The 115,343-nt window shown below is 73.8% G+C and carries 92 protein-coding genes, 4 tRNA genes and 2 pseudogenes (1 of these 98 running past the window's edge); 37 read left to right on the top strand and 61 right to left on the bottom strand.

Annotated features, from left to right (window positions below; translation table 11 throughout):
- Together LUZ64_RS11215 and LUZ64_RS11210 are read right to left on the bottom strand one after the other, a co-directional pair.
- Window positions 1-984, bottom strand: partial view of an aminopeptidase P family protein gene (locus LUZ64_RS11215; RefSeq protein WP_095581162.1) — the 5' portion only. It extends 474 nt beyond the left edge of the window; only the first 984 of its 1,458 coding nucleotides appear in the window; it begins with the start codon at window positions 982-984; its stop codon lies off the left edge, out of view.
- Window positions 985-1,136: 152 nt separating this feature from the next.
- Entirely contained in the window at window positions 1,137-2,729 is a 1,593-nt protein-coding gene (locus LUZ64_RS11210) for a PP2C family protein-serine/threonine phosphatase (protein WP_095581161.1), read from the bottom strand.
- A 952-nt stretch (window positions 2,730-3,681) separates the two neighbouring features.
- Here LUZ64_RS11210 and LUZ64_RS11205 point away from each other — a divergent pair.
- Both LUZ64_RS11205 and LUZ64_RS11200 read left to right on the top strand, forming a co-directional pair.
- A complete protein-coding gene (locus tag LUZ64_RS11205; protein WP_095581160.1) occupies window positions 3,682-4,476 on the top strand; it encodes a bifunctional DNA primase/polymerase in 795 nt (264 codons plus the stop codon).
- Between the two features lie 660 nt (window positions 4,477-5,136).
- Complete coding sequence (locus tag LUZ64_RS11200) at window positions 5,137-5,976, top strand: hypothetical protein (protein WP_143593100.1); 840 nt, start codon at window positions 5,137-5,139, stop codon at window positions 5,974-5,976.
- A gap of 408 nt (window positions 5,977-6,384) precedes the next feature.
- On the opposite strand, the gene LUZ64_RS11195 is transcribed toward LUZ64_RS11200, so the two are convergent.
- The 3 genes and pseudogenes from LUZ64_RS11195 to LUZ64_RS11185 all read right to left on the bottom strand — a co-directional run bounded on the left by LUZ64_RS11195 (window position 6,385) and on the right by LUZ64_RS11185 (window position 9,976).
- Window positions 6,385-7,353, bottom strand: coding sequence for a DUF5926 family protein (locus tag LUZ64_RS11195; RefSeq protein ID WP_095581158.1), 969 nt, complete (start codon window positions 7,351-7,353; stop codon window positions 6,385-6,387).
- A gap of 1,142 nt (window positions 7,354-8,495) precedes the next feature.
- A pseudogene (locus tag LUZ64_RS11190) lies at window positions 8,496-9,116 on the bottom strand (ATP-binding protein).
- A gap of 35 nt (window positions 9,117-9,151) precedes the next feature.
- The gene (locus LUZ64_RS11185; RefSeq protein ID WP_232389909.1) at window positions 9,152-9,976 is read right to left on the bottom strand and encodes a glycerophosphodiester phosphodiesterase; all 825 of its coding nucleotides are present in this window, start codon (window positions 9,974-9,976) and stop codon (window positions 9,152-9,154) included.
- A 311-nt stretch (window positions 9,977-10,287) separates the two neighbouring features.
- Here LUZ64_RS11185 and LUZ64_RS11180 point away from each other — a divergent pair, with 311 nt between their 5' ends.
- The 3 genes from LUZ64_RS11180 (at window position 10,288) to LUZ64_RS11170 (ending at window position 14,476) form a co-directional block, all read left to right on the top strand.
- A complete protein-coding gene (locus LUZ64_RS11180) occupies window positions 10,288-11,991 on the top strand; it encodes a S1C family serine protease (protein WP_232389910.1) in 1,704 nt (567 codons plus the stop codon).
- A gap of 180 nt (window positions 11,992-12,171) precedes the next feature.
- Window positions 12,172-14,244, top strand: a complete 2,073-nt coding sequence (locus tag LUZ64_RS37480; RefSeq protein ID WP_143593171.1) for a SpoIIE family protein phosphatase — start codon at window positions 12,172-12,174, stop codon at window positions 14,242-14,244.
- A gap of 142 nt (window positions 14,245-14,386) precedes the next feature.
- Window positions 14,387-14,476: transfer RNA gene (locus LUZ64_RS11170), tRNA-Ser, on the top strand.
- 78 nt (window positions 14,477-14,554) lie between these two features.
- On the opposite strand, the gene LUZ64_RS11165 is transcribed toward LUZ64_RS11170, so the two are convergent.
- From LUZ64_RS11165 to LUZ64_RS11070, 20 genes are all read right to left on the bottom strand, one after another.
- Window positions 14,555-15,364: a class I SAM-dependent methyltransferase gene (locus LUZ64_RS11165; protein WP_095581768.1), complete on the bottom strand. Its 810-nt coding sequence runs from the start codon at window positions 15,362-15,364 to the stop codon at window positions 14,555-14,557.
- A 77-nt stretch (window positions 15,365-15,441) separates the two neighbouring features.
- Complete coding sequence (locus LUZ64_RS11160; protein ID WP_095581769.1) at window positions 15,442-15,780, bottom strand: DoxX family protein; 339 nt, start codon at window positions 15,778-15,780, stop codon at window positions 15,442-15,444.
- A 143-nt stretch (window positions 15,781-15,923) separates the two neighbouring features.
- A complete protein-coding gene (locus LUZ64_RS11155) occupies window positions 15,924-16,829 on the bottom strand; it encodes a sigma-70 family RNA polymerase sigma factor (protein ID WP_095581770.1) in 906 nt (301 codons plus the stop codon).
- Window positions 16,830-17,014: 185 nt separating this feature from the next.
- Window positions 17,015-17,932 (bottom strand): NAD-dependent epimerase/dehydratase family protein, encoded by a 918-nt coding sequence (locus LUZ64_RS11150; protein ID WP_095579070.1) that lies wholly within the window; start codon window positions 17,930-17,932, stop codon window positions 17,015-17,017.
- Window positions 17,929-18,519, bottom strand: a complete 591-nt coding sequence (locus LUZ64_RS11145) for a dTDP-4-dehydrorhamnose 3,5-epimerase family protein (RefSeq protein ID WP_095579071.1) — start codon at window positions 18,517-18,519, stop codon at window positions 17,929-17,931. Before LUZ64_RS11145 ends, LUZ64_RS11150 begins: the two co-directional genes overlap by 4 nt.
- The gene (locus tag LUZ64_RS11140; protein WP_232389911.1) at window positions 18,506-19,588 is read right to left on the bottom strand and encodes a 2-oxoacid:ferredoxin oxidoreductase subunit beta; all 1,083 of its coding nucleotides are present in this window, start codon (window positions 19,586-19,588) and stop codon (window positions 18,506-18,508) included. Before LUZ64_RS11140 ends, LUZ64_RS11145 begins: the two co-directional genes overlap by 14 nt.
- Window positions 19,578-21,482, bottom strand: a complete 1,905-nt coding sequence (locus LUZ64_RS11135; protein ID WP_232389912.1) for a 2-oxoacid:acceptor oxidoreductase subunit alpha — start codon at window positions 21,480-21,482, stop codon at window positions 19,578-19,580. Before LUZ64_RS11135 ends, LUZ64_RS11140 begins: the two co-directional genes overlap by 11 nt.
- 62 nt (window positions 21,483-21,544) lie before the next feature.
- Complete coding sequence (locus LUZ64_RS11130) at window positions 21,545-22,573, bottom strand: Gfo/Idh/MocA family protein (protein WP_095584976.1); 1,029 nt, start codon at window positions 22,571-22,573, stop codon at window positions 21,545-21,547.
- Between the two features lie 86 nt (window positions 22,574-22,659).
- Window positions 22,660-24,066 carry an NDP-hexose 2,3-dehydratase family protein gene (locus tag LUZ64_RS11125; protein ID WP_372471962.1) on the bottom strand — a complete coding sequence of 469 codons (1,407 nt, stop codon included), beginning with the start codon at window positions 24,064-24,066 and terminating at the stop codon, window positions 22,660-22,662.
- Window positions 24,066-25,370 carry a lipopolysaccharide biosynthesis protein RfbH gene (rfbH, locus tag LUZ64_RS11120; protein WP_095584958.1) on the bottom strand — a complete coding sequence of 435 codons (1,305 nt, stop codon included), beginning with the start codon at window positions 25,368-25,370 and terminating at the stop codon, window positions 24,066-24,068. The genes LUZ64_RS11125 and rfbH overlap by 1 nt, the downstream gene beginning before the upstream one ends.
- On the bottom strand, window positions 25,367-26,401 hold the full coding sequence (rfbB, locus tag LUZ64_RS11115; protein WP_095584959.1) for a dTDP-glucose 4,6-dehydratase: 1,035 nt from the start codon (window positions 26,399-26,401) through the stop codon (window positions 25,367-25,369). Before rfbB ends, rfbH begins: the two co-directional genes overlap by 4 nt.
- The gene (locus LUZ64_RS11110) at window positions 26,398-27,465 is read right to left on the bottom strand and encodes a glucose-1-phosphate thymidylyltransferase (protein ID WP_095584960.1); all 1,068 of its coding nucleotides are present in this window, start codon (window positions 27,463-27,465) and stop codon (window positions 26,398-26,400) included. Before LUZ64_RS11110 ends, rfbB begins: the two co-directional genes overlap by 4 nt.
- Before the next feature lie 89 nt (window positions 27,466-27,554).
- Entirely contained in the window at window positions 27,555-28,232 is a 678-nt protein-coding gene (locus LUZ64_RS11105; RefSeq protein ID WP_095584961.1) for a monooxygenase, read from the bottom strand.
- A gap of 70 nt (window positions 28,233-28,302) precedes the next feature.
- Window positions 28,303-29,610, bottom strand: coding sequence for a nucleotide disphospho-sugar-binding domain-containing protein (locus tag LUZ64_RS11100; RefSeq protein ID WP_095584962.1), 1,308 nt, complete (start codon window positions 29,608-29,610; stop codon window positions 28,303-28,305).
- 152 nt (window positions 29,611-29,762) lie between these two features.
- Entirely contained in the window at window positions 29,763-31,451 is a 1,689-nt protein-coding gene (locus LUZ64_RS11095; protein ID WP_095584963.1) for an MFS transporter, read from the bottom strand.
- Window positions 31,452-31,677: 226 nt separating this feature from the next.
- Window positions 31,678-32,331, bottom strand: a complete 654-nt coding sequence (locus LUZ64_RS11090) for an antibiotic biosynthesis monooxygenase (protein WP_095584964.1) — start codon at window positions 32,329-32,331, stop codon at window positions 31,678-31,680.
- 193 nt (window positions 32,332-32,524) lie between these two features.
- Window positions 32,525-33,994 carry an FAD-dependent monooxygenase gene (locus tag LUZ64_RS11085; RefSeq protein WP_095584965.1) on the bottom strand — a complete coding sequence of 490 codons (1,470 nt, stop codon included), beginning with the start codon at window positions 33,992-33,994 and terminating at the stop codon, window positions 32,525-32,527.
- Window positions 33,995-34,070: 76 nt separating this feature from the next.
- Window positions 34,071-34,286, bottom strand: coding sequence for a ferredoxin (locus LUZ64_RS11080; RefSeq protein WP_095584966.1), 216 nt, complete (start codon window positions 34,284-34,286; stop codon window positions 34,071-34,073).
- Between the two features lie 123 nt (window positions 34,287-34,409).
- Window positions 34,410-35,651: a cytochrome P450 family protein gene (locus LUZ64_RS11075; RefSeq protein WP_095584967.1), complete on the bottom strand. Its 1,242-nt coding sequence runs from the start codon at window positions 35,649-35,651 to the stop codon at window positions 34,410-34,412.
- A 68-nt stretch (window positions 35,652-35,719) separates the two neighbouring features.
- The gene (locus tag LUZ64_RS11070; RefSeq protein WP_095584968.1) at window positions 35,720-36,622 is read right to left on the bottom strand and encodes an SCO6745 family protein; all 903 of its coding nucleotides are present in this window, start codon (window positions 36,620-36,622) and stop codon (window positions 35,720-35,722) included.
- A 472-nt stretch (window positions 36,623-37,094) separates the two neighbouring features.
- On the opposite strand from LUZ64_RS11070, the gene LUZ64_RS11065 reads away from it, so the two are divergent.
- The 3 genes from LUZ64_RS11065 (at window position 37,095) to LUZ64_RS11055 (ending at window position 40,752) form a co-directional block, all read left to right on the top strand.
- Window positions 37,095-38,171 carry an AMP-binding protein gene (locus LUZ64_RS11065; RefSeq protein ID WP_095584969.1) on the top strand — a complete coding sequence of 359 codons (1,077 nt, stop codon included), beginning with the start codon at window positions 37,095-37,097 and terminating at the stop codon, window positions 38,169-38,171.
- Between the two features lie 2 nt (window positions 38,172-38,173).
- Complete coding sequence (locus tag LUZ64_RS11060; RefSeq protein WP_095584970.1) at window positions 38,174-39,562, top strand: aldehyde dehydrogenase family protein; 1,389 nt, start codon at window positions 38,174-38,176, stop codon at window positions 39,560-39,562.
- Between the two features lie 251 nt (window positions 39,563-39,813).
- Window positions 39,814-40,752, top strand: a complete 939-nt coding sequence (locus LUZ64_RS11055; protein ID WP_232389913.1) for a S1 family peptidase — start codon at window positions 39,814-39,816, stop codon at window positions 40,750-40,752.
- Window positions 40,753-40,770: 18 nt separating this feature from the next.
- Here LUZ64_RS11055 and LUZ64_RS11050 read toward each other — a convergent pair whose 3' ends face one another.
- A complete protein-coding gene (locus tag LUZ64_RS11050; RefSeq protein ID WP_095584972.1) occupies window positions 40,771-41,193 on the bottom strand; it encodes a hypothetical protein in 423 nt (140 codons plus the stop codon).
- Between the two features lie 378 nt (window positions 41,194-41,571).
- Here LUZ64_RS11050 and LUZ64_RS11045 point away from each other — a divergent pair, with 378 nt between their 5' ends.
- From LUZ64_RS11045 to LUZ64_RS11015, 7 genes are all read left to right on the top strand, one after another.
- Window positions 41,572-42,537 carry a putative protein N(5)-glutamine methyltransferase gene (locus LUZ64_RS11045; protein WP_095584973.1) on the top strand — a complete coding sequence of 322 codons (966 nt, stop codon included), beginning with the start codon at window positions 41,572-41,574 and terminating at the stop codon, window positions 42,535-42,537.
- 375 nt (window positions 42,538-42,912) lie between these two features.
- Window positions 42,913-43,221 (top strand): hypothetical protein, encoded by a 309-nt coding sequence (locus LUZ64_RS11040; RefSeq protein ID WP_095584974.1) that lies wholly within the window; start codon window positions 42,913-42,915, stop codon window positions 43,219-43,221.
- Window positions 43,222-43,548: 327 nt separating this feature from the next.
- Complete coding sequence (locus LUZ64_RS11035; protein WP_095581533.1) at window positions 43,549-44,535, top strand: bifunctional MaoC family dehydratase N-terminal/OB-fold nucleic acid binding domain-containing protein; 987 nt, start codon at window positions 43,549-43,551, stop codon at window positions 44,533-44,535.
- A complete protein-coding gene (locus LUZ64_RS11030) occupies window positions 44,532-45,029 on the top strand; it encodes a MaoC family dehydratase (RefSeq protein ID WP_232389914.1) in 498 nt (165 codons plus the stop codon). The genes LUZ64_RS11035 and LUZ64_RS11030 overlap by 4 nt, the downstream gene beginning before the upstream one ends.
- A complete protein-coding gene (locus LUZ64_RS11025) occupies window positions 45,026-46,192 on the top strand; it encodes a lipid-transfer protein (RefSeq protein ID WP_095581531.1) in 1,167 nt (388 codons plus the stop codon). The genes LUZ64_RS11030 and LUZ64_RS11025 overlap by 4 nt, the downstream gene beginning before the upstream one ends.
- Window positions 46,193-46,245: 53 nt before the next feature.
- Window positions 46,246-47,094 (top strand): glycoside hydrolase domain-containing protein, encoded by an 849-nt coding sequence (locus LUZ64_RS11020; RefSeq protein ID WP_095581530.1) that lies wholly within the window; start codon window positions 46,246-46,248, stop codon window positions 47,092-47,094.
- Between the two features lie 219 nt (window positions 47,095-47,313).
- Window positions 47,314-47,853, top strand: coding sequence for a SigE family RNA polymerase sigma factor (locus LUZ64_RS11015; protein WP_095581529.1), 540 nt, complete (start codon window positions 47,314-47,316; stop codon window positions 47,851-47,853).
- Window positions 47,854-47,856: 3 nt separating this feature from the next.
- On the opposite strand, the gene LUZ64_RS11010 is transcribed toward LUZ64_RS11015, so the two are convergent.
- The 8 genes from LUZ64_RS11010 to LUZ64_RS10975 all read right to left on the bottom strand — a co-directional run bounded on the left by LUZ64_RS11010 (window position 47,857) and on the right by LUZ64_RS10975 (window position 53,861).
- A complete protein-coding gene (locus tag LUZ64_RS11010; RefSeq protein ID WP_095581528.1) occupies window positions 47,857-48,465 on the bottom strand; it encodes a hypothetical protein in 609 nt (202 codons plus the stop codon).
- Between the two features lie 143 nt (window positions 48,466-48,608).
- Window positions 48,609-49,115 carry a carboxymuconolactone decarboxylase family protein gene (locus LUZ64_RS11005; RefSeq protein ID WP_211305027.1) on the bottom strand — a complete coding sequence of 169 codons (507 nt, stop codon included), beginning with the start codon at window positions 49,113-49,115 and terminating at the stop codon, window positions 48,609-48,611.
- A 198-nt stretch (window positions 49,116-49,313) separates the two neighbouring features.
- Window positions 49,314-50,513 (bottom strand): methyltransferase domain-containing protein, encoded by a 1,200-nt coding sequence (locus LUZ64_RS11000; RefSeq protein WP_232389915.1) that lies wholly within the window; start codon window positions 50,511-50,513, stop codon window positions 49,314-49,316.
- Complete coding sequence (gene tgmB / locus LUZ64_RS10995) at window positions 50,510-51,478, bottom strand: ATP-grasp ribosomal peptide maturase (protein WP_095584660.1); 969 nt, start codon at window positions 51,476-51,478, stop codon at window positions 50,510-50,512. The genes LUZ64_RS11000 and tgmB overlap by 4 nt, the downstream gene beginning before the upstream one ends.
- 7 nt (window positions 51,479-51,485) lie before the next feature.
- Complete coding sequence (locus LUZ64_RS10990) at window positions 51,486-51,776, bottom strand: hypothetical protein (RefSeq protein WP_095584659.1); 291 nt, start codon at window positions 51,774-51,776, stop codon at window positions 51,486-51,488.
- Window positions 51,777-51,881: 105 nt separating this feature from the next.
- Window positions 51,882-52,259, bottom strand: coding sequence for an NUDIX hydrolase (locus tag LUZ64_RS10985; RefSeq protein ID WP_095584658.1), 378 nt, complete (start codon window positions 52,257-52,259; stop codon window positions 51,882-51,884).
- Between the two features lie 380 nt (window positions 52,260-52,639).
- Window positions 52,640-52,831: a DUF397 domain-containing protein gene (locus LUZ64_RS10980; protein ID WP_095584662.1), complete on the bottom strand. Its 192-nt coding sequence runs from the start codon at window positions 52,829-52,831 to the stop codon at window positions 52,640-52,642.
- Window positions 52,832-52,841: 10 nt separating this feature from the next.
- A complete protein-coding gene (locus LUZ64_RS10975; protein ID WP_308251417.1) occupies window positions 52,842-53,861 on the bottom strand; it encodes a helix-turn-helix domain-containing protein in 1,020 nt (339 codons plus the stop codon).
- A gap of 614 nt (window positions 53,862-54,475) precedes the next feature.
- On the opposite strand from LUZ64_RS10975, the gene LUZ64_RS10970 reads away from it, so the two are divergent.
- Complete coding sequence (locus LUZ64_RS10970; protein WP_095584661.1) at window positions 54,476-56,131, top strand: long-chain fatty acid--CoA ligase; 1,656 nt, start codon at window positions 54,476-54,478, stop codon at window positions 56,129-56,131.
- Window positions 56,132-56,314: 183 nt separating this feature from the next.
- Here the strand turns inward: LUZ64_RS10970 and LUZ64_RS37115 are convergent, their stop codons facing one another.
- Window positions 56,315-59,113 carry a helix-turn-helix transcriptional regulator gene (locus LUZ64_RS37115; RefSeq protein WP_269755662.1) on the bottom strand — a complete coding sequence of 933 codons (2,799 nt, stop codon included), beginning with the start codon at window positions 59,111-59,113 and terminating at the stop codon, window positions 56,315-56,317.
- A 297-nt stretch (window positions 59,114-59,410) separates the two neighbouring features.
- Between LUZ64_RS37115 and LUZ64_RS10955 the strand changes: the two genes are divergently transcribed.
- Complete coding sequence (locus LUZ64_RS10955) at window positions 59,411-60,253, top strand: catalase (protein WP_095584544.1); 843 nt, start codon at window positions 59,411-59,413, stop codon at window positions 60,251-60,253.
- A gap of 223 nt (window positions 60,254-60,476) precedes the next feature.
- Here LUZ64_RS10955 and LUZ64_RS10950 read toward each other — a convergent pair whose 3' ends face one another.
- Window positions 60,477-61,760, bottom strand: coding sequence for an MFS transporter (locus tag LUZ64_RS10950; protein WP_232389916.1), 1,284 nt, complete (start codon window positions 61,758-61,760; stop codon window positions 60,477-60,479).
- A gap of 146 nt (window positions 61,761-61,906) precedes the next feature.
- Here LUZ64_RS10950 and LUZ64_RS10945 point away from each other — a divergent pair, with 146 nt between their 5' ends.
- Entirely contained in the window at window positions 61,907-62,506 is a 600-nt protein-coding gene (locus LUZ64_RS10945) for a TetR/AcrR family transcriptional regulator (protein WP_095584534.1), read from the top strand.
- A gap of 255 nt (window positions 62,507-62,761) precedes the next feature.
- Here LUZ64_RS10945 and LUZ64_RS10940 read toward each other — a convergent pair whose 3' ends face one another.
- Together LUZ64_RS10940 and LUZ64_RS10935 are read right to left on the bottom strand one after the other, a co-directional pair.
- A complete protein-coding gene (locus tag LUZ64_RS10940) occupies window positions 62,762-67,690 on the bottom strand; it encodes a PAS domain-containing protein (RefSeq protein WP_232389917.1) in 4,929 nt (1,642 codons plus the stop codon).
- Window positions 67,691-67,891: 201 nt separating this feature from the next.
- Entirely contained in the window at window positions 67,892-68,380 is a 489-nt protein-coding gene (locus LUZ64_RS10935) for an SSI family serine proteinase inhibitor (RefSeq protein ID WP_232389918.1), read from the bottom strand.
- 206 nt (window positions 68,381-68,586) lie between these two features.
- On the opposite strand from LUZ64_RS10935, the gene LUZ64_RS10930 reads away from it, so the two are divergent.
- From LUZ64_RS10930 to LUZ64_RS10920, 3 genes are all read left to right on the top strand, one after another.
- Window positions 68,587-68,677: transfer RNA gene (locus LUZ64_RS10930), tRNA-Ser, on the top strand.
- 348 nt (window positions 68,678-69,025) lie between these two features.
- Window positions 69,026-69,098: transfer RNA gene (locus LUZ64_RS10925), tRNA-Arg, on the top strand.
- Window positions 69,099-69,146: 48 nt separating this feature from the next.
- Window positions 69,147-69,220, top strand: a tRNA-Met gene (locus LUZ64_RS10920).
- A gap of 50 nt (window positions 69,221-69,270) precedes the next feature.
- Here the strand turns inward: LUZ64_RS10920 and LUZ64_RS10915 are convergent.
- Window positions 69,271-70,158, bottom strand: coding sequence for a TIGR03620 family F420-dependent LLM class oxidoreductase (locus tag LUZ64_RS10915; protein WP_095584313.1), 888 nt, complete (start codon window positions 70,156-70,158; stop codon window positions 69,271-69,273).
- Window positions 70,159-70,405: 247 nt separating this feature from the next.
- On the opposite strand from LUZ64_RS10915, the gene LUZ64_RS10910 reads away from it, so the two are divergent.
- The 3 genes from LUZ64_RS10910 to LUZ64_RS10900 all read left to right on the top strand — a co-directional run bounded on the left by LUZ64_RS10910 (window position 70,406) and on the right by LUZ64_RS10900 (window position 73,836).
- A complete protein-coding gene (locus tag LUZ64_RS10910) occupies window positions 70,406-71,194 on the top strand; it encodes a response regulator transcription factor (RefSeq protein ID WP_095584314.1) in 789 nt (262 codons plus the stop codon).
- Between the two features lie 78 nt (window positions 71,195-71,272).
- Window positions 71,273-72,787 (top strand): MFS transporter, encoded by a 1,515-nt coding sequence (locus tag LUZ64_RS10905; RefSeq protein ID WP_095584315.1) that lies wholly within the window; start codon window positions 71,273-71,275, stop codon window positions 72,785-72,787.
- A gap of 251 nt (window positions 72,788-73,038) precedes the next feature.
- Entirely contained in the window at window positions 73,039-73,836 is a 798-nt protein-coding gene (locus LUZ64_RS10900; protein WP_095585079.1) for a TetR/AcrR family transcriptional regulator, read from the top strand.
- Between the two features lie 182 nt (window positions 73,837-74,018).
- Here LUZ64_RS10900 and LUZ64_RS10895 read toward each other — a convergent pair.
- Window positions 74,019-75,560: pseudogene (locus LUZ64_RS10895) on the bottom strand (MDR family MFS transporter); the annotation flags it as partial.
- A gap of 165 nt (window positions 75,561-75,725) precedes the next feature.
- Entirely contained in the window at window positions 75,726-76,205 is a 480-nt protein-coding gene (locus tag LUZ64_RS10890) for a MarR family winged helix-turn-helix transcriptional regulator (RefSeq protein WP_095585080.1), read from the bottom strand.
- Between the two features lie 491 nt (window positions 76,206-76,696).
- Here LUZ64_RS10890 and LUZ64_RS10885 point away from each other — a divergent pair, with 491 nt between their 5' ends.
- Window positions 76,697-76,918 (top strand): hypothetical protein, encoded by a 222-nt coding sequence (locus LUZ64_RS10885; RefSeq protein WP_095581266.1) that lies wholly within the window; start codon window positions 76,697-76,699, stop codon window positions 76,916-76,918.
- A gap of 49 nt (window positions 76,919-76,967) precedes the next feature.
- Here LUZ64_RS10885 and LUZ64_RS10880 read toward each other — a convergent pair whose 3' ends face one another.
- The 5 genes from LUZ64_RS10880 to LUZ64_RS10860 form a co-directional block, all read right to left on the bottom strand.
- On the bottom strand, window positions 76,968-77,798 hold the full coding sequence (locus LUZ64_RS10880; protein ID WP_095581265.1) for a hypothetical protein: 831 nt from the start codon (window positions 77,796-77,798) through the stop codon (window positions 76,968-76,970).
- Between the two features lie 83 nt (window positions 77,799-77,881).
- Window positions 77,882-78,715, bottom strand: coding sequence for an RNA polymerase sigma factor SigF (locus tag LUZ64_RS10875; protein ID WP_087927110.1), 834 nt, complete (start codon window positions 78,713-78,715; stop codon window positions 77,882-77,884).
- A 188-nt stretch (window positions 78,716-78,903) separates the two neighbouring features.
- Window positions 78,904-79,779, bottom strand: a complete 876-nt coding sequence (locus LUZ64_RS10870) for an RNA polymerase sigma factor SigF (protein WP_372471963.1) — start codon at window positions 79,777-79,779, stop codon at window positions 78,904-78,906.
- Between the two features lie 255 nt (window positions 79,780-80,034).
- Window positions 80,035-80,328, bottom strand: coding sequence for a Dabb family protein (locus LUZ64_RS10865; protein ID WP_095581263.1), 294 nt, complete (start codon window positions 80,326-80,328; stop codon window positions 80,035-80,037).
- Window positions 80,329-80,338: 10 nt separating this feature from the next.
- Complete coding sequence (locus LUZ64_RS10860; protein WP_170116743.1) at window positions 80,339-80,503, bottom strand: hypothetical protein; 165 nt, start codon at window positions 80,501-80,503, stop codon at window positions 80,339-80,341.
- Window positions 80,504-81,191: 688 nt separating this feature from the next.
- Between LUZ64_RS10860 and LUZ64_RS10855 the strand changes: the two genes are divergently transcribed.
- Window positions 81,192-81,575: an STAS domain-containing protein gene (locus LUZ64_RS10855; protein WP_232389920.1), complete on the top strand. Its 384-nt coding sequence runs from the start codon at window positions 81,192-81,194 to the stop codon at window positions 81,573-81,575.
- A gap of 69 nt (window positions 81,576-81,644) precedes the next feature.
- Here the strand turns inward: LUZ64_RS10855 and LUZ64_RS10850 are convergent, their stop codons facing one another.
- The 3 genes from LUZ64_RS10850 to LUZ64_RS10840 form a co-directional block, all read right to left on the bottom strand.
- Window positions 81,645-81,995: an STAS domain-containing protein gene (locus tag LUZ64_RS10850; protein ID WP_095581262.1), complete on the bottom strand. Its 351-nt coding sequence runs from the start codon at window positions 81,993-81,995 to the stop codon at window positions 81,645-81,647.
- A 152-nt stretch (window positions 81,996-82,147) separates the two neighbouring features.
- Window positions 82,148-82,948 carry an alpha/beta hydrolase gene (locus LUZ64_RS10845; RefSeq protein WP_211305012.1) on the bottom strand — a complete coding sequence of 267 codons (801 nt, stop codon included), beginning with the start codon at window positions 82,946-82,948 and terminating at the stop codon, window positions 82,148-82,150.
- Window positions 82,949-82,977: 29 nt separating this feature from the next.
- Entirely contained in the window at window positions 82,978-84,510 is a 1,533-nt protein-coding gene (locus tag LUZ64_RS10840) for an FAD-binding oxidoreductase (protein WP_211305011.1), read from the bottom strand.
- 365 nt (window positions 84,511-84,875) lie between these two features.
- On the opposite strand from LUZ64_RS10840, the gene LUZ64_RS10835 reads away from it, so the two are divergent.
- Window positions 84,876-86,114 (top strand): IS701 family transposase, encoded by a 1,239-nt coding sequence (locus tag LUZ64_RS10835; protein WP_232389921.1) that lies wholly within the window; start codon window positions 84,876-84,878, stop codon window positions 86,112-86,114.
- Between the two features lie 191 nt (window positions 86,115-86,305).
- Here LUZ64_RS10835 and LUZ64_RS10830 read toward each other — a convergent pair whose 3' ends face one another.
- The 4 genes from LUZ64_RS10830 to LUZ64_RS10815 all read right to left on the bottom strand — a co-directional run bounded on the left by LUZ64_RS10830 (window position 86,306) and on the right by LUZ64_RS10815 (window position 92,055).
- On the bottom strand, window positions 86,306-88,246 hold the full coding sequence (locus LUZ64_RS10830; RefSeq protein WP_095579726.1) for a helix-turn-helix domain-containing protein: 1,941 nt from the start codon (window positions 88,244-88,246) through the stop codon (window positions 86,306-86,308).
- 316 nt (window positions 88,247-88,562) lie between these two features.
- Window positions 88,563-90,089 (bottom strand): FAD-binding oxidoreductase, encoded by a 1,527-nt coding sequence (locus LUZ64_RS10825; RefSeq protein ID WP_095579725.1) that lies wholly within the window; start codon window positions 90,087-90,089, stop codon window positions 88,563-88,565.
- A 132-nt stretch (window positions 90,090-90,221) separates the two neighbouring features.
- Window positions 90,222-91,439, bottom strand: coding sequence for an MFS transporter (locus LUZ64_RS10820; protein ID WP_095584157.1), 1,218 nt, complete (start codon window positions 91,437-91,439; stop codon window positions 90,222-90,224).
- A 160-nt stretch (window positions 91,440-91,599) separates the two neighbouring features.
- Complete coding sequence (locus tag LUZ64_RS10815; protein ID WP_232389922.1) at window positions 91,600-92,055, bottom strand: carboxymuconolactone decarboxylase family protein; 456 nt, start codon at window positions 92,053-92,055, stop codon at window positions 91,600-91,602.
- A 50-nt stretch (window positions 92,056-92,105) separates the two neighbouring features.
- Here LUZ64_RS10815 and pdxR point away from each other — a divergent pair, with 50 nt between their 5' ends.
- The gene (gene pdxR / locus LUZ64_RS10810; protein ID WP_232389923.1) at window positions 92,106-93,575 is read left to right on the top strand and encodes a MocR-like pyridoxine biosynthesis transcription factor PdxR; all 1,470 of its coding nucleotides are present in this window, start codon (window positions 92,106-92,108) and stop codon (window positions 93,573-93,575) included.
- A 10-nt stretch (window positions 93,576-93,585) separates the two neighbouring features.
- Here pdxR and LUZ64_RS10805 read toward each other — a convergent pair whose 3' ends face one another.
- From LUZ64_RS10805 to tal, 3 genes are all read right to left on the bottom strand, one after another.
- A complete protein-coding gene (locus LUZ64_RS10805; RefSeq protein WP_095582321.1) occupies window positions 93,586-93,837 on the bottom strand; it encodes a type II toxin-antitoxin system RelE family toxin in 252 nt (83 codons plus the stop codon).
- Window positions 93,834-94,085, bottom strand: coding sequence for a type II toxin-antitoxin system Phd/YefM family antitoxin (locus LUZ64_RS10800; RefSeq protein WP_095582320.1), 252 nt, complete (start codon window positions 94,083-94,085; stop codon window positions 93,834-93,836). Before LUZ64_RS10800 ends, LUZ64_RS10805 begins: the two co-directional genes overlap by 4 nt.
- A 139-nt stretch (window positions 94,086-94,224) precedes the next feature.
- A complete protein-coding gene (gene tal / locus LUZ64_RS10795) occupies window positions 94,225-95,373 on the bottom strand; it encodes a transaldolase (protein WP_095582319.1) in 1,149 nt (382 codons plus the stop codon).
- A 328-nt stretch (window positions 95,374-95,701) separates the two neighbouring features.
- Here tal and LUZ64_RS10790 point away from each other — a divergent pair, with 328 nt between their 5' ends.
- The 9 genes from LUZ64_RS10790 to LUZ64_RS10750 all read left to right on the top strand — a co-directional run bounded on the left by LUZ64_RS10790 (window position 95,702) and on the right by LUZ64_RS10750 (window position 106,752).
- The gene (locus LUZ64_RS10790; RefSeq protein WP_095582318.1) at window positions 95,702-96,334 is read left to right on the top strand and encodes a flavodoxin family protein; all 633 of its coding nucleotides are present in this window, start codon (window positions 95,702-95,704) and stop codon (window positions 96,332-96,334) included.
- A gap of 1 nt (window position 96,335) precedes the next feature.
- On the top strand, window positions 96,336-97,937 hold the full coding sequence (locus LUZ64_RS10785; RefSeq protein ID WP_095582317.1) for a carboxylesterase/lipase family protein: 1,602 nt from the start codon (window positions 96,336-96,338) through the stop codon (window positions 97,935-97,937).
- A gap of 85 nt (window positions 97,938-98,022) precedes the next feature.
- On the top strand, window positions 98,023-99,198 hold the full coding sequence (locus tag LUZ64_RS10780; protein WP_095582316.1) for a 3-deoxy-7-phosphoheptulonate synthase: 1,176 nt from the start codon (window positions 98,023-98,025) through the stop codon (window positions 99,196-99,198).
- A 77-nt stretch (window positions 99,199-99,275) separates the two neighbouring features.
- Entirely contained in the window at window positions 99,276-100,046 is a 771-nt protein-coding gene (locus LUZ64_RS10775) for a 2,3-dihydro-2,3-dihydroxybenzoate dehydrogenase (protein WP_095582315.1), read from the top strand.
- Between the two features lie 63 nt (window positions 100,047-100,109).
- Window positions 100,110-100,799, top strand: coding sequence for an isochorismatase family protein (locus LUZ64_RS10770; protein WP_095582314.1), 690 nt, complete (start codon window positions 100,110-100,112; stop codon window positions 100,797-100,799).
- Entirely contained in the window at window positions 100,796-102,694 is a 1,899-nt protein-coding gene (locus LUZ64_RS10765; RefSeq protein ID WP_095582313.1) for an anthranilate synthase family protein, read from the top strand. Before LUZ64_RS10770 ends, LUZ64_RS10765 begins: the two co-directional genes overlap by 4 nt.
- Window positions 102,695-102,762: 68 nt before the next feature.
- Entirely contained in the window at window positions 102,763-104,340 is a 1,578-nt protein-coding gene (locus LUZ64_RS10760) for a class I adenylate-forming enzyme family protein (RefSeq protein WP_095582312.1), read from the top strand.
- Between the two features lie 200 nt (window positions 104,341-104,540).
- Window positions 104,541-106,136, top strand: a complete 1,596-nt coding sequence (locus tag LUZ64_RS10755) for an FAD-dependent monooxygenase (protein ID WP_095583010.1) — start codon at window positions 104,541-104,543, stop codon at window positions 106,134-106,136.
- A gap of 133 nt (window positions 106,137-106,269) precedes the next feature.
- Window positions 106,270-106,752 (top strand): RrF2 family transcriptional regulator, encoded by a 483-nt coding sequence (locus LUZ64_RS10750; RefSeq protein WP_095583011.1) that lies wholly within the window; start codon window positions 106,270-106,272, stop codon window positions 106,750-106,752.
- 46 nt (window positions 106,753-106,798) lie between these two features.
- Here LUZ64_RS10750 and LUZ64_RS10745 read toward each other — a convergent pair whose 3' ends face one another.
- The 5 genes from LUZ64_RS10745 to LUZ64_RS10725 all read right to left on the bottom strand — a co-directional run bounded on the left by LUZ64_RS10745 (window position 106,799) and on the right by LUZ64_RS10725 (window position 115,216).
- The gene (locus LUZ64_RS10745) at window positions 106,799-108,025 is read right to left on the bottom strand and encodes an NAD(P)/FAD-dependent oxidoreductase (RefSeq protein WP_095583012.1); all 1,227 of its coding nucleotides are present in this window, start codon (window positions 108,023-108,025) and stop codon (window positions 106,799-106,801) included.
- Window positions 108,022-109,665: an FAD-dependent oxidoreductase gene (locus LUZ64_RS10740; RefSeq protein WP_232389924.1), complete on the bottom strand. Its 1,644-nt coding sequence runs from the start codon at window positions 109,663-109,665 to the stop codon at window positions 108,022-108,024. Before LUZ64_RS10740 ends, LUZ64_RS10745 begins: the two co-directional genes overlap by 4 nt.
- Window positions 109,666-110,014: 349 nt before the next feature.
- Entirely contained in the window at window positions 110,015-112,360 is a 2,346-nt protein-coding gene (locus LUZ64_RS10735) for a molybdopterin oxidoreductase family protein (protein WP_232389925.1), read from the bottom strand.
- Entirely contained in the window at window positions 112,353-113,696 is a 1,344-nt protein-coding gene (locus LUZ64_RS10730) for an MFS transporter (protein WP_095583013.1), read from the bottom strand. Before LUZ64_RS10730 ends, LUZ64_RS10735 begins: the two co-directional genes overlap by 8 nt.
- Window positions 113,693-115,216 (bottom strand): nitrosuccinate lyase, encoded by a 1,524-nt coding sequence (locus tag LUZ64_RS10725; protein WP_095583014.1) that lies wholly within the window; start codon window positions 115,214-115,216, stop codon window positions 113,693-113,695. The genes LUZ64_RS10730 and LUZ64_RS10725 overlap by 4 nt, the downstream gene beginning before the upstream one ends.
- Window positions 115,217-115,343: the final 127 nt, after the last annotated feature.

Here is a 115,343-nt window from a genome sequence, read left to right as displayed (position 1 = left end):
GAGGTCGGTGTACGTGCCGTTGATCGGCAGCGTGCGGGTGACGTCGGCGGTGTAGAGGGTGTGCGTCTCCACACCGGCGTCCAGCAGGAGCAGCTCGCCGGAGCGGACCGCGCCGTCGTTGCGCACCCAGTGCAGGGTGGTGGCGTGCGGGCCGGCGGCGCAGATGGAGCCGTAGCCGATGTCGTTGCCCTCGACGCGGGCGCGCAGGAAGAAGGTGCCCTCGATGTAGCGCTCCGAGGTGGCCTCGGCCTTGTCGAGGACCTTCACGACGTCCTCGAAGCCGCGGACCGTGGAGTCGACGGCCTTCTGGAGCTCGGCGATCTCGAAGGCGTCCTTCACGAGCCGCTGCTCGCTGACGAAGACGCGCAGCTCCTCGTCGCGCTCGGCGGTGACCTTGTCGGTCAGGGCCTCCTCGACGCCGGCGTCGTGGCCGCGGACGGCGCGGACGGGGCCGGTGGCCTCGCGCAGGGCGCCGGTGAGCTCGCGGACGTCGGCGCAGGGCATGCCGTAGAGCCGCTCGGCCTCGGTGAGGCTGTGCCGGCGGCCGACCCACAGCTCGCCCATGCCGTCGAGCCAGAACTCGCCGTTCTCGCGGTTCGAGCGCGGCAGCAGGTACAGCGTGGCCTCGTGGCCCTGGGCACCGGCCGGCTCCAGGACGAGCACGCCGTCCTGGGTCTGGTCGCCGGTGAGGTAGACGTACTCCGTGGACGCGCGGAAGCTGTACTCCGTGTCGTTGGAGCGGGTCTTCAGATTGCCCGCGGGGATCACCAGACGCTCGCCGGGGAAGCGGGCGGAGAGGTCGGCGCGGCGGCGGGCGGTCTCGGCGGCCTGGGCGATGGGCTGCAGATCGCGCAGCTCGGTGTCGGCCCAGCCCGACTTCATACTGGCGGCAAGCTCGTCGGAGACGGCCGGGTAGAGGCCGTTCTTCCGCTGCTTGATCGGCTCGTCACCTTCGGGGTTCTCGGGCGCGGGCTGCTCGGTCACTGCGTTTCCTCCTCGGACGGGGCCGCTTTCCATCGTATGTGCGAGGAAATGCGACGGAGAAGGCTGTGGACGACCGGGTCCGTCCGGCCCGGGGCCGGGGCGGAGGAGAAGGCGGATCACAAGCGGGCCGGGCCCCGACCCGGGCCCGGGGCTCAGTCGAAGCGGGCGGCCAGCAGGATGACGTCCTCGCTCCCGGTGGTTTCCGTGTCCTCGGGGCGGGCCCCGGAGTCGCCCCCGCCGTCCTCACCGTCCGGCAGCACGGCCCGCAGGATGTGGTCCACGACGGCGTCCGGGTCGCGCAGCGCGGCCCTGGGGACGCTCGCCGCCGCACGGTGCAGCCGGGCGAAGCCGCGGTCCATGGCGTCGCCGGTGCGGTGCAGCAGCCCGTCGCTGTAGAAGATCAGTGTCTCGCCGGGGGCCGCCTCGACCTCCACGCTGGGCGCCTCCCAGCAGGCGAGCATGCCCAGCGGCGCGGACAGCGAGGTCTCCACGAACTCGGCGCGGTGCTCGCCGATGATCAGCGGCGGGCAGTGCCCGGCCCCCGCCAGGACCACCCGGCGCTCGGTGGGCTCGCAGTACGCGAAGAGGGCGGTGGCCGAGCGGGCGGGCTCGGTGAGCCGCAGCAGGAGCTCCAGGTCGGAGAGGACCGCTACCGGGTCCTCGCCCTCCATGACGGCGTACGCGCGCAGGGAGGCCCGCAGCCGGCCCATCGCGGCGACCGCGCTGGGCCCGGAGCCCGTCACCGCGCCCACGGCCAGGCCGAGCGCGCCCTCGGGCAGCGGGAGCGCGTCGTACCAGTCGCCGCCGCCGCGCGGTCCGGTGCGGTGGCGGACCGCGAGGCGGACCCCGGGGATCCGGGGCAGCCTGCTGGGCAGCAGCTCCTCGCGGAGGGTGGCCACGGTCTCGCGGGCCTCGGTGAGCTCCAGCAGCCGGGCGAGGTGCTCGGTGGCGTGGTCGCGGTAGAGGCCGAGCAGGTGCCGCTGCCGGTCCGTGGGCTCGGCCGGCTCGTCGTAGAGCCAGACGGCCGCGCCCAGCCGGCCGGCGCTCCCGGTCCGCGGGTCGGACTCCAGCGGTACGGCGTAGCCGGCGCCGTAGCCGAGCCGGGCCGCGACCTCGCGGTGGCGGGGGTCCAGCGTCTCGTCGGCGGCGATGTCGGGGTGGGCGGTGCCGGCGCGGGAGCCGAGCGGGGGGAGGTCGCCGAAGAGCAGGCCGTGCGGGCCGGCCGGGCCGTGCGGGCCGGCCGGGATGGTCTCGATGTGTCCGAGGTCGGCGCGGCCGAGCCCGAGCCCGACGGTGACCGGGTGCTCGTGGCCGGGCCCCCGCGCGGGGTGGAGGGTGACCAGGCCGCGGCGGGCGCCGACGAGGGTGGCACCGGCCAGCAGCAGCTCGTGCAGCGCGGCGTCCAGGGTGTCGGTGCGGGTGAGCCGCTCGGTCAGCTCCTGGAGGGTGGTGAGGTCCGAGATCCAGCCCGCCAGCCGGTCCTGGACGAGGGCGTTGGGCGCGGGGGACGGAACGGCGGAGGAACCGGATCCGTCGCCTCCGGCCTCACTCGCGGGATCCGTGGGGCCGGTGGTGCCGGGCTGGTCCGTGGGGCCGCCCGGGCCGGTGTGTCCGGTGGTTTCCGAGGATTCGGCGGAGTCCTCGGGGTCCGTGGGGGAGGCGGCGGCGGAGGAGGACGGAGTGTGCGAGGGCGCGGGCAGCGGAGGGTTGATTCCGGCCACTTTCGGCAGGTGGGGCGTGGTCATGGCCGACTGCCCCGGAGGAGCCGCGTGGCAGCGCGGGGGGCAGCCGTGCGGACGAGCGCTCGCGGCGTCTCGTCGAGCCGTGTTGACCAGCTGATCAGCCTGTACTTTCGCGTCAATAGCATCGCAAGCCCCCTGTCGTGTTGCGCGCTATCCGTGCTCCACATGTACACGCCCGGGTAAGCGGATGTCCAGCATTGGGCCGGTGGGATTGGTGGTGTCTATGGGGTTTCAAACTTGGCCGGAAAATGGTCCCGCGATCCAGGATTCGCGATCGACTGACGTTGTTCGACAGCGCGTCATATCCACCCCGGTGGGTACGTACACGGTGAAGGGCAGGGGCAGTTGGGGCCGCCCCGGAACCCGGCGGCGGACCCGAGCGTCTTATCCGGCAACGGCCGCGCCCGTCCCCCAGGGCGCGGGGCGACCCGCGCCACAGGCGAGGGGCGTACAGGCTCAGCACGAAGCGCCATACGCGCGCCACCCCCCGCCATGTTTCACGCTCGGCCCGTGGCGTGATGCGCTGCGTTGTACATGCAGTGACTTGGGAACCACGTGGTGTGCCGGCCTCGAAAGGGCCACGGCGTGTTGAGCAGCGCGCGAAGTCGGACCCGTAGTGCCATGGAGTCCGAGCAGTCCGTACGCGGCCCGGCGCGGTGCCCGGCGACTCGCCGGGCGGATCCACGCGGCGCCGCGGCAGTTCACGCGGTTCACGCAGTTCAGGCAAGCAGCTCACGCAGTTAGCGCAGTTCGGTCAGCTCGTGCAGTTCACGCGGTCCGGGCGGTTCCCTTGGTCCGGGCGGCCCTCGTGGCCCAGGCGGCCCACGCGGTCGCCCGCGGCCCGAGGGAGCCGTCCCGGCCGCCGCGGAGGCTGTGCGGTGTCATGTAGTGCGATACGACCCTTGTCCCACGGCAAGGGCCCGATTTCGGCGTTCACGGAAAGGAACGAGCGCTCATGCGCGAGATCCTCGGAAGGCGACGCAAGCTCTCGCTCAGGCGAGGCGGCCGGCCCGCGGTCCTCACCGCGGCCCTGGCCTACGCCACGGAATGGCAGTGGCCCGTACTCCCGGGTGCGGGCCTGCGGCCCGCCGGCGGCCGCGGGACGGTGTGCGCCTGCCCGCACCCCGACTGCGCCGCCCCCGGCGCCCACCCCTTCGACCCCGGTCTCCTGGCGGCGACCACGGACGCCCGGATGGTCCGCTGGTGGTGGACCAACCGCCCGGACGCCCCCGTCGTGCTCGCGACGGGCGGGCGCGGACCCTGCGCGGTGAGTCTGCCCGCGGTGGCCGGCGCCCGCGCCCTGGCGTCCCTCGACCGCGCGGGCGTACGGGTCGGCCCGGTGGTGGCCACCCCCGACCGCTGGGCCCTGCTGGTGGCCCCGTACTCCCTGGAGGTCCTCGGCGAGCTGCTCCACCGCCAGGACTGGGTGCCCGGCTCGCTGCGCTTCCACGGGGAGGGCGGCTATGTGGCGCTCCCGCCGTCGCCCACGGGCGCGGGCCGGGTGCGCTGGGAGCGGGCGCCGCAGCCGGGCGGGGCGGCCGCCGGGCCGTTCGGGGCGCCGGGGACGGCGAAGACCCGGCGGGCGGACCGGGCGCTGCTCGCCGACCGGGCGGGCGCGCTGGGCGAGGGCGGCGGGTCGAACGGCGGGAAGGGTCCGTGGCTGCCGGACATCTCCACCGTCGTCGACGTCCTCGTGGAGGAGAGCGCGGGCACGGGGACACAGGGCGGCGGCAGCCGGCTCGCCTACTGACGCGGGTCACGGACGCGGGGGTCCGACGAGCCGGTTGAAGCCCCAGACGCGGCGGTGGTCTCAACGGTCGCGGCAGCTACAGGAACAGCGGCGGCAACAAGAGCAACAGCCGCAGCGGTTACGACAACAGCAACATCCACAACAGTGATCGCAACTGCGATCGCAACCATGGTCACGGCAGCGGTCGCGACAGTGGTCGCAGCAGGGGTCACAGCAGGGGTCACAGCAGGGGTCACAAGTGGTCGCAACAGTGGCCACAGTGAACGCGACAGGCACGGTGAACACGGTGAACGCGCGCGGCCACGGCCGACGGGGACGGCGTGTTGACGGCCCCGGCGGCCGGAAGCCGGACGCGGCCACCGCCCCGGCGGACCGCCGAGCGGCGCGCCCCTGAGGGGGTGACCGTATGAGCACATGAGAGCGCGTACGGACGGGAGACGCACGCGCTCTCACTCGTACGGGTGTAAGCCGCTCCGGGATCCGTGGGAAACCACCGCGCGGCCGCCCGGCGGGGCGTGCTCCGACCGCTATGTTCGGGTGAGGGCTCGCACCGGATCGTTGCCGGGCGCCGCCGCGTACCGCCGGACACCGGCGGCCGTGCGGGGCGATGTCGAAGGCGGCCCCACGAATCAGCGTTCGCGGCGAGTTGCGGGTGGTCCCATGGAGCGTGCGTCCGGTGTGCCCGGTGCGACCGGTGCGTCGCAGTCCGGCGCGGCCCGGCAGCGAGCGGCGAATCTACGGATGATCGCCCTCGCGAGTGTGGTGGCGCTGGCGATCGTGCTGCCGCTGGCGGCGGCGACGGCCGGACCGGCGGGTCTGATGAGCCCGGAGAAGACGGGGAAGCGGGCGCACGGCAGCGGCCACGGGGGCGGCGGCCGGGCGGCCGGGGCCATGGACGCCCCTGGTGACGGTGACGGCGAGGGCACCTCCGACGAGACCGCGGACGACACCGCGGACACCGAGGACGACGAGGCCGCGGACAACGCCTCCGGCGCCGTCGGCCCGGCGGAGGGGCGGGAGTCGCGGGAACAGGACGGAGCCTCGGGTTCCGATGGGGAAGGCGGAGAGGGCGCGGAAGAGGGCGGTGACGAGGACGTCGTCGGCGACGCCTCGGAGGGCCTCCCCGGCGCCCCCGGCAGGGCGATCACGCGCTGCGGTCCCGAACTCTCCTCGCCGGCGGGCGTGGAGGCGCAGACCTGCGTCCTGGAGCGGGGCGGGGAGACCTGGGGCCGTACGTACTTCAGGAACGCCACAGGCGGCCCGCTGACGGCCGTACTGACCCTCATGGGCCCCGACGGCCGGACCGTACAGGTGCACTGCCGTACGGGGGCCTCCGACGACCCGGACGGCTGCGAGACGCCGCACCGGCCGACGGTCCGGGGCGCGAGCGGGGAGCGCGACGGCGGTGGCGGGTACGCGGCGGTGGCGGAGTTCGCCTCGGCGGAGGGGAATCTTCTGCTCCGGTCCGGGAGCAACTCGCCGGGCGACCGGGTGGATTAGCGGGGGCGGTCCGCCGGTGGCCGCTGCCGGGCCGGTGACGGATCGCTGACGGCGTGGTGGCGCCGCGCTGAACGCCTTCGGGAGGGCTCCGGTGGGCCGACTGCGGGCCGCTGCGGGCCGCGGGCGTGTCCGGGCATGGAAACGCCCGGTCGCTGGCGACGGGGGATGCACCAGCGACCGGGCTCCTAGAACGGTAACAAGAGATCGGCCGTTCGCAAATTCGATCGTGGATTTCCGGACGCGTATTTCCGGTCTGACAGCGGGAGTTGTGACAGGAGTCACGTGAATGGCGCCCTCCGGGCCCCGGAATCTCCCGCTCCATGTGATGGACGCCGCTCCGGCCGGGTCGCCGCGGGCGCCTCGGAGGCTCCCCGCGCGCGACTTCGGACGGTCCCGCGCCGACGGGTGTCAGTTCAGGGTGACCTGACGGCTGGTGAGGCCGCCGCGCGCCCGGCGCTCCTCGGCGGTCAGCGGCGTCCCGTCGGCGAGCGCGCCGGCCAGCCGCTCCGCGAGGGCCGCGGCCGGCTTCTCCACGTCCTCCGCGCGCATCCCGGTGGGCAGGTCCCAGACCGGCACGGTCAGGCCGTGCGCCCGGAAGGATCCCACCAGGCGGGTGCCCTCGCCGAGCGAGGACGTCCCCGCGGCGTGGAGGCGGGCGAGGGCGTCGAGGAGCTTCTCCTCCGGGTGGGGCATCACCCAGCGCAGGTGGTTCTTGTCCGGGGTCTCGCACCAGTACGCGGCGTCGACGCCGGACAGCCGGACGGTCGGGATCGCGGCGGCGTTGGCTCGATCCAGCGAGGCGGCGACCTCGCCGGTGGCGTTCTCGGCGTCCTCGACCCAGAACTCGAAGCCGGTGTGGACGGCCGGCTCGAAGGGGGCCGAGAGGTCCAGCAGGTCCTGGAGGCGCGGGCCGTCGGCGCCGGCGCGCTCGGCCGCCACCGGGGTGCCCGGCTGAGCCGTGAGCGCGCGCCGGAGGGTGTCGGCGAGGTCGCGGCTGAGGTCGCCGGACGCGGTGTCGTTCTGGAGGCCGAGGAGGACGGCGCCGTTGTCACGGCGGAGCGCGGGCCAGGCCATGGGCAGCACGGTGGCCAGGGTCACCGAGGGCACGCCCTCGGGCAGCCCGTCCTTGAGGGTGAGCTCGACGGTCGCGGCGGGCACCAGCTCGCGCAGCGCGACCCAGTCGGCCTCGCCGGGCAGGCCCTCGAAGGGGCGCTGCACGAGCTCGGCGGCGGCGTGCGAGGCCTCGCGGCCGTGGCAGGCCTTGTAACGGCGCCCCGAGCCGCAGGGGCAGGGCTCACGGGCTCCGACGACGGGGATAGGACCGTCGACGGCCCCCGGCGTGGCGGCCTTGGTCTGGGGGCGGCGCTTCTTGGCCATGGCGTGCGTGTCTCCCGATCGTGCGGCGGTGCGTGCGGCTGGTGAGCCGTCCGGGCTGGTGGGCCTGACGGCGCGAGCCTAGCGCCCACGACGGGACCCCCGGCCGGGCACGCGCGGGAGGCGCGGGCGGACGGCGGGACTTGACGAGGACTTGGCCGGGACTCGACGGCGGAGCCGGCGTGGACCGGCGGGGAACGCGCCCCGGGGGCCGCGCGCGCCGCGCGGGCGCGGCGAGAACGCGCGGCGTGAGCACCGGAACGCCGGACCGCCCGCCCGGGTCCCGGGCGCGGTGCGCGAAGGCGGCCCGGGTGCCGGTTCCGCGAGGCGGGGTGCCCGGGTGTGCGGGCGGTGTCGTCGGCCGCGGTTAAGCACGGGCGGGTGGTGCCCGCGGTGCGGGGGCTGGTGCCGCCCGGGGTGCCGGTGACCAGGGTGCCCGGGATACGCGGGCGGTGTCGTCGGCCGCGGTTAAGCACCGGCGGGTGGTGCCCGCGGTGCGGGAGCCGGTACCGCCTTGGGGACAGGGAAGTGGGAGCCGGGCGCCCCCGGGCGTGCGGGCGGTGCGGTCGGTTGGAGCCTCGCACCGGCCGGTGCTGCTCGTGGTGTGGTGCGGGAGCCGGGAGCCGGGAGTACCCGGAAGTGCGGGCGGTGCGGTCGGTCACGGCCTCGTGCTGGCCGTGGTGTCCGGGTGCGGGCTGGGATGCCGGGAGCCGGGGGTGCCCGGGTGGTGTGCTCGGCTGCGGCTCTGCACGGGCCGGTGCTGCCCGGGGTGCCGGGGCCAGGGTGTGGGCCCGGGTGTGCGGGCCGGATGGTCGGGCGCGGTCTCGCGCCGGTGGCGCCGGTGGCGCCGGTCCCGGGGCCCGGGGTGCCGGGTGCCGGGTGTTCGGGACGTCCGGGGTGACCGGGACGTCCGGGGGAGGGCGGTTGTCCGGGTGCGGTCTCGCGTCGGCCGGTGGTGTCGGGGTGCCGCTCCCCGGTCGCGCGCTGCGCGCTCCGGTCGCGGGGCACACCGGCCGTACGGGCGCGCGCCGTCTCGCCGCCCTGGTGGGAGGCCCGCGCCGCTGCCGTGCCCTGTTTCGGTGCCGTACCGCGCGCTGCCCGGGAGCTCTGCGATGTGCCACGGGTCTACGCGCGTCGCGCCGATGTCACGCCAGCTCGTCGATATCGGTGAACGCCATCCCCGGGGCCAGGTCGAGCCGTGAGGTGAATCCGCCGCGCGCCGACAGGGCGGCCCAGACGGTCACCTCGCCGGAGGCGTCCCGTACGCCCCAGTCCTGGGAGAGGGCACTGATGATGTTCAATCCGCGGCCGCCGCGCGCGGTGACCGACGGAGTGGCCGGAAGTGGGCGGGTCGGACCGCCTCCGTCCGTGACCTCGACCGTGAGCCGGCCGTGTTTGTCCACTCGCCAGGCGGCACGTATCCCCCCGTCCTTCTCCCCGTCTCTGTCGCCGTTCTCCGGGCTCAGCGGGCGACCGTGCCGGTACGCGTTGCTGAGCAGCTCCGAAAGGATCAATACGGCGTCGTCGATGACCGAATCCGGTACCCCACTGATGCGCAGGTCCTCGCGCATCCGGTGTCTTGCCTGGCCCACAGCGGCTGGACCATGGGGTACGGCCATGATCGACGACGTGGGCACCTCCTGTGCCACCACCAACGCCACCCCCGAGACCTCCTTTGCCCCACGTCAGGGGATGGATGCCCCAATGGACTGGACCGGAAACCGGCCATCCCGGACCCGGTGGGGGCACTCAGGAAGGTCGAACACGTACCGAACGCGCCGGTGCACTCCTTGTAATGGACCTACGGGCGCCCGAGTTGGGAAAGGACCTGCTTGGGCCGGTTTGTGATCACCGCGTCCACTCCCACCCGCGCGCAGAGCTCGACGTCGGCCGGATCGTTCACCGTCCAGACGTGCACCTGGTTCCCGGCGCGGTGCAGCCGGGCCACGTAATCGGGATCCTTACGGATGATCCGGATGCTCGGCCCGGCGATGCGGATGCCCGTCGGCAGCCGGCCGTCCCGGTGGCGCGGGGAGACGAACTGCATCAGATAGACGGTCGGCAGGGCGGGCGCCGCCGCCCGCACGCGGTGCAGGGAGCGGGCCGAGAAGCTCATCACGCGCACGCGCGAGGGCTCGTCCGGGGGCGGCGCGGCCAGCCCGAAGCGGCCGAGCAGGGCGAGCAGCCTCTCCTCGACCTGGCCCGCCCAGCGGGTCGGGTGCTTGGTCTCGACGGCCAGCTCGACGCGGCGGCCCGCGTCCGCGACGAGCTCCAGCAGCCGCTCCAGGGTGAGCACGGAGGTCGCGTCGAGGTCGGGCGCCTCGCGGTCGGTGGCCGCGCCCTTCCACGAGCCGAAGTCGAGGGCGGCGAGATCGGCCAGTTCCAGGGTGGAGACGGCGCCCCGGCCGTTGGACGTGCGGTTGACCCGGCGGTCGTGGACGCAGACGAGGTGCCCGTCGGCGGTGAGCCGCACGTCGCACTCCAGCGCGTCGGCGCCGTCCTCGATGGCTTTGCGGTAGGCGGCCAGGGTGTGTTCCGGGGCGTCCTCGGACGCTCCCCGGTGGGCGACGACGGTGAGCGGGTGGCCGTCGGGACGGAGGTCCCGGGCCTGGTGCGCATAGGTCACCGCGTTATGGTGCCACCGCCCGGCGCGCTCGCGCATGCGGTCCCTTTTCCTGTGGTCTGTCCTGGAGCGCGGGCCCGGACCCACCCGCGGGCGGGCCCGCGAAGCGGCGGCCGGAGCCGTGGGCCACAGGATCCGCTTACGGTGGTCTGACGCGACATGGGAAACCATGGAAGAGCTGACCGTGGACCTCAGGCTTCCGCGTGGGCATGACAGTGGGCAGACAGTGGGGCACGACATCCGTCGGGACGTGGCCGACGTCGCGAACGAGAACCGATGTGCACCCGGTGGTGCACGTGAATGAGGAGAGAACTGTGAGCACCGAGAACGAGGGCGCAGCCGTTCCGTCCGCGCCCGGTCCGGGTGCGGGGTCCACGACGCCGTCCCCCGAGCCGGAGCGCCCCGTTCCGTCGGTCCCTCCCGTGCCCAGCGCGCCGCCCGCGGCGCCCGTGGCCTCCGAGGTGTCCATGGAGAAGACCGGGGAGCCGGCCGCGGAGCCCGCCGACCGTACGGCGCAGCTTCCGGCGGTCGGCGCGGAGGGCGCCGGAGCGGGTGAGGCCCCCGGCACCCAGGCCCCGGCCCCGACGTCTGCCCCGCAGACCCCGCAGACCCCGCAGACCCCGCACATCCCGGCCGCCGCCGAGGCCCCCACCACCCCGCAGCAGGCGGCCTACGCGCAGGCCGGCGCGGTGGGCGCGGCCGGGCAGCCCCTCGGCGCGCCGGGCGCGCACGGCGGTCACGGCGCCCCCGGCCCCTGGTACGGGCAGCCGGGCGGTGAGCCGCAGGTCCAGATGCAGCCGCAGGCGTACGGCGGCGCTCCCGGCGGCCCCGGCGCGCACGACGGCGTCTGGGGCGCGGTTCCCGTCCCGCCGCCGCGCAAGCGCGCGGGCGGTCTCGTCGCGGCGGTCCTGGTGGCGGCGCTCGTCGCGGGCGGCGTCGGCGGAGGCGTCGGCTTCTGGGCGGCCAACCGTAGCGACAGCGGCTCCTCCACGACCGTCTCGGCCTCCGGCGACCCCAAGGTCGAGAGCCGCAGCCCGGGCTCCGTGGCGGACATCGCGAACAAGGCGCTGCCGAGCGTCGTCACCATCGAGGCGCAGAGCGGCGGCGGCGAGGGCGGCACGGGCACCGGCTTCGTCTACGACAAACAGGGCCACATCCTCACCAACAACCACGTCGTCGCCTCCGCCGCCCAGGGCGGCGGCAAGCTCACGGCCACGTTCTCCAACGGCAAGCAGTACGCCGCGGAGGTCGTCGGCCGCGCCCAGGGCTACGACGTCGCCGTCCTGAAGCTGAAGGACGCCTCCGGCGCCACCCTCAGCCCCCTCCCGCTCGGCAACTCCGACAAGACCGCCGTCGGCGACGCCACGATCGCCATCGGCGCGCCCTTCGGCCTCTCCGGCACGGTCACCACGGGCATCGTCAGCGCCAAGAAGCGCCCGGTCGCCTCCAGCGACGGCGGTGGCGGCAACGCCAACGCCTCGTACATGAGCGCCCTCCAGACGGACGCCTCGATCAACCCCGGCAACTCCGGCGGCCCGCTGCTCAACGCCCAGGGCGCGGTCATCGGCATCAACTCCGCCATCCAGTCCGCCGGCAACGGCGGCGGCTTCGGCGGCGGCCAGCAGCAGGCCGGCAGCATCGGCCTCGGCTTCGCGATCCCGATCAACCAGGCGAAGAACGTCGCCGACCAGCTGATCAAGGACCGGGTGCCGACCTATCCCGTCATCGCCGCCACGGTGAACATGCGGGACTCCGGCAGCGGCGCCAAGATCTCCTCCGCGGGCGAGAACAACGCGGCGGCCGTCACCCCGGGCGGGCCCGCCGACAAGGCCGGCCTGAAGCCGGGCGACGTGATCACCAAGCTGGACGGCACGGCCATCGACAGCGGCCCCACGCTGATCAGCGAGATCTGGACGCACCGCCCGGGCGACAAGGTCACCCTCACGTACACCCGCGACGGCAAGCAGGCCACGACCGAGGTCGTCCTGGGCGAACGCAAGGGCGACAACCGCTCGTAGGAACGGCCCGGGGGTTCACGGCCCTCACCCCGGCGCGGCGGGCCCGTCGCCCGACCCGCCGGGAACACGCCGAACACGCCCCGGCCCGCCGCCCGGCCCCCTATCATCCGTGAGACGAAAGGGGCCGGGCGGAGGCGCGTTCGGCCGGTGTCCGCGGGTCGGTCCGGTCCGGTGAGGGCGGTGCGCAAGGTGGTCCTCTCTCCTCATCCGCCGGGCGGCCCGGAAGACGGGCCTCACGCGCCGCGCACGCCTCGTACACCTCGCACGCCGCACACATCGTGTACGCCGCAGACGCCGCGTCCGGCCGACGGGCCCGCCCCCGCCACGGCGCTCATCGACGCCGACGGCCGCGTCCAGCAGTGGAGCGACGGGGCGCGCGACCTGACCGGCTACCCCGAGCGGGAGATCGTCGGCCGGGACGCCGCGCTCCTGGCCGACGGCGGCCACGTCCAAGGCGGTGACCTGGTCAAGGAGTTGCTGCGGACCGCAGGCGAGGCGCGCGGCGACTGGGTCCGCCGCCGCGACGGCACCTGCCGCAGCGTCGTCTGGTACCCCGTGGCCGTGCCGCTGGCGGACGGCACGGGGGTGCTGGCCGTGGCTCTGCCCCAGGAGCAACGGCAGGGCGACATCGCCACTCTCGACCGCCTGTTGCACTCCTCTCCCGTGGGTCTGGCGGTCCTCGACACCGATCTGCGCTTCCGGTACGTCAACGACGTCCTCGCCCGGCTGAACGGCCTGACGGCCGGGGAGCACCTGGGCCGCTCCGTCCTCGAGGTGCTGGAGCTGCCGTACCCCGAGGCGTACGAGAAGGTGCTGCGCCGCGTCGTCGAGAACGGCGAGACCGTCGACAACCTCCAGGTCGCGGGCGTCCGCCCGGACGGCGGCTCCCGGGTCGCCACCGGCAGCATGTTCCCGCTGCGCGACGCGGACGGCACGGTGGTGGGCGTCGGCGGCCTCGTCCACGAACGGGCCGACGCCGAACGGGAGCTCCTGGAGGCGGCCCGGGACCGGCGCCGGCTCGTCCTGCTCGGCAGGGTGGGGGCCCGGCTCGGCCAGGGGCTCGACCCGCGGACGGTCGCGGGGCAGCTGGCGGAGGGCTGCGTACCGGAGTTCGCGGACGCCGTCGAGGTCGACCTGCTGAAGGCCGCGGCCGAGCCGGACGTCGGCGCCTGCGAGATCCGCGGCTGGTACGCGACGCCGGACAGCCCCTGTACGGCGATCCCGCTCGTCCACCCCCTGGTCCTGCCGCCGGACGCCCGGCGCCCGCGCCCCGAGGACGACCTCCCGCCGGCCCGCCCGGCGTCCGCGGCGGTCGCCGAGTGCGTCGCCTCCGCGCGGCCCGTGACCTTCGGGACGGAGGTGGCGGACGGGGTCGTCCGGCACGGGCTCGTGGTGCCGCTGACCGCCGTCGGCCGGGTGCTCGGCGCCGTCACCTTCCTCCGGCACGGCGCCGCGGGCTACGCCGGGGACGGCCGGATGCTCGCCGTCGAGCTGGCGGCCCGCGCCGCGACGGCGATCGACAACGCCCTCCTCTACCGCCGCGAACGCCTGGCCACCCTCGCCCTCCAGCGCCACCTGCTCCCCACCCGGCTGCCGTCGGAGAGCTGGTTCCGCGCGGCGTACCGCTACCGCCCGGCCGAGGACGGCACCCTGGCGGGCGGCGACTGGTACGACGCGGTGGCCCTGCCCGCCGGCCGGGTCGGACTCGGCGTCGGCGACGTGATGGGCCACGGCGTGGGCGCCGCCGCCGCGATGGGCCGCTACCGCGCCTCCGTCCACGCCCTGCTCGCCGTCGGCCTGCGGCCGGGCCAGCTGCTCACCCGCCTGGACGGGATCCTGGCGGGCGACGACGAGCTCGCCGCGACCTGCGTCTGCGCGGTCTACGACGCCGGGACCGGCCGCTGCCGCATCGCCCTGGCGGGCCACCCCCCGCCCCTCCTGGTCCGCCCCGACGGCTCGACCGGCCCCGTGCCCTGCGACCCGGGCCCGCCGATGGGCATGGGCCTCCACCACATGTACGCGGACACGGAGATCTCCGTCGAGCCCGGCAGCCTGCTGGTCCTCTACACGGACGGCATGGTCGAGGACCGCAAGGGCGTCCTCGACCTGGAACAGGGCATCGCGATCCTCGGCAAGGCCGTCCGCGACCCCCGCGCCCCCCTCGACGAGATCTGCGACGCCCTCATGTCCGTCCGCCCGGCCGACTCCCCCGACGACGCGGCCCTCCTGGTCTCCCGCCTGGGCCGCTTCTGACGCCCGGTCGGCTCCGAGGGCGTACGCCCCGCACCGGCTGCCCCGGAACCGGAGCCCGTGTCCACCCTCCGACCACGCCTCCGCGCCGGAGTCACGCAGCCGGTAGGCTGTCTCCGCGCCGGTGAGGATCTCTCCGGCGCGGGGAGACTTGCCCGAGCGGCCTAAGGGAACGGTCTTGAAAACCGTCGTGGCAGCGATGTCACCGTGGGTTCAAATCCCACAGTCTCCGCCAGGTCGGCGAATACGCTGGTCAGAGGGGTGCCGGGAGCTTCCGGGCACCCCTTTCGCGCGTCTTGCCGTGGGGCCGGGCTCAGCCGAGGCTGCGGGCCAGGAAGAGGCTGGTGGTGATCCGGACCCGGGCGACGCCGCCCTCGCGGGCCACGGTGCGGGCCGTTTCCTCGTAGAGCCGGGCGCGCACCGGTGCGGGGAGCACGCGGTAGCCGGAGCAGGACGCCAGCAGTTCGACGAGGCCGGCGGGTGAGCGGTCGTGCGCGGACTCGTACAGGCGGTGCGTCAGGTCGGTGAAGCCGCCGTCGGCCTCCATCTCCCGCCACTGGCGGGCCTCCGGGCCGTGGTGCGCCGGGCGGGGGCGCGGGTCGAGGAGCGTGTACGACGGTACGTCCACGCCGTGCCGGGTGTGGACGGCGGTCAGCCGGTCGGCCAGGTCACGATCCGCCAGGCGCCAGTGGTTCCAGAAGAGGGCCAGCGTCCCGCCCGGCCCGAGGGCCGTCCTCGCGCGCGCCCAGCGCACCGCCGGATCGACCCAATGCCACGCCTGGGCGCAGTACAGCAGACCGTAGGGGCGGTCCGGGCGCCAGGACTCGAAGTCGGCGACCTCGACGGCGACATGGGGCAGCGCCGCGCAGTTGCGCCGGAGCACCCGCGCCATCCGCGCGTCCGGTTCGACGCAGGTCACCGGGGTGCCGCGGGCCGCGAAGGCGAGCGTCGCCTTTCCGGTGCCGGCGCCGACCTCGACCGCGGCGGCGCCCGCCGGCAGGGCGGCGAACTCCAGGGCGTCGTCGACCATCCGTTCCGGATACCCCGGCCGGCCCGCGTCGTACTGCTCGGCGTCGTCGCCGAAGACCTGCCGCCGCTCCCGGTCGCGCTCCTCGGTCGCCATGCGGCCACTGTAGGGCGCGGCCGTGATCGGGTTCCGCCGGTCGCCGCTCCGTGGCCGGTACGGGACCGTCGCCGCCGTCAGGCCAGGGTCAGCGCGGCGACCACCGGCGCCGCGTACAGCAGCGGGAACGGGACGTGCGCGTAGCGGCGGGCCCGGAGGACGGTGATGACCGCTCCGGTGAAGTACAGGACCAGGCCGACGCCCGCGAGGACCCCGACGACGGGCACGAACAGGCCCGCCAGCAGGCCGGCCGCGCCCGCCGCCTTCGCGGCGCCCAGCCAGGTCCACCACGAACGGGGCACGCCGTAGTCGGCCATCGGCTCCACGACCCAGGGGGCGCCGGCGAAGACCGAACCGGCCGAGAAGCCCGACATCACGGCGGCCAGGACGGTCACGACGAGGGAGGTGGTGGACATCGGAATCGCTCCTCAGCGGCCGGTGCCGGGGCGGGGTGCCCCGGCGGGTTCTTCCTGTGACTTGTGTCTTGCGTCCTTCATCGCTCTGACCCGCCGGGCCGTCCGGATGTGACCGCGCTGAGGATTTTTCTTTTCCGCGCGCCTCAGATCCCCAGTGCCTCCACGTCGATCCTCGCCAGCCGCTCCGGGTCCGTGAGGATGTCGAGGGCCGTGACCTTCCCGTCCCGCACGGTGAAGGACATGACCGACATGACCCGGCCCTGGGCGATCGCCACCACCCCGGGCGTGCCGTTGACCAGCGCCGGGCGCGCCGCCTCGGCGAACCGGGCGAAGGTGATCGCCTGGGAGGCGACCTCCGCCGCGCCCCGGCGGAGCGCGCTCGGCAGCAGCGCGCCGCCGTCGGACCGCGCCACGATCTCCGGGTCGAGCACGGCCACGAGCGCCTCGAAGTTTCCGCCGCGCGCGGCGGTCAGGAAGGCGTCGACGACCGTGCGCCGCTCGGCCAGGGCGGCGGCCGGGTCCGTGTCCGGGGCGGGTGCCGCGCCCTGGACGCGGCGCCGGGCGCGGCTGGCGAGCTGCCTGGTCGACGCCGGGGTGCGGCCCAGGACCGGAGCGATCTCGTCGAAGGGCACGGCGAACATGTCGTGCAGGACGAAGGCGAGGCGTTCGGCCGGGCCGAGCTCCTGGAGGACGATCATCAGCGCGAGGCCCACCGAGTCGGCCAGCAGGATCTCCCGCTCCGGATCCGGGCCGCTCGGCCCGCTGAGGACCGGATCGGGCAGCCTGACCCGCCCCGCCTCGTCCTCCAGCGGCTCCTCGCGCCGCGTGGCGCGCGAGCGCAGCATGTCCAGGCACACCCGGCCGACCACCGTGGTCAGCCACCCGGCCAGGTTCTCCACCCCGGAGGTGTCGGAGCGGTTCAGCTTGAACCACGCCTCCTGCACCGCGTCCTCGGCCTCGCCGAGCGAGCCGAGCATCCGGTAGGCGACCGCCCTCAGATGGGGCCGGTGCTCCTCGAACCTCCGCGCCAGAACATCTTTCTCGCTCACGTGTCACATCCTCGCGACTTCATCCGTCAGTGCAGTGACGGACGATAACCGGTCGCGAAAAGCGACGAAGAGGGGAGAAGGGCGACGTGCACGCCGCTTCGGCACCACCGTCGAGGAGACGTGGGCCGAGCGGCGCGAAGGGCGGGGCGGGAGGTCACAGGGGAGCCTCCCGCCCCGCCCCTGCCTCACGCCGCCACCGCCGTCCTCCCTGACGCGAGCATGTCCCGCAGCGACTCGTCCAGCCCCCGCAGAGGCCGCCACCCGAGCAGCAAACGGGCCCGGGAGATGTCCAGTTGCTGCCACTGCACGTCGTCGCGCCGCGCGCCCGCCTCAGGGGTTTCGACGATCCTCACGGCCACCCCGCTGAGCGCGATCAGCCGGTCGACGAGGTCCCTCGCCGGGACCGCCACCCCGCGCCCCACGTTCACCACCGGCTTCGCCCCGTCCGGGTACGGGAGATCGGCCGCGGCCACGACGGCCGCCGCGACGTCGCGCACGTCCACGAAGTCCCGTCGCGCCCGCAGCGGGGACAGTCGCAGCTCCACCGGCCCGGAGGCCGAGTGGTCCGCCAGCCGGGCGGCCACCGCCCCCAGCAGGCTTCCGCGCGGAGCCCCCGGGCCGCACACATTGGCCAGCCGGAGCACGACGCCGTTCAGCCCGCCCGCCCGTACGCCGTCCAGCACGGCCCGCGAACCCCGCAGCTTGGACCGCCCGTACGCGGTCACCGGCGCCGGGACCTCGTGCTCGGACGTACCGGTCCCGACCGTCCCGGGCCCGTACTCGTGCACGCTGCCCAACTGGACCAGGCGGGGCCGCGAGGGCAGCCGGGTCAGTGCCGCGACGAGCGTCTCCACGGCCTCGGCGTTGGCCCGTAGCATCTCCTCCTCGCTCGCCTGCCACGCGCGGCCGGCCGCGTTCACCACCACGTCCGGGGCGATGCCGCGCAGTACGGACGTCAGCTCGTCCGGGCCGGCGGCGGTGAGGTCGACGGACAGCGGGCCGCCGCGCGACGCGGAGAGCACCTCGGCGCCCGTCGCGGTGAAGGCGTCGACCAGGTGCGCGCCCAGGAAGCCCGTACCGCCGAGGACCAGGACCCTTCTCACGGCCGCCCCGCCTTCTCGAACTCCCGGAAGGGAGTCAGGAGCCCGGCGGCCTCCGTGGCCGCCAGCGACGGCGCTCCCGCGTCCTTCTCCGACATCAGAGGCGGTTCCGCGAACCCCCACGGGATCGCGAGATCGGGGTCCAGCGGATCGATGTCGATCTGCGTCCCGGGCACGTGCGCGGTGGACAGGACGTACGAGACGCAGGAGTCGTCCGTCAGGGACAGGAAGCCGTGGCCCACGCCCTCGGGGACGTACACCGAACGGCAGGTCTCCGTGTCCAGCAGATTGCTCACGCTCAGCCCGAACGTCGGCGAACCGACGCGCAGATCGACCACGAAGTCGCGCAGCGCCCCGCGCACACAGGTCACGAACTTCGCCTGGCCGGGCGGCGAGGTGACGCTGTGGACGCCGCGCAGGGTGTTGCGCCGCGAGACGGAGTAGTTGATCTGCGCCGGAGTGAACGACCGGCCGGTCTCCCGCGTGAACTCCTCGGTCCGCAGGGCCTCGTGGAAGGAACCCCGCTCGTCCCTGATCAGGTCGGGGGTGACGACGAAGACCCCCGGGATCTCCAGCTCAGCGATCCGCACGGCGCTCCCGCCCCTCCCGTCGCTCCACCGTCCAGGTGTCGTTGCCGGTCAGGAGCGCGGCGAGGTCGCCCTCGCCCTGCTTCTCGACGGCGGTTTCGAGCTGGTCGGCCATGAGGGTGTCGTAGACGGGGCGTTCGGTGCTGCGGAAGACGCCGATGGGGGTGTGGTGGAGGGTGTCGGGGTCGGCGAGGCGGGAGAGGGCGAAGGCGGTGGTCGGGGACGCGGTGTGGGCGTCGTGGACCAGCACCCGCGACAGGTTCTCCTCCGTGACCGCGACGACTTCCAGGTCGCCGGTCACGGGGTTCCGGACCACGCCCTTCTCCCCGTCGGCGCCGAAGCGGATGGGGTGTCCGTGTTCGAGGCGGATGACGGCTTCCTGGGCTTGTTCCTTGTCCTTGAGGGCTTCGAAGGCGCCGTCGTTGAAGATGTTGCAGTTCTGGTAGATCTCGACGAGGGCGGTGCCGGGGTGTTCGGCGGCCTGGCGCAGGACGTCGGTGAGGTGTTTGCGGTCGGAGTCGACGGTGCGGGCGACGAAGGACGCTTCGGCGCCGATGGCGAGGGAGACGGGGTTGAAGGGTGCGTCGAGGGAGCCCATGGGGGTGGACTTGGTGATTTTCCCGACTTCGGAGGTGGGGGAGTACTGGCCTTTGGTGAGGCCGTAGATGCGGTTGTTGAAGAGGAGGATTTTGAGGTTGACGTTGCGGCGGAGGGCGTGGATGAGGTGGTTGCCGCCGATGGAGAGGGCGTCGCCGTCGCCGGTGACGACCCAGACGGAGAGGTCTTGTCGGCTGGTGGCGAGGCCGGTGGCGATGGCGGGTGCGCGTCCGTGGATGGAGTGCATCCCGTAGGTGTTCATGTAGTAGGGGAAGCGGGAGGAGCAGCCGATGCCGGAGACGAAGACGATGTTCTCTTTGGCGAGGCCGAGTTCGGGCATGAAGCCCTGGACGGCGGCGAGGATGGCGTAGTCACCGCAGCCGGGGCACCAGCGCACCTCCTGGTCCGACTTGAAGTCCTTCGCCGTCAGCGGGAGGGTGCCGCGCGGGGCCGGGGACAGGTCTTCACTGGGCATCGAGGATCTCCCGGATCGTGTCGGCCAGCTGCTCGGCCTTGAAGGGCATGCCGTTGACCTGGTTGTACGAGTGGGCGTCGACCAGGTACTTCGCGCGGAGGAGCGTGGCCAGCTGGCCGAGGTTCATCTCCGGGACGATCACCTTGTCGTACCGCTTCAGCACCTCTCCCAGGTTCTTCGGGAAGGGGTTCAGATGGCGCAGATGGGCCTGCGCGACGCTCCGCCCGGCCGCGCGCAGCCGGCGTACCGCCGCCGTGACCGGGCCGTACGTCGAGCCCCACCCCAGCACCAGCACGCGCGCGTCACCGGCGGGGTCGTCCACGTCCAGGTCGGGGACGGCGATGCCGTCGATCCTGGCCTGGCGTATGCGGACCATGAAGTCGTGGTTGGCCGGGTCGTAGCTGATGTTGCCCGTGCCGTTCTGCTTCTCGATGCCGCCGATGCGGTGTTCGAGGCCCGGTGTGCCGGGGACGGCCCACGGCCTGGCGAGGGTCTCGGGGGCGCGCTTGTACGGCCAGAACACCTCGGTGCCGTCGGCCAGTGTGTGGTTCGGGCCGGTCGCGAACCGCGTCCGCAGATCCGGCAGTTCGTCCACCTCGGGGACCCGCCACGGCTCCGAGCCGTTGGCCAGATAGCCGTCCGAGAGCAGGAAGACAGGCGTCCGGTACGTGATCGCGATCCGCGCGGCCTCGACCGCCGCGTCGAAGCAGTCCGCCGGGGTCCGCGGGGCCACCACCGGTACGGGGGCCTCGCCATTGCGTCCGTACATGGCCTGGAGCAGGTCGGCCTGCTCGGTCTTGGTCGGCAGGCCGGTGGAGGGGCCGCCGCGCTGGATGTCGACGATCAGCAGGGGCAGCTCCAGCGACACCGCCAGGCCGATCGTCTCGCTCTTGAGCGCCACACCCGGGCCGGACGTGGTCGTCACCGCGAGCGCGCCGCCGAAGGCCGCGCCGAGTGCGGCGCCGATGCCGGCGATCTCGTCCTCGGCCTGGAAGGTGCGGACGCCGAAGTTCTTGTGCTTCGACAGCTCGTGCAGGATGTCCGAGGCCGGGGTGATCGGGTACGAGCCCAGGTACAGCGGGAGCTCCGCCCGCTCCGCCGCCGCGACCAGGCCGTACGACAGCGCCAGGTTCCCGGAGATGTTGCGGTACCTCCCCGCCGGGAACGCCGACGTCGCGGGCGCAACCTCGTACGAGATCGCGAAGTCCTCCGTCGTCTCGCCGAAGTTCCAGCCGGCGCGGAAGGCGGTGACGTTCGCCTCCGCGATCTCGGGCTTCTTGGCGAACTTCTTCCGCAGGAAGGACTCGGTGCTCTCCGTCGGCCGGTGGTACATCCACGACAGCAGCCCCAGAGCGAACATGTTCTTCGAGCGGCCCGCGTCCTTCCGGGAGAGGTCGAAGCCCTTGAGCGCCTCGACGGTGAGCGTCGTCAGCGGGACCGGGTGGACGCGGTACGCCTCCAGCGAGCCGTCCTCCAGCGGCGAGACGTCGTAACCGACCTTCGCCATCGCCCGCTTCGTGAACTCATCCGTATTGAAGATGATCTCGGCGCCGCGGGGGACGTCGGCGATGTTGGCCTTGAGGGCGGCGGGGTTCATGGCGACGAGGACGTCGGGGGCGTCGCCGGGGGTGAGGATGTCGTGGTCGGCGAAGTGGAGCTGGAAGGACGAGACGCCGGGCAGGGTGCCCGCGGGGGCGCGGATCTCGGCGGGGAAGTTCGGCAGGGTCGACAGGTCGTTGCCGAACGACGCGGTCTCCGAGGTGAAACGGTCGCCCGTGAGCTGCATGCCGTCACCCGAGTCCCCCGCGAACCGGATGACCACGCGGTCCAGCCGGCGGACCTCCTTCGCCGTACCGCCGGGGCCGGCGGCGCGGCCGTCTTCTTCAACAGTCATAGGGAAACCTCTCCAAGATCGTCACAGCTGCGGGGAGTTCACGGGGCGCGGCGCCGCGCGCGTCAGCCGGCGCGCAGCCGGTCGCCGCCGCTCCACGCCAGGGAGGCCGAGGCCCTCCCGCGCACGTCGTCCAGCAGGGCCGCCTGGTGCACGGACACGAGGTCCGGGGCGCCTCCGGTGCGGACGGCCTCCGCGAACGCGGCCACGGTGCGCAGCACCTGGTCGGCGGGTGGGAGCCGGAGCTCCTCGGTGCCGGAGCGGCGCTCGACCCGGACACGCGGCACGTGGCCGGCGGGCGGGGTGAACGCCCGGTCGACCGAGATGCGGCCCTCGCTGCCCCAGATCTCGTACGAGGAGCGGTAGGCGTGGTCGAGGCCGAAGGTCAGATGCGCGGCGACGCCGTCCGGCGAGCGCAGCAGCGCGGTGCCGGAGGTGTCCACGGACCGGCCGGGGCCGTGGACGAGCACGGCGCCCTCGACCTCCAGGCCGGCGCCCAGGAAGTGCAGGGCCGCGCGGACCGGGTACACACCGGTGTCCCACAGGGCCCCGCCGCCGAGCTCGGGGCGGTACCGGATGTCGTGCTCGGGGAGCCGGGGGACGGCGAAGGCGGCCTGGAAGACGCGGGGTTCGCCGATGGCGCCCTCCGCGATCAGCCGGCGCACGGCGGCGTGCTGGGGGTGGTGGACGAACATGACGTTCTCCATGAGCACCCGGCCCGACTCCCTGGCCAGGCCGACGAGGTGCCGCGTGCGGGCCAGGTCCGTGGTGAGCGGTTTCTCCGCGAGGACGTGCTTGCCCGCGCGCAGGGCCTCCTCCACCCATCCGGCGTGCAGGGCCGCCGGGAGCGGTACGTACACGGCGTCGAGGTCCGGGTCGGCCAGCAGCGCGTCGTAGCCGTGTGTCGCCCGGCAGCCGAACTCGGCGGCGGTGACGCGGGCCTTGGCCGCGTCACGACTGGCGACCGCGACGAGCTCCACGTCGGGGCTCGCCGTCATGGCGGGCAGCATGCGGCGGCGCGCGATGTCGGCGCAGCCGAGGACGCCGACGCGCACGGGCGCCGTCCGGGTACGGCCGGGAGGCGCGGGTGCCATGGTGGTCGCGGTGGTCGCGGTGGTCGCGGTGGTCGCGGTGGTCGCGGGTGTCGCGGGTGTCGCGGGGGCCACGGGGGTCGCGGGGGTCATCGGAGTCGTACCGCCCCGGAGGTCAGGCAGGACAGCAGGGTGCGCGCCTGCACGTTCAGGTAGTGGTTGTGCCGCAGCAGCCGGGTGAGCTGCCGGGGGGTGGCCCAGAGGTAGCCGGGCGGCGGGTCGAGGGGGACCTCGTCGGCCTCGACGAACAGATAGCGGCTCTCCGCGTTCAGGAAGCGGCCGCCCTCCTCCGAGTGGACCGTGTCGTAGCGGATCCGCCGGGGGTCGGCGCCCAGCACGAGGTCGAGGAAGGGCGGGCGGTCCGGGCCGGCCAGGTGGGCGTAGTTCGCGGGCGTGTACTGGACGGTCGGGCCGAGTTCCACGGTGTCCGCGAAGCCCCCCTCGACCCGGGCGTGCGCCAGCAGGTGCGGCACCCCGCCGATCCGGCGGGTGAGGAAGGCCGTGACGCCGAGGCCCTTTGGCTCGAACAGCGGTTGTGTCCAGCGGGCGACCTCGCGGCTGCCCGCCCGTACGGCGACGCCGACGACGCCGAAGTAGCGTCCGTCCTCGCGCTCGACGGCCCACTCGCCGCGCGTCCAGCCGGGGAGTCCGCCGAGGGGGACCCGCTCGGCGCGTACGTCGTGGCGGGAGCGCTCGGCGGTGAACCAGGACAGCAGCTCGGTGTCGGAGTGCAGGGCGAGGCCGTCGCCGTCGGGGAGCGGGGCGCAGGACAGGACGGTGCGCGCGTCCATGTTCACGACGTTGTCCCGCCGCAGTAGGGTGCCGATCTGGCCGAGGGTGAGCCAGACGAAGTCGTCGTGGACGGGAACGTCCCCGGTGGCCTCGACCAGGATGTTGCGGTTGCTCTTCCGCAGGAACCAGGAGCCGTGCTCGGACTGGAGCGAGTCGGCGAGCACCCGGCCGCGGCCCGGCTCGGTGAAATACTCGATGTACTTCACGTCCGCGCCCTTGTGGGCCTTGGTGTAGTTGCTGCGGGTGGCCTGGACGGTCGGCGAGAGCTGGAGCAGGTCGCGGTTGCCCGGCTCCATCTTGGCCTGCATCAGGAAGTGGGGGACGCCGCCGAAGTCCTTGACGAGGATGCCGAGGATGCCGACCTCGGGCTGCTCGATGATGGGCTGGTGCCACCGGTGCCGGGACGGGCCCTCGCCGGTGGTCACCCGCAGGCCCTCGACGGTGAAGAACCGGCCGGTGCGGTGTCCGAGGTTCCCCGTCGCCTCGTCGAAGGACCAGCCGTCCAGGTCGGCGAGGGGGATCCGCTCCACCTCGAAGCGGTGGGCACGGCGCCGTTCGTCCAGCCAGTCCGCGACGTCGGCGGTGCGTGTGACCGCGCCCTCGGTGGCGGCGGCCGAGCGGGCGACGCGGTGCGGCAGGTCGGGGTCGACGGGGGGCTTGAGCACCGGCTCCGTGCGCCGGGGAGCGGGCTCGGCGTAGGTGATCACGTACGGGCCCCCACGAACTCCTTCACGCTGGAGACGACGTAGTCGAGCTTCTCGTCGTCCAGCGCCGGGTACACCCCGACCCAGAAGGTGTGCTCGGTGACGATGTCGCTGTTGGTGAGGTCGCCGACGACCCGGTGCGGGACATCGGCGTAGGCGGGGTGCCGGGTCAGGTTGCCCGCGAACAGCCGCCGCGTGCCGATCTTCCGGTCCTCCAGGAAGTCCACCAGCTCGGCGCGCTTGAACGGCGCGCCGGGGTCGACGGTGAGTGCGAAGCCGAACCAGCTGGGGTCGCTGCGCGGGGTCGCCTCGGGGAGCAGCAGGTGCGGTACGCCTTCCAGGCCGTCGCGCAGCCGGCGCCAGTTGCGGCGGCGGGCGTCGCAGAAGGCGTCCAGCTTGTCGAGCTGGGTGAGGCCGAGCGCGGCCTGGATGTCGGTCGCCTTAAGGTTGTAACCGACGTGCGAGAAAATGTACTTGTGGTCGTAGCCCTCGGGCAGCGTGCCCATCTTGTACTTGAAGCGCTTGAGGCACTTGTTGGTCTCGCCCGGCTCGCACCAGCAGTCGCGGCCCCAGTCCCGCAGCGACTCCATGATCCGCGCGAGTGCCAGGTTCGAGGTCAGCACGCAGCCGCCCTCGCCCATGGTCAGGTGGTGCGCGGGGTAGAAGCTGACGGTCGCGATGTCGCCGAAGGTGCCGGTGAGCTTGCCGTCGTAGGTGGAGCCGACGGCGTCGCAGTTGTCCTCGACGAGGAACAGGTCGTGGTCCTCGGCGAGCTGGGCGATCTCGGCGACCTCGAAGGGGTTGCCCAGGGCGTGGGCGATCATGATGGCCCGGGTGCGGGGTCCGATCGCGGCGGCGACGCGGGCGGCGGTGGTGTTGTACGTGCCGAGCTCGACGTCGACGAAGACGGGGACGAGCCCGTTCTGGATGATCGGGTTGACCGTGGTCGGGAAGCCCGCCGCGACGGTGATCACCTCGTCGCCGGGGCGCAGCCGGCGGTCCTCCAGCGTGTGCGAGGTGAAGGCGGTCATCGCCAGGAGGTTCGCGGAGGAACCGGAGTTGGTGAGGTGGGCCTTGCGGTGGCCCAGCTTGCGGGCGAAGCGGGATTCGAACTTCCGGGAGCTGGGCCCGGCGGCGATCCGCATCTCCAGGGCGGCCTCGACGATCGCCGTGCGGTCGGCCTCGTCGAGGACCGCGCCGGCGGGCCAGATCTCGGTGGTGCCGGGGACGAAGGGCCTGTCGTCCTGGACGTCCAGATGGAACTTCTTGGTCTCGTCGAGAATCAGTCCCTTGTGGACGTTCATGACGCGATCCCCTCTCGGCTCTGTCGGGCGGTACGGTCACGGGCGCTGTCGGCGGGGTGCCCGCCGCCGTGCTTCACGGCTTTCCACCAGCCCGGGTTGGTCCGGTACCAGTCGACGGTGTCGGCGAGGCCCCGCTCGAAGGGGATCCGCGGTGCGTACCCGAGCTGTTCGCGGATCTTGGTCTCGTCGAGGGCGTAGCGCAGGTCGTGGCCCTTGCGGTCGGCGACCCTGCGGACCATGGACGCGTCGGCCCCGCACAGGTCGAGCAGCCGTTCGGTGATGTCCAGGTTGCTCTGCTCGTTGCCGCCGCCCACGTTGTAGATCTGGCCCGCGCGGCCCTTGGTGAGGACGAGCTCGATCGCCCGGCAGTGGTCGTCGACGTGCAGCCACTCGCGGACGTTGCGGCCGTCGCCGTAGAGCGGGACCGGCAGGCCCTCCAGGAGGTTGGTGACGAAGAGGGGTATCAGCTTCTCGGGGTGCTGGTACGGGCCGTAGTTGTTGGAGCAGCGCGTGATCGACACGTCGAGGCCGTGGGTCCGCCAGTAGGAGCGGGCGATCAGGTCGGAGGACGCCTTGGAGGCGGCGTAGGGGGAGTTCGGCAGCAGCGGCCACTCCTCGGTCCACGCGCCCTCGGCGATCGATCCGTACACCTCGTCCGTGGAGACGTGCACGACCCGGCTCGTGCCGGTGGCGAGGCAGGCGTCGAGGAGGGTCTGGGTGCCGCCCACGTTGGTGCGGACGAACTCGGCGGCGGAGGCCACGGACCGGTCGACGTGCGACTCGGCGGCGAAGTGGACGACCGCGTCGTGGCCCGGCAGCAGCTCGCGGAGGAGGTCCGCGTCGCAGACGTCGCCCCGGACGAAGTCGAGCCGGGGGTGTGCGGTGGGGAGGTTGTCGCGGTTGCCCGCGTAGGTGAGCTTGTCGAGCACGGTGACCCGGGTGTCCTCGTGGCCGGGGTGACCGCCGTCGAGGAGGGTGCGGGCGAAGTGCGAGCCGATGAAGCCGGCACCGCCGGTGACCAGCAGTTTCACGCCGCCACCTCGATACGGGTGTGGTCGCCGACGACCAGGCTGTGGCAGGCGTCGCCGGTGGGGCCGGTGCCGACGACGGCGTTCCGGCCGATGAGGGAGTAGCGCAGGCCGGGGACGCCGGAGATCTCGGCGCCGTCCATGACGATCGAGTCGCGGACCCGGGTGTTCCGCAGGACGCAGCCGGCGCCGATGGAGGTGTCGGGGCCGATGTGGCAGTCCTCGATCACGGTGCCCGCCCCGATGACGGCCGGGCCGTCGATCCGTGAGCGCGTCACCCGGGCGCCGGGCTCGACGCGCACCCGGCCGTCGAGCAGGCTGGCGTCGTCGACGCCGCCCAGGATCCCGGGGGTCAGGGCGGCGAGCAGCGTCTGGTTGCACTCCAGGACGTCCGCGGCCTGGCCGGTGTCCTTCCAGTAGCCGCGGTACTCGGTGGCCCGGACCTCGGCGCCCCGGGTGACCAGCCACTGGATCGCGTCGGTGATCTCCAGCTCGCCGCGGGCGCTCGGCTCGATGGAGGCGACGGCCTCGTGGATGGCCGGGGTGAAGAAGTAGACGCCGATCAGCGCGAGGTCGCTGCGCGGCTCGCGCGGCTTCTCGACCAGCCGCGCGACGGTGCCGTCCGGCCCGAGCTCCGCGACGCCGAACGCCCGGGGGTCCGGCACCCGGTGGACGACGACCTCGGCGGCGGGGTGTCTCGTCCGGAAGGACTCGGCGACCTCGCGGACGCCCTCGGGGAGCATGTTGTCCCCGAGGTACATCACGAAGTCGTCGTCGCCCAGGAAGGGCCTGGCCAGCGTGACGCAGTGGGCCAGGCCCAGGGGCGCCTCCTGGGGTATGTAGGTGACGCGCAGGCCCAGCCGTGACCCGTCGCCGACGACGTCCGCGATCTCCGGTGCCCAGTCGCCGACGATGATCCCGACCTCGGTGACGCCGAGGTCCCTGATGTTCTCCAGGACGTGTTCGAGCACCGGCTTGTTGGCGATCGGGATGAGCTGCTTGGGCATGGAGTGGCTGAACGGGCGCAGACGCGTGCCCGATCCGCCCGATAGCACCAGGGCCTTCATGAATCCTCCTTGCGATGACGGTCGGAAACGCCGGGAACGAACGCCGGGGACGGGCGGGGACGGGCAGGGGCCGGGCGGCCGGGCGGGGGTCAGCCGGCGAGCGGTGCCGCTCCGACGGTGCCGTGCAGGACGTAGCGCTTGCCGCCGATGCCGCGGACGCCGGGCATGTCGTTGGTCAGCTGGGTCGAGCCCATGGCCGTCGGGTCGGCGAGGAAGACCAGGTGCGCCTCGTCGTCGGTGAACTCCGCGTAGTTCAGCACCCGGCTGCCGTCGAGGCTGTAGTGGAAGTGCGCGGAGAGCAGCCCCGGGGTCGCCTCGACCAGCGGGCCGTCGAGCAGCGCGTCGATGATCCCGCGCTGGGCGGCGCGGCCGTCGACGTCGAAGGTGGGGGCCACGATGCGGGTCGGGACGCCCGTGGTGTCGTAGAGGTTGCTCCGGTAGCGGTGGAAGGCGATGGGGGCGGAGCGCTCGATGTCCGCGCCGTCCGCGCCGAGGCCGCGCAGCGTCGCCGGCTGCTCGTACATGCGGCCGGACGCCCGGTAGGCGTCCAGGCCCGTCCACTGCTCGTACGTCCACACGTTCTCGCCGCAGGTGCTGACGTAACAGCTCTGCGAGAGCAGGCCCTCGGGGCGGGGCGCGGCCGTCCACTCGGCGAGGACGGCGTCGGCCACCGCGCGCTGGATCGCGGGGGTGCCCACGTAGAGCGGGGTGACGAGCGCCAGTGCGGAGTCGGCGCGGTCGACGTCGGGGAAGACGGGTGCGGTCATGGTTCTTTCCTTGTCTTTCCGGTTCCCGCGCGTGGGCGCGGGGGGCGTGGGGGGGGTCCCGGGCGTGGGGTCAGCGGCTCCGGTGGCGGAGGGTGCGTGCCTCCAGTTCCGGGACGATCTCCACGGGGCTCGGCAGCCGGCCCAGGTCCTCGCGGAGGGCCGCGGTGCCCTCCTGGAACGACGGCTCGTGGAGGAGGCGCAGCAGCGCCTCGCGCAGGGTGGCGACGGTGGGCCGCGCGTCCTCGATGACGATGCCGGCGCCCTTGCCGGCCGCGTAGCGGGCGAAGTCCAGGTATTCCGAACCGGACTTGGGCACCAGCAGCTGCGGCACCGCGTGCGCCCCGGCGGCCGACCAGCTGCCCGCCCCGCCGATGTGGATGATCGCGGAGCAGGTCGGCAGGAGCAGGCTCATCGGCACGTACGGGGTGACGCGGACGTTGTCCGGGACGCTGTCGACGCCGGCGAGCTGGGCCTCGTTGAGGGTGGCGACGAGCTCGATGTCGAGGTCGGCGACGGCGGCGAACACGTCCGGCACGGAGACGCCGTTCTCCGCGAAGAGGTCGCGCCCGCTGGTGCCCAGGGTGAAGCAGACGCGCGGCTTCTCCGGGGTGCGGCGCAGCCACTCGGGGAGGGCGACGACGCCGTTGAACGGGACGGGGCGCACCGAGAGGTAGTCCAGGTCCAGCGGCAGGCGCATCGGCTCGGGCCAGGGGTTGACGCTCCACCGGCCGACGAGCAGGTCCTCGTCGAAGGCGACGCCGAAACGGTCCAGCAGCGGGCGCATCATGCCGGCCATGAGGTCCGGTTCCGTGCCGCCCGCGGCGGTGCGGCCCTTGAGGTACTCGGCGCGGAGCCAGCCGAAGCGGTCCAGACCCCAGAGCAGGCGGGCGTGGGCGGCGCCGCAGGCGCGTGCCGCGATCGGGGAGGGGAAGAACAGCGGGTCCCAGAGCACGAGGTCCGGCCGCCACTCGCGGGCGAACTCCACCATCTCGTCGGCGATACCGGCCGCGCCGGGGGCCTCCGGGCCGGTCGCGTCGGCCGGGCCCGTCGGCTCGGCCGGGTAGTACATGGCGTACGAGGCCACCAGGTAGTGGCGGATCATCGGCCAGAGGTTGGTGTCGGAGGGGTCCACGCCGGTGGTCCGGGCGATGCCCTCCAGCGTCTCGTTCGCGAAGGTGTCCCGGACGGCGCCGGCCAGGTCGATGGGCGCGCCGAGGGGCACCGCGGCCAGGCCCGCCCCGGTGATCGCGGCGACCGTGCCCGGGTGGTCGTGCGTCACCACCCGTACCTCGTGGCCCGCGCTCTGCAGCGCCGCGGCCAGCGGGGCCATGATCATCACATGGGAGGTGACCGGCAGGACGGTGAACATGATGCGCATGTGCGTGCTCCTTGTGTGGCCTGGTTGCGGGGCGGGCTCGTACGGGCGGGTGTGACGGGCGTGACCGGGGTGCCGTCCCGGGCCGCCCGGCGGGAGCGCGTCCCGCCGGGCGGCCCGGGGAAGGGCGCCTTACATGGGCGCCGCCGGCCCGCTCACGAGGTGACGGCCTCGGCGCCCGCCTTGGCGGCCGTACCGGGGGCCGTACCGGCGGCCGTACCGGGGGTGTCCGCGCCGGTGCCGGAACCGGCGGTGTCCTCGCCGGTTCCGGCCGCCGCGGCCTCAGCCCCGGCGTCCGTCCCGCTGCCCGTCCCGCCGTCCGTCCCGTCCTGCGATCCGTCCTGCCGGCCGGTGTCGCGGAGCAGCACCGCCACGGCGGCGGCCAGCAGGACCACGACGACGGCGCAGACCAGGGCGACGACGTGCAGGCTGTCCAGGAACGCGGACCGGGCCGCCTCCAGGACCCTGTCGCCCACCTGCCGCGGCAGATAGGTGACCGCCTGCACGGCCCCGCCGAGCGACTCCTTGGCGGACCCGGCCAGATCGGTCGGGATCCCGGCGCTGTCCTCCGTGCCGGCCCGGTAGACGGCGCTGCCGATGCTGCCGAGGACGGCGAGGCCCAGCGCGCCGCCGAGCTCGTTGCCGGTCGAGGTGATGGCCGACGCCGCGCCCGCCTCCTCGGGCCGGGTGGCGCTCACGGCCATGGTGGTGCCGAGGACGCCCATCGCGGACAGGCCCATGAACATCACCACGGTGCCGCAGACCAGCACGGGCAGGCCCGACTCGTCGACCTGGGTGATGATCAGGAAGCCGGCGGCCGCGACCAGCAGGCCCAGGGCCATGATGTACGCGGGGCGGACGCGCCGCGCCAGGTTGGGGGTCAGCAGCGCCACGGGGATGCCCGCGAGCGTCATCGGCAGCGTCCACAGGCCCGCGTCCAGCGGCGAGAGGCCGTGGACGAGCTGGAGGTACTGGGCGGCGAAGAAGTTGATGCCCATCATGACGCCGGTGTTCAGGACCAGCGCGAGGACCGCGAGGTTGAACCGGGCGTTCTTGAACAGGCTCAGGTCGAGGAGCGGTTCGGCGGTACCGCGCTGCCGGCGGACGAACGCCCAGCCGACCAGCAGGCCCGCGACGAAGACGGCCGCGGAGAGGACCGTCACGCCGTGCTCGGCGGCCCGCTTGACCCCGAAGACCACGGCCAGGACGGCCACCAGCGACATCAGCGCGCTGACGAGGTCGACCCGGCCGGCCTCCTCGGCCCGGTACTCGGGCAGCAGCTTCGGCCCGAAGAGGAGCAGCAGCGCCATGACCGGTACGCCCATGAGGAACACCGAGCCCCACCAGAAGGCGTTGAGCAGCGCGCCGCCGACCAGCGGGCCGAGCGTCGCGCCGGCCATGAAGCTGGTCATCCAGATGCCGATGGCGCGCGAGCGCTGCACCTCGTCGTGGAACATGTTGCGGATCAGGGCCATCGTCGACGGCATCAGCGTCGCGCCCGCGACGCCCAGCAGGCCGCGCGCCACGATGAGCGTGGCCGGGCTGTTGGCGAACGCCGCGAGGACCGACATCGCGCCGAACGCGGCGGCGCCGAAGAGCAGCAGCTTCCGGCGGCCGATGCGGTCGCCGAGGGTGCCCGCCGTGACCAGGCTGCCCGCGATCAGGAAGCCGTAGACGTCGACGATCCACAGCAGTTCGGTACCGCTGGGGCGCAGATCCTCGGTGAGGGCGGGGACGGCGAGGTGCAGCACCGTCAGGTCCATCGAGACCAGCAGGGTGGGCAGGGCCAGCATGGCCAGCCCGATCCATTCCCTCCTGCCTGCCTTGGCCGGAGCAACCACCATGGACAACCTTTCTCTCGTGCGGTGCGGTCCGCCCTCGGTGGAGGGCGCCGCGGGGGCCGCGTTCCGCTGGAGCGCGGCCCCGGGGGTCTGGGTGGTCGGCCCGGTGAAGGGTGACGGGGAGGGGGCGCCGGGCACCGACGACGGAATCGGCGCCCTCTCCCCGCCGGCATTTCCCGCCGGTGCCCGCGGAGTTCCCCGCCGGGGCACCGCGGCCGGCGGCCGGGGGTCAGGCCCCGAGGCTCCGGTGCAGGTGGTAGCGCTTGAAGCCGATGGGCCGGACCCCCGGGGTGTCCAGGGACAGCCGCAGCGACCGGCGGCGGGTGGCCCCGTCGAGGAACGCGGCGTGCGCCTCGTCGCTCGTCCACTCCGCGAAGTTCATGACCCGTGTGCCGTCCACGCTGAGGTGGAAGTGCGCGGCGATCAGGCCCTCCTGGTCCTCCGCCGGAGCGGACTCCAGGTGGTTCACGACGGTGCCCACGATGCGCCGCTGGCACTCCGCGCCGTCCACGTCGAAGCTGGCGAGGGCCACGGTGCCGGGCGTGCCGGCCGCCGGGTCCCGCACCACGCTGCGGTGCGGGCGGTAGGCGATCGGCTCGGTACGCGCGGGCCCGGCGGGCAGGCTGCGCAGGAACGGGCGGTAGACGTCGTCGTTCGCGCACTGGGCGTACGTCAGCACGGTGTCGTGCTCGGTGCTCAGGTAGCACGAGAGTGAGAGGACCCCCTCGAACCAGGGGGACCGCTCCCACGCGTCCACGATCTCGTCGAGGACGGCGCGACCCTGCGCGGCGCCGTCGACGAACCAGTGGCTCATGTACACCGTGTGCACGTCGGGGCGGTTGATCTCCGGCGCGGTGGACAGCCGGACGGCGGGGACGGTCATGGTCACCTCGGTCGTTTCGGTCGTTGAGTGGTGGGGCGGGCGGGGTACGGCCGGAGCGGGCCGCGTGTCGTACGGGGCCGCGCCGTGTACGGGCCGCGTGCCGTACGGGCCGTGCCATGTACGGGCCCGCCGCGTACGGTCCGTGCCGTGTACGGGCCCGCCGCGTACGGGCTTTGCGGAAGGCGGCCGGCGCTCAGACGGCGGGTTCGCCGAACCAGCGGCGCAGGGCCGCCTCCAGGTCGCCGTCACCGCTCACCCAGGCCACGTATCCGTCCGGCCGGATCAGCAGGGCGTCGGGCTCGGCGGGCTCGCCGGGCTCCGGGGCGTAGGCGGCCCGCGCGGTCACCACGTCCAGGCGGTCCGCCCAGGCGCCCGCGGTCACCGCGGCGCCCTCGGCGTCGCCGAGGACCAGCAGCACGCCGCGCGCCGTGTGCAGCAGCTCGGTGCTGGTGGCCTTCTCGCCGTCCGCCAGGACGAGCTGGGTCTCCGGCATCCGCGCGCCGAGCAGCGGGTGCCCGCCGGGGCCGACGTCGTAGCGGATGTCCAGGCCGCTGACCAGGCCCGCGAGGTAGCGGGCCGCGTCCTCGCGGCGGAACACCTGGGTGAGGACGTCGCGCAGCGGCTGCGTCTCGTCGCCGCCGAGGAACAGCGTGGCCTGCGCGCGGGTGTTCTTCAGCAGCTCCGCGCCGACCGGGTGGCGCTCCGCGTGGTACGTGTCGAGGAGGTCCTCGGCGGCGCCGCCGGTGACCACGGCGCCGAGCTTCCAGCCGAGGTTCACGGCGTCCTGGATGCTGACGTTCATGCCCTGGCCGCTCGCGGGCAGGTGGATGTGCGCGGCGTCGCCGGCCAGCAGCACCCGGCCACGCCGGTACTCGCTCGCCTGGCGCGACGCGTCCGTGAAGGAGCTCACCCACAGCGGGGTGGCGTCGGAGATGTCGTCCCCGCTGACCCGCCGCCAGGCCTCGGCGACCTCGGAGAACGCGGGCGGGCCGGTGCGCGGCACGGGCGTCATGCCGTGCTCGTAGACCACCACGCGCATCGTGTCCTCGCCCAGCGGCGCGGCCAGCAGCATGCCGCCCGGGCGCCGCGAGCCCGACCACAGCTTGGGCAGCTCGAAGTCCTTGACGTCGGCGAGGAGCATCTCGGCGGTGGCGTCGGTGCCGGGGAAGGCGAAGCCGCCGAGCTTGCGGACGACGCTGCGGCCGCCGTCGCAGCCGACCAGGTACGGGGCGGTGAGCCGCACCTCGCCGGCCGGGGTCCGGACCTCCACCTCGACGTGCGCGCCGGTGTCCGCGAGGCCCGTGACCTCGTGGTCGCGGCGGATGTCGACGCCGAGCTCCCGGGCCCACGCGCCGAGCACCTCGACGGTGCGCGCCTGCGAGACGCCGGTGACGCTCGCGTGCGTACCGCCGCCGACCGCGAAGTCGATGGGCACGCTGCCGAAGTGGCCGCCGGGCGAGCGGTTCAGGTCGCCGAAGCGGGGCAGCAGGCCGCGCTGGTCGAACACCTCCAGGGTGCGCGCCGTGAACCCCATGCCGCGGGACTCGACGTGGGAATCGCTCTCGCGCTCCAGGACGACGACGTCCGCGCCGGCGAGGCGCAGTTCCGCGGCGAGCATGAGCCCGGCGGGGCCCGCGCCTACGACGACGACGTCCGTGTCCATGGCTTCTGCTGGCATCTCTCTCCCCCGTGATGGATTTCTCGGACCGGCCGGGTGGTCGTGGCCGGTCGGTCGTCGGTCAGTCGTCGGTCGTGGTGACGGTGATGGCGCCGGTCGGGCAGCAGTCGGCGATGTCCCGCAGGAGTTCGAGACGGTCCGGGCCGGTCTCCCCGGAGGCGTCCGCGGTGGCGACGGCGATGCCCTCGGCGTCCAGCCGGAACAGCTCCGAGGCCATCACCTCGCACAGCCCCGCACCGAGGCAGAGGTTCCGGTCGACGTGGGCGGTGGCTCGCATGGTGGCTCTCCTTCGGGCCGGGACCCCGGCCGGTGGTTACGGCGGCTCCGGCGATCGGCTGGTGGGCGGTCCGCCGGGGCGCGGGCGGTGGTTCCGCCGCGCCTCGGCGGACCGGTGCTGCGCTCAGGCCCGGGACGCGCCCGAGGCGGTGACCGGCAGCGCGGTCAGCCGGCGGATCGCCCAGCTGTCGATGTAGCGCAGCTCCTCGCGCGGGACGTCCAGGGCAAGCTTCGGGAAGCGCTCGACCAGGGCGTGGATGGCGATCTCGCCCTCCAGGCGGGCCAGGGCCGCGCCCATGCAGTTGTGCAGGCCGTGGCCGAAGCCGACGTGCCGCTTCCCGGTACGGGCGATGTCGAGCCGCTCGGGCTCGGGGAAGTGCCGGGGATCGCGGTTGGCGGCCAGCAGCCCGGCGATCACGGGCGCCCCGGCGGGCAGCTTCGTACCCGCCAGCTCGATCTCCTCGGTGGTGACGCGGAACAGCGCGGTGCTGAGCGCGCCGTCGTAGCGCAGCAGCTCCTCGACGGCGTTGCCGGCCAGGTCGGGGGAGGTGCGGAGCAGGTCGGCCTGGTCCGGGTGGTCGAGCAGGGCCAGCACGGCGTTGCCGATGAACCCGCGGACCGTGTCGCTGCCACCCATGATCATGGCGGCGACCATGCCGACGAGCTCGTCCTCGTCGAGGCGGTCGCCGTCGTCGTCGCTGGTCTGGATCAGCGCGGAGGTGAGGTCCTCGCCGGGGTGCAGGCGCTTCTCCGCGACGAGCTCGGCGGAGTACTCGCAGATCCGGCCGAAGGCGGGGCCGGCCTCGTGGATCAGCGCCGGGTCGGACGGGAAGGCCTGGTTGAGGGCCTCGACCAGCTCCCGGTGGCGCTCGATGCGGAAACCGAGGATCTCGCCGAGGGTCTTGGCGGCGACCTCGCCCGCGTAGTCGTCCATGACGTCGAACCGCTCGCGGCGCGCGCAGTCCTCCAGGGTGCGCCCGACGATGGCGCGCACGGTCTCCCGCCACTCCTGGACCCGGCGCGTGGTGAACGGCTTCATCGCCAGGCGGCGCAGCCGGGTGTGGTGGGGCGGGTCGACGACGGCGATGCCGCGCTCCAGGATCGTCCCCTCGGCGGCGACCAGGCCGGCGGCCTTGAACTCGGGGGTGGCGTAGGTGGCGGCCTCCGCGCTGTAGCGGGGGTCGGCCAGCACGGCCTTGACGTCCTCGTACCGGGTGACGATCCAGGTGGGCACGTCGCCGACCGGGAAGCGGAACTCGTGGACCGGGGAGTTCTCCTGGAGCCAGGTCAGGGTGGGGTACGGGTCCTGGTAGTACGCGGGGGAGAACAGTGCGGTCGGGGGTCCCGATATTGCCGCCGACGTCATGGTGGGTCCTCTTCTCTGGCGTTCTCTGGGAGTTCTGGGGCTGGGGTGGCGACGTGACGGAGCGTGCGTCAGAGCTTGTTCCAGGCGTCGGTGTCGGGGGCGAAGAAGGGCAGCAGCTGAGGGATGAACGCCCCGGCGCGGCCCGCGGCGCTGACGAGCCCGTGGACGTACAGGGCCAGCCGCTCGGTGTCCGCGTCGCCCAGGAGCGCGTACGGCGCCCGGTCCAGGCGGTTCGTCTCGCGCTCGACCTCCTCGCGGACCGCGGTACCGCGGGCGGTCAGCGCGCCGTCGCGGTCCACGAGGCCGCGCTCGCGGAGCTCCTCCTCGGCGGCCGCCCACTCCTCCTCGGTCCAGCCGCGCTGGGGCATCACGATCTGCTTCGACATGCCGAGGTCGCTGGCGCAGTCGATGACGAGCGCGTGGACACCGGTCAGCTCGGCGTGGGCGAGCGCGGTGATGTGCCCCTCACCCCGGTACTCGCGCAGCAGGGTCGCCGCGTGCCACAGCGCGAGGTGCGGCTCCCCGGGCACGTCCAGGGCCGCGTTCGCGGCGAACAGCGGCCGCCCGGGGAACCGGCCGGCCGAGGCCGCGGCACCGGCGAGCGCGGCGGCCTCCGCCATCGCCTCCGACCGCACGACGTCCGCGCCGAGCAGCCGCTCCAGGGCCGCGCCGGCGGTCTTCAGCCGCGCCTCGATCGCCCGCTCGGGCGAGACCTTCTCCCACAGCGCGGGGATCCGCTCCGCGACGAACCGGGGCGCGAACGCGTTGCAGACGGCGGTCACGACCGGCGCGTCCACGACACCGAGCGGGGACACCCGGCTCGCGAGGTAGACGCCCGTCGGATCGGTCACCCCGGACGGCGCGAGTTCCTTCGCCAGGTCGTCGGTGAAGTACGGAATCGCATGCAGCGAATTGAGCGCGTGCGCGCAACGGCGCGCATAGGAAGGAGCACCGGTCGGCGTTGCAGTCATGACACCCTCAAGAACGTCGGGAGCGGTTCCGGACAGCGGTGCCGCACGGAAACCCAGCGCCACCGCGGCACCCGACCAGGCGTGGCGGGTCGTTTTCCCGGAATCGCGAATTCCAGCGGCGTCGCGTGCCGCAATTGCCGGATCCGCAATTCCGGGAAACAGCGAATAGCTTCGCCGGGGGGCATACGACGCGGCAAGAAAGTTGACAAAGGGGTGACGTGCGCTGACGGAGATTTGTCGGCGGTGCGGGAACCGCCGTGCCCCGGGCTCGCTCGGCGGTGTTCCGGGTGTTCAGGGCCCTCGGGCGAGGGCGGGACGCATACGTCCGGGTGTTACGACGCATACGTCCGGGCGTTACTACGAGGCAGCCGGACGCCGCCGCTCCGAGCGGCGCCCCGCGCACTCCCCGCCTAGCATCGGTGATCCAGCCTCGTCGTCAGGCACTGCCTGACCGTGGAAAGGCGGAACCGTGATGTCGCACGACTTCGAGCAGCTGCGGGACCCCGACGAGTTCGTACGGGCGGCCATGCAGTGGCATTTCGGCCCCGACACCGGATCCCCCTATTGGCTGGACAGGGCGAGGTCCCTGGAATTCGACCCGCGCACCGACGTCAGGACCTTCGACGACCTGTCGCTCTTCCCCAACATCGTGAACGAGCTGCGGGACGTCCGGGTCGAGGACCTCGTCCCCCGCGGGTACGACGGGGACGCGCGCCCGGTCGGCGTGTACGAGAGCGGCGGCACCACCGGGGCACCGAAGAAGGTGGTCCTCCTGGAGGACTGGCTCACCCGCAACCTCGGTCTGTGGGCCGACAGCCTCAAGGAACACGGCGTCGTCCCGGAGGGCAACTGGCTGAACATCATGCCCAGCGGCCCCCACCTGGCCGGGCCGTTCACCACCCGGATGGCCCAGCGCAGCTCCAGCGTCGTCTTCACCCTCGACATGGACCCCCGCTGGGTGAAACGGCTCATCGCCGAGGGCAGGGCCGAGGACGCCCGGGCCTACGCGGAGCACGTGATCGAGCAGGCCGGGCACATCCTGCGGACCCAGGACGTCAGGTTCCTGATGACCACGCCGCCGCTGCTGCAACGGCTGGCCCGGCGCGAGGAGCTCGTCGAGCTGGTGAACCGGAAGGTGGACACGATCATCTGGGGCGGCGCCAGCATGGACGCCGACACCCGGTACCTGCTGCGCACCGAGGTCTTCCCCGGCACCCGGCTGATCGGCAACTACGGCAGCACGATGGCCCTGGGATCGGCCAACGAACGCCCCGGGCTCGGCGACGACGACCCGTGCGTCTTCGACACCCTGTCGCCGTTCATCACCTACACGGTGGTCGACCCGGAGACCGGCCGCCGGGTGCCCTACGGGGAGCGGGGCCGGGTCGTCATGCACCACGTCAGCAGGTCCGCGCTGTTCCCCAACAACCTGGAGCGGGACGAGGCCACCCGGACGGAGCCCCGGAACGGCTCCGGCGGCGACGCGGTGGCGGACGTCGCGCCGGTCGCGACGTTCGACGACACCCAGGTCATCGAGGGGGTGTACTGACCGTGGGCGGACCGCTCCCGCTCGACGCCCTCGGACCGGCCGGCGCCTACCGGCCCCGCACCCGTACGACCGTCACCGACGTCACCGGCCGCCCCGTCGCGGAACTCGGCCTCGTACCGAGGCTGTTCGTCGACCGCGCCGTCTCCGCGCTGCGCCGGGCGACGGAGATGCCGGAGGACGAGCGGGTGGCCGCGATCGCCCGGGCGGGCGAGGCGTTCGCCTCGGGCACCGTCGCCGGACTGCCCGCGGAGGAACACCAGCGCCTGGTCAGCAGGGTCTCCGGGCTGCCGGTCGCGGTCGTACGGGCGGCCGCCGCGCACACCGCGCGCGCCGCCGCCGACGTCCACCGCGCCGTGCGGCTCGCCCGCCCGGCCGCCGCGGTGGACGACTGGCGGGACCCGCTGACCCGCACCGGCCGGGCGGTGTGGACCCGCCGCGGCGACGTCCTCGCGGTGCACGCCGCCGGCAACCACCCCGGCGTCCACACCCTGTGGCTCCAGGCCCTCGCCCTGGGCTACCGGATCGCGGTACGCCCCTCCACCCGCGAGCCGCTGACCCCCCACCGGCTGGTCACCGCCCTGCGCGACGCCGGGTTCCCCGCCGACCACCTGGTCCTGCTGCCCACCGCCCACGAGGTCGCGGACGCCGTCCTGGACGGCGCCGACCTCGGCGTGGTCTACGGCGGCGACGACGTGACGCGGAGGTACGCCGGGAGTTCACGGGTGCTGGCGCAGGGGCCCGGCCGTTCGAAGATCCTGCTCACCGCGGACGCGGACCCGGACGCGGACCCTGCCCGCCGCGCCGGCCTCGTCGTCGACTCCGTCGTGCGCGAGGGCGGCACGGGCTGTGTCAACGCCACGGCGGTGCTGGTCGAGGGCGACCCCGCGCCGCTGGCGGAGGCCGTCGCGGAACGGCTCGCCGCGATCCCCGGCCTCCCCCCGCAGGACGACCGGGCCACGCTGCCCGTACAGCCGGTGGACACCGCCCGCGCCCTCGAACGCCACCTGCGGGAGCAGGCGTCCGGCACCACCGCCTGGCTGGGCGCGGACGGCGTCGTCGAGGAGCTCGGCGACGGCAGCGCGGTGCTGCGCCCCGCCGTGCACCAGGCCGGCGGGCCGGACGCCCCGCAGCTCGGCGTGGAGATGCCCTTCCCCTGCGTGTGGGTGGCCCCGTGGCACCGGGAGGCCGGGATCGCGCCCCTGCGGGGATCCCTGGTGGTCACCGCCGTCACGGAGGACGAGAAGCTGATCGACGCGCTGCTGGCCGAGCCCACCATCGGCTCGCTCCACCTCGGCGCGTCGCCGACCTGTGACAGCGGGCCGGACATGCCGCACGACGGGTTCCTCGCGGAGTTCCTCATGCGCACCAAGGGGGTCCTCCGCCCGGTGTGACGCGCCCGCGCCCGCCCGGGACTTCTCTGCGGCGGGGGTGGCTGTCCGTGAGGGGCCGAGGGGAAAACACACACGTGGGACGAACGCATGTGGCGGGTTTTGTCGCTTATGCGGGTGGTTTGGGTGCTGTCAGTTCTACTGTTCGCACAGAGGACTTTCACTCCTTGTGATGATTGATGCACTTTCCGCGCCCCAAGGCGCGGGGCACGCACTTCCGGACTCGTGGTTCCGGCATTCACTCGGGAGATGCCATGCAACGATCCGCTCGACTCCGACGACGCGCCGCCGCGCTCGCCGCCGCGGCCATGGCCGCGCTGGCCGCCGTGGCCCTCACCCCGGCCGGCGCCGCCACGGCCCGGTCCGCGGCCGTCCGCCCCGGTGACGCCCGGCTGGACGCCACCATGGCGGCCCTGAACTCCAGCGACCTGATCCCGGGGACGGCATGGGGCGCGGACCCGGCCACCGGGCGGGTCGTCGTCACCGCCGACCCCACGGTCACGGGGGCCAGGCTGGAGCGGCTGAACGGGGTGCTCAAGCCGCTCGGCCAGTCCGTGGAGCTGAAGAGAACCACCACGGAACTCAGGGCGTTCCTCGCGGGCGGCGACGCGATCCACGCCTCGGCCCTCACCGGCAGCAGGGGGTACTGCTCGCTCGGGTTCAACGTGAAACGGGCCGGCAAGCCGGACGCCTTCCTCACGGCCGGGCACTGCGGCGACCCGATCAAGAGCTGGTCCGACCGCGAGGGCGGCCCGGAGATCGCCCGTGTCCCCGCCGGCGGGTCGAGCTTCCCCGGCGACGACTTCGCCATCGCCGAGTACACCGCCGCCGTCGACCACCCGAGCCAGGTCAACCTCTACAACGGCAGCGTGCAGAACATCACCGGCGCCCGTGACGCGGCCCTCGGCGAGACCGTGCGGCGCAGCGGGGCCACCACCGGCCCGGGCTTCGGGGTGCGCTCGGGCACGGTCACGGGCCTCAACTGGACCGTGACGTACCCGGAGGGCCGGGTCAGCGGCCTCACCCGGACCGATGTGTGCGCCGAGCCCGGCGACAGCGGCGGCTCCTTCTTCATCGGTGACCAGGCCGTGGGCCTCACCTCGGGCGGCAGCGGCAACTGCACCACCGGCGGCACCACGTTCTTCCAGCCGGTGCTGGAGGCGCTGTCGGCGTACGGCGCGACCATCGGGTGAACCCCGGCACCGCCCCGGTCAGACGTTGAACGCCCGCAGCGTGACCGAGGCGGTGCCGTCCTCCTCGTAGTCGACGCCCAGTTCGATGTGCGAGGCCCCGCCGGCCGGCCGGTCGGTCTCCTGGGAGTTGGTGAACTCGAGGTCCCACTCGTAGGAGTCGGGCAGCTGACGCGTCCGCGGGAACGCCTTCAGCAGCTTCGCCGCGACGTCCTCGCGCGGCATCCGGGACTCGACCGTGTAGCCCTGGTCCAACCAGCCCCCGTCGTCCACGCACTTCTTGTCCGTCGCCTCCTCGGGCATCCGGCCGCCCGCGAAGCCCGTGGCCTCCGCGCAACCGGTCTTGTGCGGCTCGAAGGCCTTGCCGCTCAGGACCTCGTACGCGACGAGGCCGACGAAGCAGAGCGGGGCGAGGACCACCGCCGTGACGATGCCACGCGTCACCCACTTCCTCGCCCGGCTCCGCCGGGGGAGGCCGGACGGCGGCCATCCGGTCTGCGGATGCGCGGGGAGCGCCGGGTCCGGCCCCGGGTCCGCCACCGGGGCCGTGTCTTCAGGGGTATTCGCCATTACGTGCCGTTCTTCCGGTAATTGATCGGAAAGTATGCCGTAATGACTGAAGCGGCGGCCCTTCTGAGCTCTTCTGTTTGCACCGGGCGCCGGCTCGGGTAATGTGGCCGCCCAGCAGTGATCGAACTTTTCGACCTAGGAGGTGGGACCCATTACCGCAGTCGCAGGCCGGGTGCTCTCCTCCCTCAGCTGTACGGTCGTCTCTCTCTAGTACGACCGCGAGAGCGCCCTTCGGTATCCCGAAAGGCTCTCATGTCGCTTTCTCTGCCTTCCTCTTCGCCTTCCTCTTCTTCCGTTTCTTCCGTTCCTTCCTCGCTCTCCCTTCCCGCCGTCGTCGTCCGGCTGCGGGCCGTCGGCTGTGTCTTCGCCGAGGACGAGGCGGAGCTGCTCGTCTCCACCGCCCGTACGCCCGCCGAGCTCGCTGCGATGGTGGAGCGGCGCGTCGCCGGGCTTCCCCTGGAACACGTCCTGGGCTGGGCGGAGTTCGCCGGGCTGCGGATAGCCGTCGACGCCGGGGTGTTCGTGCCGCGCCGCCGGACCGAGGTCCTGGCCCGGGAGGCCCTCGCGCTGGCGCGGCTCGCCGTCGGGGCGCCCCGTCCCGGCCGTCCGGCCCGGTCCGCGGGCCCGGCCGCCGTGCCCTCGCGTGCCGTCGTGGTCGACCTGTGCTGCGGCTCGGGCGCGGTCGGCGCCGTGCTGGCGGGGTCCTTGGAGGGGATCGAGCTCTACGCGGCCGACATCGAGCCCGCCGCCGTGCGGTGCGCGCGGCGCAACATCGGTGACCGCGGCCTCGTCTACGAGGGGGACCTCTACGACCCGCTGCCCGCCTCGCTGCGCGGCCGTGTGGACGTCCTGGTGGCCAACGCGCCCTATGTGCCCACCGAGGCCATCGAGTTCCTGCCGCCGGAGGCCCGGATCCACGAGCCGAGGGTCGCGCTCGACGGCGGGTCGGACGGGCTGGAGATCCAGCGGCGGGTCACCGCCGGTGCGGCGGAGTGGCTGGCGCCCGGCGGGCACCTCCTGGTGGAGACGAGCGAGCGGCAGGCGCCCAGGACCGTGGCGGCGTTCGCCCGCGGCGGTCTCGTCCCGCGCGTGGTGAGCTGTGAGGACCTCGACGCGACCGTGGTCGTCGGCACCCTGCCGGCCCCCGGACCGGCGGCCGGCGGGTCCGGCGGGGCCGTGGTGCGGCCCGCCGTCGGGATTCCGGTCGGCGCTCGGTGAGTCGTTCGTAGGGGTTTCCGGAGGGGCGGCGGGACGTTCCGGCCCCGCTGCCTGAACGTTTTCGCCGTCCGGGTGCCTGCTCCGTTGAACGGGTTTACGGAATTGGCCGAATTTGGGCCGGAACGGTTCTCCCCTTGGGGCGCTTGGGATCCCTGGCTGTGTGAGCGTGCCCTGAGGGGCGCGGGGCAGGGGCTTGAGGGCGTGGTGGGGGTTTATTCCTGAGTGGTCATGCTTGCGAGGGAATAGCGAGCGGCGGGTGGTTCGCCGGGGATTCGGTGGGCAATTCTGAGGTTGCGACGTCGGAAAGTTCGTCGGGTGGTCGGCCAACCGCTCGGCAGTAGGCAGTAGTTCCGTTCCTGTTCTGGAGGAATTGATATGGCAAGCACCCGCACTGCTCGCGTCCTCGCGGCTGTGGCCGCCCTGCCCATGGCCGTCGTGCTCTTCTCCGGCGTCGCCTCGGCCGACGACGGCAACCAGCTGGCGAACCGTGGTTCCAACGCCGCTGCCGCCGCGATCGTGGGGAGCGGCGTCGGGGGTACCAACCACGGCAACTCCACCACGGGGCAGCAGCAGGCCACCGGCACCGGTGCCTCGAACCAGAACAACACCGCGAGCGTCGTCGGTGGCGACGACACCGCCATCCGCCAGGAGAACGTCTCGGTCACCTTCACCAACTGGTGGTAGGCAGCGCCTCGTGGGAGTCCACGAGGTGACGGGGTGAATGTGGACAGGGTCTGGTGATGGCGCGCGACGGCACTCCGGTGCCGTCGCGCGGCCATGCGCGGATCCGCCTGGCATACGGATCCGCGCGGCGGGTACGGGGCCGCCGAGCCGCCGGCGGCCCCGCTTCCGTTGTGCGGGCGGCTCCCCGGTGGCGGAGGTGCGTCGTTCTTGACATCCCCAGTTTTTCTGACGGACAGTCAGAAAAACTTGGAGGGACCCATGAGCGACCCCACCGCACCCCCCTCACGAACCCCACGGCCCCCACGGCCCCCGCGGCCCCCGCGGCGCTTGCGGGCGGAGGACCTCGCGGGCTTCGAAGGGCGGCCCGCCGCCGTCTCCGGCCGGGCCAAGGACCCCGTCAACGCGCCCATGATCAGGCACTGGTGCGAGGCGATGGGCGACCGTCACCCCGCCTACGCCGGCCCCGACCCCGTCGCCCCGCCCACCATGCTCCAGGCGTGGATCATGGGCGGCCTCTCCGGGCACGGCCCGCGGGGCGGCCGCGCCGACGCCTACGGCCGGCTGCTGGGCCTGCTCGACCGCGCCGGGTACACCGCCGTCGTCGCCACCGACTGCGAACAGGAATACCCGCGACCGCTGCGGCCCGGCGACGAGCTCACCTTCGACTCCGTGATCGAGACCGTTTCGCCCCTCAAGAGCACACGGCTCGGCGACGGCCACTTCGTCACGACGCGCACGGAGATCCGTACGGCGGGCGTCCTCGTGGGAACGCACCGCTTCCGGATCTTCAAGTACGCGCCCGCGGGCAGCGGCCCGGAGCCCGGGAGGGCCGCGTCCGGAGCCGTCCCCGAGGAGTTCGGGCCCGTCCCCGAGAAGTCCGGACCCTCCCCGGGGGAGCCCCGCCCCCAGCGCCCCCGCCCCGTGATCAACCGCGACAACGCCGGCTTCTGGGAGGGCGTCGCCGCCGGCGAGCTGCTCATCCAGCGCTGCGCGGCCTGCGCCGAGCTCCGTTTCCCCTGGCTGCCCGGGTGCGGGCGGTGCGGCTCACCGGACTGGACGACCGTCCGGGCGTCCGGCGCGGGCCGGGTCTTCTCGTACGTGATCATGCATCACCCGCCCTTCCCCGCCTTCGACCCCCCGTACGCCGTCGGGCTGATCGAACTGGCCGAAGGCGTAAGGATGATCGGTAATCTCATAGGTGCGGAGCCGGACCATGTGCGTATCGGGACCCGCGTCGAGCTGGAGTTCCTCCAGGTGGACACGGGGCTTCGGTTACCCGTATTCCGGGCGCTCCCGGACGGGGCGGACGCATGAGACCCGGCGACGAACTGCCTCCGCTGTCCGTACCCGTCACCCGTACGCTGGTCGTCGCGGGCGCCCTCGCCTCCCGTGACTTCCAGGACGTGCACCACGACGCAGAAGCGGCCCGCGCCAAGGGCTCTCCTGACATCTTCATGAACATCCTCACCACCAATGGTCTGGTGGGCCGGTACATCACCGACCATTTCGGTGCCGACGCGACACTGGTGAGGGTTTCGATCCGGCTCGGTGTGCCCAACTATCCAGGCGATGTCCTGGTGTTGAGCGGAAGGGTCGTTTCCGTGAGTCCTGCCCGTGAGGCCGGCCGGTGCGCCGTCGAGGTCGCCGTCGCCGGGACGAACCGGCTCGGACGCCATGTGACCGGGACCGTCGGGGTGACCCTGCCCGCGGCCGGGGTGAACGGGGTGACCGGGGCGGCCGGGGCGTCCGGGGTGACCGGGGCGGCCGGGGCGGCCGGGGCGTCCGGGGTGACCGGGGGCGGATCATGAGCGCCCGGCGCGGGGCCGGCCTCTCCGGTGCCGCCGCCGTCGTGGGCGTCGGCGCCACGGAGTTCTCCAAGGACTCCGGCCGCAGCGAGCTCGCCCTCGCGGCCGAGGCCGTGCGGGCCGCCCTCGCCGACGCCGGTCTCGGGCCCGGCGACGTCGACGGCCTGGTCACCTTCACCATGGACACCAGCCCCGAGATCACCGTCGCCCAGGCCGTCGGCATCGGGGAGCTGACCTTCTTCTCCCGCGTCCACTACGGCGGCGGGGCCGCCTGCGCCACCGTGCACCAGGCCGCGCTCGCCGTCGCGGCGGGCGCGGCGGAGGTCGTCGTCTGCTACCGCGCCTTCAACGAGCGCTCCGGCCGCCGCTTCGGCGCCGGGACGCAGCGGCGCGAGCCGACGGCGGAGGGCGTGGCGCTCGGCTGGGCGCTGCCCTTCGGGCTGCTCACGCCGGCGTCCTGGGTCGCCATGGCCGCCCGCCGCTACCTCCACACATACGGTCTGACACCCGAGGCGTTCGGGCACGTCGCCGTCACCGGCCGCCGCCACGCGGCGGCCAACCCGGCCGCGTACTTCCACGGCAGGCCGATCACCCTGGCCGACCACGCCGCCTCCCGCTGGATCGCCGAGCCGCTGCGGCTGCTCGACTGCTGCCAGGAGACGGACGGCGGACAGGCGGTCGTCGTGACCTCCGTCGACCGGGCCCGTACGCTCCCGCACCCGCCGGCCGTGATCGTCGCCGCCGCTCAGGGCGCGGGCCGGGCGCAGGAGCAGATGACCAGCTTCTACCGGGACGACCTGACCTGCCTGCCCGAGGCGGGCGCGGTCGCCCGGCAACTGTGGCGTTCCAGCGGCCTGACCCCGGGAGACATCGACGTGGGCATTCTGTACGACCACTTCACACCGTTCGTGCTGATGCAGCTGGAGGAGTACGGGTTCTGCGGGCCCGGTGAGGCCGCGGACTTCGTCGCGGCCGGCGCGCTGCCGCTCAACACCCATGGCGGCCAGCTCGGCGAGGCGTACCTGCACGGCATGAACGGCATCGCCGAGGCGGTGCGCCAGCTGCGCGGCACCGCCGTCAACCAGGTCCCCGGCGCCGCGCGGGTCCTCGTCACCGCCGGGAGCGGTGTTCCCACGTCCGGGCTGCTTCTCGGGGCAGACGGATGAACCGAGGGCGTGTCAGCGGGGGAGGCCGGTCCGGGGCGCCTATCACTCGGCGTATGGACCGACTGGACCGCCTAAGGAAGATCATCGGATTTTTTGTCGCTCTGACGGTCGCCATGGCGCAGCTGGTCAGCGGCGCCCAGCCCGCCACGGCGGACGACAGGGGCGATCCCAGGTCCGAGGGGGCGGAAGTCTTCAGGGGCTGGGGCTTCGACACCTGCCAGGCCCCGTCGCTGTCCGCGATGCGGGCGTGGCGGGCCTCCGACTACCGTGCCGTCGGCGTCTACTTCGCCGGCCGGGCCCGCGCCTGCCCGCGGCAGACGTATCTCAACGCCAACTGGCTGGCCGACGCCGACGACCTCGGCTGGCGGATGCTGCCGATCTTCGTCGGCTCGCAGTCGCCGTGCGTCAAGGCCGGGCACAAGCGGGGCTTCTCCATCAGCAGCTACGACCCCTACGGCCAGGGCCAGGAGGAGGGCCACGAGGCCGCCGACCGGGCCGGCGCGCTCGGCATCGCCCGCCGAAGCCCGCTCTACCTCGACATGGAGGCGTACGACCACTACAACTCCTCCTGTGCCCGGACGACGCTGTCCTTCGTCCGCGGCTGGAGCTCGACCGTGCGCAGCCGCGGCTATCTGGCCGGCTTCTACAGCAGCGCCGACTCCGGCGTCCGGCACATGGAGCGGGCCCGCCGGAACGGGACGGGCGGGCTGCCCGACCTGATGTGGTTCGCCCGCTGGCAGGTCCCCGCCTCGACCTCGGGCGAGCCGGTGCTCTCCCGCTCGGCGTGGACGCCCCACCGCCGGATCCACCAGTACCGGGGCAATGTCACCGAGACCCACGGAGGCCGGCGGATCACCATCGACCGCAACCTCGTGGACGCCCCGGTGGCGATCATCGACTGACGGCGGTTCCCGCCGCCGTCGGGGACGGGGGCGGGGGCGGAGCGGGCGCCACCGGTCGGGGCCGGCGGGCGCCGCTCCGCCCCCGACCCCCGAGGCGGCCCCTGAGCACCCTCCCCCTCCAGGAGGTGGGGGCAGCACCAGCAGTACGACCTGAGGCGGACCGTCCTTCGGCACCTGCGGGCGATCCGCCGGGTACAGGTGCGCTTCTAGCGTTAAGGCATGACAGCTACCACGACGTCTGTGTGCACCAGCGCATCCACCGCCGTGTACCCGTCGTTCTCCTCCTACGTACGGGCACGCGGACCGGTGCTCCAGCGCACCGCCCGCTCTCTGACAGCGAACCCGTGCGACGCGGAGGACCTGCTCCAGACGGCGCTGACCAAGACGTATCTCGCGTGGGAGCGCATAGAGGACCACCGGGCCCTGGACGGCTACGTCCGCCGGGCCCTGGTGAATACGCGTACCTCGCAGTGGCGCAAGCGCAAGGTCGAGGAGTTCCCCTACGACGAGCTCCCCGAGCGCGAGTCCGCGGCCGCGCCGGACCCGGCGGAGGCGCAGGCGCTGCGCGACGCGATGTGGCGCGCCGTGCTGCGGCTGCCGGTGCGGCAGCGGGCGATGGTCGTCCTCAGGTATTACGAGGACCTCACCGAGGTGCAGACGGCGGAGCTGCTGGGGGTCTCGGTGGGGACGGTGAAGAGCGCGGTTTCGCGGGCGCTCGGGAAGCTCCGGGAGGACCCGGAGCTCTCGCGGGCGGCCTGACCGCTATCGCGGTCCGAGCAGGCCGGTGACCTGCTCCAGGACGTCGACGCCCGTGCTCCCCGTGAAGACCCGGGTGCCCGCGGGCAGGGGGCTGGTGGTGAATCCGGCGGCGAGGGCGTCCGCGCCGGCCGGGGTGAGGTTCATGGGGATGTCCTCGGCGCTCACCTTGGTCAGGTACAGCTTCAGCCGGGCCGTCGGCGAGGTGAGGACGTCGATCCGCCTGCCGTGGTGGACGGCCGAGGTGATCATGTTCCGGTCCGGGGTGACCGAGGCCGCCAGGTCCTCGAACGCCACCCGCCGCTGACCGCGGTGGAAGGCGAAGCCGCCCCCGCCGGCCGCGCCCCGCCCGGAGAGGTCCGGGTTGATCCGCCCGGCGGTCTCCACGCTCGTCCGCACGCACGCCCGTCCCCCCTCGGTGACCAGGGTGGACGGCGCGACGGCCGTCAGCCGGATCCGCGCGTCGCGCAAGGCGGCCGCGGCGGCGTCGGTCGGACAGAGGGTGACCGGCGTCCCGGCGGGTGCCGCCGCGTCGGCGGTCTGCGGGGCGGACGTGGCCACGGCGGTCAGCGAGGTCACGGCGAGGGCGAGAGCGCGGAGGGGATGCCTGGTCACAGCGGGCTCCGGGGGTTCGGGTGCGTGTTCGGCGCCGGCCGGGGACGGCCGCGCCTGGCCAACGCGGCCCGGCACCGCGCGTCACGCCCCGCCCGGCCGACGTCAGCCGGGCGGCGTAAGCCCGTCCGGCCCGCGGTCGGGCCTCAGGCCCAGGGGTCGGTGAACGACCGCCCGGGGACCGGCTTGGCGATCAGGGCGATGGGCACGAAGAAGTTCACCTGCCCGATGGCGACGGTCAGGGTGGCCAGCGCCTTGTCGTCGTAGTGCCCGGACACCTCGGCGTACAGCTCGTCGGACACCCGCTCGCCGTGCGCGGACGGCTGGAGCACCGCTTCGACGAGCGCCAGCGCGGCCCGCTCGGCGCCGGTGAAGTACGGCGAGTCCTGCCAGGACGCCACCGAGGTGATCCGCTCCTCGGACTCCCCGGCCTTGCGCAGGAAACCCGTGTGCAGAACGGTCAGGTAGGTGCTGCCGACGATCTGCCCGGCGCGCAGCTGGACCAGACTGATCGTGGCCCGGGGCACGGAACGGTTGCCGGTGGCCTTGAACAGGGCCGCCGAAACCTCCGCCACCTCGGGCACGAGCTCCAGCGGGTCCCGGGCCATCCGGGGGCGCGCCGGGATCTCTGCGGTGATGGGACGTGCGGTCATTGTGGTGTTCCCTCCGTGTCGTGCGTGGCTTTCACCGCACTGACGGAGCGCGCCGGGGGAATGTGACAGCGGGCCGGAAGAAGTTTCGCGGGACCCGTCGAACAGCGCGCGCCCGCACCTCCTTCGACGCCGGACCGCCTCCGCTGTTCCGAGGACACTCGGCGGCCCCGGACCGCGACCTGCGGACCGGGGCCGCCCTCAGGCCTGGGGCCGGCCGCCGGCGGTGAGTTCCCACCGGTGGCCGTCGGGGCGGTACCAGGCGGCGGCACGGCCATCGGGGTCACGGACGTACCCGAACTGTTCTTGTGCGGGGCGGTCGTGGCGGTCCCACCAGTGCCACGCGCCCTCGACCTGGTGCCACAGGTCCGGTGATCCGCCGTGGGTGACGTGGTCGGTGTGATCGCCGCTGAGTGGCACGCGGGCCCACGAGCCGTCGGGGCACTGGAGCTGAAGTGCCGTGCCGGTGTCATCGGTGTTGTAGACGAGGCGGGCATCGGGCAGGAAGAAGGAGAGCACGAGGCGGAAGGGATAGTTCGCTCGGATGTCCGCGGCCGTGACGACGGTGGGGCGGGTGTCCGCTTCGGGGGCACGGGGGGACCGGTCGGGGGTGGAGTAGGCGCGGGCGTCCGCGCGTGCCGCCATGAAGCGCCCCGCGGTGGCGGTGAAGCCACCGGTGGCCCGTCGCCCGTTGTCGACGGTGACGTGGACGAGACCGCCCTCGATGCCGAGTGCGAGATCGGTGAGGATCGCCCCGCCGGGCCTGGTCCGCTCGATCCACGCGGCGGGGAGGTGGGTGACCGAGCAGGTGGCGATGATCCGGTCGAAGGAAGTAGCGGAGCCCGGGTATCCCTCGCGGCCGTCGCCGACAGCGAGGTGGGGCGTATAGCCGGCGGCGGCGAGGCGGGTGCGGGCGGTCTCGACGAGGCCGGGGTCGACGTCGACGGAGTAGACACGGCTGTCGCCGAGACGGGCGCTCAGCAGGGCCGCGTTGTACCCGGTGCCCGTGCCGATTTCGAGGACGAGGTGTTCATCGTCGGGGGCGAGGGTCTCCAGCATCCCGGCCATGAGCCGGGGCAGGGTGCTGGAGGAAGTGGCCACCCCGGTCCATGCGTGGTCGTCGACCTGCTTGGCCGTGGCAGGGTCGAGGGCGGTGACGAGGGTGATGTCGCGGTAGGCGGCGGCGAGGTCGTCGGTGGCGTTGTCGATCCGGCGGTGGCGCCAGACGGCGAAGCCGCGCTGGTCGGTCTCCTGCTCGTACCACTCCGGTACGAAGAGGTGTCGGGGGACGTCGGTGAATGCCCGGGCCCACCGGGGCGACCGGAGAGCGCCGGAGGTCTTCAGTTCGTCGGCGAGCGCGATCATGTAGGGGCGGGCGGCGTCGAGGGTGGGGTCGGTCACTCGGCGGCTCCTGTCATCAGTTCGTCCGCGATGGCTTCAGCGATGGGCAGGCCTGTGGCGTGCTGGATCCAGTCCCACTGCCCGCACGGGTTCACTTCCAGGAACGTCCATGTCCCGTCCGGCGACACGATGAAGTCCAGGGCACCGAACCGGAGATCCAGGCGGCGCATCAGGCGTCGGACTCCGGTGGCGACGTCGTTCGGGGTCTCGGTGGCCCGGTAGGTCAGTGAGCGGTAGTCGCTGCGCCAGTCCGTGTGTGCTTCGGCACTGCCGGCGTGGACCTCGGCGGCGAGCGTGCGGTCGCCGACGACGGTGAGCCGCACCTCGTGGGTCTTGTCGACCCAGCGTTGGAAGAGGTGGGCGGTCGTGTCGATGCCGGTCAGGTCGTCGAGGTCGTGCGCGGTGAGCTTGCGCGTGTAGACGATCTTGAGTTGGCCGCCCTCGATGAAGGCGGGGGTCGCCACGGGTTTGCAGATCAGCGGTCCGCCGGTGTCACCGGCGAACGCGCGGACGGTGTCGGGGGTGTTGGTGATCAGGGTGGGTGGGATGGTGAGGCCGCACTCACGTGCGGCGGCGAGCTGGATCGGCTTGTACTCGGCGCGCGACATCGCCGCGGGGTGGCTGACCCATCGGCAGTCGAGCGCGGACAGGATTCCGCCGAGCCCTGCTCGTGCTTGAGCCGCGGCGAACCTGTATTCGGGCCCTGACATGTTTGCGGCGAGCTGGAACATGTTGGGGGCGCGGTAGTAGGTGGCGGTGATGTCGGCGAGGTCGACGGCGCGGTGTGAGGTGGCGAGTCCGCCGGTCCACCCTCGCCGGGCGTCGATGCGCCCGGCGAGGGTGAGTGCCTGCGGAAACTCCGCGGTGTCCATGCGGAACACCGTCGCCCCTCGGTCCGCGAGCACGTGCACGACGCGGTCGGTCGGCCAGTCGTCACGTGCGGCGATCACGAGGATGGGGGACATGGGACTCTCAGTCCTTCGGGCCCTCGTCGAGGGGCGGCGGGTTTTCGGGGTCGCCGTCCGGGATGGTGGGCGTGTCCGTCTGCATGTACGGCAGCGGCCCGTCGAACAGGGCGACGGACATCTGTGACTCGTCGTCGTAGCGGGCGGGGGGCTTCGCTGTCGCCTGTGTGGCGTCGGGGATGTGCGCGAAGCGCAGGATCCATGGGCGGGTCCGGGTCGGCGGCTCGTCGCTGCGAACGAGCCGCCCCCCTTCGGGAGTGAGCGGGAAGGCATCCCGCGGGTGCGCAACAGTGGTCACAACCGTTGTCCTCTCGTGGTCGATCGGACGGGGACTGGCCGGACGATCCCCCCGCGGGCGCCCGGCCGTGGCCGTCACACAGGTGGCGGCGGTGCTTGAACGGGGCTAGGCGGCGCGGTTGGACACCGGCTTTCCGTCTTCCAGGTACGGGATGCCCACCCGGGCCACCGTGGCCGCTTCCGCGGCCATGGCCCTGCGCCATTGCGGAACGTTTTCCATGAGCTCCTCGTGGCCCATAAACGTGTACTTCAGGATCTCCGGCTCCCGGCCCTCGCGTGCCGGGGGAAGGCTGATCGACGCGATCTGCGCCGCTGACAACTCGCCGCACTCGAACACGATGTTGATGCCCTCCGCCGCGCCGTCCTCGCGGTTCGCCGTGACGTGGTCGATCGCGATCGCCGGGCCCACCTCCACGTGCAGTCGGAGCTTTCGGCGGATCTGGTACCTGACCGCGTCGGCGGCCGTCTCGCCCGCGATGGCCATCCCCCCCCGGGCAGCAGCCAGGTCCGGCCTCGGCCGGACAGCAGCACGAGTACCTTTCCTTGGTTGTTGGTGATACGTGCCAGCCCTGCCAGCCTGCGGGGCGGGGGGTTCGTCCAGGACTCGTTCAGTGTCACCTTCGGCGCCATTGACTCATGCACTCCTTGCGCGGTGGGGCCCCAGTCAACCTTCGTTGATGAACGGGGAGTTGTGCCGCCGTCGGACGTGGATCTGCCTGTCGTTCGCCCGACGGGGCGGTGCAGGGGAAGAACGTAGCGCCGCCAAAAACTTCGGTGCAAGAGTGCACCGGAAAACACTTGCACCGGCATATGCCAAAAGCCCCCCACCTGCGAGGATGGGAGGCTCGGGGGTCCGGAAGATCGCTAGATCAGGTGGTCGAACTCGCCGGACTTGACGTCACAGATGAAGGTGCGCCATCGGGCGGGAGTGGTGGTGACGACCGCCTCGGGGTCATCGCTCTCCCGGATCAGGATCTTCCCGTCGAGCCCGGCTGCTTCCACGCATTCATCTCTATCGCCGGAAAAGGACGACTTCTGCCACTTGGCCTTCGACATCTTCATGCCTTCACAGTTGATTTGCGATGCTGCGGATGAAATCCCTCGACTGCTTGGGGCCGAGGGCGGTTTTCTTGGCGTACCTCAGAATGCTTCGGTAGTTCTCCAGATGGGCTTCGGCGTCGAGAAAAAGTGAGCCGTGGGCGGTGTCGATCTGGACGGTGTCCAGCTTCGGGACGGCGCCCTCGGCGTATGTGGCAGAGGTATTCGCGCCCGGGAACGACCCAGCGGCAAAGGGGATCACCCGAATGGTGACTCCCTCATGGCCGCTGACCTCGATGAGCCTGTCGAGCTGACGGCGTTGTCCGTCCACACCGGCGTGGAGCATCCGCAGGGCGCATTCATGGATCATGAACGTGTGGGGCGTCGCCGGGGTTCTCTGCATGACGCACTTCCGTTGCATCCGGAACGATACGCGGCGCTCGACATCGATCGGGGCGAGCGGCGGAACCGTGTTCTGGAACAGGCTCCTTGCGTACTCTTCGGTCTGGAGAAGGCCCGGGATGTACGCGAGTTGGAGAACCGTCAAGCCGGTGGCGTGATATTCCAGCTCCGCGAGGTCGAGCATGCTCGCGGAGAGTGATCCCCGGTACTCCTCCCACCAACCCTTACCCCGTTCGTCCGTCATAGCAACAAGGGCGCTGATGTACTTGTTGTCCGGGCATGAATAGATCTGCGCAAAGGTGCGGATTCTTTCCGGGCTCAGCCCGAGGCGGCCCGCTTCCGTGTTGCTGATCCGTGTGCGGTCGGCCCCTAGTTCGCGGCCGGCGTGCACGGGAGAGAGGCCGGCCTGCTCGCGCATCTTCCGTAGCTCGGCGCCGAGCCTCTGCTGCCGTCCGGTCGGTGCCGTCCTTGGTGGCATGCCGCTCCTTCCCTGGTGCTGGTGCGCACAGTCTTGCTTGCGATCTTCCGCAGGGTCCAGCAGGTGCACTTTTTCACCGAAGTAGTTGCATTGATTTCCGCCACACCCTATGGTCCTTGACGCATCGCGCAGCACGCCCGGGAAGACCCGAAGTGCAGCCGCCTGCACGCCACTTGGCGTCCCGGGAGGCGGCCGAGCCACGGACGGGCGTGCCGCGCTGAGCTACGACCGTTGGGAGACAGCCCATGCGTACCTCCATGCTCGGCAACTACGCCCGGAACTACCGGCTCACGGCGCCCGCGGCGGCGGACACCGTGCGGGTGGCCCGGGAGTTCGTGCGGGCGATATTGACGGCCACCGAGCACTCGGACCTGATCGACGCGGCGCGCGTCTGCGTGTCGGACGCGGTGACGGCCGTCCTCCCCCGCGCTCGTGACGGCGTGGTCACCGTCGAGGTGTACGTGCGCCCCGGGGGTGTGGGCGTCGAGGTGGAGGAAGCGCCCGGCACGCGGCGGCGCCACCGTGAGACGCGGACGCGGAGTGAACCTGAGCGCGGGCTCGTCCTGATCCGCAGACTGTCCCACTCGTCCGGCGTGGAGTGGACGCGGGGCGGAAGGAACCACGAGGGGGCCAAAAGGGTCTGGTTCGAGTTGTGCGGACCATGGGCGGCCTCGGCGGCCGGAGAACGTCGCCGCAGAGTAGTGACTTACCGAGGGGAACGAAAGCAGAATCTCAGGGAACTACCTCGCGCAACGCGGCGCGCAGATATGGGAGGCCCCTCGGTGCTGAGCACGATGCAGGACGTACCGCTGACCGTGACCCGCATTCTCGCGCACGGCGCGCGCGTGCACGGGGACGCGGTCGTGACCACCTGGACCGGTGACGGCGAGCCGCTGCGGCGGACGTTCCGCGAGGTCGGGGCCCGGTCCGTACAGCTGGCCCACGCGCTCCGCGACGAGCTCGGCGTCGTCGGCGACGAGCGTGTCGGCACGCTGATGTGGAACAACAGCGACCATCTGGAGGCGTATCTCGCGATCCCCTCCATGGGTGCCGTCCTGCACACGCTCAACCTGCGGCTGCCTCCCGAGCAGCTCGCCTGGATCGTCGGTCACGCCGCCGACCGCGTCGTGATCGTCAGCGGCTCGCTGCTGCCCCTCGTGGCCCCGCTGCTGCCGCACCTGGGCTCCATCGAGCACCTCGTCGTCTCCGGCCCCGGCGACCGGTCCGCGCTGGAGGGCTGTCGCCCCCAGGTGCACGACTACGAGGAGCTGCTCGCCGGCCGCCCGGCCGAGGGCTTCGACTGGCCGGAGCTGGACGAGCGCCAGGCCGCCGCCCTCTGCTACACCTCCGGGACCACGGGCGAGCCCAAGGGCGTGCTCTACAGCCACCGTTCGATCTACCTCCACGCCATGGAGGTCAACGCCGCCGCGTCCTTCGCGCTCACCCCGGCCGACCTCGCCCTCCCGGTCGTCCCCATGTTCCACGTGAACGCGTGGGGGATGCCGCACGCGGCGTTCATGGCGGGCGCGTCGCTGCTGATGCCCGACCGCTTCCTCCAGCCCGCCCCGCTCGCGGAGATGATCGAGACCGAGCGGCCGACGGTCAGCGCCGGCGTGCCCACCATCTGGTCCGGCCTGCTGAGCGAGCTCGACGCCCGCCCCCGGGACATGACCTCGCTGAAGACCGTCGTCAGCGGCGGCTCGGCCTGCCCGCGCGCCCTGATGCGCGGCTTCGAGGAGCGGCACGGTGTGCGGATCGTCCACGCCTGGGGCATGACGGAAACGTCGCCGCTGGGCACCATCGCGTACCCGCCCATCGGGGTGACCGGCGAGGAGGAGTGGGAGTACCGGCTCAGCCAGGGCCGCATCCCCGCCTCCGTCGAGCTCCGGCTGGCCGGGCCGGGCGGCGACCACCTGCCCTGGGACGGCGAGTCGGCGGGCGAGCTGGAGATCCGCGGCCCGTGGATCGCGGGCGCCTACTACGGCGGTGCCGGCCAGGAACCCGTCCTGCCCGAGGACAAGTTCACCGAGGACGGCTGGCTGCGCACCGGCGACGTCGGCACGATGAAGCCGAACGGCTTCCTGACCCTGACGGACCGGGCCAAGGACGTCATCAAGTCCGGCGGCGAGTGGATCTCCTCGGTCGAGCTGGAGAACCACCTGATGGACCACCCGGAGATCGCGGAGGCGGCGGTCATCGCCGTACCCGACGAGAAGTGGGGCGAGCGTCCGCTGGCGGCGGTCGTCCTGCGCGACGGCTCGACCGTGGACTACGCGGGACTGCGGGCGTTCCTCGGCGAGCGCGTGGCGCGGTGGCAGCTGCCGGAGCGCTGGGTGAGCGTCCCGGCGGTGCCGAAGACGTCGGTGGGCAAGTTCGACAAGCGGGCGCTGCGGAAGCTCTACGCGGAAGGTGACTTGGAGGTATCGGTCCTGGGCTAGTGCGGGACGGGCCCCGGCCCGGTCGGGACGGCGGCCGCGGGAGGGCGACGAGCCGTGTGGCGCCCGCGGCCCTGGCCCCGGCCCCAGCCCGGCCCGGCCCGGCACGGTGCCGGGCCGGGCCGGAGCGTAGCCCTGCTCCCGGCCTTCGGCCCGCGCCTCCCGGCCTTCGGCCCGCGCCCGCCGTCACCGCGTCAGGCGCGGCCCGTCCTCGAAGTCGACCCCCGTCAGCTCCGTTCGGCAGGTGACGCCGATCTTCGGGAAGACGTTCGACAGATGGTGCCCCACCGTCCTGGGGCTGATCAGCAGCCGTGCCGCGATCTCGCGGTTGGTCAGGCCCTCCGCCGCCAGCCGGGCCACCCGGCGCTCCTGCGGGGTGAGGCTCGCGCCCGTGTCCCCGGGGCCGGGGCGGCGCGGCTGCCGGCCGGTGAGCTCTCGCTCGGTCAGGGCACGGGCCAGCAAAGGGGCCGCGCCGAGGCGGCGGAACGTCTCCGCCGCCTCCGCCAGCTGCGCCCGGGCGTCCGTACGGCGCCGGGCGCGCCGCAGCCACTCGCCGTACAGCAGCCGCGTACGGGCGTGGTCGAAGGGGCGCGCCGCGGCGCCCGGCCCGGCCAGCGCGGACCGGAAGAGCGCCTCCGCCTCCGCCGGGTCCTCGGCCAGCAGCGCGGCGCAGCGGTCCGCGGCCGCCGCCGCCCACGCCGTGCCCGTACGGTCCGCCCACTCCCGCAGCCGCCGCGCGTGCGGCAGCGCCGCCTCCGGCCGGCCGGCCCGGACCGCCGCCTCGGCCGCGTCCGCCGCCGAGAGCAGCGCGAACGTGCCGTGCGCGGCGTCGTGCCCCGGCTCGGACAGCCGCTCCAGCAGGCCGGACGCCTCCTCGGCGCGCCCGGTGTGCAGCGCCAGCTGCCCCCGGCTCCAGTACGCGGCGGCGGTCAGCGCCCGCATCCCGCGCGGCACCGACCGCTCCAGCGCCCGCGCGCTCAGCTCCTCGACGGCCGCCTCGTCACCGCGCGCCGCGGCCGTCCAGGCCAGGACGTTCCGGCACTGCGACGCGGCGTGGTCGGCGCCGATCTCCTCGGCCAGCCGCAGCGTCTCCGCGGCGTTCGCGGTGGCGTCGGCCCACCGCCCGCGCACGAGGTCGAGCGTCGCGGTCTGCGGCACGGTCAGTACGAGCGCGGTCGCCGCGTCCGTCCGCCGCAGCCCGGCGACCTTCCGTTCCAGGGCCTCCGCCAGCGCCTCCTCGGCGCCCCACGCGATCGCGAGCGGCGCGGGCGGCATCAGCCGCCACGAACCCGCCCCGAGATGGGCGACGGCCTCGTCGGTCAGCGCGGGCGCGGTGCCCTCCTCGCGCCACCAGCCCGGCAGCGCCGGCGGTACGTCCGGCAGCGCGGTGAGCACCCGCAGCGCCGTGTCCTGGAGCGCGGGCGAACCGGCCGACCAGCCGGCCCGTACGGCCACTCCGGCCAGCTCCACCGCCTTCTCCGGCCGGGAGAGGGCCGGGACGTCGCGCAGCAGGTGGCGGTGGGCGGTCTCCTGGTCGCCGTGGGCGAACTCGATCAGCCCCCGCAGGCCGCCGCTCACTTCGGCGACCTCCTCGTCCGACGACAGCCGCGCGGCCCGGTCGAGCAGCTCCCGCGCCGCGTCCACCCGCCCCGCCTCCCACGCCGCCCGCGCCCCGCGCGCCAGGCGTACGGCCGCCCCGGCGGGCCCGGGGGAGAGCTCCGCCGCGCGCCGCAGGATTCGCTCGGCGGACGCGCAGCCCCCGCGCGCCCACGCCCGGGAGGCCGCGTCGGTCAGCAGCGCGGCGACCTCCTCGTCGGGCCCGTCGCAGGCGGCGGCCAGATGCCAGGCGCGCAGTTCGTCGGCGTCCTCGCCGGCCAGCGCCCGGGCGAGGGCCCGGTGCGCGGCGCGCCGCGCGGCGAACGGCGCGTCCTCGTAGACCACGGCCCGGACGAGCGGATGGCGGACCCGCACCCGGCCGTCGCGCGCGGTCAGCAGCCCGGACCACCGCACCTCGTCCCAGACGTCGTCGCCGGCGCCGAGCTCCGCGGCGGCCTCGCGCAGCACCCACTGTTCGCCCCGTTCCTCGGTGGCGATGAGCAGGAGGAGGGTGCGGGCGGCGGGGGTGAGCGCGTCGATACGGGAGTGGAAGGCGCGGCGGAGCCGGGGGCCGACCGGGAACGGCGGGGTGGCGGTGGGGGCTTCGGGAAGTCCGGGGGCGGCGGGGGCGGCGGACTCGGCGGTGTGCCGTGCGCCGGGCAGGGCGCCGGGCAGGGCACCGGGCGGCGCGCCGGGGTGCTCCGGTCCCACGGGATCCAGCGTGCCCGGCAGTTCCTGGAGCGCGAGCGGATTACCGGCCGCCACCCGGACCGTACGGTCCAGGGTGAGCTCGTCGGCGCCGGGCCGGGCGGCCCTGGCGAGCAGCCGCGCGTCGGCGTCGGCGAGGCCCGTGACCTCCAGCGACGGCAGCCGGCCCCAGGGGCCGCGGGCGGGGTCGGCGTGGGTGGCCAGCAGCAGGGCGACCGGCTCGGTGCGCAGCCGGCGGGCGACGAAGCAGAGGCAGTCGACGGTCGGCTCGTCCAGCCACTGGGCGTCGTCGACGGCCAGCAATACGGGCTGTTCGCCCGCGAGTTCGGACAGCAGGGTGAGGGTGGCGGCGCCGATCAGGAAGCGGTCGGCGGGGTCGCGGTGGTGCCCGAGCGCGCCGCGCAGCGCGGCGGCCTGCGCGGCGGGCAGCGTGCCGATGCGGTCCACGACCGGCCACAGCAGCTCGTGCAGCGCGGCGAAGGCGAGCCCGGACTCCATGCGCGTGCCCCGGCAGCAGAGCACGGTGAAGTCCGCGGCGGTGAGGGCGGTGTCCTCCAGCAGCGCGGTCTTGCCGATACCGGGATCGCCCCAGAGCACCAGTCCCGCCCCCGAGCCCTCGCGCGCCCCGTCCAGAACGCGGTCGAGCTCCGCTTTTTCGTGGTGCCGTCCGTACAGCGTCATTTGTTGGAGATCCTATAAGGGGGCATTTCAGATCTCCGTCAGGGAAAGCCATGGTGTGTGTCACCAAATCCCTTGATGGAATGGAAAGTTCCGTTTATGGCGGGGCGGGGCGGGGCGGGGTGGGTCGGGGCAGGGCAGGGCGGTAAGGGGCCGGTACGGGCCGGTGCGGGCGACGCCGTCGCGCGCGGTGCGCGGGAGGTTCCCCGAAAGAGGCGGTACGGCCCGTTCCGGCCAATCGCGGCGCCACCGATACGGTGACCGATTCACTCGCGGCGCCGGGCTCGTAACGTCGACACCATGCAGCCCTCCGCCATCGCACTGCCTTCGGTCACTGTCGGCGCCGACGCTCCCCACGACGGCGTCCCGCCCGCCCGCGGCATCTGGGTCACCGGCCGCTTCGACCCGTCCCCCGAGGCCGCGGCCCTCGGCTCGGCCGCGCTGCTGACCGGGCCCGAGGTCCCGGTCGTCGCGCACTTCTCCAGCGCGCCCCGCGGGCGGAACGGCCACGACGGCGCGCCCGGCGAGCAGCGCCTCGCGGTCCGCTTCCACGCGGGCGAGGGGCGGGAGATGGACCTGGTGGCCGGCACCCTGCCGGTGTTCTTCGCCCGTACCGGCGCCGACATGCGCGAATACCTGCGGGCGGTCCGCTCGCCCGACCCGGCGGCCGTCCCCGCGTTCCTGGAGCGCCACCCGGAGGCCGCCACGGCGACGGCCCTGGCGGAGGCGTCCCGGCCGGCCGAGAGCTTCACCGGGGTGGCCTACCACGCCGTCCACACCTTCGGCCTCGTCGACGCCGCCGACCGGACCCGGTGGGCCCGGCTGAGCTGGCAGCCGGAGCGCCCGCTGCCCGCGCTCACGCCGGACACGGCGCTCGCCCGCCCGGCGGACTACCTCACGGCGGGCCTCCCGGACCGCCTCCCGGCGCGCTTCCGCCTCACCGCCCAGCTGCCCTGCCCGGACGACACGCCCGCGCTCCACGACCCGACCCGCCTGTGGTCTCAGGAACCGGCCCGGACGGCGGTGCTGGGCACGCTGGTGCTGGACGCGGTGTACGCGCCGCCGCCGGGGCGGGAGCCGCGGTTCGATCCGCGGCGGCTGCCGGTGGGGTTCGTGGCGCCGCGGGACGGGGTGGCGGGGTGAGGGTGGGGTGACGGCGGGTCGCCGCCGCGCGGGCCCTGTCCCCTACCCGCCCCTTCCCGAATGTCCTCAGTCGCCGGACGGGCTGAGATTCAGCCCGTCCGGCGACTGAGGGCCGGGGCCCGGAGCGGGGGCCCCGGGTCGGAAAGGGGCGGAGCCCCGGGCCGGGAAGGGGCGGGGCCGGGGAAAGGCCCCGCGCAGCGGCACCCCCTACGCCCCGCCCCCGCTACGCGGAAGCGGCAGACGCGCGGGACGCCGCCCCGCCGACCCACCCCGCCGCCATCCACACACAAGCGATGGCACACACCCCGTTCCAGCCCCACCACGCGAACGCTGGCCCCGCGAGCGCCGAAGCCGACGCCCCGCCCAGGAACCCCGTCACCACGTACGCCGTGTTCGCCGACGCCGGCTTCGCGGTCGCGCCCAGGGCGCGCGTCTGGTTGGCGACCTGACCGGCCATCAATCCGGCGTGGATCAGCACGGCGGCCGCGTAGAGCGCCCACAGGCGGTGGCCGCCGAGCCAGAACAGCGGCAGGGACAGCGCCGCGAGCGCGTACCCGGACGTCACGACGCGGCGCGGGCCGAAGCGGTCGATGAGCGTGCCCGAGACGGGGGCGACGGCGCTGGAGACCAGGCCGAACAGGCCGAAGAGGCCGGCGGTCGCGGTGGACAGATGGAACGGTTCGTCCGCCGTCAGCAGCAGCGCCAGCGTCGTCCACAGGGCGCTCCAGGCGCCGAACAGGCCCGCCTGGCGCAGGCACGCGGCCCGCAGCTCCGCCGACGACCTCATCAGGCCCGGCAGTGCCGCGATGGTCCTGAGCGGCCGGGCGCGGCGGGGCGGCCGGGTCTCCGCCGGCAGCAGCGCGGCGGTCAGCAGGCCGATGGCGACCGTCAGGGCCGCCGCGCCGTAGAAGACGGCGCGCCAGCCGTACGCCTGACCGGCGATCCCGCCGAGCACGCGCGCGGCGACGATGCCGGTGAACAGGCCGGCCACCACCGCCGCCACATGCCGGGCGCGGCGCTCCGCCGGGGCGCGCTCGGCGACGAGCGGGACCAGCAGCTGCGGTACGACGGTGGCGGCGCAGGCCACCAGGACGGCGGTGGCCAGCGCGGGCAGTCCGGGCGCGAGCGCGGCGGCGACGAGCGCCAGGCCCGCGAGGCCGGACAGGACGCCGACGAGGCGGCGGCGGTTCGCGGTGTCGCCCAGCGGGGCGAAGGCCAGCAGGCCGAGGGCGTACCCGAGCTGGGCCACCGACGCCACCCAGCCGACCGCGGAGGGCGCGACGCCGAAGTCCTCGGCGATCAGGCCGAGGAGCGGGGCCGCGAGGTAGATGTTCGCGGCGGTGACGGCGGTGCACAGGGCGATGACGGACAGCAGGACGCCGTTGCGCGGGCCGGTCCGCGAGCCCTCGCCGGCCGGGGATCCCGCGGGGCGTCCGCGCGCGGCGGTGCCGGTGGCCGCGACGGTGGGTCCTGGGCTGGTGCGGGTGGGTGTCGGCGGTGTCGGCATGGGTGGTGGACGCTCCCGGGAGGACGGCTTCGGCTCGGCTTCGGCTCGGCTTCGACTCGGACACAGACTTACAACCAACTGGTTGGTTGTAAGTCTGTGGTTCGCGTGCCCGGACTGTCAACCAAATAGTTGGTTACCCTGTGTGCATGGCAGTAGTCAGGGACCCCGAGGCCACCAAGGCGCGCATCTTCGCGGCGGCCACCGCCGAGTTCGCCGCCCACGGCATCGCCGGCGCGCGCATCGACCGCATCGCGCGCGAGGCCAAGGCCAACAAGCAGCTCATCTACGCCTACTTCGGCGACAAGGCCGAACTGTTCTCCCAGGTGCTCCAGCGGGCCCTCCTCGACCTCGCGCGCGCGAACCCGGTCGACGCGGAGGACCCGGACGGCTACGTCGACCGCCTCATGGAGTACCACCGCGTTCACCCGGAACTCCTGCGCCTGCTCCTCTGGGAGGGCCTGGAGTACGGCACGGCCGAGATCCCCCACGAGGCCGAACGCCGGGCGAGCTACGAGGCGAAGGCGGGGGCCTTCGCCGACGCCCAGGAGAAGGGCACGGTGGAGCGGATCCTCCCGCCGCAGGACCTGGTCTTCATGATCAGCGCCCTGGCGGGCTGGCCGTCCGCCGTCCCGCAGTTCCGCCGCCTGCTGGTGGGGGAGACGGAGGCGGACGCGGCTCGCCTGCGGGAGTCCGTGCGGACGGCGGCTCGGCGGCTGACGAGGCGGGACGAGGGGGACGGGGCCTGACGGTTCGCCGCTGCGCGGGGCCTTTTCCCCAGCCCCGCCCCTTCCCGAACCGGGGCTCCGCCCCGGACCCCGGTCCTCAAGCGCCGGACGGGCTGATTCGTTGCCCGGAACCGGGCGGAATTCAGCCCGTCCGGCGCTTGAGGACACCGCGCGTCAGCGCGGCCGGGGGCCGGGGGCTTGCCCCCGGTTACGGGAAGGGGCGGGTAGGGGACAAGGCCCCGCGCAGCGGCACCCACCCCCACCCCCGGCCGTCGATCAGTCCGTACCGATCTTCGACAACAGATCCACGATCCGCCCCTGCACCTCCGCACTGGTCGACCGCTCCGCCAGGAACAGCACCGTCTCGCCCGTGGCCAGCAGCCCCAACTGCGCCGGGTCCGCCTCCGGGGACGTGTAGACGACCAAGGGCGTACGGGCCAGCAGGCCGTTGCCGCGCAGCCAGTCGACGATGCCCGCGCGGCGGCGCCGCACCTGCATCAGGTCCATGACCACGAGGTTCGGCCGCAGCTGTGCCGCGAGCGTGACCGCCTCGGCGTCCGTCGCCGCGCGCGCCACCTGCATACCGCGCCGCTCCAGCGTCGCCGTCAGCGCGAGCGCGATCGGCTCGTGCTCCTCGATCAGCAGCACCCGGGGCGGGTGCATCTCGCTGTCGCGCGGCGCCAGCGCCTTGAGGAGGACGGCCGGGTCGGCCCCGTACGCCGCCTCGCGCGCGGCCTGGCCCAGACCGGCCGTCACCAGCACGGGGACCTCCGCCGCGACCGCCGCCTGACGCAGTGACTGGAGCGCCGTGCGGGTGATCGGACCGGTCAGCGGGTCGACGAACAGCGCGGCCGGGTACGCCGCTATCTGCGCGTCGACCTCTTCGCGCGAGTGCACGATGACCGGGCGGTAGCCGCGCTCGGTGAGCGCCTGCCGCGTCGAGTCGTCCGGCGCCGGCCAGACCAGCAGCCGGCGCGGGTTGTCCAGCGGCTCCGGCGGCAGCTCGTCGTCCATCGGCGGGCGGGGGGCGCTCACGACCTCCACCGCGCCGTTGGGCCCGTCGAGCGGTTCGGGGCCCTCGGAGCCCTCGTCCGGCGCGCCTATGGCGAACGCGCGCCCCTCCGGGCCGCCGAGCGGCTGCGGGCGGGCCGCGCTCGGCGGCGTGGTGCGCGCCTCGCGCTCGCCCTCGGCGGGGTTGCCCAGCTTGCGGCGGCGCCCCGAGCCCACGGGGGTCCCGCCGGGCGGGGTGTCCCCGGCGCCGGGGCCCTGCCCGAGCGTACGGACGCTGATCTGCCGGGCCTTGTCGGCCTGCGCCGCCGCGCCGGGCTCCTCGGCGAGCGCGCGACGGGCCCGGCGGCGGCCGGTCGGCGCGTCGGCCTGCGGGGGCGCGTCCGCGGTGGGCGCGGCCTCGTGCCGCTCGCTCCGGCCGGGGCCGTCGGCCTCCTGCGGATGCGGGGTGCCGAAGGGGGCCGGGGCCCCCTGACCCGGGAGCGCGCCGGTACGACCGGACGCCTCCCCTGACGCGTCGGCGCCCTGGGGGTGCGGCCCGGGGCCGTCGGGTGCCTGCCGCGGGTGCGGGGGCGCGAAGGGCGCGCCCGATGCGGGCCGGGGCGCCGGGTCCTGTGCGCCGGTCCCACGCGGGGGGCCGGCGGCGTACGGGCCGTCGCCGCCCTCGGGCCGCGCGGCCGCGTCCGCCGGTACGACCGGGACCGGCCCGGTTCCCGTGCCGGGCGCGGTGCCCGGACGCCCGGGCGGGTTCGGCGCGGACGCGGGGTTGCCGGGACCGTCGGGGCCGACGGGACGCGGGCCGGGTCCGCCGAGGCCCGGGCGCGGCGGCGCGGGAAGGCCACCCGCCGGGCCGTCGGCACCGTACGGGCCGGGGACCCGGCCGGTCGGCGGTACGGGATCGTCCGGACCCGCGCCCATGGCCTCGGCGCCGAAGGGACCGGGCAGGGGGCCGTTGGGCGCGTCCGCGCCGTACGGGCCCTGGCCGGGGCGGACGGTGGTGTCGGCGGCGTACGGACCCGGGCCCGCCTGCGGCGCGGGGCCGTCGGGGCCCTGCGGTCCCTGGCCGGGGCGGTCCGAGGCGCCAGGGGCGTATGCGCCGGGGCCCGCCTGCGACACGGGGCCGTTCGGGCCTTCACCAGGGGCGTCCGGGCCGTAGGGCCCCTGGAGTCCCTGGCCGGGGCGGGCAGGGGCGGCGCCACCGAGGCGGTTCGCGGGATCAGCGCCGTACGGGCCCTGGCCGGGCCGCGGTGCCGGGCCGTTCGGGTCCTGCGGTCCCTGGCCGGGGCGGGCGGCGGTGCCCCCCGGGTGGTTCGCGGGGTCGGCGGCATACGCGCTCCGGCCCGCCTGCGGTGCCGGCCCGTTCGGGTCCTGCGGTCCCTGGCCCGGGCGGGGAACGGTGCCGCCGCCGGGGTGGTTCGCGGGGTCGGCGCCGTACGCGCCCGGGCCCGCCTGCGGCGCGGGACCGTTCGGGGCGTGCGGGTCTTGCGGTCCCTCGGCCGGGCGGGCGGGGCCGACGGCGTACGGGCCCTGGCCGGTCCGCGGTGCCGGCCCGTTCGGGTCCTGCGGTCCCTGGCCGGGGCGGGCGGCGGTGCCCCCCGGGCGGTTCGCGGGGTCGGCGCCGTACCCGCCCCGGCCCATCCGCGGTCCGGGTTCGTTCGGGCCTTCGCCCGGGGCTCCCGGGGCTCCCGGGGCGTACGGGGCCTGCGGTCCCTGGCCGGGGCGGGCGGGGGTGCCCCCCGGGTGGTTCGCGGGACCGGCGGCGTACGGGCCCTGGCCCGCCCGCGGTGCCGGGCCGTTCGGGCCGTACGCGTCCTGGCCCGGTGCGCCCTCCGGGCGCCCCGCTTCGGCGCCCGGCCGTTCCGGCCGGTTCTGCGGGGGCACCACGGCGTAGGGCGCCGACGCGCCCTGGCTCACCCGGGCCGCCAGTTCGTCGCCCGCCCGCGCCCCGGGGCCGGGCTTCGGGGCCGGGGTGTCCGGGCCGGGCGCCCCGGGACGGTCGGCCGACGGGAGGGCCGTCGCGCTCGGGGCGTCGGAGCCGGGGGTGCGGTCGGCGTCGGCCGGGGGGAGGGCGAAGACGGCCCGGGGGACGGCCGGTTCCGCGTTCGCCTGGCCCGGAATCGGACGCTCCGCTTCCGCCAGGGAGCGGCGGGCGCGCCGCCCGGAAGGCGCCGCCGCCGGGACGGACTCCCCGGGCGGAACGGGCCCGGGCGTGCGGTCCGCCTCCGCCGGAGGCAGCGCGAAGGCGGCGCGCGGTGCCTCCGCGGCCTGGTCACGGGCCTGGTCGCGGGCCGGGTCGCGGGGCTGGTCACGGCGGGCCCGGCGGCCCGTCGGCGCGGCCGTGCCCTGCGGCGGTACGAGGCCGCTCGCGTCCGCGGGCTGCTCCTCGTCCGCACGCGGCCGCGCCCGCCGACGCCCCGTCGGCTGGGGCTGGGGCGGGGCCTCGGGCTGCTGGGGCTGGGGCGACGGCTCCGGCCGCTCGGCCGCCTCCGCGGGGGCCGCCGGGGCGGGCTTCACGGGCGGCGCGGCCTCGTCCGGCGCGCCGCGCCCGGCCCGCCCGCCACCGCTCGCACCGCCGTCGCCCGCACCGCCGCCTACCGGCCCGCCACCACCGGCCGGCCCGCCGCCGCCCCCGGCGGCATCCGTGCCGCGCGCCCGCTGCGACGGCACCGGCATGACCGTCGTCGCGTTCATCGTGTCCGTCGCCGACCGCTCCGCCGTCGCGGACGCGGACACCGGGCCGGCCTTCGCCGACACCGGCACCTCCAGGACGTAGGCGTGCCCGCCCGCCGCCCCCGGCACGTCATGGGTCTGGAGCACCCCGCCGTGACCGCGCACGATGCCCCGCACGATCGGCGCGTGCACCGGGTCACCGCCCGCGTACGGGCCCCGGACCTCGACGCGCACGACCTCGCCGCGCTGCGCCGCCGCCACCACGATCGTCCGGTCGCCGGAGGCCGCCGCCGCGCCCGCCGGGGCGCTGCCCGTCGCGTCGACGCCCGCGACGTCCGCGATCAGGTGCGCCAGCGCCTGCGCGAACCGCTCCGGGTCGACCTCCGCCTCGATCGGCGGCGCGTGCACCGCGAACTGCGCCCGGCCGGGGCCGATCAGCTCGACCGCGCCCTCGACGCCCGCCGCCACGACCTCGTCGAGGGAGACGCTCTCCCTCGCGAGCTTCTCCTCGCCCGCGTCCAGCTGCTGATATGCCAGGACATTGTCGACAAGCGTGGTCATCCGCGCGTATCCGGCGGAGAGGTGATGCAGGATCTGGTTAGCCTCGGGCCACAGCTGTCCCGCCGGGTCCGCGGCCAGCGTGCCGAGCTCGGCACGCAGTTGTTCGAGCGGCCCGCGCAACGAGCTCTCCAGGACGGCCAGCAACTGCGCGTGGCGGGCCGCCAGCGCGTCGTGCGCCCGGCGGTCGGTGAACGTCATCACCGCGCCGACCAGCTGGTCACCGTCGCGCACGGGAGCGGTCGTCAGGTCGACGGGCACCGCGCGCCCGTCCTTCGCCCACAGGACCTGGCCGCGCACCCGGTGCTTGCGCCCCGAGCGCAGCGTGTCCGCGATGGGCGATTCGTCGTACGGGAACGGCGTGCCGTCCGGGCGCGAGTGATGGACGAGCGGATGCAGCTCCTTGCCGCCCAGGTCGCTCGCGCGGTAGCCGAGGATCTGCGCGGCGGAGGGGTTGACGAGGACGACCTTGCCGTCGGTGTCGACACCGACGACGCCCTCCGCCGCAGCGCGCAGGATCATCTCCGTCTGGCGCTGCTGACGGGCGAGTTCGGCCTCGGTGTCGAGCGTGCCGGTGAGGTCGCGGACGACCAGCATCAGCAGTTCGTCGCCCGTGTACGGCTGATGGTCGGCGTAAGGGGTGCGGCCGTCCTCCAGATTGGCGCTGGTCACCTCGACGGGGAACTCCGAGCCGTCGGTGCGCCGGGCGACCATCCTGGTCGGCTTGGTGCGATTGTCCGCGTTGTCCGGGAGGCGCATCGAGCCGGGGATGCGCCGCGAGTCGAAGTCCGGGAGCAGCGAGAGCAGTCCACGGCCGACGAGCCCGGTGCCGGGCACCTCGAAGGTCTCCAGCGCTATGTGGTTGGCGTTGACGACGGTGCCGTTGCAGTTGACGAGCAACAGCGCGTCGGGGAGGGCGTCGAGTATGGCTGCGAGGCGAGCAGCGCCTCGGGATGGCCTGCTGCTCACGACGACGCTTCCTCCCTGGTTACCGCACCTTGCCGACCGCGCCCGGCGGTGGCGTCACTCTTCCCCACCGCCGTGTGGCGTGTCACTGGAGGGAAGTCTAAAGGCTGTGGAGGCGGGGGCGACGGCGGACGACGCGTGCGGCGAGGCGCGTCGAGGGGCCGCTCCGGGGCGTCCTGCCGCAGGCCGGACATGCCTCTCGTGTCAGCTCTTGGTGGTGCTCTTCGGGCCTTCGAGGAGGCTGGAGAAGCGGTCCCAGCGGGCCGTCTCACACCCGTTCTTCCGGTTGAACTCGGCGTTCACCCGCCTGCCGGCCCAGGTTCCGGTGACCCGTGCCCGCTGCGGTCCGCCGTAGATCATCGTGCAGACGCTGTCCTTGGGAACGGGTGCGAAAAGGTCCTTGCCCCAGTGCGTCTGGCGGTCGAGCTGCGCGCACGCCTCCTTGGCGTTGCGGTACGTGCCGCCGTCGGGGTGGCAGTAGAGGTGGTGCGTGCCGCTCCAGGAGCCGCTGTCGGTGACCGTGACGGTGAGGTGGTCGCCGGGCTCGGTGCCGGGCAGCGGGAGCGGCAGGGCGCTCGCGGTGGCGGGGGCGGCGAGCAGCGCGGGGGCCAGGGCGAGGGCGGCGGAGGCGGCGAGGCCGAGCCGCGCGGAACGGGAGAGGCGGGTGCGGCGGGGGAGGCGGGACACGGACATATGAGGGGCTCCAGAGCTGTGGCGGGACCGAAGGGGCCGGAGCGGACCCTTCACCCGTCTAACGCGGTGGGCGGCAACGCGTTGCGCGTCGGCAAACGTCTTTGCCCCCACGGGTGAAAGCCCGGTACCGTAGGGATCGATTGGTGGCGGGCCGCAAGGCTGTGTCATCATCTGCACGCACCACTCGCGCATGCGCGAGTGAAGCTGGAGGCGTCGCCTAGTCCGGTCTATGGCGCCGCACTGCTAATGCGGTTTGGGACTTAAATCCCATCGAGGGTTCAAATCCCTCCGCCTCCGCAGGTGCCGGAAAGCCCCGGCCGTCCTTGTGACGGCCGGGGCTTTTCGCATGAACGGCCGCATGGGCAGTCGCATGAACGGCCGGCATGGGCGGCCGGACGGCGCGAGCGGTACGGGTGCGGGCCGGCCGAACGTGGTCCGCCCTCGCCGGGCCGCCGTACGAGCCTTGTGCGCGGCCCGCCCCGAAGCCCGTCCCCGGCGCGTCCCCAGCGATCTTCTCCGGAAGGCCTCCAGGGCCTGTTTTCGCAGGTCGGAGCGGGTGGGGGGAATGGATTTCGCGTCACGGCGGAGTTCATGTAATGTTGTCCACGCAACGCCGACCGGCAAGAAAATCCGCCGGGAAGCCGAGCGCTCGTAGCTTAACGGATAGAGCACTTGACTACGGATCAAGAGGTTGCAGGTTCGAATCCTGCCGAGCGCACAGCCGAGGAACCGGATTCCAGATTCTGGGGTATGGTTACTCGACCGTCGCGGGGTGGAGCAGCTCGGTAGCTCGCTGGGCTCATAACCCAGAGGTCGCAGGTTCAAATCCTGTCCCCGCTACTAAGACCGAAGGCCCGGTACTCACGTACCGGGCCTTCGGCGTTCCCCGGTCACCCGCCGAGGGGCAGCGCCTCCGCGAGGGCCCGCCATTCGGCGCGGGCGAGGGTGGCGCGGTGGTGCTTGATCCCGCCGGGCAGCACGACCTGGACGGCGATGTGGTCGGCGCCGGCCGCGATGAACTCCTGCACCCGGGCGCTCGCCGCCTCCGCGTCACCGAGGGCGAAGACCCCGTCGAGCAGCCGGTCGCTGCCGTTGCCCGCGAAGTCCTCTTCCGTGAAGCCGAGCCGCAGGAGGTTGTTGGTGTAGTTGGGCATCGGCAGGTAGAAGGAGAGGAACTCGCGCGCGGTCTCGCGGGCGCGGGACAGGTCGGCGTCGAGGACGACCTTCAGTTCCGGTGCCAGCACGGGCCCCTCGCCGAGGAGCTCGCGGGCCCGCGCGGTGTGCTCGGCGTTGACCAGGTACGGCAGCGCCCCGGCCGCCCGCTCGCCCGCGAGGGTGGTCATCTTCGGGCCGAGCGCGGCCAGCATGCGCCGTTCGGCCGGCAGCGGCACGGGGGCGGTGTCCAGCGCCGTCAGGTAGTCCTTCATCGCGGAGAACGGGCGCGCGTAGTCCTTGGCCAGGTGGCCGTGGCTGGCCCCGAGCCCGAGGACCAGCCGCTCCCGCCGCTCCGGGGTGAGCGCCGCGTACCCGGCGGCGACCTCGGCCGCCTCCTGGTCCCAGATGCTGGCGATGCTGGTGCCGACCGTGACCCGCTCGGTCGCCTCCAGCAGCGGGGCCGTGTCGTCGAGCCGGGGGCTGCCGCCGATCCAGAGCGTGCCGTAGCCGAGCTCCTCCAATTCGGCCGCCGCCTCGCGGATTTCGCCGAGCGCGTCCGGGGTGTCCGCCCGGAACGCGGTGCTCCAGAGGCCGATCGTGCCGAGGTCTGTGGTGTGTGCCATGCGAAGGTCAACCGGAGGTTTCATCCGCTTATTCCGATCTTGGTCCGTGGATTCCCGGGGCCGTGCCTTCCGCTGTTCCCGGCTGTCCGGCTGTCCGGCTGTCCGGGTGTCCGGGTGTCGGGTGTCGGGTGTCGGGTGTCCGGGTCCCCAGGTGCCCGGGTGCCCGGGAGTGGGGCCCTGTGATTTCTCAGGCGAATCACAGGTACGCGAAAGGCGGCTCTCACCCGCCGCCCCCACCCTCGTCAGCATGACCGCCACCGCCCGCACCGCACCGCCGCGCGACCGTGTGTCGCGCGACCATCCGACGCACGGCGACCTGCCGCACCGGGAGCCGTCGCGTGACGGCGGGGGCGCCGTACGCGTCCTGGTCGTCGACGACGAGGCGCCGCTCGCCGAGCTGCTGTGCCTGGCCCTGCGCTACGAGGGCTGGGACGTGCGGACGGCGGCCGACGGCGCGGGCGCGGTCCGGGCCGCCCGGGACTTCCGGCCGGACGCCGTCGTCCTGGATGTGGCGCCGCCCGACATGGACGGGCTCACCGTCCTCGGCCGGCTGCGCCGCGACCACCCCGGCGTGCCGGTCCTCTTCCTCACGGCCGGGGACGCCGCCCCCGGCCGCGTCGCCGGGCTCACCGCGGGCGGCGACGACCACGTCGCCAAGCCGTTCGGCCTGGAGGAGGTCGTCGCCCGGGTGCGGGGGCTGCTGCGCCGCTCGCACGCCGCCGCCCCGCGCGAGGGCTCCGTCCTGACCGTCGGCGACCTGGTGCTGGACGAGGACGGCCGCGAGGTCTCCCGCGGCGGCGCGGAGATCCGGCTGACCGCCACCGAGTTCGAGCTGCTGCGCTTCCTGATGCGCAACCCGCGCCGGGTGCTGAGCAAGTCCCAGATCCTCGACCGCGTCTGGTCCTACGACTTCGGCGGCCGGGCCAACGTCGTCGAGCTCTACATCTCCTATCTGCGGCGGAAGATCGACGCCGGGCGGGAGCCGATGATCCACACCCGGCGCGGCGCCGGCTACCTCATCAGGCCCGCCGGATAAAAACTCTTGTACGGCGTAGAGCTGGCCCTGTACGGTGTACAACGCTTCGGCTCGTACACCGTACAAGGGGGTTCCTTCATGACCGCGACGACCGCGGACACATCCGGCGCCACGGCGGAGATCCCGCCGCGACGCAATCCCACCCGCTGGGTGATCCTCGGAGTGATCTGCCTCGCCCAGCTCACCGTGCTGCTCGACAACACGGTGCTGAACGTCGCGATCCCCTCCCTCACGGCCGACCTGGGGGCGTCCACCTCGGACGTGCAGTGGATGCTCAACGCCTATTCGCTGGTCCAGGCGGGGCTGCTGCTCACGGCCGGCAACGCCGCGGACCGCTACGGGCGCAAGAAGATGCTGATGGCCGGCCTCGCGCTGTTCGGCGTCGGCTCGTTCGCGGCGGGGCTCTCGGAGAGCACCGGGCAGCTGATCGCCGCCCGCGCGGGGATGGGCGTCGGCGGCGCGCTGCTGATGACCACCACGCTCGCCGTGATCATGCAGGTGTTCGACGCGGACGAGCGCGCCAAGGCCATCGGTCTGTGGGGCGCGGTGAGCTCGCTGGGCTTCGCCGCCGGCCCGCTCGTCGGCGGCACGCTGCTCAACCACTTCTGGTGGGGCGCGATCTTCCTGGTCAACCTGCCGGTGGCGGCGCTCGGCCTGCTCGCCGTGGCCAGGCTCGTACCCGAGTCGAAGAACCCCAGCGGCGACCGCCCGGACCTGCTCGGCGCCCTGCTGTCCACCGTCGGCATGGCGGGCGTGACCTTCGCGATCATCTCCGGGCCGGAGCACGGCTGGACGTCCGCCCGGGTGCTCGCCTCCGCCGGGGTGGGCCTGGTCGTCCTGGCGGCCTTCGCGCTGTGGGAGCAGCGGATCCCGCACCCGATGCTCGACATGCACTTCTTCCGCGACAGCCGCTTCGTGGGCGCGGTCTCCGGCTCCGTCCTGGTGGCCTTCGGCATGGGCGGCTCGCTCTTCCTGCTCGCGCAGCACCTCCAGCTCGTCCTCGGCTACGACCCGCTGGAGACCGGTCTGCGGATGTCGCCGCTGGCGCTGATGATCGTCCTGCTCAACCTCACCGGTGTGGGCGCCCGGCTGCTGCCGAAGGTGGGCACGCCCGCCTCGATCGCCGGCGGGATGACGCTGCTGGCGGCCGGGCTCGCGGCGGTCGCGGTGCTGGGCGCGGACGGCTACGGCGGGATGCTGCTGGGCCTGGTGCTCATGGGCTCCGGCATCGCGCTCTCCATGCCCGCCATGGCCACCGCGATCATGTCGGCCATCCCGCCGGAGAAGGCGGGCGTGGGCGCGGGCGTGAACGGCACGCTCCAGGAGTCCGGCAACGGCCTGGGCGTCGCGGTGCTCGGCGCCGTCCTCAACTCCCGCTTCGCGGCGCTGGTGCCCGCGGCGGCGGTCGGCGCGGGTTCCCTGCCGGAGGCGCTCTCGCGGGCGCGGACGGACGCGGACCGGTCGGCGATCGCGGACGCGTTCGCCTCCGGGGTGCAGGCGAGTCAGCTGGTGGGTGCGGGGGCGGTGCTGGTTGGCGGTGTGCTTGCGGCGGTGCTGCTGTGGCGGGCGGAGCGGAAGGTTGTGCGGGGGTGAGTGCGGGGTCTGTGCGGGGTGGGTGCGGGTGGGGTGCCGCTGCGCGGGGCCTTGTCCCCTACCCGCCCCTTCCCGAACCGGGGCTCCGCCCCGGACCCCGGTCCTCAAGCGCCGGACGGCTGAGTTGTCGCCCGGAACCGGGCAGGGTGCGCGTGGCCACGAAGGGCGGGGTCCCGGAACGGTGATTAAGGGCAAACGGGGCGCACGGCCTAGCATTCAGGCAGGTGTCGGCAGTGAGAGGGAGAACGCGCATGCCGGGTGGGAGTCGGGCGGGGCGGCCGCGTCCCAGTGTGTGGCTGGCCGGGGCCGGGACCGCGGCTCCCAAGCGCAAGGCGGAGGGCGGCGACGGCGCCGCGCTCGACCGGCAGCGCATCGTCGCGGCCACGGTGCGGCTGCTCGACGCCGACGGGCTCGCGAAGTTCTCGATGCGGCGGCTGGCCGCCGATCTCGGCGTGACCGCCATGTCGGTCTACTGGTACGTCGACACCAAGGACGACCTGATGGAGCTCGCGCTCGACGAGATCTGCGCGGAGCTCTCCACCCCCGACCTCTCGGACGAGGACGCCGACTGGCGTGACCAGCTCCGCGGCCTCGCCACGGAGTACCGGGACCTCCTCATGGCGCACCCGTGGGCGAGTCAGCTCCTGGGCCGGTACCTCAACATCGGACCGCGCTCGATGACGTTCGCGGAGTCCACGCTCGCCGTGATGGCGCGCAGCGGGGTCGCCCCGGAGAAGCGAACGGGCTCGCTCGCCGCCCTCTTCCAGTTCATCTACGGCTTCTGCACCATCGAGGCGCTGCACCAGGAGCGCTCCCGAGCCTCAGGAGTCTCCATGGACGAGTACTTCCGGCAGGTCACGGAGCTGGTCGCGGCCCGGCCGGAGTTCACCGAGAACTACGGGAACGCGGGCGAGCTGCTCCGGGACGGCGGCGACGAGGCCGTCAGCACCCTGCGGCGGGAGACCTTCGACATCGCCCTGGAGACCGTGATCGCCGGGATGGAGGCCCTCCGGGACCGGGCGGAGCCCCCGGAGGCCGGAAACGTGTGAGGCCCCGGTGCGGTGCGCGCCGGCCGTCCCCTGCCTGCGTCTGCGCACCCTCACCGGGGCCGGTTCCCGGGAACGCCTTTGCCGTTCGGTTCCCGGGGCCGCCGCCCGTTCGCGCGCTCCGCTCGAGGCGCGCGACCGGACGACGGGGTCTGTCAGCCGCCCTGCCGGGCCGGCGTCGCCTCGGTCGGTGCCGGGGCCTGGGTGGTGGCGGTCGTCGTGCCACCGGCCTGCGCCGACAGCTTGACCTCCTTGATGAAGAGCGTGATGACGAAGGCCAGCAGCGCGCACGGGGACGCGTAGAGGAAGACGTCACCGACGCCGTGGCCCCAGGCGCTCTCGAAGACGGTGCGGATCGGGGCCGGCATCGCGTCCAGCTTCGGGATCCCGCCGCCGGAGCCGCCCTTGGCGGCGGCCGCCGCGGCCTCCGGGCCGAGGGCGGTGATGCCGTCCTTGACGTAGTCCGTCACCCGGTGGCCGAGGACCGCGCCGAGCGCCGAGACGCCCACCGCGCCGCCGAGGGAGCGGAAGAAGACGACGACGGAGCTGGCCGCGCCCAGGTCCTTGGGGGACACCTGGTTCTGCGTGGCGAGCACCAGGTTCTGCATCATCATGCCCATGCCGAGACCCACCAGCGCCATATAGATCGCCAGGTGCCAGTACGGGGTGTCGTAGCGCATCGTGCCGAGCAGACCGAGGCCCGCGGTGAGCAGCACACCGCCCGAGACCAGCCAGGACTTCCAGCGACCGGTCTTGGTGATGATCAGGCCGGAGACCGTCGACGACAGGAACAGGCCGCCGATCATCGGGATCGTCATCACGCCGGACATCGTCGGCGACTTGTCGCGGGCGAGCTGGAAGTACTGCGAGAAGAAGACCGTGCCGCTGAACATCGCGATGCCGACGAAGAGGCTCGCGGCCGAGGCCAGGGTGATCGTCGTGTTGCGGAACAGCCGCAGCGGGATGATCGGTTCGGACGCCTTGGACTCGACGTAGACGAAGACCGCGCCCAGCACGACCGAGCCGGCCACCATGACGTAGGTCTGCCAGGACAGCCAGTCGTAGTTCTTGCCGGCCAGCGTCACCCAGATCAGCAGGAGCGTCACCGAGGCGGTGATGAAGAAGGCGCCCAGCCAGTCGACCTTGACGTCCCGCTTCACGACCGGGAGCTTCAGCGTCTTCTGGAGCACGATGAGCGCGATCACCGCGAACGGCACACCCACGTAGAAGCACCAGCGCCAGCCGAGCCAGTCGGTGTCCGTGATGACGCCGCCGAGCAGCGGGCCGCCGACGGTCGCGACCGCGAAGGTCGCGCCGAGATAGCCGCTGTAACGCCCGCGCTCCCGGGGGGAGATCATCGCCGCCATGATGATCTGGGCCAGCGCCGACAGACCGCCGACGCCGATGCCCTGGACCACCCGGCAGGCGATCAGCGTGCCGGTGTTCTGCGAGAGACCGGCCACCACGGAACCGGCGACGTAGACGATCAGGGCTATCTGGACCAGCAGCTTCTTGCTGAACAGGTCGGAGAGCTTGCCCCAGAGCGGGGTGGACGCGGTCATCGCCAGCAGCGAGGCCGTGACGACCCAGGTGTAGGAGGACTGGCTGCCGTGGAGGTCGGAGATGATCTCCGGCAGGGCGTTGGAGACGATCGTCGAGGACAGGATCGCCACGAACATGCCGAGCAGCAGGCCGGACAGCGCCTCCATGATCTGCCGATGCGTCATGGGGGCGTCGGAGCCGGCGGGGCCTCCGTGCTTGTCGTGGACGGCCCCCACACCGGCGGGTGTGGTCTTAGCCATTGAGTTTCTTACTCCTGATCTCCTGGTAGGGGAGGTGGGCTCGGGAACGGGGGGTGAAGAGGGGTGAGGGCGACGGGCGGGGCACGGGGGTCAGCCCGCCGCCGCGGCGTCCGCCGCGTGCGCCAGGTGCTGGGGCCGGGCCCGGCAGTCGCCGAAGCTCGTGCGCAGCCGCGCAAGGAGGCCGGTGAGGGCGCCGATGTCGTCGTCCGACCAGTCCTGGAGGCAGGTGGCCAGCGCCTGTGTGTAGCGCGTGGACACCTCCCGTAGCAGCGCCTCGCCGTCCGGGCTCAGGCTGAGCAGCCGTGAGCGCCGGTCGGCGGGGTCGGGGAGCCGTACGAGCCAGCCGTGCTCGGTCGCGTAGGTGACATGACGACTGGTCACCGACATATCGACGGCCATCAGTTCGGCTAGCCGGCTCATCCGCAGCTCACCGTGCTTCTGGACCAGCGCGAGCACGACGGCCGACGCGGGCGAGCAGTCGGGAGGGAGCAGCCGGCCCAGATCGCGCCGGACGGCCGCGACGGCGCTCAGCTGCCGGGCGAGCTCCTCGTACTGCTCCTGCGCTGCCACGCGTCACCTCTTTCGGTTGCTTGAGGCAACCATGGAAGCAGTTATTGGTTGCTGAAGGCAAACGAAATCGTCTCTTTCCGGGTAAAGGAACGCTCAAGAGCTCGCCGGTGAGGTGTAAAGGGGCAGGTGGGAGGGGTTTGGGGGCCGATGGGGTGCGGGTGTACGGCCGGGTGCGGGTGCGGGTGCGGGTGCGGGGCGGCTGCGCCGGGCTCTGTCCCCTACCCGCCCCTTCCCGAACCGGGGCTCCGCCCCGGACCCCGGTTCTCAACGCCCGGAGCCGGGCTGGAGCGGCAGCCCCTGGCGCAGCGGAGAGCCGACCTCGGCCAGGGCGAAATCCAGCCCGGCCGGCGATTGAGGCCACCGCGCGTCAGCGCGGTCAGGGGCCCGGGGGCCTGCCTCGGGGGTGAGGGTCCGGGCGCGGGTGTCGCGCCGTCACCGAAGTGGTGGCCCGGCGCGCGCTTCGTGTTGCCTCTTCGCTAGGGTCCTGGCCTATGGCCAACCCCCATCAGCAGAACCCCGAGGGCTCCTACGACCCGGCGGGCAGCACCCAGATGTTCCGTGCCTTCGTCGACGAGGGCACGCCCGGCCGCCGCGCGGCGGCCCCGGCGGCTCCGGCCGCCACCGCTTCGTCCGGGCCGCGGGTCGGCGTGATCGTCGGTGTGGTCGTCGCGATCGCCGTGATCGCGGCGGTGGCCTGGCTCGCGCTCGGCTAGCGGGAACGTTTCCGGGGCGGCCGGGGCCGCGTCCGGCCGCGCCGTTCCGTCAGGGGCGCTTCGCCGCGTCGGACCACTCCGCCGTCACGTCCCGCGTCTCGACGTGCCAGCCCAGCGGCACCCGCCAGGCGTCGACGCAGACCGTCCAGGCCGGCTCCGCCTTTCCGCCCGCGGCGATCGGCGCCGGGAGCGGCGCCGTGGACCGTACGGTCACCCAGTCCATCCCGAGCGGGCCGATGACATGGGTGCCGAAGGTGAGGATGCCGGCGGTGACCGGGCGGCCGCCGGTGTTGTGGAGGGGGACGGTGACCCGCTCGCACCAGCGCCGGCCCTCGTCGGGCTCCCGTCGCGGTGTGCCGACGGTGAGTTCCGCGGGGCGGGTGGGCGAGGGGCCGTCGCCGGGTGCCGAGGAGGAGGGGGCCGGGGGTTCCGGCGGTCGGCCGCCGCCCGGTCCGGGGCGCGGTCCCGAAGGGGAGTGCCCGCCGCCCGTGCCGCCACCGGGTGGTCTCCCGGGGTGGGGCGAGGCCTGACCGGAGGGTCCTGCCGAGGTCTTCGGCGGCCCTGGGGCGCTCGACGGGGCGTGCGGCGCTGCTGCCGTGGAGTCCTTCGCGGGGTCGTCCGAAGGAGCTGCCGAGGCGTCGTTCGAAGGTTTTCCGGTGGGTGTCACGGACGGTCCGGATCCGCTGTCCAGCGGAACCATCTCCACACCGCCCCTGGGCGGTACGGCCCCGTCCACCGAGCGGGACGAGCCGGGTCCGGCGGCCCCCGTCGCGACATAGCCGTCGCGGTCACTACCGCCGCATCCCGCCAGCAGTGTCCCCAGGACGAGCGCGGCGGCACCGGCGGAAGCGGAGGCGGAGACTATCGTCTTCCGTCGCATCGGCCCAGTGTGGCTGACGACCCGTCAGGTGTACATACACCGGCCGGAGGCCGGTACGTACGGGGAGTGGCGCGTGGAAGTGGTCAGTCGGCGATGAGTCCTTCCCGGAGCTGGGAGAGCGTCCGCGTGAGCAGCCGGGAGACGTGCATCTGGGAGATGCCGACCTCCTCGCCGATCTGCGACTGGGTCATATTGGCGAAGAAACGGAGCATGATGATCTGCCGCTCGCGGGGCGGCAGCTTGGCCAGCAGCGGCTTGAGCGACTCGCGGTACTCCACACCCTCCAGGGCGCTGTCCTCGTAACCCAGGCGGTCCGCGAGGGAGCCCTCGCCGCCGTCGTCCTCGGGGGAGGGGGAGTCCAGCGAGCTGGCGGTATAGGCGTTGCCCACGGCCAGGCCGTCGACCACGTCGTCCTCCGAGACGCCCAGGCACAGGGCCAGTTCGGGGACGGTCGGGGACCGGTCGAGCTTCTGCGCCAGCTCGTCGCTCGCCTTGGTCAGGGCGAGCCGGAGCTCCTGGAGCCGGCGCGGCACCCGCACGGACCAACTGGTGTCACGGAAGAAACGCTTGATCTCCCCGACGACCGTCGGCATCGCGAAGGTCGGGAACTCCACACCCCGTTCGCAGTCGAAACGGTCGATCGCCTTGATCAGGCCGATGGTGCCGACCTGGACGATGTCCTCCATCGGTTCGTTGCGGCTGCGGAAGCGGGCCGCGGCGTAGCGCACCAGGGGGAGATTGAGCTCGATGAGGGTGTCGCGGACGTACGTACGCTCCGCGCTGTCCCTGTCGAGCGCGGCGAGCCGCAGGAAGAGCGAGCGGGAGAGGGTGCGGGTGTCGATGGCTTCGCAGTCGTCGAGCACGGCGTGCGGTGCGTCGTTGGCGAGCACCTTCGCGCTGCCCAGGTCTACGGACATGCCACCCCCTTGAGGTCGCGGACGGGTCACAGCAACTCCCTCGTGCGAGGGGTTCAGCCTCCACCTGAATACCGGAGGCCGGGCTGTGGCAAACGCAGTTCCAGCAGAATGTCACATGTCGGCAACACGCTGTAGCGTCAAGTCGACATATCTGCCCACTGACATCGGAGGGGTGTCACCCGTGAGGGTTAGGCATCGATTCGATTTGCGGACCGCAGTCTGGCGAAGGACCGGGAGAGCAGCCGGGAGACATGCATCTGGGAGACGCCCAGCTCGGCGCTGATCTGCGACTGCGTCAGATTGCTGTAATAGCGCAGCAGCAGAATGCGCTGCTCGCGCTCCGGCAGTTGGACGAGCAGATGGCGCACGAGGTCCCGGTGTTCGACCCCGGCGAGAGCGGGGTCCTCGTAGCCGAGCCGGTCCAGCAGGCCGGGCAGCCCGTCGCCCTCCTGGGCGGCCTCCAGCGAGGTGGCGTGATAGGAGCGGCCGGCCTCGATGCAGGCCAGCACCTCCTCCTCCGGGATCCGCAGCCGCTCGGCGATCTCCGCGGTGGTGGGCGTGCGCCCGTGCAGCACCGTCAGGTCCTCGCTCGCGCCGTTGACCTGCACCCAGAGCTCGTGCAGCCGGCGGGGGACGTGGACGGTGCGGACGTTGTCGCGGAAGTAGCGCTTGATCTCGCCGACCACGGTCGGCATCGCGAAGGTCGGGAACTGCACCCCGCGGTCGGGGTCGAAGCGGTCGATGGCGTTGATGAGGCCGATGGTGCCGACCTGCACCACGTCCTCCATGGGCTCGTTGCGGCTGCGGAAGCGGGCCGCGGCGTAGCGCACCAGGGGGAGGTTGGCCTCGATCAGGGCGGCCCGTACGCGGGTGTGCTCGGGGGTGCCGGGCGTGAGGGTGACGAACTCCTTGAAGAGCACCTGGGTGAGCGCGCGGGCGTCCGCGCCCCGGCTGCGGGGGCCCGGGTCGGGCTCCTGGTCCTCCGCCTGCGGGGCGGGGCGCGGGGTGGTGCGCGGCGGGGTCTCTGGCGTGGCTTCGGGGACGGTACGGGCCGACACGGTCACGCCACCCTTCACGGTCAACTCATCCGGCAAAAGCGGTCATAGCATCACAAGACATGTGCACTGTGTGCAAGCACCGCATGGCGCCGTGTTGGCGCAAAACGGACCCCTCGCCGGGGTGGCGAAGGGTCCGCTGGGAAAGGTGTCGTGAAGGGGTGCCGCAGGGGTCCGCCGGGGCCGCCCGCGCGGCGCCGACCAGGTGTCGGAGCGGTGCCGCCGGGGTCGCCCGCGCGGCGCCGGAGAAGGTCCGCGAACCGCTCAGAACGGGTAGTCGGCGATCACCCATGTGGCGAATTCGCGCCACTGCGCGACGCCCGCCTGATGGGCCGGGTGGTCCAGGTAGCGCTGGAGGGCCTCGGTGTCCGCGACGGCGGAGTTGATGGCGAAGTCGTAGGCGATCGGCCGGTCCGAGATGTTCCAGGCGCACTCCCAGAACTCCACCTCGGGTACGAGGCCGCCGAGCTTCTCGAACGCCTGCACGCCGGCGACGACACGCGGGTCGTCGCGCTCGACGCCCTCGTTGAGCTTGAACAGGACGAGGTGACGGATCACGGGTCTGCCCTCAGTTGATCAGCTGGGTCATGAACTCACCGACGCTCTTGGCGGCGTCCGAGATGCCCTCGAACCCTATCTGGACGAGCTCGGCCGACCGGGCGGGGGAGTGGATGATCGTGTAGGCCACGAAAATGCCGACGGCGTAGAGCGCGATCTTCTTCGCTTTGGCCACGACGCACTGTCTCCCCTGTTGTCCCCGGTGCCTCTGCGGTCGCTCCCGACGCCCGCCGGCGCTGTGATCGCGAGAGTCTAACCGGCCAACCGTACGTATGGACGAAATGCGCGGGCCGGTCCGTGTCCTCACAGCACCTTTAAGGACCAAAGGCCCGGCAAGGAGGGCCCTTCGGCAGCACGTCGCGCTCCGGCGGGGGGCGGAAGATGGGGGGTACGGCCCCCGGATCTGGCAGGAATCCGCCGGGCCAGGGACATGACCTCACTGCGGGGTCCGGGCCGCGACTCCCCCCGACTGCGGCCCGTGACTTTGAGGGCGTGTCCTCGCCGGGGGAAGCGGCTTTCCCCCCGATGCCGCTTCCCCCGACCTGCACTCCTCTTTCCCCCTCTTCCGGTCTCTTCCCGGCCCTCGCGCGGCGCCCCGGCCACCTCGGCGCGCGCCTTCCGCGCCACCCCCGCGCGCACCCGTTCGCCCCGTGGCGCGCCTGAGCCCCTGAGTGCTCCCACGCGGCCGGACCCGTCCCGTCCGGACGTCCCCCGGTTCCGTCCGCCCCCTCGCGGCTCCCCCGGCCCTCCCGTCGCGTACCGCCGAATGCCATGAGCGGCGATCACAGCTTTGCGACGTAGGTGAGATTCATGTACTGCCGGGGCACCAAAAGGTGGACGGCATATGCGGCCGAGGGAGGTCGGTGAGAGGCGACATGGGCGCGGAGTGGCCCGCCTTCGCCATGAGTGAGCGTGTGGCGAGCGGGGCGATCATCATTGAACTGCACGGTGAAATAGATATTTTGGCGGAACAGGAGCTCGGACCGCGGGTGGACGCGCTGACGGAAAGGTTCCGGGCGGATGTCGTCATCGATCTCCGCGAGGTGGCCTTCCTGGACGCGAGCGGCCTGCGGCTGCTGCTGAGGGCCCGGGAGCGGGTGCTCGAGCGGGGCGGGCGGCTGCGCCTGGTGCGCGGCGTTCCGCGGGTCTTCCGGGTGCTGCGGGTGACCGGGGTCGAGGGTGCGTTCACGGTTGTGGACGCGTTCCCGTACGGACGCGTGGGGGAGGGCGGGAGCGTGCCGGCGTAGGAGGCGGACGCCCCGCTCCGAGGGCCCGGGACCCCGGGGCCGGCCGGGGTTCCGCCCCGGCGGGCCCCGCTACCGGGGGACCTCGTCCAGGGTGCGGAACACCGGCATCACCTCGCGCAGGCCCGTCAGCGCGAACACCTTCCTGGTCAGCGGCGCGGGCGCCACCACGTACAGCGCCATCCCCTCCCCCCGCGCCAACTTCCGTGCCTCCACCAGCACGGACAGCGCCGTCGCCGTCGCGAAGCGGGACGCGGAGAGATCGGCGACCAGGGCACGGCAGCGGCCGCCGTGGTCGTGGATGATCGTGCGCAGGGCGCCGCGGACGTCCGGGGCGTTCCCGATGTCGACCACATCGGGAAAGGCGACCACGCAGTGGGCCGACATGACGTGGGCCGGCATGGTGTGGGTGGGCACCTGCATGAGGTCCTCTTCAGGGTGCTTCCTGCGACCTGGTGAAATCCGCGGGCGGATCTTCAATACCGCCCGCTACCCGGGCCGCTTCCCGATCCGAGAGAATTCCACCACATTCGCCGTGGGCTCCAAGTAAAACCGAGGACATTCTCCGGAATCCCCTACACCAGCGGTAGAATTCCCGGCCGCACAAGTCCCCTTGACGCCTCCAGCAGCGCCCGGACCGTGGTCCGGCCGCCCTCGACCGCGTGCGGCGCGGTGTCGGGCACACAGCGGCCGGCCGCCGGGTCGAAGCGGGTCATGACGACCCCGGCGTGGTCGGTCGGGACCTCCTCCAGCCCCACCGGCCAGCCGTGCCGCCCGAGGGCCGCCGCGAACCGCCGTGAGGAGACGCTGTCCAGGGTGTCGTCCCGGGTGCCGTGCACGAGCCGTACGGGCACGGGCGCGACGGCACCCGGACCACCGGGGCCGTCGGAGCCCGCCCACTCGGCCAGGTCGTCGAGGGGCGCGCGCCCCGTGGTGCGCGCCGGGACGTCGTACCGCCCGGCGATGCCGACGACCGCCGACGGACGCGGAAGGCCCGACGGCTCCGGGTGCGTGACGAGACCCGCCGCGGCACCGGCCCCCGCCGACCAGCCCGCGACCACGAGCCGCCCGGCGTCACCGCCGTGTTCCGCCGCGTGGTCGTGGGCGTGGGCCAGGGAGTCCAGCAGGTGCGCCCGGCCGCGGTCCGGCGCGTCGGAGCGCCAGTCCGGCACGAAGACCACCAGGCCGCGCGCGGCGGCGGCGCGCGCGACGGGCGCCATCATGGCCCGCTCGTCCGGTCCCGTGCCGTGCCACAGCAGTACGACGGGCGCGCCCCCGGCCCCGGCACCGGACACGTCGCCGGGCCCGTACACGTCGACGGCCTTGCCGTTCGCCCCATGGACAAGCGTGTGCGTCGCTACTAACTCAGTGGTCACACAGGTCACCCTATGCGCCGTCCGTCGCGTCAGTCGATGCCCTGCGCGAAGCGGAAGAAGCCGTACGGGTCATAGGCCCGCTTGACCGCGCGGAGCCGCTCGTAGTTCTGCCCGTAGTACGCCTCGCGCCAGTCGCGCAGCGCCGGGTCCATGTAGTTCTGGTACGAACGCCGGTTGGACCAGGGCAGGACCGCCGCGTAGCCGCCGTCGGCCCACGACCGCGCGGCCTCCCGCTGCTCCTTCTCCGGCAGCGGCGTGGTGAGGCCGACCTGGTAGTCGGCCTCGAAGAGGGCGTCCCGGTGGACGAAGGCGGTGGCCTTCGGGTCCACGTCGTTGATCCTCCCGCCGTAGGCGAACAGGCCGAGGAAGCGGAACTGCCCCGGCCGGAGCGCCGCCTCGAAGGCCCGGAGGGCCTCCTTGGCCGCCGGTGCGGTCCAGGGCCGGGTGAAGTAGAGGTTCCGGCCGGTGACGTAGTTGTCGCGCGGCAGCCGCGCCTGCGGGGAGTAGCCCGTCCGGTGGCACTCGGGGACGCTGCGGTCGGCACAGCCGAAGATCTTCATCATCCCGGCCCGGTAGGGGAGTTCGGTGGCCTCCCGGACGGCCGGTCGCGCCCCGGCGGCCGCGACGAGCTGGTCGAGGAGCCGGTCGCACACCGCCGCGGCGCCCGCGAAGGTGCCGCTGACCCGCACCTCCGGCTCGGTGCCGGCCGGGCCGTCGGTGGTGAGCGTGACCGACAGCTCGGCGGCGAGCTCCAGCGGGCCGGTCGCGATCCACTGCTGCCACGCGAGCGCCACCTCGGCGGCGGCCGCCCACGCGAACGTCAGGGTGAAGACCACCATCGACGGCAGCCGGGTGGGCCGCACCTCGTACTCGGTGACGACGCCGAAGTTCCCGCCGCCCCCGCCGCGCAGCGCCCAGAACAGATCGGGTTCCTCCCGCTCCGAGCAGCGGGTGAGCGTGCCGTCGGCGAGCACCACCTGCGCTGACACCAGCCGGTCGCAGCCCATGCCGAACCGCCGGGCGTGCGGGCCGAGTCCCCCGCCGAGCAGCCAGCCGCCCGCGGCGACGGTCGGGCAGGTACCCCCGGCCACCTGGACGCCGTACCGGTCCAGGGCGTGCACCACGTCCACGCCCTGGCCGCCCGGGCCGAGCCGGACGGTGGAGCGGCCCGGGCGGACCGAGTTCAGCCGGGACACGTCGACGACCAGCCCCGGGGTCGTCGAGTAACCCGCGAAGCTGTGGCCCCCGCTGCGCGCGGCGACGGCGATCCGGTGCTCCTGCGCGAAGCGCACGCACGCCGTGACGTCGGAGGCGCTCGCGCAGTACGCGACGGCCTGCGGCTCGACCGTGTCGTACTGGGCCAGCTGGAGCTGCTTGGCCACGGTGTACGACGGGTCGGCGGGCAGGACGAGTTCGCCGGTCAGGCGCTCGCGCAGACGGGCCCAGGGGGCGCCCGCCGCGAAGGCCGGAGCCCGGCCCGGCAGCGCGGCCCCGCCCGCCATGAGTGCTCCCGCGGCGCCGATCCCGGCACCGGCTCCGATGAGCGACCTTCTGCTGATCACTGGAAGTTCCTCCCCCGTGGGCCCCGCGGAAGCGCGGAGCGGAACTGGCCGCGCCCCTTCCGGACATGGCCGGTATCGCGTGTCCGGAGGGACGGTATGCAGCCGCCCGGGGTAACTCCAGATGTATTCCGGTGGCCGGACGCAGTCAGTCAAGTCGGTTTCTGGAACATGGAATTCCGAGAGCTTTCGGAGCGCAGAGTCAGGGCCCGCCCGTTCCGTTCACGCTGGGTGAGTGGTGGTGGAACATCCACCATCCGTGCGGTGCGCCAGGTGACTTGCGCACCTATGCGGCGGACGGCGGAAACGGCACTGTGGAGACATCACTTCGCGCCGCTCGTGCCATCGGATCCGAGATAGGGAACGCAATGAGCACTCTTGCCCTGTACCCCGACGACGTCAGAAGGCAGCCGCACGCACCGAAGTACGCCGGGGCCTATGACGCGATGCTCACCGAACTCTGTTCGGAGCTTTTCGCGACGCTGCCCCGGAGCGACCAGCGCCGAAAGGGCCTGGAATACCTTCGCGGACTGCTCGGCGGACAGGGCCGTAAAACCATTCGGAACATCGCCGCGCTCATCGGCGGATCGGCGACGGAACAGAGCATGCACCATTTCATCTCCAGCTCCATCTGGGACTGGGAGCCGGTGCGGCAGGCGCTCGTCCGCCACCTCGTCCGGATCGCGCCGCCGCAGGCGTGGGTCGTCCGGCCGATGGTGATCCCCAAGGGCGGCCGGCACTCCGTCGGCGTCGACCGGCGCTTCTTCCCGGCGCTCGGCCAGGTGCTGAACGCGCAGCAGGCCGTCGGCGTCTGGGCGGCGTCGGACGAGATGGCGACGCCCGTCAACTGGCGGCTGCACCTGTCGGAGGACTGGCTGGAGGACGACGAGCGGCGGACCCGCGCGTCCATCCCCGACGGCACGGTCCCGGAGACCCTCGGCGACTGCGCGGTCGGTGCCTATCTGGACATGCTCACGACCTGGGACGTCCCGGTGCGGCCGCTGGTCCTGGACGCGCCGGAGACCGACACCGGGGCGATCGTCCGGCGGCTGCGGGAGGCGGGCGTCCCGCTGCTGGTGCGCGTCAGCAGCACCTTCCGGCTGACGGCGGCGGACCCCGCGCTGCCCGGCTGCCGGGCCGAGGGCGTGCCCGCCCACCAGATCATGGGCGCGGCGGCCGGGATGCGCCGCCCGGTGATGTGGTCGGACCACGACGCCGCGGAGACGCTGCGCACCAGCATGTCCACGAGCGTCCGGGTGCGGATGCCGGCCCGCGGGCCCCGGCCGGTACGGGCCCTCGGCCAGGCGGGCGTGGGGGACCTGAGGCTCATGGGGGAGTGGGAGAACGGGCAGTCCTCGCCGACGGCCCTCTGGCTCACGGACATGACCTCGCTGCACCCGGTGGCCCTGATGCAGCTGAGCAAGATGACGCGCCGGGTGGACCGGGACTTCGCGGAGATCTCCGATCAGGTGGGCATGCGGGATTACACGGGGCGGTCGTTCAAGGGGTGGCACCGGCATGTGACGTTGGCGTCGGCGGCGCATGCGGTTACTGCGTTGGGGCGGGCGGGGCGTGTGGGGCGGGCGGGGTTGGGGTACGCGGTGTGAGGTGGGGGGTGTGGGTGCGGGTGCGGGTGCCGGGCCGCTGCGCGGGGCCTTTCCCCAGCCCCGCCCCTTCCCGAACCGGGGCTCCGCCCCGGACCCCGGTCCTCAAACGCCGGACGGGCTGAAATCCAGCCCGTCCGGCGCTTGAGGACATTCGGGAAGGGGCGGGGTGGGGAAAAAGCCCCCCGCAGGGGCTACGCCCCCGCCGTCGTGACGCGCCGCTTCCGGAGCACGTGCTGTATCCGGGACAGCCGCAGCGCGAGCTGGATCTCGAAGGCCCGCTCCGACTGCTGCCACCCCGCGCCTAACAGCTCACTGATCCGCTCCAGCCGCCGCGCCACCGTGTTCGGGTGCACGTGCAGCTTCTCGGCCGTCTGCGTGATGCTGCCCCGCGCGTCGAAGTAGGCGGCCAGCGTCGGGGTGAACTCGGTGAAGCGCTGGGCGTCGCAGTCGGCCAGCGGGCCGATCATGGAGCGGACGAAGCCCTCCACGTCATGGGTGTCCGACAGCAGTACGCCCAGGAAGCCGTGCTCCCGGGCGGAGGCGAAGCCACCGGCGGCACCGAGCGCGATCATCGCCTCCAGGCAGCGCAGGGCCTCCTCGTGGGCGCGGGTGATGTCCGCGCAGTCCCGGCCGGCGTCGACCGGGCCGGACGCGCAGACGGTCACCGGGTGGTCCAGCACCGGCGCGAGCGCCCGGGAGACCCGCTCGGCCACGGCCGTCGCGTCCGTGCCCGGCAGCAGCAGGACGGCGCTGCCCGCGTGCATGCCCTTGAGGCCGTTGCGGCGGCGGGCGTACGAGGAGGCCCACAGGTCCAGCTTGTCCTGGGAATCGCCCTCGGGGCGGGCGACGACCACCACGTGCGGCTGCCCGAGGTCGACGCCGAGCCGGGCCGCGCGCTCGCGGAACCGGCCGGCCGGCCGGGCCGGACCGGCCAGCAGGTCCTCCAGCAGCCAGTCGCGGTCGTGGCCCGCCGCCGCGTCCTGCCGGCCTGCGCGCAGCAGCAGCTGGGCCGCGACGGTCTGGGCGACCAGGACGAGCAGCGGCACGTCCTCGTCGCCGAGCGGGTGGCGGGGGCTGAACAGCAGGGTCCCGAGGTCCTCCGGGCCCGCCAGGACCGGCGCGGCCCACAGGCCGCCGTCGAGCATCGTGGCCTCGCGCGGCGACCGCTCCCCGGCCGCCTCGACCAGGGCGCGCACCGCGTCCGCCCCGGCCTCCGCAGGCATCTCGCCGGCCGTCGCCAGCACCGCGCCGGCCGCGTCGTGGATCCGCAGGGCGCCGCCCAGCCCCGTGGCGGCCTCCCGCGCCAGCGCGGACAGCTCGCCGCCGCGGAGGACGACCTCCATCAGCCGGCCGTGCAGGGCCGTGGTCTCCCGGACGCCGCGCGCCCCGGCCTTGTGCCGCTCCAGCTCGGCGATCACGTCGGTCGCGTGCTCCAGGAAGCGGGCCTTGCCGATGGCCACCCCGGCGAGCTCGCCGAGCGAGGCCATGAGGGACACCTCGCCCGCCGTGAAGTAGCGCATGCACCGGCTGGCCACGTACAGGGTGCCGACCGGCCGGGCGCCGTCCTCCAGGGGGACGGACATGAGGGCGCGCACGCGCTCGGACTTCATCAGCCCGTCGACGGCCCGGCTGTGGCCGACCCGCTCGTCCGCCGCGTAGTCGGGCGTCCAGAACGGGGTCGGGCCGCCGCTCAGCGCCACGTCGTCGGGGACCGTGAGGCCGGGGGCCAGGACCGTCGTGTGACCGTCGAAGGCGCTGACGGACACGAGACCGGGCGTCCGGTCGAAGGTGGTGACGTACGCCAGGTCGACGTCGAAGAGCCGGCGGGCCTCCTGGGCGAGCGTGGTGAGCAGTTCCGGAAGGACCTGGGTATTGGCGAGCGTGCGCGCCGTCTCGATGAACGCGGAGAGCCGGGCCTCCTTGCGCTGCCGCCGCTCGGCCTGGGCGTAGATGGCCATGCCGAGCCGCTTGGCCTTTTCCAGGAATGCCAGTTCGGCGCCCGTGGTCCCGCGCCAGCGGGCCTCTTCCACGAGCGATTCGAATTGGTCTATCGGCGCTTCGTCGGCCAGTAACTCCAGGACGGCGAACGCGCTCGCCTCCGTAGCCCTCCCTTGTGACGCAACGTTTCCCATTTTGCCCCCCCAGGTGCAACGCAGAGATCGTTCGCGGCGTACATGTCGGAAACTACGCATCGAGTAATGCCCGAGTCAACGTCCGGGTATATCCAGGGACATGAACAAAGCATTGCCATGTGCGCAGCGGACGACCGCACCCGTGGGAAAGGAGTTTTCCTGCGGGCGCGGTCGATTCCGGCGACGAAGGACGTCGCGCACAGTCGCGGTGGTGTGTACCGGAATTGTCCTCGCGCGACTGTGAACGATCAAGAGGGCCTGGGGGCCCTTGCGTACGGTCGGGCCGTACGCTCGGACGGACGGTCGGGGCGTACGGTCAGGGCGTACGGACCGACAGGGCGTGGCCGAAGACGCCGCGCGGGTCGTACGCCGCCCGGACGCTCTGGAGCCGCGGGTAGTTGTCCTTGTAGTAGAGCTCGTGCCAGGGGCTGTCGGAGGTGTTCCACTCGGGGTCGGCCAGGTCGGTGTCGGCGAAGTTGACGAACGCCCCGTCCTGGGCCTCGTCGGGAGCGGGCACCCCGCCGGTCTTCGCGAACACGGCGCCGTGGAAGCGGCGCATCCAGCCGAGGTTGACCTCGTCGTCGGCCGCGTCCTGCCAGGTGTTCATGAAGAGCACCTTCAGCACCGAGTCGCGCTGCGCGACGGCGGTGGCGTCGGACGCGACGGCGCCCACCCGGCCGCCGTACGAGTCGAGGGCGACCAGGCTGCTGCCGTTGGCGTGGTCGTCGCCGTTCAGGAAGGCGTGCAGGGCGTCGGCCTGGTCGTCGGTGAACGCGCGCCGCAGGTTGGCGGACTTCACCTTCTGGCGGCCGGTCTCGGCGTCCTGCGCGTCACCGAGCGCCTTCTTCGAGTCGAGCCACGGCACGGTCTCGGACGGCAGGACCACCGGCGCGAGGCCGGGCTGCCCGGCCACCTCGTGGAGGAAGTCCGCGAGCAGCCGCTCCGCGTCCGGCCGGGTGGCGTCCATGTGGGTGACGAGGACGGCGCCCATGTCCTTCTCGGGGTCCGGGTTCCGGCCGAGCAGCACCAGGCTGGCGAAGAGGTGGGCGTACGGGGAGTCCGGCGCGCTGTTGCGCTCGTGCCAGCGGCCGAAGCCGCCGACCAGCGCGCGCGTGGCCGGCTTGTCCAGGCCCGCGCGGGGGAACAGGACGGTGCTGGTGATCACCTCGGCGGGCGGGTTGGGCAGCAGGTCCGCCGGGTCGGATCCCTGGGCGCCGGGGGTGCGGAACCAGAAGCGGGTGACGACACCGAAGTTGCCGCCGCCACCACCGGTGAGCGCCCACCACAGGTCGTGGTGCGGGTCGTCCGGCGCGCGGGTCGCGACGACCGCGCGGGCCTCGCCCGCGGCGTCGACGGTGACGACCTCCACGGCCTCCAGGTGGTCGACGACCAGGCCGTGCGCCCGGCACAGCGAGCCGTAGCCGCCGCCCTGCACATGGCCGCCGACGCCGACGGTGTTGCTGTTGCCCGCGGGTATCGCGACGCCCCAGCGCTCGTACATCGGCCCGTAGACGTCCTTCAGGAGGCGCGCGCCGGGCTCCACCATGAACGCGCCGCGCTCGGCGTCGAAGGCGACGGCGCGCATCTCGCCGAGGTCCAGGACGAGTTGGACACCGGGCTCGCCGACGGCGTTCTCATAGCCGTGGCCGCCGCTGCGGACGGCGACGTGCCGCCCGGCGCGTACGGCGTCGTTCACGGCCTCGATCACCTCGGCGGTCGTGGTGACGACCCGGAACTCCTCCGGGCGGGCGGTGAACCGCTTGTTGTTGCCCCGCGTGGCCAGGGCCTCGTAGCGCGGGTCGGCGGCGGCCACGGCGGACGGCGGGCGGGTTGCGTCGGACATGTGCGGCCTTTCGGTGGAACGGTCGGGAGCGAGGGGGAAGCGGGGTCGGGAGGGGGGGAAGCGGGGCGAGGCAAGGGGGGTCGCCCCCGCACTCCGGGGGATCGAGTGCGGGGGCGGGTCCGGGGCCGGGGGTCAGTGCCCCGCGGCGGTCTCGGTGGCCAGCAGGCCCTTCGTCCGGCCGCCGGCCACGGCCAGGGTGAGGACGGCGAGGGCGGCGCCGATCCACAGCACGCTGGTCATGGCGAGGCTGTCGAAGGCGAGCCCGCCGATCAGGGCGCCGAGCGCGATGGAGAAGTTGAACATCGAGACGTACAGCGAGGACGCGGCCTCGGTGGCGTCCGGGGCGGCCTTGAGGATCCAGGTCTGGAGGCTGACCGGTACGGCGCCGTAGCCCAGGCCCCACAGGACCAGCAGGGCGATGCCCACGGCCAGGCCGCCGCCGGTGACGGCGAAGAGGACCATCGCGGCCGTCAGGATCACGGAGATCGCGAGGACGATCGTCCGGACGTGCTGTCCGACCTTGGCGCCCGCGAGGAAGTTGCCGATGATGCCGGCGACTCCGAAGATCAGCAGCATCATGCTGATCCGGTTCCCGGAGATCCCCGCGTCCTGGAGGATGGGACGGACGAACGTGTAGGCCACGAAGTGCCCGGTGATCAGCAGGAACGTGATGGCGATGCCCACCCGCACACCGCGGTTGGACTTGAAGATCCTGGGGAGTTCGGCGAAGGTCAGCGACTCGTCGGCCGGCAGCGGCGGCAGCAGGAAGACCATCAGGACGAGGGCGGTCAGGCCCAGCCCGCCGACGGCCGCGAACGCGGTGCGCCAGCCGCTGAGGTCGCCCAGCAGGGTGCCGGTCGGCACGCCGAGCACGGAGGCCGTCTCGACGCCGCCGAAGATGACGGCCATGGCCCGGCCGACGTGCTCCTCGGGCACCAGCCGGAGGGCGATGCCGCCCGCGATGGCCCAGAAGCCGCCGACCGCGATGCCGACGAGGAAGCGCGCGCCCAGCACGATCGCGAAGTGGTCGGCGAACGCGGAGGCGAGGTTGGCCGCGCCCACCAGGCCGACCAGGACGCCGAGGACGAGCCGGCGGTCGATACGGCCGGTGGCGACGGTGACGATCGGCGCGGAGAGCGCGGCGACGACACCGGGGACGGTGACCATCAGGCCGGCCGTGCCCTCGGAGACGTGCAGGGCGTCGCCGACCGGGGTGAGCAGGCCGACCGGCAGCAGTTCGGAGGTCATCAGGCAGAAGATGCCGAGGGTGACCGCCGCGACGGCGAACCAGCCCTTGACCGGGGATCTTCCGGTGCCCGTGGCGGGGGACGGGGATGCGACAGTGGTCAATTCCTCACAGCCTTCATCAAGAGCGCGCGGGGGCGCGCACCAGGAGCGGGGGATACGGGTGTGCCGCGGCCCGGCGTCCCGAACCGATGAAGCCGGCCCGAGCCGGATGAAGAGGGTCTACGCGTAGGCCGGTGGGGGCACCGGCGGGGTCACCCGGCGCTCACTCGGTGCCGGGCGTCTTGCGGGTGGGGACCGCGATGCGGTTCCAGGCGTTGATGGTGAAGATCAGCGCGATGAGCTGGGCGAGTTCCTCCTCCGCGAAGTGCCGGGCGGCCGTCGCGTACACCTCGTCGGACACCCCGCCCTCGCCGAGCTCGGTGACCGCCTCGGTGAGGCCGAGCGCGGCCTTCTCGCGCGGGGTGAACAGGCCCGCCTCGCGCCAGGCGTTGAGCTGGTAGACGCGCTCCTCGCTCTCGCCCGCCTTGCGCGCCTCCTTGGTGTGCATGTCGATGCAGTAGGCGCAGTGGTTGATCTGCGAGGCGCGGATCTGCACGAGGTCGATCAGCACCGGGTCGAGGCCCGCCCGAGCGGCCGTGTCCAGGGCGATCATGGCCTTGAAGACCTTGGGCGCCGCCTTGGTGAAGTTCATGCGCTGGTCGAGCTCAGTAGCGGTCATGTCAACGACTCTAGGCAGACCACCGGTCGGGGGTGTGGTGCAATTCCCGGGTGAAATCGAAGGTCAATGCGCGCGTCGATCCCGCGGGAAGCCTGGGCAGCGATCTCCATCTGGAGCTCCCCGATTCACCGGCGGGAGGCCGCCGCGGCGCGCTGATGAGCGCCCTGCGCGACGCCATCCGCACCGGCAGGCTGGCCCCCGGTACCAAATTGCCCCCCTACCGTTCGCTGGCCACCGATCTGGGGCTGGCCCGCAACACCGTCGCCGAGGCGTACGCGGAGCTGGTCGCCGAGGGCTGGCTGAACGCCCGGCAGGGCTCCGGCACGTATGTGGCCCGCCGGGCCCGGCTCGCCGATCCGCGGCCGCGCCGGCCCACCACGCCCGACCGGGTGCCGCGCGCCCGCCACAATCTGGTGCAGGGCACCCCGGACGCGTCCGCCTTCCCCCGCTCCGCGTGGCTGGCCTCGGCCCGCCGCGCGCTCACGGCGGCCCCCAACGACGCCTTCGGGCCCGGGGATCCGCGCGGCCGCGTGGAGCTGCGCCGTTCGGTGGCCGAGTACCTGGCCCGCGCCCGCGGGGTGCGCGCGGACCCCGACCGCATCGTCATCTGCTCGGGGTTCGCCGGGGCGCTGCGGTTGCTGGGCGAGGTGCGGACCGGGACCGTCGCCGTGGAGTCCTACGGCCTGGGCTACTACCGCCACCTGCTCTCCGCCGCCGGGCTGCGGACGGTGGACCTGCCGGTGGACTCGTACGGAGCGCGGGTGGAGGATCTGGCGGACAGCGGCGCGGAAACGGTTCTTCTGACGCCCGCTCATCAGTTCCCGACGGGTGGTCCCTTGCACCACGAGCGGCGTTCCGCCGTCATCGACTGGGCGCGTGCCGAAGGCGGTCTGGTGCTGGAGGACGACTACGACGGCGAGTTCCGCTACGACCGCCAGCCGATCGGCGCCGTGCAGGGCCTCGACCCGGACCGGGTCGTCTACATCGGCTCGGTCAGCAAGAGCCTGTCGCCCGCGCTGCGGCTGGGCTGGATGGTGCTGCCGGGCGGGCTGGTGGACGAGGTGGTGGAGGCCAAGGGCGAGCGGGAGCCCTGGGCGAGCGCCCTGGAGCAGCTGACCCTGGCGGACTTCCTCGACTCCGGCTCGTACGACCGCCATGTGCGGAGGATGCGCCGGCACTACCGGCGCCGCCGCGACCAGCTCATCGAGGTCCTCGCCGAACGGGCGCCGCACGTACGGGTCACGGGCATCGCGGCCGGCCTGCACGCCGTCCTCGAACTGCCGCCGGGCACGGAGGCGTCGGTGGTGAAGGCCGCCGCCTGGCAGGGGCTCGCGCTGGAGGGACTCTCGCTCTACCGCCACGCGGAGGGGGCGGGGGCGCCGTCGGACGGCCTGGTGGTGGGCTACGGGACCCCACCGGAGCACGCGTTCGCGGGAGCGCTGGAGGCGCTGTGCGAGGCGCTGCCGCCGCCTGAGGGGGCGGGGGTGGCCGCGCGGGGGCGGGGGGTGCGGGTGGGGTAGGCGGGGTGGGTTACCTGGACGTGCGCCCGATGTGGGTGACGAGGATGCGAATGACCTGCTCGTCGATGGTGTACAGCGCCCGGTAGGAGCCGGCCCTCAGACGCCGGTACGCACTGCCGTAGGGCGCGGAGTTCGCGGGCCGAGGGTCCTCGGCGAGGGCGTCGACGGCTTGGTACAGGGCGGCCAGCCCCTGCGGGTCCTCTTTGAGGAACCGCACTGCGGCGCTGGTCGCCTCGGGCTCCCAGATGATGCTGTAGGTCACGTGCGCAGCCCCAGCATGCGGCCGACCTCTTCGTGGCTGACACCCTCGCCGAGCATGCCTTGCGCCTGGCGCCGCTCGCGTTCGGCGATCGCCAGGGAGTCTTCGAGATCCTCTATCACCTGGGGTGATACGAGAAGCGCCGCGACGTGTCCGTGGTCGGTGAGGGCGATCGTCTCGCGGCCGTGCGCGGCGCGCCGTACGAGGTCGCCCAATTCGGATCTGGCCTTGCTGATCGTAACTTCGGTCATGCCTACATGATGCCACAAGGTTAATCTAGTGGCATGTTTGCGTAGCTTGGTCAGGTCAGGGGCGCGGCGGTGGGGCCCGGAACGGCCCCTCCTGGAGCGGGGCGCCCCGGCGTACCACCCCTGTCGGCAGGCCCCGGCCTCACGCCCCCGACAGCTGCGCCCCCCGCAGCCGCCGTTCCACCGCCGCGTACAGCAGGCTCCACGACGTCTGGAGCCACTCCACGCCCTCCGTCTCCAGCTTGTCGGCGACCGAGCGGTAGGAGATGCCCATGGCGTCGAGGCGTTCCCACACCGAGCGGGCCGCGCCGTAGGCGTCGGAGAGGGTGTCGCCGGTCAGGGGGCACATCCGGTCGGCGCCCTCGCCCAGGGCGGTGAGGGACAGGGCGCTGGCGGTGCCCCAGGCGACGAGGCGTTCGGCGTAGCGCTTGTTCGTCACGCCCGGGCGGCGGGGTGCCGTGCTCGCCCACATGACCGTCTGCGGGCGGGCGCCGGAGCGGGCGAGGTCGCGCCAGCGGTCGCCGGAGAGCCGGTCCTCGTAGCGGCGGTAGACCAGGCGGGCGCTGGCCAGGGCCGCCTCGCCGCGCATGGCCCGGGCCTCCTCCGTGCCCAGCGCGTCCAGGCGGGCGTCGACCTCGGCGTCGAACCAGGTGATGGGCAGCGAGGCGAAGGAAACGATGTCAGAGAGGTCGTGGCCGGCGGCGCGGGCGCGTTCCAGGCCGTCGAAATAGGCGTCGACGACCTCGCCGTAGCGGCGCACCGAGAAGATCGCCGTCGCATGGACGCCGATCTTCCGGCCGATGCACTCGCTGATCGCCTCCAGCCCCTCGGGGGTGGCGGGGATCTTGGCCAGGACGTTGGGGCGGTTGACCGCCCGGACCAGCTTGTCCGCCTCCGAGGCGACCAGCGCGGCGTCGTGCGCCAGCCAGGGGTTCACGTCCACCGAGACATAGCCCTCGCGGCCGCCGGTCTCCTCGAAGACGGGCAGCAGTTCGTCGCAGGACAGACGGGCGTCGTACGCGGTCAGGGCGCGGATCGCGTCGTCGGTCGGGACGTCGCGGTAGGACAGGAAGAGCAGCTGGTCCAGGTAGTCCGTGTCGCCGGACTCCACGGCCGCGGTCAGCGTGGCCAGATTGGAGGTCGCCCCGCGGATGCCCGCCCGTGAGACGAGGTCGGTGAGCCCGCCCGAGGTGAGCAGGGGCCGGCAGAATCCGTCCAGCCAGGGGGACACACCCTCGGCGGCCAGCCGGCGCAGGTCGCAGCTCACGGCCGTCAACTCCCGTTCTTTCATGGAATTGTCACGACTCCTGTGCGGGGTGAGGTCGGGGGGTTGGGATTCAGGATAAGGAACGTCCAGGATCCGAACCAGAGGATGTCCGCCTCCTGAGTAGACGTGCGGAACCCCGCTCCCGTTGCCCGCCGTTCACCCGCGGGCGGACTTGATGGATCAACGTCCTTTTGACGGAGTCCGCCGAACTCCGCCTGCGTCTCTTGGCAGTTTCCCGGGGCCCGAAGCAGCATCTGGTACGTCCGGTCGGCCCGGACCGGCGCCTTCCCCGGATCCCGGGACGCCGTGAGCACGGGCCGCAGCCGCCCGAGCGCCGAGGGGCACTTCTTTCATGATCAAGTTTGCCGTCATCTATTCGTCGTCCACCGGGAACGTCCACCGGCTCGCCGAGGCCGCGGCCGCCGCCGCGGAGAAGGCCGGCGCCGAGGTCCGGCTCCGCAGGGTCGCGGACCTCACCGCGGAGACGATCGTCCCCGGCAACGACGCCTGGACCGCGGCCTGGAACGAGCACACCGCGGCCACCGGCCACATCGCCGAGGCGTCCCTGGACGACCTCGACTGGGCCGACGCGGTCCTGTGGGGCACCCCGGGCCGCTACGGCCTCCCGTCCGGCCCGCTGAAGCAGTTCATCGACACCACGCTCCCGCTGCACAGCAAGCGCGGCCTGCTCAACAAGGTGATGTCGTCCTTCACCTCCACCGCGACCCTGCACGGCGGCCAGGAGAGCACCCTCCTGGCGCTGAACAACGCCTTCTACCACTGGGGCGCCATCGTCGTCCCGCCCGGCGTGGCCGACCCGATCCAGCTCGCGCCCACCAACGGCAACCCGTACGGCGTCAGCAGCGTCTCGCGCAACGAGCCGGGCAACGTCGACGACGACAACCTCGCCGCCATCGCCTATCAGGCGCGCCGCATGGTGGAGATCACCACCGCGCTCCGCCGGGGTCAGGGCGAGGCCGCCTGACATGAGCGCATCCGATCGACGGGCACCCGCGCCGGACGCCGTGGTGGCCCACACCACCGCCGGTACGGTCGCGGGCTCACGGACCGGGCACGGCGGACCCGGGGGAGACGTCGCCGTCTTCCGCGGCGTGCCGTACGCGGCACCGCCGGTGGGCGCGCTCCGCTTCGCCTCGCCCCGGCCGCCGGCGGCCTGGGACGGCGTGCGGGACGCCACCGCCTTCGCCCCGGCGTCCTTCCAGTCGATCGTCCCCGGCCACAGCGAGGACTCGCTGTACGCCAACGTCTGGACGCCGGGCACCACCGGCGCCCGGCCCGTCCTCGTCTACGTCCACGGCGGCGGCTGGGAGCGCGGCGCGGGCAGTCTGCCGAACTACGACGGCGCGCGGCTCGCCGCCCGGGGCGACCTCGTCGTCGTGACCTTCAACTACCGGCTGGGCGCCTTCGGCTTCGGCCTCCACGAGGAGCTCGCCGACCCGCTCACCGGGTCCTGCGCCAACTGGGGGCTCCAGGACCAGGCCGCGCTCGTCCGCTGGGCCCACGACAACGCCGCGGCCTTCGGCGGCGACCCGGACCGGATCGTGCTGTGCGGCACCTCGGCCGGCGGCGCGAGCGTCCGCCAGCTCGCGCTGCTGCCCGAGCTGGGCGGCCTCGTCCACGCGCTCGTCCCCATCAGCGCCTGCCACATATGGGCCCCGGCGAACTCCCTCACGCCCGAGGACTCCCGGACCGTCTACGCACAGCTGGCGAAAGGTTTCGGCACGACCGTGCGGGGCCTGCGCGACGTGCCCGCGGCGGCGCTGCGGGACGCCTGGGAACGGATCTTCTCCGGCCCGCCGGAGACCCGCGCCGTGGACAGCGGACGGGAGTACCGCGGCCCCGTCGTCGACGGCCGCTGGCTGCCCGACCACGATTACAAGCTCCCGTCGCCGTCGCGGCCCTCGCTGGTCGTCCACACCCGCACCGAGGGCTCCTTCTACACCTGCCCCGAACGGCCCACCGCGCCCCCGGCCCCGGCCACCGGCGCCGAGCTGCGGGAAGCCGTCCGGGGTGTCCTCCTCAAGGGCGCCGTACGGGCCGGCGACGCGCTCGTGGACGCCTGCCTCACCGCCTACCGCGAGGCCGCCGCGGCCGAGGGCCTTCCCCAGGACCCGCTGTCCCTGTGGACGGAGATCTGGGGAGACCTCCTCTTCCGGTTCCAGATCCTGCGGCTCGCCGAACGGCACGCCCGCACGGAGACCGCCCCGCAGTACGTCATGGAGTTCGCGCACCCCGTACGCCCGCCCTACCTCGGCACCCCGCACGAGGCCACCTCCAAGTTCCTCTTCGGCACCTACGGCCTGCCGGAGAACGTGGCGGAGTTCGGCGACGGCCCCGCCGAGGCGGCGGTCTCCGACGCCTTCATGGACCTCGTCGCCTCCTTCGCCCGCACCGGCGTCCCCGGCGGCGCGCACACGCCGGACCGGCCCGCGTACACCACCGGCCGGGACAGCACCTTGATCCTCGGCGGCGGCGACGGCGGCGAAGGCGTCCTGAGGGTCGGCGCGACCGTCAAGCGGCGGCAGCTGCGGTTCTGGGACACCGCCGGCGTCGTCCCCCGCCCCTGACCGGCCCGCCCCGGACCCGGGCCGTCCCCGGCGTCCCGGCCGCGCACCCACCGCCCGCACGAGCGACCGTCCAGGAGAGAACCCCGTGAACAACGCTGTGCTCGACGCCCGGCCCGAGACCGCGCTCCAGCAGCCCGACTGGGGCGACGCGGCCGCCCAGGTCGAGCGCGTCCGGCAGGAGCTCGCCTCCCGCCCCGCGCTCGTCCGGGCCGCCGACATCCGCACCCTGCGCGCCCACCTCGCCCACGTGGCGCACGGCGAGTCGCAGGTGGTGCAGGCGGGCGACTGCGCGGAGGACCCGGCGGAGTGCACCTCGGGCTACGTGGCCCGGAAGGCCGGACTCCTGGACGTCCTCGCGGGCGCCATGAAGATGATCACGCACAAGCCGGTGGTGCGGGCGGGCCGGATGGCCGGGCAGTTCGCCAAGCCCCGCTCCCGCCCCACCGAGGTCGTCGGCGGCGCCGAACTGCCCGTCTACCGCGGCCACATGGTGAACAGCCCCGAGCCGCACCCCGAGCGCCGCCGTCCCGACCCGCAGCGCCTCCTCTCCGGCTACCTCGCCGCGGGCGAGGCCATGACCCACCTCGGCTGGCTCCACCCCGCCCGCCGCTCGGGCATCTGCCCGCCCGTGTGGACGAGCCACGAGGCCCTGCTCCTCGACTACGAGGAGCCCATGGTCCGCCGGGACGAGGAGGGCCGGGCCTGGCTGACGTCCACCCACTGGCCCTGGATCGGCGAGCGCACCCGGCAGGTCGACGGCGCCCACGTCGCCCTCCTCGCCGCCGTCGGCAACCCCGTCGCCTGCAAGGTCGGCCCCACCATGGACGCCGGTGAGCTCCTCGCCCTGTGCGAGCGCCTCGACCCGGGCCGGGAGCACGGCCGGCTCACCCTGATCGCCCGCATGGGCGCGACGGCCGTCGCCGACCGGCTGCCGCCGCTCGTCGAGGCGGTACGCGCCGCCGGGCACCCGGTGAGCTGGCTGTCCGACCCCATGCACGGCAACACCGTCACCGCGCCCGACGGGCTCAAGACCCGCCTGGTCGACACCGTCGTCCGCGAGGTCCGCGAGTTCCAGGAAGCCGTCCGCGGGGCCGGCGGCGTCGCCGGTGGCCTGCACCTGGAGACCACCCCCGAGGACGTCACCGAGTGCGTACGGGACGAGTCCGGGCTCGCGCACGTCGGCGACAAGTACACGAGCTTCTGCGACCCCCGGCTCAACCCGGCCCAGGCCCTCCAGGTCGTCTCGGCCTGGCAGGGCTGACCGGCCGCCGCACGCCACGGCACGTACCCGGGGACCACCCGGGCCCCGGACCCCGCATCTAGGGAGAGGAGACACCGATGGAGAACAGGACCGCCCTGGTCACCGGCGCCGCCAGCGGCATCGGCGCGGCCGTCGCCCGCACACTGGGCGAGAAGGGCGTACGCGTCGCCGCCGTCGACCGCGACGCCGAGACGCTCCACGAGACCGTCGGGAAACTGACCGCCGACGGCCTCACGGCCGAGGCCTTCCACTGCGACGTCACCGACGAGCGGCAGGTCGAGGCCACCGTCGCCGAGGTCGAACACCGGCTCGGCCCCCTGGAGTTCCTCGTCAACGCCGCCGGGGTGCTCCGGCTCGGCGAGGTCCGGCACTTCGCCTCCGAGGACTGGGCGGCGGTCTTCGCCGTCAACGTCGACGGGGTCTTCCACCTGTCCCGCGCGGCCGTCCGGCGCATGATCCCGCGCGGCCGGGGCGCCGTAGTGACGGTGGCCTCCAACGCGGCGGGCACCCCCCGCCAGGCGATGGCCGCCTACGCCGCCTCCAAGGCCGCCGCCTCGATGTTCACCAAGTCGCTGGGCCTGGAGGTCGCCCGGCACGGCATCCGCTGCAACGTCGTGGCACCCGGCTCCACGGACACCCCGATGCTCAGCAGCATGTGGAACGAGACGACCACCCCGCGGACGACCATCGAGGGCCGCACCGACACCTTCAAGGTCGGCATCCCGCTGGGCAAGCTGGCCAGCCCCGCCGACATCGCCAACGCCGTCGCCTTCCTCCTCTCCGACCAGGCCGCGCACATCACCATGCACGACCTCACCGTCGACGGCGGCGCCACCCTCGGCGTCTGACGGCGCCCCTCCGCTCCCCCTACTTCCGCAGCGAATCCCAGCGACCCAACACGAGGACGTGTCATGGCGGGCATCCCCCCGATAGAGCCGTACCCGATGCCGACAGCGGGCGAACTGCCCGAGAACACCGCCCGGTGGACCGCCGACCCGGCCCGCGCGGTCCTGCTCCTCCACGACATGCAGCGCTACTTCCTCGCGCCCCTGCCGGACGCGCCGCGCGAGGAACTCGTCGCCAACGCCGCGCTGCTCCGCGAGACCTGCGCGGGCCTGGGCGTACCCGTGGCCTACACCGCGCAGCCCGGCGGCATGAGCGACGCCGACCGCGGCCTGCTGAAGGACTTCTGGGGCCCGGGGATGCGGGTGGACCCGGAGGACCGGCTGGTCGTCGACGAGCTGACGCCCGCGCCCGGCGACTGGGTGTTCACCAAGTGGCGGTACAGCGCCTTCTTCCGCTCCGACCTGCTGGAGCGGATGCGGGCCGCCGGCCGCGACCAGCTGATCGTCTGCGGTGTGTACGCGCACGTGGGCGTCCTGACGACCGCCGTCGAGGCGTTCACCCACGACATACGGACCTTCCTCGCGGCCGACGCCGTGGCCGACTTCTCCGCCGCCCACCACCGGCTCGCGGTGACCTACGCGGCCGAGCGCTGCGCCGTCGTCGCCACCGCGAAGGACCTCGTCACCGACCTCGCGGAGGCCGGGCCGGGCCGGGCCGCGTCCGCCGGGACCGCGCCGACCGGGGCCGGGGCATGAGCGCCGCCGCCGGGCGGGCACAGGCCGGCCCGCTGGACCGCGTACTCGCGGGCGACGCACCCGCGTTCGCCCTGATCCACCGGCCGGACGCGACCGGGCCGGGCAGCCTCGACGTCCTGCTCGGGGACGTCTCCGCGCCGGGGACGCTGGCCGGGATCCCACTGCCCGACGGGCCCGGCGCGGGCCCCGGCCACGAGGTCCTCGCCGTCGTCCCCTACCGGCAGATCGCCGAACGGGGCTTCGCCTGCGCCGACGACGGGACCCCGCTGCTCGCGATGACCGTCACCGACCAGGCCCTCGCCGGCGTGGCCGAGGTCCTCGCCCGGATCCCCGACGTGCCCCTCACCCTCACGGGAGAGCACTTCGACGTCGACGACGACGCGTACGCCCGGACCGTGCGGCGGGTCGTCGCCGAGGAGATCGGCGAGGGCACGGGCGCCAACTTCGTCATCAAGCGGTCCTTCACCGCCGACATCAGCGGCTACTCCCCGGCCCACGCCCTGACGTTCTTCCGTCGGCTGCTGGAGCGCGAGTCGGGCGCGTACTGGACGTTCCTCGTCCACACCGGCGACCGCACCCTCGTCGGCGCGACCCCCGAGCGGCACATCAGCGTCGCGGACGGCCGGGCGGTCATGAACCCGATCAGCGGCACCTACCGCTACCCCGCCGCGGGCCCCAGCCTGCCCGAGGTCATGGACTTCCTCGCCGACCGCAAGGAGACCGACGAGCTGTACATGGTCGTCGACGAGGAACTGAAGATGATGGCCCGGATCTGCACCGGCGGCGGCCGGGTCGTCGGCCCCTACCTCAAGGAGATGGCCCGCCTCGCGCACACCGAGTACCTCATCGAGGGCCGCACCGACCGCGACCCCCGCGAGATCCTCCGCGAGACGATGTTCGCGCCGACCGTCACCGGCAGTCCGCTGGAGAGCGCCTGCCGGGTCATCGACCGCTACGAGGGGACCGGCCGCGGCTACTACAGCGGGGTCCTCGCCCTCATCGGCCGGGACACGGCCGGGAAGCGGGTCCTGGACTCCTCGATCCTCATCCGCACCGCCGACATCGACCGGGACGGCCGGGTGCGGATCGGGGTCGGCGCCACGCTCGTACGCCACTCCGACCCGGACTCCGAGGTCCTGGAGACCCGCGCCAAGGCCGCCGGGCTGATCTCCGCGCTCAAGGACGACGGCGGCGGCCGCTTCGGCCGCCACCCCCGCGTCCGCGCGGCACTCGCCGAGCGGAACACCGGCATCGCCGGGTTCTGGCTGGCACCCGACACCGAGCGGGCCCGCACCGTGCCCGTGCTCGAAGGCCGGCGCGTCCTGGTCGTCGACGCCGAGGACACCTTCACCTCGATGATCGACCACCAACTGCGGTCACTGGGACTGGAGGTGACCGTACGGCGCTTCGACGAGCCGTACTCCTTCGACGGGCACGACCTGATCGTCATGGGCCCCGGCCCCGGCGACCCCCGCGCCGCCGCCCACCCCAAGATCGCCCACCTGGACGCGGCGATCGCCACCCTCCTCGACGAGGGCCGCCCCTTCCTCGCCGTCTGCCTCAGCCACCAGCTGCTCAGCCTCCGGCTCGGCTTCCCCCTGCACCGCCGTGACGTGCCCAACCAGGGCGTCCAGCGCGGGATCGAGCTCTTCGGCAGCCCGGAGCGGGTCGGCTTCTACAACACCTTCGCCGCGCTGAGCCGGGAGGACCGGGCGGCCACCGCGGCCGGCGAGGTGGAGATCAGCCGCGACCCCGCCACCGGCGAGATCCACGCCCTGCGCGGCGCGCACTTCGCCTCCATGCAGTTCCACGCCGAGTCCGTCCTCACCCAGGACGGGCCACGGATCACCGGCGCGCTGCTGGCCGGGCTGCTCACCGGCGCCCCCGTCGGCTGATCCGGAGCGGGACACCCCGCGCCACGCCCCCACGGACCCGAACCTTCCAGAATTCCCAGGAGCAACGCATGCTGCCGATCACCGCCAGCGACACCGGCATCCACATGGGGCTGGTGGCCGAGCGCGCCGCCGCGAAGTACCCCGACACACCGATCACCCTCGACCACGAGATGCCGCTGCTCCCCGGCGCCGGGCCCGAGCTGACCTTCGCCGCCTTCGCGGACCACATCGACGACGTGGCCGCCCGGCTGTGGGCCGCGGGCGTGCGCACCGGCGAGCACGTCGCGCTCTACAAGACGGCCGGCTTCGACATCAACATCCTGTCGTGCGCCGTCTCGCGGATCGGCGCCGTGCCGGTCCAGCTGTCCCCGGGGCTCGACGGCGCGAGCGTGCTGGCACTGCTGGACCGGCTCGGCCAGCCGTACCTGGTGACGGACCTGGCGAAGCTCGACGCCGAGCTGTCCGACCCGACGCTGCCGAACCTGGCCAAGGAGATCTTCGTCGTGGCCGGTGCGCGGGAGGGCACGGTCTCGCTGGCCGACCTCGCCGGCGCGCCCCGCCGGGAGCCCGTCGAGCTGGGCCTCGACGAGCCCGCCCTCATCACCCACACCTCCGGCACCACCGGCCTGCCGAAGCTCCTCGTACACACGCCGCGCACGCTGCACGGCCGCTACCGCCCGCAGGCGAAGCTCTTCGACCTCGTCCGCGAGCACGAGACGGTGGCCCTGCACGTGTCGTACGTGCACTCCCGGATGCCGCTCGCGCTCGCCGTGCTGCTGCCGCGCGGCGTCCCGTTCCTCGTCATGGACGACGCGGACCCGGAGAAGGTCGCGGAGCTCTTCGCCCGCACCCGGCCCGCGTTCGTGGAGTCGGCGCCCAACTCCTTCATGGAGTGGGAGGAGCTCGCGGACGACCCCCGCCGGCCCTTCGCGAACGTGAAGTACTTCAGCAGCACCTTCGACGCGATCCACCCCGGCACGATGCACCGGCTGCTGCACGCCTCCGACCGGCACCACCCGGTCTTCTACCAGATCTACGGGCAGAGCGAGACGGGCCCGCTCGTCGGCCGCTCCTTCACCCGGCAGACGGCCCTCGGCGCGGACGGCCGCTGCCAGGGGTACGCGTTCCCCGGTGACACCAAGTTCCGGCTCGTCGGCCGGGACGGCAAGGCCCCGTCGAAGGAGCACCCCGGCTATATCGAGGTGCAGGCCGCGGGCCGGGTGCTGACGTACTTCGGCGAGGGCGAGCGGTACGCCAAGCAGGTCGACGGCGACGGGTGGTGGCGCGGCATGGACGTCGGCTACCGCACGGAGGAGGGCTGTCTGCACCTCCTCGACCGCGAGGTCGACGTCGTCCCCACGATCCACAGCACCCTGGAGGTCGAGGACGCGGTCCTCGGACGCCTGCCCGAGCTCGCCGAACTCGTCCTCCTGCGCGGCCCGTCGGACGAACCGCTCCCGGTCGTCTGCACCCGCGGTGACGTACCGCTGGACCCGGAGCGGTGGCGGGAGGCGGTGACGGACTTCCCGACGCTGGCGCCGCCGGTTCAGATGCGGCTGGAGGAACTGCCGCGGACGGCGACGATGAAGGTGCAGCGGCTGGAGCTGACGCGGCGCCTGCGGGAGGGCCTGGGCGGGGGCGCGTAGGAGCTTTCCCCGGCCCCGCCCCTGAAATCCGGCCCGTCCGGCGTCTGAGGACACCGCGCTGAGCGCGGAACGGGGGCCCGGGGGCGAAGCTCCCGGTTCGGGAAGGGGCGGGGCGGGGGCAAGGCCCCGCGCGGCGGCGCCCCCACCCGGACCCCCACCCGCACCCGCACCCCGCCCTCAGAACCCGCACAGGAGACCCCATGGACACCCCCGACCCCACCGACACCCAAGTCCTCGTCGTAGGAGCAGGCCCCACAGGCCTGCTCGCCGCCTGCGAGCTGCTCCGCCGCGGCGTCCCCACCCGCATCATCGACCGCGCCCAGGCCCCCATGACCGTCCCCAAGGCCCTCTCCCTCTGGCCGCGCGTCCTCGACATCCTCGAGGACCTCGGCGTCGCCGACGAGGTCCGTGCCGCCTCCGTGCCCATCCGCGCGTTCAGCTACTTCTCCGAGCGCCGCCCCCTGGCGTCGTTCACGTTCGCGGACGACCTCGCCGCCCGGCAGCTGCCGCAGCCGGAGACGGAGCGGATCCTCACCGAGCGGCTGCGCTCGCTGGGCGGGAAGATCGAGCGCGGGGTGCGGCTGCTGGCCCTGGACGACGTGGACTTCTCCGGCCGGATCGAGGCGACCGACGGGGTCACGGCGATCCTGGAGCACGGCGACGGGCAGGGGCCCGTCGAGCGGGTGCGGGCGCCGTTCGTGATCGGCGCCGACGGCGCGGGCAGCTCGGTGCGCGGGCAGCTCGGCATCGGCTTCCAGGGCACCACCTACGAGATGGCGTTCGCGCTGGTCGACGCCCGTATCGACGGGTATCTGCCGAAGGACGAGATCCTCTACTACCAGGCGGCCGGCGGCACCCTGGTGATCGTTCCGCAGCCGGAGGGCGTGCACCGCTTCCTGTCGGTCATGCCGGACGGGGGTGGCGAGGTCAGCGTGCCGATGATGCAGGGGATCCTCGACGAGCGCGGCCCGCGCGGGGTGCGGATCACGGAGCCGGTGTGGCAGACGGTGTTCAGGGTGCATGCGCGGCGGGCCGTGGACTTCCAGCGCGGCCGGGTCTTCCTGATGGGCGACGCGGCGCACGTCCACAGCCCCGCGGGCGGCCAGGGCATGAACAACGGCCTCCAGGACGCGCACAACCTCGCCTGGAAGCTCGCCGCCGTGATCCGCGGCGAGTCCCCGTCCTCGCTGCTCGGCACCTACGGGCAGGAGCGCTCGGAGTCGACGCGGCGGATCGTGCGGGACACCGACATACAGACACGGGCGTGGATGTTCAACGGGCCGCTCCAAGTACGCGCCCGGGACGCGGCGTTCCGCTTCCTGGACCGTACGCACACGGTGTCGCGGTTCTACACGCCGGTGATGGCGGGCCGCCGCCTCGCCTACGAGCCGGAGCGCGACACCCAGCGGCCGGGCGGCCTCACCGCCTGCCGGCTGCGGGGCCGGCTGCCCGGCGGGGCGAAGGTCGGCGGGACGTTCCCGCGCCGGGCCGCGCTCTCGGCCGGGATCTCGGGCCCCGGGGCGGACCCGGGCCGCTGGGTCCTCGCGGTCCGCGAACCCGGAAGGGGCCGGTCCGCCGAATGGCGGGCCGAGATCGGCCACATCGCCGCGCTCCGGCCGCAGTTGCGGGTGCGGTGGATACCGCGCGGCGTGGCGGCGGGGGACGCGTTCTGCGGCCGTCCGGGATATCACCTGATCCGCCCCGACGGTCATATCGCGGCCCACGGCCACCAGGACGACCTCGACCGCCTGGAGGCCGAACTGGACACGGTGCTGCTGCGGCCCGCTGCGGGCTGACGGGCCGCCCGCGGCACCTCCGGCGCTCACTTCGCGCCATGGTCTCCGGGTGCCGGGGCGCCCTCCTATTCAGGTGAATTCGCGTGCCACGCAGTCATTTTGCAGGGCCGATTCTCCCTATAGCATCGCTTTCATGCGAATGAGCGAGGGTGTGGAATGGGCCATGCACACCTGCCTGAACCTGGCCTGGGTCGGGCCGGAGAGAGCGGTCCCCGCGGCCAGGCTCGCCGCGTTCTACGACCTTCCGCCGGCCTATTTGGGAAAACAGCTCCAGGCCCTCGTCCAGGCCGACATCGCGTCCTCCAGCCCGGGGCCCCGGGGCGGTTTCCGGCTCGCCCGCGAGCCGGAGACGATCACGCTCATGGACATCGTGACCGCCATCGAGGGCCCGGAGAAGGCGTTCCGCTGCTCCGAGATCCGCCGCCGGGGCCCGCAGCGCGAGGTCTCCCAGGGAGCCTTCGACCATCCGTGCCACGTGTCGTGGGCCATGCGCGAGGCGGAGCTCGCCTGGCGCCGCCAGCTCGCGGCGAAGACGCTCGCGGACGTACAGAAGACGGTGCTGCGGAGCTCCCCGGGGATCCCGGAGCGGACGCGCCGGTGGTTCGCGGACCACTGAGCCCAGGGGCCCCGTGGTCCGCGTCCGGCGGAGCGGCCGACGCCGCTCAGGGCTTCCAGGCCAGCATCTGGTCCACCGGGGCCGGGAGTTCGCGGTTCAGCAGCGATCGCAGCAGCGGGTACGGCTTCGCGTCACCCGCCAGCACCCCGCCCAGCAGGGTCCGCCCGTCCTCCGCCAGGACCAGCTTCGCGTAGGTGCCCGCGGCCGGGTCGGCCTGGACGTACTCGATGGCGCCGGGCGTCGTGGCGTGGGCGTCACCGATGCTCGCGACGTCGACGCCGAGCAGCTTGAGCTTGGTGGACATGTCGGCGCCGTCGAAGACGGAGCCGGCCGCGTCGTCGCCGTCGAGGAGCTGCTCCACGACGACCTTGGCCATCTGATAGCCGGGGGTCGCGAGGCCGTAGCAGCGGCCCTCGACCGCGGCGCACTCGCCGACGGCCCAGACGCGGTCGTCCTCGGTGCGCAGACGGTTGTCGACGAGGAAGCCGCCGCGCTCGGCGCGGCGGAGGCCGGCCTGCTCGGCGAGGTCGTCGCGGGGGCGGATGCCGGCGGAGAAGACCACCAGGTCCGTCTCCAGAAGGGTGCCGTCGGCCAGCCGGACGCCGGACACCGAGCCGTCCGGGCCCGCTTCCACGGCCTCCGTGACGGCCGAGCAGTGGACCTCCACGCCGAGTTCCCTGATCATGCGCGCCAGGATGTCGCCGCCGCCCTGGTCCAGCTGAACGGCCATCAGGCGCGGGGCCATCTCGACCACGTGCGCCTTCATCCCCAGCTTGCGCAGCGCGCCGGCCGCCTCCAGGCCGAGCAGGCCGCCGCCGATGACGACGCCGGGCCGGCCCTCGGAGCCCTCGGCGGCCGCGCGTATCGCGTCCAGGTCGTCGAGGGTGCGGTAGACGAAGCAGCCGGGCAGGTCGTGGCCCGGGACGGGCGGGACGAACGGCCGGGAGCCGGTGGCCAGGACCAGCGCGTCGTAGGGGACGGCCGTGCCGTCGGCGGTCTTCACCGTGCGGGAGTCCCGGTCGATCGCGGCGACGGGTGTGGAGAGGCGCAGGTCGAGGCGCGGGTCGTCGAGGAAGTCGGGGCGGGCCAGGGTCAGCGCGGCGGCGGCCCGGCCGCCCAGGTAGGTGGAGAGGGCCACGCGGTTGTACGCGGGCCGGCTCTCCTCCGCGAGGACGGTCACGCGCCATTCGCCGGCGGTGTCGCGGGCGAGGACGTCGGTGGCCACGCGGTGGCCGATCATGCCGTGGCCGACGATGACAAGGGTGCGGGTCATGGAGTGCGTACCTCGGTGCAGAGCGCTCTTACGGTCGGGGTGCAGGATCCGCAACCGGTGGTGGCGCGGGTGGCGGTGGCGAGGGCGGGCAGGTCTCGGGCGCCGGCGCGTATCGCGGCGGTCAGCGCGGCTTTTGTGACGTTGTTGCACCGGCAGACTACGGCTTCGTCCGGGAGTTCGACAGGGCCCGCTTCGGCGGGCGCGGTGCCGAGCAGCAGCGCGAGCCGGTCCGCGGGGACGGGCAGGCCGTGGTCGTGGAGCTGGGTGACGGCCGCGATGGCGCGCGGCAGGCCGACCAGTGTCGCGGAAGTCAACATTCCGTTACGGAGCGAGAGTTCCGCGAAGCGGCCGCGCGCGGGGTCCGAGAACGCCACCCGCTGGTCGTCCTCGTGCGCCCGGCCCATGGTGACGAGGTCCAGGCCCGGCACCCGCGGCCGGACCACGTACCGCGTCCCCCGGTAGCGGCCCCGGCCGGTGGCCAGGAGCCCGGCCAGCGCCTCGGCCTGGTCCCAGGCGTTGGCGTGGGTGCCCGGCGCGGCCCCGGGGTGCTCGGCGCAGTCGCCGAGGGCGCGCACGTACGGGTCGCTGGTGCGCAGCGCGTCGTCGACGACCACGCCCGTGCGCACCGTGAGCCCGGCCGCGCGGGCCAGTGCGGTGTCCGGTGTCACCCCGGCGCACTGCAGAACCGTGTCCGCGTCCAGCAGCCGGCCGTCCCGCAGCCGCAGCTTGCCGTGCTCGCGCCCGGTGATCTCGGCGTCCGGCTCCGCCTCCACGCCGAGCCGGGCGAGCCGGGCCGCCAGCAGCCGCCCGGCCGCCGCGGGCAGCCGGTCCGCCATCGGGTACGGGCCCGGGTGCGCCAGCGTGACCCGGCGCCCCGCGCGCCGCAGCGCCGCCGCCGTCTCCACGCCGAGCACGCCGCCGCCCACCACCGTCACATGCCCGGGCCCGAGCCGCGCGCAGTCGTCGAGCGTCCGCAGCACGCCCGCCCCCTCCAGCGGCTCCCGCGGCCGCGCCCCCGTCGCGAGGACGAGCGTCGCGTACGCGTACTCCCCGCCGTCGTCCGTCCGCACCACCCGCCGCCACCGGTCGACGGCGACGGCCGTCGTGCCCGTACGCACCACCGTGCCCTCGGGGAGCGGCGGCAGGACCAGGTCGGCGGGGCAGAGCCCGCCGCCGAGCACGGAGGTGAGGAGCGGCCGGTGGTAGGCGGGCCCGGGTTCGGCGCCCAGCAGGGTCACGGGCCCGGGGTGACCGAGCTCGTGGAGCCGCTGTACGAGGCGGTGGGCGGCGGTCCCGCCGCCGATGACGAGGATGCCGGTGCGGGCGCCGGGACAGGTGCCGTGACGGGCCCGGGGCCCGGGCGCGCCGGGGTGTTCCCGGGCGGGTGTGGTCGCGGTCGCCGCGGGGTTCCGGGCAGTGCCGGGCCCGGTGGGGCCCGCGGCCCGCGGGCCGTTGCGGGGGCCGGTGACCGCCCCGGCGTCCCGAAGGGCACCGGGGCCCGGGGCCCGGGCGGCCGCTGGGACGCCGGCCCGTCCCGCGGCCTCCCCGGTGCCGACCGGTCCCGCGGCCTCGGCCTGCTGGACGCGGGCCCGGCCTGTGACAGGCGTGGCCGCGTGGCTTCCCGGGCACGTGGCTTCCACGGCCGTTCGGGCGCCGCCCGGCACAGGGGGCGTCGGGTCCCGCCGGGGGCCTTCCGGGCCTGCGGATTCCGCGGTCGCCCGGCTGCCGCTCGGCCCCGGAGCATCTGCGGCCTGCCCGGGGCTTTCGGGGCCTGTGGTCCCCGGAGCGTCCCGGGCGCCGCCCGGTCCCGTCGTCGCCGCGGTCTCCCGGGCGCCGCCCGGTCCCGTGGTCCCCACCGCCGCTCCGGCCTCGCCGGAGTCCGTCGGCCGCGTCGTGTCCCTCATGCCGTCCCGCACGGCGGCGCCTCCCTCGTACCTGTCGTCGCGCCGCCGTCACGGGCGGCGACGGCGGCCGGGGCCGCCCGTGACGTCACGGCGTGCCGATCGGCTCTACGCGGACCGCGCACACCTTGAATTCCGGCATCCCGCTGCGCGGGTCCAGCGCGTCGTTCGTCAGCAGGTTGGCCCGGCCCTCGGCCGGGAAGTGGAACGGCAGGAACACCGTGTCCGTGCGCAGCGTCCCCACCAGCCGTACGCGCGCGAGCGTGCTGCCCCGCGCCGAGCTGATCCGGGCCGTCGCGCCCTCGTCCAGACCCGCCCGGCGCGCGGTGTCGGGATGGATCTCCACATACGCCTCCGGGGCCGCCGCGGTCAGTTCGGGCACCCGGCGCGTCTGCGCCCCCGACTGGTAGTGGGCGGGCGACCGCCCGGTCGTGGCGTACAGCGGGAAGCGCCCGCCGGGGTTCTCGGCCGGGTCGCGGTGCTCGACGGCGGCGAAGCGGGCCCGCCCGTCGGGGTGCGCGAAGCGGTCGAGGAACAGCCGCGGTGTGCCCGGGTGTTCCTCGTCGGGGCACGGCCAGTGCAGCGCCTCCCCGGCGTCCAGCCGCTCGTAGCTGATCCCCGCGTAGTCGGCGCGGCCGCCGCGCGAGGCGCGCCGCAGCTCCTCGAAGGCGGCCCGGGGCGCGGTGGGGAATCGATCCTCCGGCTGTCCCAGCCGTACCGCGAGCCCCTGGAGCACCTCCAGGTCGGTGCGCACCCCGGCCGGCGGGCGGAGCGCCCGGCGCCGCCGCAGCACCCGCCCCTCCAGGTTCGTCATCGTCCCTTCCTCCTCGGCCCACTGGGTGACCGGCAGGACGACGTCGGCCATGCGCGCCGTCTCGGACGGCACGAAGTCCGCGACCACCAGGAGGTCCAGGGCGGCCAGCCGCTCGCTCACATGCCCCGCGCGCGGGGCCGAGACGGCCGGGTTCGACCCGAAGACCAGCAGCGCCTTCGGCCCGTCCGCGGTGCCGAGCGCGTCCAGCAGCTCGTACGCGCCGCGCCCGGGGCCCGGCAGGGAGTCCGCCGGTACGCCCCAGACGCCCGCGACGTGCGCGCGCGCCGCCGGGTCGGCGATCATCCGGTAGCCGGGCAGCTGGTCGGCCTTCTGGCCGTGCTCGCGGCCGCCCTGGCCGTTGCCCTGCCCGGTCAGACAGCCGTAACCGGAACCCGCCCGGCCGGGCAGCCCCAGCGCCAGCGCGAGGTTGACGAACGCGGCGGCCGTGTCGGTGCCCTTGCTGTGCTGCTCGGCGCCGCGCCCGGTCAGGACGTACGCCCGCTCGGCGCCGGCCAGCAGCGTGACGGCCTCCCGCAGCGCGGTGACCGGCACCCCGGTGACCCGCTCGACGCGCTCCGGCCACCAGGCCATCGCCCGCTGCCGGGCCGCCTCGAAGCCCGCCGTGCGCCCGGCCACGTACGCGGTGTCCACCAGCCCCTCGGCGACGGCCAGGTGCAGCAGGCCCAGGGCCAGCGCGAGGTCGGTGCCGGGGGCGTTCTGCAGGTGCAGGGCGGCGCGCTCGGCGGTGGCGGTGCGGCGCGGGTCGACGACCACGAGGGCGGCCCGGCCGAGGTGCCGCATCAGGGGCGGCATGGTGTCGGCGGGGTTGGCGCCCGCCAGCAGGATCACATCGGCGTCGCCGAGGTCCGTGACGGGGAACGGCAGCCCCCGGTCGACGCCGAACGCGGCGTTCCCGGCCGTGGCGGCGGAGGACATGCAGAAGCGGCCGTTGTAGTCGATCTGGCTGGTGCCGAGCGCGACGCGGGCGAACTTCCCCAGCAGGTACGCCTTCTCGTTGGTCAGCCCGCCGCCGCCGAACACGCCCACGGCGTCGGGCCCGTGGGCGTCCCGCAGCGCGCGGAGCCGGTTCGCGATCAGGTCGAGCGCGGTGTCCCAGTCCGCCGGTACGAGCGCCCCGGCGGCGTCCCGCACCAGCGGCGTCGTCAGCCGGTCGGACGCGGTGAGCACCGCGGGCGCGGTCCAGCCCTTCTGGCACAACCCGCCCTGGTTGACGGGGAAGTCGGGCGAGGGCCGCACCACCGCGCCCGCCCCCGCGTCGCGGGCCGTGAGCCGGGTGCCGCACTGGAGCGCGCAGTAGGGGCAGTGGGTGGGGACTTCGGGCGCGGCGGGCGCGACGGACGCGGCGGGGGGTACGGGCGCGGGCGCGGTGCCGGCGTCGGAGCGCGGGGCCCCGGAGCCGCCGGCGGCTCCGGGGCCGTGCCCGTACCCCGGACGGGTCCCGGCTCCGGGCCGGGGCGCGGCCCCGGTCCCGGGGTCGCTTGAGGCACCGGCCCCGGCGTCCGCGCGGAACCCGGAGGCTGCCGGCGGCCCCGCCCCGGCCGTCGGTCCGCCGCCCTCGCCCGGGGCCCCCGCCCCGGGCCCCGCGGAAGCCCTACGCACGGGACGCCTCCAGGGCCGAGGACGCCTCCGCGCGTTCCCGGCGGAGGTACACCGTCCAGGTGACCACCGCGCAGCCCGCGTAGAAGACGAGGAAGGCCCAGAACGCCGGTACGCCCGAACCGCCGCCGGACGCGCCGCCGTAGGCCGCGCGGAAGGCGAGGTTGATCGCGACGCCGCCGAGCGCGCCCACCGCGCCCGCGATCCCGATCACCGCGCCCGAGAGCCGCCGCGCCCCCGCGAGGCCCGTGCCGGAGCTCAGCGCCCGCTGGGCGAAGACGGCCGGGATCATCTTGTACGTGGAGCCGTTGCCGATCCCGCTGAGCACGAACAGGCCGGTGAACCCCGCCACGAACAGCCCGAACGAGCCGGCGTCGGAGGCGAGCAGCAGCACGGCCGTGCCCGCGCCCATCCCGGCGAAGCTCCACAGCGTCACCCGCGCCCCGCCCCAGCGGTCGGCCAGCCGGCCGCCCGAGGGCCGGGCCACCGAGCCGAGCAGCGGTCCGAGGAAGGTGTACGAGGCGGCCTCCAGCGGGGTGGAGGCGAACTGGTTCTGGAGCACCAGGCCGAAGGCGAACCCGTAGCCGATGAACGACCCGAACGTGCCGATGTAGAGCAGCGAGATCCACCAGGTGTGGGCGTGCCGCAGGGCCTCCCGCTGGGCGCCCGGCTCGGTGCGCACCGCCTCCAGGTTGTCCATCCGGAGGGCGGCCAGCAGTGACACCAGCACGATCAGCGGCAGGTAGAGCGAGGCGACGTACGCGGGATGCGTGTCACCGGCCGTGGCGATGACGAGCAGGCCGAGGAGCTGGACGGCCGCGACGCCGAGGTTGCCGCCGCCCGCGTTGAGGCCGAGCGCCCAGCCCTGTCGGCGCTGGGGGTAGAAGCTCGTGATGTTGGTCATCGAGGAGGCGAAGTTCCCGCCGCCCACGCCCGCCGTCGCCGCGACGAGGAGGAAGACCCACAGGGGTGTGCCCGGCCTGTGGACGAAGTACGCGGCGAGGGAGGCCGGAACGAGCAGCACCGCCGTGGCGAACACCGTCCAGTTGCGGCCGCCGAAGCGGGTGACCGCGTAGCTGTAGGGCAGTCGCAGCAGCGCGCCGACCAGGGTCGGGATGACCACCAGCAGGAACTTCTCGCCGGGGCCGAAACCGAGGCCGATGGCCGGTGACATGAAGAGCACCAGGACCGACCACATGCTCCACACGGAGAAGCCGATGTGCTCGGAGACGACGGACAGGACGAGGTTGCGGCGGGCGACGCGCTTGCCCTCGCGCTCCCAGAACTCCGCGTCCTCGGGCTCCCAGTGGCTGATCCACTTCGAGGTGCGCGTGGTCATGGCCGCAGTGCCCGGTCGGTCAGGGCGGCCGCGGCGCCGGTGTGGTCGGCGGGGTCGCACAGGGCCGCCAGCTCGTCCTCGGTGTAACGGCCCTTGAGCTCCGGGGTGTCGGCGAGCACCGTGTGGAGCGGTCTGCCGGACCGGTCGGCCTCCGTGGAGGCGGCCGTCAGCAGCGCCTTCGCGGTGACCTTGCCGAGGTGCGGGGCGAGCTCGGCCGCCAGCCGCTCGGAGACGATCCGGGCGCCGGTGAGCGCGAGGTTCTCGCGCATCCGGCCGGCGTGGACGGTCAGGCCCTCGGCCAGCTCGACGGCGGTGTGGGCGGCGCCCCCGGTCAGGCGCAGCGCCTCGCGGAGGAACTGCCACTCGGCCTGCCAGACGCCCGCCGCGCGCTCGTCCTCGCTCAGCAGGCTCTGGGTGAGCCCGGCGGCCAGGTGCGGGACCTGGAGGGCCGCGCTGCGGACCAGCGTGGCGAGGACGGGGTTCTGCTTCTGCGGCATGGCGGACGAGGCGCCCCGGCCGGCGGTGGCGGGCTCGGCGAGTTCGGCGATCTCGGTGCGGGTGAGCGTCAGCACATCCGTGGCGATCTTGCCGAGGGCGCCGGTCGTGAAGGAGAGGACGGCCGCCAGGTCGGCGAGCGGGGTGCGCAGGGTGTGCCAGGGGAGCGCGGGGCGGGCGAGACCGGTCTCGTCGGCGTACGCGGCGGAGAGCCGGCCGGCGTAGCCGGGGTCGTCGGTGCCTTCGAGACGGGCGTACGCGAGGTACCCGGCGAGGGTCCCGGCGGCGCCGCCCAGGGAGACCGGCAGATGGCGCCGTACGTGCTCGACGCGGCGGCCCGCGTCGAGCACCAGCTGCCGCCAGCCCGCCGCCTTGAGCCCGAAGGTGGTGGGCACCGCGTGCAGGCCGAGCGTCCGCCCGGCCATCAGCGTGTCGCGGTGCCGGTCGGCGAGGTGCGCGAGGGCCCTGGCGATACGGGTGAGGTCGGCGCGCAGCGGGCCCAGGGCGCGGTGGGCGACGAGCATGGTGGCGGTGTCGAGGATGTCCTGGCTGGTGGAGCCGCGGTGGACGTACTCGGCCGCCTGCGGGTCCTGCGCGGCGACGCGCAGGGTGAGCGCCTTGACGAGGCCGACGACCGGGTTGGCGGTCTCACGGGCCGCGAGGGCGAGGGCGCGCGGGTCGAAGAGGTCCGCGCGGGCGGCCCGGGTGACGGACTCCGCCGCCGTGCCGGGCACGGTGCCCAGCCGGGCCTGTGCCCGGGCCAGGGCGGCCTCGGCGTCGAGCATGGCCTGGAGCCACGCCCGGTCGCCGGTCGCGTCCTCGGCGGGCGTGCCCGCCCGCACGGGGGAGAGGAGCCCGCTGTCGGTGAGCGGGTCCACGGGTTCCGCCGGGGCGGCGGGCTCCGCGGGGCCCGCCGCCCCCAGGGGTGCCACGGGCGCGGCACCGGCGGCGAGGGGCTCGGGGGTGTTCCCGGTGCCCCCGCCGGCCCCGGTGTCCGCTCCTGTGCCGGGTACCGGGCCGGTCATACGATCACGCCCGTCAGTTCCGCGTCGGCGACCTCGCGGCGCAGGGCGGGGGGTACGTGGGCGACGGGTGGGAGGGTGAGGACGGCGCGGGCGATGGCGTCGGAGTCGCCGAGGGTGACGGAGTCGA

The sequence above is a fragment of the Streptomyces albireticuli genome (assembly GCF_021228125.1).
Lineage (GTDB): Bacteria > Actinomycetota > Actinomycetes > Streptomycetales > Streptomycetaceae > Streptomyces > Streptomyces albireticuli.
This window is presented reverse-complemented; position numbering and strand designations above follow the sequence as displayed.

Bases quoted from the DNA above. Each gene is read 5' to 3' on its own strand.
- LUZ64_RS10785 (WP_095582317.1), top strand. From the start codon at position 96,336: ATGAGCGCATCCGATCGACGGGCACCCGCGCCGGACGCCGTGGTGGCC.
- LUZ64_RS10750 (WP_095583011.1), top strand. From the start codon at position 106,270: ATGCGAATGAGCGAGGGTGTGGAATGGGCCATGCACACCTGCCTGAAC.
- LUZ64_RS10835 (WP_232389921.1), top strand. From the start codon at position 84,876: ATGAGCACTCTTGCCCTGTACCCCGACGACGTCAGAAGGCAGCCGCAC.
- LUZ64_RS10875 (WP_087927110.1), bottom strand. From the start codon at position 78,715: ATGTCCGTAGACCTGGGCAGCGCGAAGGTGCTCGCCAACGACGCACCG.
- LUZ64_RS10825 (WP_095579725.1), bottom strand. From the start codon at position 90,089: ATGTCCGACGCAACCCGCCCGCCGTCCGCCGTGGCCGCCGCCGACCCG.
- LUZ64_RS10770 (WP_095582314.1), top strand. From the start codon at position 100,110: ATGGCGGGCATCCCCCCGATAGAGCCGTACCCGATGCCGACAGCGGGC.
- LUZ64_RS10905 (WP_095584315.1), top strand. From the start codon at position 71,273: ATGACCGCGACGACCGCGGACACATCCGGCGCCACGGCGGAGATCCCG.
- LUZ64_RS10950 (WP_232389916.1), bottom strand. From the start codon at position 61,760: ATGCCGACACCGCCGACACCCACCCGCACCAGCCCAGGACCCACCGTC.
- LUZ64_RS11070 (WP_095584968.1), bottom strand. From the start codon at position 36,622: ATGACTGCAACGCCGACCGGTGCTCCTTCCTATGCGCGCCGTTGCGCG.
- LUZ64_RS10900 (WP_095585079.1), top strand. From the start codon at position 73,039: ATGCCGGGTGGGAGTCGGGCGGGGCGGCCGCGTCCCAGTGTGTGGCTG.
- LUZ64_RS11195 (WP_095581158.1), bottom strand. From the start codon at position 7,353: ATGGCCAAGAAGCGCCGCCCCCAGACCAAGGCCGCCACGCCGGGGGCC.
- LUZ64_RS10985 (WP_095584658.1), bottom strand. From the start codon at position 52,259: ATGGCCATCGCGGGCGAGACGGCCGCCGACGCGGTCAGGTACCAGATC.
- LUZ64_RS11085 (WP_095584965.1), bottom strand. From the start codon at position 33,994: ATGGACACGGACGTCGTCGTCGTAGGCGCGGGCCCCGCCGGGCTCATG.
- LUZ64_RS11025 (WP_095581531.1), top strand. From the start codon at position 45,026: ATGAGCGCCCGGCGCGGGGCCGGCCTCTCCGGTGCCGCCGCCGTCGTG.
- LUZ64_RS11165 (WP_095581768.1), bottom strand. From the start codon at position 15,364: ATGGCGACCGAGGAGCGCGACCGGGAGCGGCGGCAGGTCTTCGGCGAC.
- LUZ64_RS10755 (WP_095583010.1), top strand. From the start codon at position 104,541: ATGGACACCCCCGACCCCACCGACACCCAAGTCCTCGTCGTAGGAGCA.
- LUZ64_RS11160 (WP_095581769.1), bottom strand. From the start codon at position 15,780: ATGTCCACCACCTCCCTCGTCGTGACCGTCCTGGCCGCCGTGATGTCG.
- LUZ64_RS11110 (WP_095584960.1), bottom strand. From the start codon at position 27,465: ATGAAGGCCCTGGTGCTATCGGGCGGATCGGGCACGCGTCTGCGCCCG.
- LUZ64_RS10910 (WP_095584314.1), top strand. From the start codon at position 70,406: ATGACCGCCACCGCCCGCACCGCACCGCCGCGCGACCGTGTGTCGCGC.
- LUZ64_RS10945 (WP_095584534.1), top strand. From the start codon at position 61,907: ATGGCAGTAGTCAGGGACCCCGAGGCCACCAAGGCGCGCATCTTCGCG.
- LUZ64_RS10745 (WP_095583012.1), bottom strand. From the start codon at position 108,025: ATGACCCGCACCCTTGTCATCGTCGGCCACGGCATGATCGGCCACCGC.
- LUZ64_RS11140 (WP_232389911.1), bottom strand. From the start codon at position 19,588: ATGCCCAGTGAAGACCTGTCCCCGGCCCCGCGCGGCACCCTCCCGCTG.
- LUZ64_RS11210 (WP_095581161.1), bottom strand. From the start codon at position 2,729: ATGACCACGCCCCACCTGCCGAAAGTGGCCGGAATCAACCCTCCGCTG.
- LUZ64_RS11205 (WP_095581160.1), top strand. From the start codon at position 3,682: ATGCGCGAGATCCTCGGAAGGCGACGCAAGCTCTCGCTCAGGCGAGGC.
- LUZ64_RS10830 (WP_095579726.1), bottom strand. From the start codon at position 88,246: ATGGGAAACGTTGCGTCACAAGGGAGGGCTACGGAGGCGAGCGCGTTC.
- LUZ64_RS10980 (WP_095584662.1), bottom strand. From the start codon at position 52,831: ATGTCGAAGGCCAAGTGGCAGAAGTCGTCCTTTTCCGGCGATAGAGAT.
- tgmB (WP_095584660.1), bottom strand. From the start codon at position 51,478: ATGTCCCCCATCCTCGTGATCGCCGCACGTGACGACTGGCCGACCGAC.
- LUZ64_RS11100 (WP_095584962.1), bottom strand. From the start codon at position 29,610: ATGCGCATCATGTTCACCGTCCTGCCGGTCACCTCCCATGTGATGATC.
- LUZ64_RS10915 (WP_095584313.1), bottom strand. From the start codon at position 70,158: ATGGCACACACCACAGACCTCGGCACGATCGGCCTCTGGAGCACCGCG.
- LUZ64_RS11045 (WP_095584973.1), top strand. From the start codon at position 41,572: ATGTCGCTTTCTCTGCCTTCCTCTTCGCCTTCCTCTTCTTCCGTTTCT.
- LUZ64_RS11020 (WP_095581530.1), top strand. From the start codon at position 46,246: ATGGACCGACTGGACCGCCTAAGGAAGATCATCGGATTTTTTGTCGCT.
- LUZ64_RS10815 (WP_232389922.1), bottom strand. From the start codon at position 92,055: ATGACCGCTACTGAGCTCGACCAGCGCATGAACTTCACCAAGGCGGCG.
- LUZ64_RS10935 (WP_232389918.1), bottom strand. From the start codon at position 68,380: ATGTCCGTGTCCCGCCTCCCCCGCCGCACCCGCCTCTCCCGTTCCGCG.
- LUZ64_RS10885 (WP_095581266.1), top strand. From the start codon at position 76,697: ATGGCCAACCCCCATCAGCAGAACCCCGAGGGCTCCTACGACCCGGCG.
- LUZ64_RS10730 (WP_095583013.1), bottom strand. From the start codon at position 113,696: ATGACCACGCGCACCTCGAAGTGGATCAGCCACTGGGAGCCCGAGGAC.
- LUZ64_RS11080 (WP_095584966.1), bottom strand. From the start codon at position 34,286: ATGCGAGCCACCGCCCACGTCGACCGGAACCTCTGCCTCGGTGCGGGG.
- LUZ64_RS11030 (WP_232389914.1), top strand. From the start codon at position 44,532: ATGAGACCCGGCGACGAACTGCCTCCGCTGTCCGTACCCGTCACCCGT.
- LUZ64_RS37115 (WP_269755662.1), bottom strand. From the start codon at position 59,113: ATGACGCTGTACGGACGGCACCACGAAAAAGCGGAGCTCGACCGCGTT.
- LUZ64_RS10765 (WP_095582313.1), top strand. From the start codon at position 100,796: ATGAGCGCCGCCGCCGGGCGGGCACAGGCCGGCCCGCTGGACCGCGTA.
- LUZ64_RS10775 (WP_095582315.1), top strand. From the start codon at position 99,276: ATGGAGAACAGGACCGCCCTGGTCACCGGCGCCGCCAGCGGCATCGGC.
- LUZ64_RS10850 (WP_095581262.1), bottom strand. From the start codon at position 81,995: ATGCAGGTGCCCACCCACACCATGCCGGCCCACGTCATGTCGGCCCAC.
- LUZ64_RS11200 (WP_143593100.1), top strand. From the start codon at position 5,137: ATGGAGCGTGCGTCCGGTGTGCCCGGTGCGACCGGTGCGTCGCAGTCC.
- LUZ64_RS10760 (WP_095582312.1), top strand. From the start codon at position 102,763: ATGCTGCCGATCACCGCCAGCGACACCGGCATCCACATGGGGCTGGTG.
- tal (WP_095582319.1), bottom strand. From the start codon at position 95,373: ATGAAAGAACGGGAGTTGACGGCCGTGAGCTGCGACCTGCGCCGGCTG.
- LUZ64_RS11095 (WP_095584963.1), bottom strand. From the start codon at position 31,451: ATGGTGGTTGCTCCGGCCAAGGCAGGCAGGAGGGAATGGATCGGGCTG.
- LUZ64_RS10800 (WP_095582320.1), bottom strand. From the start codon at position 94,085: ATGACCGAAGTTACGATCAGCAAGGCCAGATCCGAATTGGGCGACCTC.
- LUZ64_RS11065 (WP_095584969.1), top strand. From the start codon at position 37,095: ATGTCGCACGACTTCGAGCAGCTGCGGGACCCCGACGAGTTCGTACGG.
- LUZ64_RS11090 (WP_095584964.1), bottom strand. From the start codon at position 32,331: ATGACCGTCCCCGCCGTCCGGCTGTCCACCGCGCCGGAGATCAACCGC.
- LUZ64_RS10880 (WP_095581265.1), bottom strand. From the start codon at position 77,798: ATGCGACGGAAGACGATAGTCTCCGCCTCCGCTTCCGCCGGTGCCGCC.
- LUZ64_RS11105 (WP_095584961.1), bottom strand. From the start codon at position 28,232: ATGACCGCACCCGTCTTCCCCGACGTCGACCGCGCCGACTCCGCACTG.
- LUZ64_RS11135 (WP_232389912.1), bottom strand. From the start codon at position 21,482: ATGACTGTTGAAGAAGACGGCCGCGCCGCCGGCCCCGGCGGTACGGCG.
- LUZ64_RS10725 (WP_095583014.1), bottom strand. From the start codon at position 115,216: ATGACCGGCCCGGTACCCGGCACAGGAGCGGACACCGGGGCCGGCGGG.
- LUZ64_RS11055 (WP_232389913.1), top strand. From the start codon at position 39,814: ATGCAACGATCCGCTCGACTCCGACGACGCGCCGCCGCGCTCGCCGCC.
- LUZ64_RS11130 (WP_095584976.1), bottom strand. From the start codon at position 22,573: ATGGCACCCGCGCCTCCCGGCCGTACCCGGACGGCGCCCGTGCGCGTC.
- rfbH (WP_095584958.1), bottom strand. From the start codon at position 25,370: ATGAACGTCCACAAGGGACTGATTCTCGACGAGACCAAGAAGTTCCAT.
- LUZ64_RS10790 (WP_095582318.1), top strand. From the start codon at position 95,702: ATGATCAAGTTTGCCGTCATCTATTCGTCGTCCACCGGGAACGTCCAC.
- LUZ64_RS11015 (WP_095581529.1), top strand. From the start codon at position 47,314: ATGACAGCTACCACGACGTCTGTGTGCACCAGCGCATCCACCGCCGTG.
- LUZ64_RS11040 (WP_095584974.1), top strand. From the start codon at position 42,913: ATGGCAAGCACCCGCACTGCTCGCGTCCTCGCGGCTGTGGCCGCCCTG.
- LUZ64_RS11075 (WP_095584967.1), bottom strand. From the start codon at position 35,651: ATGACGTCGGCGGCAATATCGGGACCCCCGACCGCACTGTTCTCCCCC.
- LUZ64_RS11005 (WP_211305027.1), bottom strand. From the start codon at position 49,115: ATGACCGCACGTCCCATCACCGCAGAGATCCCGGCGCGCCCCCGGATG.
- LUZ64_RS10955 (WP_095584544.1), top strand. From the start codon at position 59,411: ATGCAGCCCTCCGCCATCGCACTGCCTTCGGTCACTGTCGGCGCCGAC.